The sequence below is a fragment of the Microbacterium sp. Be9 genome, from assembly GCF_011754135.1.
Classification (GTDB): domain Bacteria; phylum Actinomycetota; class Actinomycetes; order Actinomycetales; family Microbacteriaceae; genus Microbacterium; species Microbacterium maritypicum_A.
Genome location: NZ_WNWT01000007.1, coordinates 1 through 114,963 on the forward strand (window position 1 = coordinate 1; position 114,963 = coordinate 114,963).

The 114,963-nt window shown below is 68.6% G+C and carries 104 protein-coding genes and 2 pseudogenes (1 of these 106 only partly in view); 46 read left to right on the plus strand and 60 right to left on the minus strand.

The window, feature by feature from the left end:
* Positions 1–387 precede the first annotated feature (387 nt).
* Complete coding sequence (locus tag GLO27_RS17995; RefSeq protein ID WP_167256277.1) at positions 388–897, minus strand: hypothetical protein; 510 nt, start codon at positions 895–897, stop codon at positions 388–390.
* A gap of 150 nt (positions 898–1,047) precedes the next feature.
* Here GLO27_RS17995 and GLO27_RS18005 point away from each other — a divergent pair, with 150 nt between their 5' ends.
* Both GLO27_RS18005 and GLO27_RS18010 read left to right on the plus strand, forming a co-directional pair.
* A complete protein-coding gene (locus GLO27_RS18005) occupies positions 1,048–1,986 on the plus strand; it encodes a G5 domain-containing protein (RefSeq protein WP_208323968.1) in 939 nt (312 codons plus the stop codon).
* 94 nt (positions 1,987–2,080) lie between these two features.
* Positions 2,081–3,211 carry a GTPase gene (locus GLO27_RS18010; RefSeq protein WP_167256279.1) on the plus strand — a complete coding sequence of 377 codons (1,131 nt, stop codon included), beginning with the start codon at positions 2,081–2,083 and terminating at the stop codon, positions 3,209–3,211.
* Positions 3,212–3,323: 112 nt separating this feature from the next.
* Here the strand turns inward: GLO27_RS18010 and GLO27_RS18015 are convergent, their stop codons facing one another.
* Together GLO27_RS18015 and GLO27_RS18020 are read right to left on the minus strand one after the other, a co-directional pair.
* Positions 3,324–4,040 carry an Abi family protein gene (locus GLO27_RS18015; RefSeq protein WP_167256281.1) on the minus strand — a complete coding sequence of 239 codons (717 nt, stop codon included), beginning with the start codon at positions 4,038–4,040 and terminating at the stop codon, positions 3,324–3,326.
* A 310-nt stretch (positions 4,041–4,350) separates the two neighbouring features.
* Complete coding sequence (locus tag GLO27_RS18020) at positions 4,351–5,124, minus strand: hypothetical protein (RefSeq protein ID WP_208323969.1); 774 nt, start codon at positions 5,122–5,124, stop codon at positions 4,351–4,353.
* 858 nt (positions 5,125–5,982) lie between these two features.
* Here GLO27_RS18020 and GLO27_RS18025 point away from each other — a divergent pair.
* The 4 genes and pseudogenes from GLO27_RS18025 to GLO27_RS20170 all read left to right on the plus strand — a co-directional run.
* Positions 5,983–7,509, plus strand: a complete 1,527-nt coding sequence (locus tag GLO27_RS18025; RefSeq protein WP_167256285.1) for a class I SAM-dependent DNA methyltransferase — start codon at positions 5,983–5,985, stop codon at positions 7,507–7,509.
* 145 nt (positions 7,510–7,654) lie between these two features.
* Positions 7,655–8,722 (plus strand): hypothetical protein, encoded by a 1,068-nt coding sequence (locus GLO27_RS18030; RefSeq protein WP_167256287.1) that lies wholly within the window; start codon positions 7,655–7,657, stop codon positions 8,720–8,722.
* The gene (locus GLO27_RS18035; RefSeq protein WP_167256289.1) at positions 8,719–11,691 is read left to right on the plus strand and encodes an HsdR family type I site-specific deoxyribonuclease; all 2,973 of its coding nucleotides are present in this window, start codon (positions 8,719–8,721) and stop codon (positions 11,689–11,691) included. Before GLO27_RS18030 ends, GLO27_RS18035 begins: the two co-directional genes overlap by 4 nt.
* 37 nt (positions 11,692–11,728) lie before the next feature.
* Positions 11,729–12,019: pseudogene (locus tag GLO27_RS20170) on the plus strand (DNA/RNA helicase domain-containing protein); the annotation flags it as partial.
* 46 nt (positions 12,020–12,065) lie between these two features.
* On the opposite strand, the gene GLO27_RS18045 reads toward GLO27_RS20170, so the two are convergent.
* Positions 12,066–12,677, minus strand: a complete 612-nt coding sequence (locus GLO27_RS18045; protein WP_167256291.1) for a MerR family transcriptional regulator — start codon at positions 12,675–12,677, stop codon at positions 12,066–12,068.
* A 70-nt stretch (positions 12,678–12,747) separates the two neighbouring features.
* On the opposite strand from GLO27_RS18045, the gene GLO27_RS18050 reads away from it, so the two are divergent.
* From GLO27_RS18050 to GLO27_RS18070, 5 genes are all read left to right on the plus strand, one after another.
* Positions 12,748–13,263 (plus strand): DUF4188 domain-containing protein, encoded by a 516-nt coding sequence (locus tag GLO27_RS18050; RefSeq protein ID WP_167256293.1) that lies wholly within the window; start codon positions 12,748–12,750, stop codon positions 13,261–13,263.
* A gap of 212 nt (positions 13,264–13,475) precedes the next feature.
* Positions 13,476–13,691 carry a hypothetical protein gene (locus GLO27_RS18055; RefSeq protein WP_167256295.1) on the plus strand — a complete coding sequence of 72 codons (216 nt, stop codon included), beginning with the start codon at positions 13,476–13,478 and terminating at the stop codon, positions 13,689–13,691.
* Between the two features lie 37 nt (positions 13,692–13,728).
* A complete protein-coding gene (locus GLO27_RS18060; RefSeq protein WP_167256297.1) occupies positions 13,729–14,157 on the plus strand; it encodes a polynucleotide kinase in 429 nt (142 codons plus the stop codon).
* 125 nt (positions 14,158–14,282) lie between these two features.
* On the plus strand, positions 14,283–14,624 hold the full coding sequence (locus GLO27_RS18065) for a YciI family protein (RefSeq protein WP_017202934.1): 342 nt from the start codon (positions 14,283–14,285) through the stop codon (positions 14,622–14,624).
* Entirely contained in the window at positions 14,621–15,910 is a 1,290-nt protein-coding gene (locus GLO27_RS18070; RefSeq protein ID WP_208323970.1) for a DUF6596 domain-containing protein, read from the plus strand. Before GLO27_RS18065 ends, GLO27_RS18070 begins: the two co-directional genes overlap by 4 nt.
* On the opposite strand, the gene GLO27_RS18075 is transcribed toward GLO27_RS18070, so the two are convergent.
* From GLO27_RS18075 to GLO27_RS18085, 3 genes are all read right to left on the minus strand, one after another.
* Positions 15,907–16,281: a hypothetical protein gene (locus GLO27_RS18075; RefSeq protein WP_208323971.1), complete on the minus strand. Its 375-nt coding sequence runs from the start codon at positions 16,279–16,281 to the stop codon at positions 15,907–15,909. The genes GLO27_RS18070 and GLO27_RS18075 overlap by 4 nt on opposite strands.
* A gap of 10 nt (positions 16,282–16,291) precedes the next feature.
* Complete coding sequence (locus tag GLO27_RS18080; RefSeq protein WP_167256303.1) at positions 16,292–17,224, minus strand: hypothetical protein; 933 nt, start codon at positions 17,222–17,224, stop codon at positions 16,292–16,294.
* Positions 17,225–17,418: 194 nt separating this feature from the next.
* Positions 17,419–17,997, minus strand: coding sequence for a TetR/AcrR family transcriptional regulator (locus GLO27_RS18085; protein WP_292777642.1), 579 nt, complete (start codon positions 17,995–17,997; stop codon positions 17,419–17,421).
* 86 nt (positions 17,998–18,083) lie between these two features.
* Here GLO27_RS18085 and GLO27_RS18090 point away from each other — a divergent pair, with 86 nt between their 5' ends.
* From GLO27_RS18090 to GLO27_RS18105, 3 genes are all read left to right on the plus strand, one after another.
* Positions 18,084–19,085 (plus strand): SDR family NAD(P)-dependent oxidoreductase, encoded by a 1,002-nt coding sequence (locus GLO27_RS18090; RefSeq protein WP_167256305.1) that lies wholly within the window; start codon positions 18,084–18,086, stop codon positions 19,083–19,085.
* 259 nt (positions 19,086–19,344) lie between these two features.
* Entirely contained in the window at positions 19,345–20,178 is an 834-nt protein-coding gene (locus tag GLO27_RS18095) for a hypothetical protein (RefSeq protein ID WP_167256307.1), read from the plus strand.
* Between the two features lie 468 nt (positions 20,179–20,646).
* Positions 20,647–21,027 (plus strand): VOC family protein, encoded by a 381-nt coding sequence (locus GLO27_RS18105; RefSeq protein ID WP_136025158.1) that lies wholly within the window; start codon positions 20,647–20,649, stop codon positions 21,025–21,027.
* A 52-nt stretch (positions 21,028–21,079) separates the two neighbouring features.
* On the opposite strand, the gene GLO27_RS18110 is transcribed toward GLO27_RS18105, so the two are convergent.
* Positions 21,080–21,685, minus strand: coding sequence for a flavin reductase family protein (locus GLO27_RS18110; RefSeq protein WP_167256309.1), 606 nt, complete (start codon positions 21,683–21,685; stop codon positions 21,080–21,082).
* Between the two features lie 12 nt (positions 21,686–21,697).
* Between GLO27_RS18110 and GLO27_RS18115 the strand changes: the two genes are divergently transcribed.
* A complete protein-coding gene (locus tag GLO27_RS18115) occupies positions 21,698–22,441 on the plus strand; it encodes a winged helix-turn-helix domain-containing protein (RefSeq protein ID WP_208323972.1) in 744 nt (247 codons plus the stop codon).
* Positions 22,442–22,450: 9 nt separating this feature from the next.
* On the opposite strand, the gene GLO27_RS18120 is transcribed toward GLO27_RS18115, so the two are convergent.
* From GLO27_RS18120 to GLO27_RS18145, 6 genes and pseudogenes are all read right to left on the minus strand, one after another.
* Complete coding sequence (locus GLO27_RS18120; RefSeq protein WP_167256311.1) at positions 22,451–22,897, minus strand: NUDIX domain-containing protein; 447 nt, start codon at positions 22,895–22,897, stop codon at positions 22,451–22,453.
* Positions 22,898–22,933: 36 nt separating this feature from the next.
* Positions 22,934–23,092, minus strand: a complete 159-nt coding sequence (locus GLO27_RS18125; RefSeq protein WP_021200255.1) for a hypothetical protein — start codon at positions 23,090–23,092, stop codon at positions 22,934–22,936.
* 35 nt (positions 23,093–23,127) lie between these two features.
* Positions 23,128–23,898 (minus strand): 3-keto-5-aminohexanoate cleavage protein, encoded by a 771-nt coding sequence (locus tag GLO27_RS18130; RefSeq protein WP_243844944.1) that lies wholly within the window; start codon positions 23,896–23,898, stop codon positions 23,128–23,130.
* Entirely contained in the window at positions 23,895–24,125 is a 231-nt protein-coding gene (locus tag GLO27_RS18135; protein ID WP_021200253.1) for a DUF2188 domain-containing protein, read from the minus strand. The genes GLO27_RS18130 and GLO27_RS18135 overlap by 4 nt, the downstream gene beginning before the upstream one ends.
* A 96-nt stretch (positions 24,126–24,221) precedes the next feature.
* Complete coding sequence (locus GLO27_RS18140) at positions 24,222–25,418, minus strand: aminotransferase class I/II-fold pyridoxal phosphate-dependent enzyme (protein ID WP_167256312.1); 1,197 nt, start codon at positions 25,416–25,418, stop codon at positions 24,222–24,224.
* A gap of 317 nt (positions 25,419–25,735) precedes the next feature.
* A pseudogene (locus GLO27_RS18145) lies at positions 25,736–26,059 on the minus strand (VOC family protein); the annotation flags it as partial.
* 210 nt (positions 26,060–26,269) lie between these two features.
* On the opposite strand from GLO27_RS18145, the gene purL reads away from it, so the two are divergent.
* Complete coding sequence (gene purL, locus GLO27_RS18150; RefSeq protein ID WP_167256314.1) at positions 26,270–28,603, plus strand: phosphoribosylformylglycinamidine synthase subunit PurL; 2,334 nt, start codon at positions 26,270–26,272, stop codon at positions 28,601–28,603.
* Positions 28,600–28,755 carry a hypothetical protein gene (locus tag GLO27_RS18155; protein ID WP_021200249.1) on the plus strand — a complete coding sequence of 52 codons (156 nt, stop codon included), beginning with the start codon at positions 28,600–28,602 and terminating at the stop codon, positions 28,753–28,755. Before purL ends, GLO27_RS18155 begins: the two co-directional genes overlap by 4 nt.
* A gap of 22 nt (positions 28,756–28,777) precedes the next feature.
* On the opposite strand, the gene GLO27_RS18160 is transcribed toward GLO27_RS18155, so the two are convergent.
* Positions 28,778–29,350, minus strand: coding sequence for a TetR/AcrR family transcriptional regulator (locus GLO27_RS18160; RefSeq protein WP_021200248.1), 573 nt, complete (start codon positions 29,348–29,350; stop codon positions 28,778–28,780).
* Positions 29,351–29,419: 69 nt separating this feature from the next.
* Between GLO27_RS18160 and GLO27_RS18165 the strand changes: the two genes are divergently transcribed.
* From GLO27_RS18165 to GLO27_RS18175, 3 genes are all read left to right on the plus strand, one after another.
* The gene (locus GLO27_RS18165; RefSeq protein ID WP_167256316.1) at positions 29,420–31,966 is read left to right on the plus strand and encodes an MMPL family transporter; all 2,547 of its coding nucleotides are present in this window, start codon (positions 29,420–29,422) and stop codon (positions 31,964–31,966) included.
* Between the two features lie 191 nt (positions 31,967–32,157).
* Complete coding sequence (locus GLO27_RS18170) at positions 32,158–32,508, plus strand: TraR/DksA C4-type zinc finger protein (RefSeq protein WP_167256318.1); 351 nt, start codon at positions 32,158–32,160, stop codon at positions 32,506–32,508.
* 38 nt (positions 32,509–32,546) lie between these two features.
* Positions 32,547–32,984, plus strand: a complete 438-nt coding sequence (locus GLO27_RS18175) for a VOC family protein (RefSeq protein WP_029263104.1) — start codon at positions 32,547–32,549, stop codon at positions 32,982–32,984.
* A gap of 4 nt (positions 32,985–32,988) precedes the next feature.
* On the opposite strand, the gene GLO27_RS18180 is transcribed toward GLO27_RS18175, so the two are convergent.
* The gene (locus GLO27_RS18180) at positions 32,989–33,351 is read right to left on the minus strand and encodes a DUF4440 domain-containing protein (protein ID WP_021200244.1); all 363 of its coding nucleotides are present in this window, start codon (positions 33,349–33,351) and stop codon (positions 32,989–32,991) included.
* A gap of 58 nt (positions 33,352–33,409) precedes the next feature.
* Here GLO27_RS18180 and GLO27_RS18185 point away from each other — a divergent pair, with 58 nt between their 5' ends.
* On the plus strand, positions 33,410–34,261 hold the full coding sequence (locus GLO27_RS18185; protein ID WP_021200243.1) for a hypothetical protein: 852 nt from the start codon (positions 33,410–33,412) through the stop codon (positions 34,259–34,261).
* A complete protein-coding gene (locus tag GLO27_RS18190; RefSeq protein ID WP_021200242.1) occupies positions 34,258–35,106 on the plus strand; it encodes an SMP-30/gluconolactonase/LRE family protein in 849 nt (282 codons plus the stop codon). Before GLO27_RS18185 ends, GLO27_RS18190 begins: the two co-directional genes overlap by 4 nt.
* Positions 35,107–35,200: 94 nt before the next feature.
* On the opposite strand, the gene GLO27_RS18195 is transcribed toward GLO27_RS18190, so the two are convergent.
* Positions 35,201–36,055: a fumarylacetoacetate hydrolase family protein gene (locus tag GLO27_RS18195; protein WP_021200241.1), complete on the minus strand. Its 855-nt coding sequence runs from the start codon at positions 36,053–36,055 to the stop codon at positions 35,201–35,203.
* 13 nt (positions 36,056–36,068) lie between these two features.
* Positions 36,069–37,043 (minus strand): C-terminal binding protein, encoded by a 975-nt coding sequence (locus GLO27_RS18200; protein WP_021200240.1) that lies wholly within the window; start codon positions 37,041–37,043, stop codon positions 36,069–36,071.
* Positions 37,044–37,270: 227 nt separating this feature from the next.
* On the opposite strand from GLO27_RS18200, the gene GLO27_RS18205 reads away from it, so the two are divergent.
* Both GLO27_RS18205 and GLO27_RS18210 read left to right on the plus strand, forming a co-directional pair.
* Positions 37,271–38,017 (plus strand): SDR family oxidoreductase, encoded by a 747-nt coding sequence (locus GLO27_RS18205; RefSeq protein WP_167256320.1) that lies wholly within the window; start codon positions 37,271–37,273, stop codon positions 38,015–38,017.
* On the plus strand, positions 38,010–38,360 hold the full coding sequence (locus GLO27_RS18210) for a nuclear transport factor 2 family protein (protein WP_167256322.1): 351 nt from the start codon (positions 38,010–38,012) through the stop codon (positions 38,358–38,360). The genes GLO27_RS18205 and GLO27_RS18210 overlap by 8 nt, the downstream gene beginning before the upstream one ends.
* A 98-nt stretch (positions 38,361–38,458) precedes the next feature.
* Here the strand turns inward: GLO27_RS18210 and dinB are convergent, their stop codons facing one another.
* Positions 38,459–39,655: a DNA polymerase IV gene (gene dinB / locus GLO27_RS18215; RefSeq protein ID WP_167256324.1), complete on the minus strand. Its 1,197-nt coding sequence runs from the start codon at positions 39,653–39,655 to the stop codon at positions 38,459–38,461.
* 117 nt (positions 39,656–39,772) lie between these two features.
* Here dinB and GLO27_RS18220 point away from each other — a divergent pair, with 117 nt between their 5' ends.
* The gene (locus tag GLO27_RS18220) at positions 39,773–40,603 is read left to right on the plus strand and encodes a zinc-ribbon domain-containing protein (RefSeq protein ID WP_167256326.1); all 831 of its coding nucleotides are present in this window, start codon (positions 39,773–39,775) and stop codon (positions 40,601–40,603) included.
* Between the two features lie 217 nt (positions 40,604–40,820).
* On the opposite strand, the gene GLO27_RS18225 is transcribed toward GLO27_RS18220, so the two are convergent.
* From GLO27_RS18225 to GLO27_RS18250, 6 genes are read right to left on the minus strand one after another with little or no spacing between them, the layout of a single operon-like run.
* Positions 40,821–41,585 (minus strand): SDR family oxidoreductase, encoded by a 765-nt coding sequence (locus GLO27_RS18225; protein ID WP_318387382.1) that lies wholly within the window; start codon positions 41,583–41,585, stop codon positions 40,821–40,823.
* 43 nt (positions 41,586–41,628) lie between these two features.
* The gene (locus GLO27_RS18230) at positions 41,629–42,705 is read right to left on the minus strand and encodes an enolase C-terminal domain-like protein (RefSeq protein WP_167256330.1); all 1,077 of its coding nucleotides are present in this window, start codon (positions 42,703–42,705) and stop codon (positions 41,629–41,631) included.
* The gene (locus tag GLO27_RS18235) at positions 42,702–43,472 is read right to left on the minus strand and encodes an SDR family oxidoreductase (protein WP_167256332.1); all 771 of its coding nucleotides are present in this window, start codon (positions 43,470–43,472) and stop codon (positions 42,702–42,704) included. Before GLO27_RS18235 ends, GLO27_RS18230 begins: the two co-directional genes overlap by 4 nt.
* Before the next feature lie 50 nt (positions 43,473–43,522).
* Positions 43,523–44,914, minus strand: coding sequence for a hypothetical protein (locus GLO27_RS18240; RefSeq protein ID WP_167256334.1), 1,392 nt, complete (start codon positions 44,912–44,914; stop codon positions 43,523–43,525).
* Between the two features lie 34 nt (positions 44,915–44,948).
* Entirely contained in the window at positions 44,949–47,132 is a 2,184-nt protein-coding gene (locus GLO27_RS18245) for a peptidase C14 (RefSeq protein WP_167256336.1), read from the minus strand.
* Positions 47,132–48,496 carry an MFS transporter gene (locus GLO27_RS18250; protein ID WP_021200230.1) on the minus strand — a complete coding sequence of 455 codons (1,365 nt, stop codon included), beginning with the start codon at positions 48,494–48,496 and terminating at the stop codon, positions 47,132–47,134. Before GLO27_RS18250 ends, GLO27_RS18245 begins: the two co-directional genes overlap by 1 nt.
* Positions 48,497–48,645: 149 nt before the next feature.
* Here GLO27_RS18250 and GLO27_RS18255 point away from each other — a divergent pair, with 149 nt between their 5' ends.
* The 4 genes from GLO27_RS18255 (at position 48,646) to GLO27_RS18270 (ending at position 51,718) form a co-directional block, all read left to right on the plus strand.
* Positions 48,646–49,308 (plus strand): GntR family transcriptional regulator, encoded by a 663-nt coding sequence (locus GLO27_RS18255; protein WP_021200229.1) that lies wholly within the window; start codon positions 48,646–48,648, stop codon positions 49,306–49,308.
* Positions 49,305–50,147: an SDR family NAD(P)-dependent oxidoreductase gene (locus tag GLO27_RS18260; protein WP_167256338.1), complete on the plus strand. Its 843-nt coding sequence runs from the start codon at positions 49,305–49,307 to the stop codon at positions 50,145–50,147. Before GLO27_RS18255 ends, GLO27_RS18260 begins: the two co-directional genes overlap by 4 nt.
* A 144-nt stretch (positions 50,148–50,291) precedes the next feature.
* Positions 50,292–50,735: a MarR family winged helix-turn-helix transcriptional regulator gene (locus GLO27_RS18265; protein WP_029258875.1), complete on the plus strand. Its 444-nt coding sequence runs from the start codon at positions 50,292–50,294 to the stop codon at positions 50,733–50,735.
* Positions 50,732–51,718: a zinc-binding alcohol dehydrogenase family protein gene (locus GLO27_RS18270; RefSeq protein ID WP_021200226.1), complete on the plus strand. Its 987-nt coding sequence runs from the start codon at positions 50,732–50,734 to the stop codon at positions 51,716–51,718. The genes GLO27_RS18265 and GLO27_RS18270 overlap by 4 nt, the downstream gene beginning before the upstream one ends.
* Before the next feature lie 159 nt (positions 51,719–51,877).
* On the opposite strand, the gene GLO27_RS18275 is transcribed toward GLO27_RS18270, so the two are convergent.
* The 9 genes from GLO27_RS18275 to GLO27_RS18315 all read right to left on the minus strand — a co-directional run bounded on the left by GLO27_RS18275 (position 51,878) and on the right by GLO27_RS18315 (position 62,324).
* On the minus strand, positions 51,878–54,055 hold the full coding sequence (locus GLO27_RS18275) for a peptidase C14 (RefSeq protein ID WP_208323973.1): 2,178 nt from the start codon (positions 54,053–54,055) through the stop codon (positions 51,878–51,880).
* A 107-nt stretch (positions 54,056–54,162) separates the two neighbouring features.
* Positions 54,163–55,083, minus strand: coding sequence for a GNAT family N-acetyltransferase (locus tag GLO27_RS18280; protein ID WP_021200224.1), 921 nt, complete (start codon positions 55,081–55,083; stop codon positions 54,163–54,165).
* Positions 55,080–56,054, minus strand: a complete 975-nt coding sequence (locus GLO27_RS18285; protein WP_167256339.1) for a hypothetical protein — start codon at positions 56,052–56,054, stop codon at positions 55,080–55,082. The genes GLO27_RS18280 and GLO27_RS18285 overlap by 4 nt, the downstream gene beginning before the upstream one ends.
* Positions 56,051–57,052 (minus strand): hydroxyacid dehydrogenase, encoded by a 1,002-nt coding sequence (locus GLO27_RS18290; protein ID WP_243844945.1) that lies wholly within the window; start codon positions 57,050–57,052, stop codon positions 56,051–56,053. Before GLO27_RS18290 ends, GLO27_RS18285 begins: the two co-directional genes overlap by 4 nt.
* A 32-nt stretch (positions 57,053–57,084) precedes the next feature.
* Positions 57,085–58,146 carry a dihydrodipicolinate synthase family protein gene (locus tag GLO27_RS18295; protein ID WP_051667878.1) on the minus strand — a complete coding sequence of 354 codons (1,062 nt, stop codon included), beginning with the start codon at positions 58,144–58,146 and terminating at the stop codon, positions 57,085–57,087.
* Positions 58,146–59,180 (minus strand): NAD(P)-dependent oxidoreductase, encoded by a 1,035-nt coding sequence (locus GLO27_RS18300; protein WP_021200220.1) that lies wholly within the window; start codon positions 59,178–59,180, stop codon positions 58,146–58,148. The genes GLO27_RS18295 and GLO27_RS18300 overlap by 1 nt, the downstream gene beginning before the upstream one ends.
* A gap of 19 nt (positions 59,181–59,199) precedes the next feature.
* Positions 59,200–60,105 carry a carbohydrate ABC transporter permease gene (locus tag GLO27_RS18305; protein ID WP_167256340.1) on the minus strand — a complete coding sequence of 302 codons (906 nt, stop codon included), beginning with the start codon at positions 60,103–60,105 and terminating at the stop codon, positions 59,200–59,202.
* Positions 60,102–61,007 (minus strand): sugar ABC transporter permease, encoded by a 906-nt coding sequence (locus GLO27_RS18310; RefSeq protein WP_021200218.1) that lies wholly within the window; start codon positions 61,005–61,007, stop codon positions 60,102–60,104. Before GLO27_RS18310 ends, GLO27_RS18305 begins: the two co-directional genes overlap by 4 nt.
* A 75-nt stretch (positions 61,008–61,082) precedes the next feature.
* On the minus strand, positions 61,083–62,324 hold the full coding sequence (locus GLO27_RS18315; protein ID WP_021200217.1) for a sugar ABC transporter substrate-binding protein: 1,242 nt from the start codon (positions 62,322–62,324) through the stop codon (positions 61,083–61,085).
* A 189-nt stretch (positions 62,325–62,513) separates the two neighbouring features.
* On the opposite strand from GLO27_RS18315, the gene GLO27_RS18320 reads away from it, so the two are divergent.
* From GLO27_RS18320 to GLO27_RS18330, 3 genes are read left to right on the plus strand one after another with little or no spacing between them, the layout of a single operon-like run.
* Entirely contained in the window at positions 62,514–63,698 is a 1,185-nt protein-coding gene (locus GLO27_RS18320; protein ID WP_167256341.1) for an ROK family transcriptional regulator, read from the plus strand.
* Complete coding sequence (locus GLO27_RS18325; protein ID WP_292776574.1) at positions 63,695–64,723, plus strand: Gfo/Idh/MocA family oxidoreductase; 1,029 nt, start codon at positions 63,695–63,697, stop codon at positions 64,721–64,723. The genes GLO27_RS18320 and GLO27_RS18325 overlap by 4 nt, the downstream gene beginning before the upstream one ends.
* On the plus strand, positions 64,720–65,742 hold the full coding sequence (locus GLO27_RS18330) for a Gfo/Idh/MocA family oxidoreductase (protein ID WP_167256343.1): 1,023 nt from the start codon (positions 64,720–64,722) through the stop codon (positions 65,740–65,742). The genes GLO27_RS18325 and GLO27_RS18330 overlap by 4 nt, the downstream gene beginning before the upstream one ends.
* A 138-nt stretch (positions 65,743–65,880) precedes the next feature.
* Here GLO27_RS18330 and GLO27_RS18335 read toward each other — a convergent pair whose 3' ends face one another.
* On the minus strand, positions 65,881–66,336 hold the full coding sequence (locus GLO27_RS18335) for a hypothetical protein (protein WP_167256345.1): 456 nt from the start codon (positions 66,334–66,336) through the stop codon (positions 65,881–65,883).
* Between the two features lie 199 nt (positions 66,337–66,535).
* Entirely contained in the window at positions 66,536–68,644 is a 2,109-nt protein-coding gene (locus tag GLO27_RS18340) for a DUF11 domain-containing protein (RefSeq protein ID WP_167256347.1), read from the minus strand.
* Positions 68,645–69,103: 459 nt separating this feature from the next.
* Between GLO27_RS18340 and GLO27_RS18345 the strand changes: the two genes are divergently transcribed.
* Positions 69,104–70,108, plus strand: coding sequence for a magnesium and cobalt transport protein CorA (locus tag GLO27_RS18345; protein ID WP_029258864.1), 1,005 nt, complete (start codon positions 69,104–69,106; stop codon positions 70,106–70,108).
* 10 nt (positions 70,109–70,118) lie between these two features.
* Here the strand turns inward: GLO27_RS18345 and GLO27_RS18350 are convergent, their stop codons facing one another.
* The 7 genes from GLO27_RS18350 to GLO27_RS18385 all read right to left on the minus strand — a co-directional run bounded on the left by GLO27_RS18350 (position 70,119) and on the right by GLO27_RS18385 (position 76,843).
* Positions 70,119–70,586: a hypothetical protein gene (locus GLO27_RS18350; RefSeq protein ID WP_167256352.1), complete on the minus strand. Its 468-nt coding sequence runs from the start codon at positions 70,584–70,586 to the stop codon at positions 70,119–70,121.
* Entirely contained in the window at positions 70,583–71,491 is a 909-nt protein-coding gene (locus tag GLO27_RS18355; protein WP_167256354.1) for an LssY C-terminal domain-containing protein, read from the minus strand. Before GLO27_RS18355 ends, GLO27_RS18350 begins: the two co-directional genes overlap by 4 nt.
* Before the next feature lie 55 nt (positions 71,492–71,546).
* On the minus strand, positions 71,547–73,370 hold the full coding sequence (locus GLO27_RS18360) for a glycoside hydrolase family 15 protein (protein WP_167256356.1): 1,824 nt from the start codon (positions 73,368–73,370) through the stop codon (positions 71,547–71,549).
* Positions 73,371–73,376: 6 nt separating this feature from the next.
* Positions 73,377–74,771 (minus strand): hypothetical protein, encoded by a 1,395-nt coding sequence (locus GLO27_RS18370; RefSeq protein WP_208323974.1) that lies wholly within the window; start codon positions 74,769–74,771, stop codon positions 73,377–73,379.
* A 4-nt stretch (positions 74,772–74,775) separates the two neighbouring features.
* A complete protein-coding gene (locus GLO27_RS18375; protein ID WP_167256358.1) occupies positions 74,776–75,729 on the minus strand; it encodes an NmrA/HSCARG family protein in 954 nt (317 codons plus the stop codon).
* Positions 75,730–75,794: 65 nt separating this feature from the next.
* Positions 75,795–76,430 carry an NAD(P)-binding domain-containing protein gene (locus GLO27_RS18380; protein ID WP_021200205.1) on the minus strand — a complete coding sequence of 212 codons (636 nt, stop codon included), beginning with the start codon at positions 76,428–76,430 and terminating at the stop codon, positions 75,795–75,797.
* 32 nt (positions 76,431–76,462) lie between these two features.
* Complete coding sequence (locus GLO27_RS18385; protein WP_167256360.1) at positions 76,463–76,843, minus strand: nuclear transport factor 2 family protein; 381 nt, start codon at positions 76,841–76,843, stop codon at positions 76,463–76,465.
* Between the two features lie 94 nt (positions 76,844–76,937).
* On the opposite strand from GLO27_RS18385, the gene GLO27_RS18390 reads away from it, so the two are divergent.
* Positions 76,938–77,636 (plus strand): alpha/beta hydrolase, encoded by a 699-nt coding sequence (locus GLO27_RS18390; RefSeq protein WP_167256362.1) that lies wholly within the window; start codon positions 76,938–76,940, stop codon positions 77,634–77,636.
* 50 nt (positions 77,637–77,686) lie between these two features.
* Here the strand turns inward: GLO27_RS18390 and GLO27_RS18395 are convergent, their stop codons facing one another.
* The 11 genes from GLO27_RS18395 to GLO27_RS18445 form a co-directional block, all read right to left on the minus strand.
* Positions 77,687–78,226 (minus strand): cytochrome C5, encoded by a 540-nt coding sequence (locus GLO27_RS18395; RefSeq protein WP_167256364.1) that lies wholly within the window; start codon positions 78,224–78,226, stop codon positions 77,687–77,689.
* Between the two features lie 37 nt (positions 78,227–78,263).
* Complete coding sequence (locus GLO27_RS18400) at positions 78,264–79,397, minus strand: MFS transporter (RefSeq protein WP_021200201.1); 1,134 nt, start codon at positions 79,395–79,397, stop codon at positions 78,264–78,266.
* 206 nt (positions 79,398–79,603) lie between these two features.
* On the minus strand, positions 79,604–81,346 hold the full coding sequence (locus GLO27_RS18405; RefSeq protein WP_167256366.1) for a DUF11 domain-containing protein: 1,743 nt from the start codon (positions 81,344–81,346) through the stop codon (positions 79,604–79,606).
* A gap of 54 nt (positions 81,347–81,400) precedes the next feature.
* Positions 81,401–82,066 carry a hypothetical protein gene (locus tag GLO27_RS18410; protein ID WP_021200199.1) on the minus strand — a complete coding sequence of 222 codons (666 nt, stop codon included), beginning with the start codon at positions 82,064–82,066 and terminating at the stop codon, positions 81,401–81,403.
* Positions 82,067–82,143: 77 nt separating this feature from the next.
* On the minus strand, positions 82,144–82,767 hold the full coding sequence (locus tag GLO27_RS18415) for an exosortase/archaeosortase family protein (protein WP_021200198.1): 624 nt from the start codon (positions 82,765–82,767) through the stop codon (positions 82,144–82,146).
* Complete coding sequence (locus GLO27_RS18420; RefSeq protein ID WP_021200197.1) at positions 82,764–84,110, minus strand: glycosyltransferase family 2 protein; 1,347 nt, start codon at positions 84,108–84,110, stop codon at positions 82,764–82,766. Before GLO27_RS18420 ends, GLO27_RS18415 begins: the two co-directional genes overlap by 4 nt.
* Positions 84,094–84,285 carry an LPXTG cell wall anchor domain-containing protein gene (locus GLO27_RS18425; RefSeq protein ID WP_167256368.1) on the minus strand — a complete coding sequence of 64 codons (192 nt, stop codon included), beginning with the start codon at positions 84,283–84,285 and terminating at the stop codon, positions 84,094–84,096. The genes GLO27_RS18420 and GLO27_RS18425 overlap by 17 nt, the downstream gene beginning before the upstream one ends.
* On the minus strand, positions 84,285–85,433 hold the full coding sequence (gene wecB, locus GLO27_RS18430) for a UDP-N-acetylglucosamine 2-epimerase (non-hydrolyzing) (RefSeq protein ID WP_031207493.1): 1,149 nt from the start codon (positions 85,431–85,433) through the stop codon (positions 84,285–84,287). The genes GLO27_RS18425 and wecB overlap by 1 nt, the downstream gene beginning before the upstream one ends.
* Before the next feature lie 59 nt (positions 85,434–85,492).
* A complete protein-coding gene (locus GLO27_RS18435; RefSeq protein WP_167256370.1) occupies positions 85,493–87,586 on the minus strand; it encodes a DUF11 domain-containing protein in 2,094 nt (697 codons plus the stop codon).
* A gap of 109 nt (positions 87,587–87,695) precedes the next feature.
* Positions 87,696–89,150, minus strand: coding sequence for a sigma-70 family RNA polymerase sigma factor (locus tag GLO27_RS18440; RefSeq protein ID WP_167256372.1), 1,455 nt, complete (start codon positions 89,148–89,150; stop codon positions 87,696–87,698).
* Positions 89,151–89,268: 118 nt separating this feature from the next.
* A complete protein-coding gene (locus tag GLO27_RS18445) occupies positions 89,269–91,086 on the minus strand; it encodes a DUF5979 domain-containing protein (protein ID WP_167256374.1) in 1,818 nt (605 codons plus the stop codon).
* A gap of 566 nt (positions 91,087–91,652) precedes the next feature.
* On the opposite strand from GLO27_RS18445, the gene GLO27_RS18450 reads away from it, so the two are divergent.
* The 5 genes from GLO27_RS18450 (at position 91,653) to GLO27_RS18470 (ending at position 98,596) form a co-directional block, all read left to right on the plus strand.
* Positions 91,653–92,390: an SGNH/GDSL hydrolase family protein gene (locus tag GLO27_RS18450; RefSeq protein WP_167256376.1), complete on the plus strand. Its 738-nt coding sequence runs from the start codon at positions 91,653–91,655 to the stop codon at positions 92,388–92,390.
* Between the two features lie 102 nt (positions 92,391–92,492).
* On the plus strand, positions 92,493–93,233 hold the full coding sequence (locus GLO27_RS18455; protein WP_167256378.1) for a peptidase E: 741 nt from the start codon (positions 92,493–92,495) through the stop codon (positions 93,231–93,233).
* A complete protein-coding gene (locus tag GLO27_RS18460) occupies positions 93,230–94,585 on the plus strand; it encodes an anaerobic C4-dicarboxylate transporter family protein (protein ID WP_021200189.1) in 1,356 nt (451 codons plus the stop codon). The genes GLO27_RS18455 and GLO27_RS18460 overlap by 4 nt, the downstream gene beginning before the upstream one ends.
* A gap of 20 nt (positions 94,586–94,605) precedes the next feature.
* Positions 94,606–95,931, plus strand: coding sequence for a threonine/serine exporter family protein (locus tag GLO27_RS18465; protein ID WP_167256379.1), 1,326 nt, complete (start codon positions 94,606–94,608; stop codon positions 95,929–95,931).
* 145 nt (positions 95,932–96,076) lie between these two features.
* Entirely contained in the window at positions 96,077–98,596 is a 2,520-nt protein-coding gene (locus GLO27_RS18470; RefSeq protein WP_167256381.1) for a LuxR C-terminal-related transcriptional regulator, read from the plus strand.
* A gap of 70 nt (positions 98,597–98,666) precedes the next feature.
* Here GLO27_RS18470 and GLO27_RS18475 read toward each other — a convergent pair whose 3' ends face one another.
* The 3 genes from GLO27_RS18475 to GLO27_RS18485 form a co-directional block, all read right to left on the minus strand.
* The gene (locus tag GLO27_RS18475; RefSeq protein WP_167256383.1) at positions 98,667–103,880 is read right to left on the minus strand and encodes an isopeptide-forming domain-containing fimbrial protein; all 5,214 of its coding nucleotides are present in this window, start codon (positions 103,878–103,880) and stop codon (positions 98,667–98,669) included.
* 251 nt (positions 103,881–104,131) lie between these two features.
* Positions 104,132–106,663: an ABC transporter permease gene (locus tag GLO27_RS18480; protein WP_167256385.1), complete on the minus strand. Its 2,532-nt coding sequence runs from the start codon at positions 106,661–106,663 to the stop codon at positions 104,132–104,134.
* A complete protein-coding gene (locus GLO27_RS18485; RefSeq protein ID WP_029258848.1) occupies positions 106,663–107,430 on the minus strand; it encodes an ABC transporter ATP-binding protein in 768 nt (255 codons plus the stop codon). Before GLO27_RS18485 ends, GLO27_RS18480 begins: the two co-directional genes overlap by 1 nt.
* 108 nt (positions 107,431–107,538) lie before the next feature.
* Between GLO27_RS18485 and GLO27_RS18490 the strand changes: the two genes are divergently transcribed.
* From GLO27_RS18490 to GLO27_RS18520, 7 genes are all read left to right on the plus strand, one after another.
* The gene (locus GLO27_RS18490; protein ID WP_292774980.1) at positions 107,539–108,771 is read left to right on the plus strand and encodes a sensor histidine kinase; all 1,233 of its coding nucleotides are present in this window, start codon (positions 107,539–107,541) and stop codon (positions 108,769–108,771) included.
* Positions 108,759–109,397 carry a response regulator transcription factor gene (locus tag GLO27_RS18495; protein WP_021200182.1) on the plus strand — a complete coding sequence of 213 codons (639 nt, stop codon included), beginning with the start codon at positions 108,759–108,761 and terminating at the stop codon, positions 109,395–109,397. The genes GLO27_RS18490 and GLO27_RS18495 overlap by 13 nt, the downstream gene beginning before the upstream one ends.
* Positions 109,398–109,448: 51 nt before the next feature.
* The gene (locus GLO27_RS18500; protein WP_167256387.1) at positions 109,449–110,210 is read left to right on the plus strand and encodes a LysM domain-containing protein; all 762 of its coding nucleotides are present in this window, start codon (positions 109,449–109,451) and stop codon (positions 110,208–110,210) included.
* Between the two features lie 220 nt (positions 110,211–110,430).
* Complete coding sequence (locus tag GLO27_RS18505) at positions 110,431–110,793, plus strand: PadR family transcriptional regulator (RefSeq protein WP_021200180.1); 363 nt, start codon at positions 110,431–110,433, stop codon at positions 110,791–110,793.
* Between the two features lie 2 nt (positions 110,794–110,795).
* Positions 110,796–111,167 carry a DUF1048 domain-containing protein gene (locus GLO27_RS18510; RefSeq protein ID WP_021200179.1) on the plus strand — a complete coding sequence of 124 codons (372 nt, stop codon included), beginning with the start codon at positions 110,796–110,798 and terminating at the stop codon, positions 111,165–111,167.
* Positions 111,164–111,940 carry an ATP-binding cassette domain-containing protein gene (locus GLO27_RS18515; protein ID WP_029265621.1) on the plus strand — a complete coding sequence of 259 codons (777 nt, stop codon included), beginning with the start codon at positions 111,164–111,166 and terminating at the stop codon, positions 111,938–111,940. Before GLO27_RS18510 ends, GLO27_RS18515 begins: the two co-directional genes overlap by 4 nt.
* A complete protein-coding gene (locus GLO27_RS18520; protein ID WP_021200177.1) occupies positions 111,937–112,704 on the plus strand; it encodes an ABC transporter permease in 768 nt (255 codons plus the stop codon). Before GLO27_RS18515 ends, GLO27_RS18520 begins: the two co-directional genes overlap by 4 nt.
* A 245-nt stretch (positions 112,705–112,949) precedes the next feature.
* Here the strand turns inward: GLO27_RS18520 and GLO27_RS18525 are convergent, their stop codons facing one another.
* The 3 genes in view from GLO27_RS18525 to GLO27_RS18535 are tightly spaced (each overlapping or abutting the next) and all read right to left on the minus strand, a layout consistent with a single transcriptional unit that may run on beyond the window.
* On the minus strand, positions 112,950–114,158 hold the full coding sequence (locus GLO27_RS18525; RefSeq protein WP_029258842.1) for an ABC transporter permease: 1,209 nt from the start codon (positions 114,156–114,158) through the stop codon (positions 112,950–112,952).
* Positions 114,155–114,865, minus strand: coding sequence for an ABC transporter ATP-binding protein (locus GLO27_RS18530; RefSeq protein ID WP_167256389.1), 711 nt, complete (start codon positions 114,863–114,865; stop codon positions 114,155–114,157). The genes GLO27_RS18525 and GLO27_RS18530 overlap by 4 nt, the downstream gene beginning before the upstream one ends.
* On the minus strand, positions 114,862–114,963 hold the final stretch of the coding sequence (locus GLO27_RS18535; RefSeq protein ID WP_081859691.1) for a peptidoglycan-binding protein. Its footprint extends 954 nt past the window's final position; the window shows 102 of its 1,056 coding nt (coding positions 955–1,056); the start codon falls outside the window, past its right edge; its stop codon occupies positions 114,862–114,864. Before GLO27_RS18535 ends, GLO27_RS18530 begins: the two co-directional genes overlap by 4 nt.

A 114,963-nucleotide genomic window follows, 5' to 3' on the forward strand; every position in this document is an offset into this window, starting at 1 on the left:
GCTAGACGAGGATAATTTGGCATTTGACAAGTGCACGCTGTTGAGTTCTCAAGGATCGGATGCTCCCACGACCCAGCCATCACAGCCAGGCCCGAAGGGCAACTTCTCTATCTTACCGATCTCGTTTCCGTTGTCAAGTCCGAGTTTTTCTCGGCCTGACCGTGGGAACGGATCAGCACCTTCATCCTGTTCACTCAGTGAGTGTCTGGGATTCGGGAGGTGTTAGCTGCTTGACGGGAGCCGGTCCGAGGACCTCCGCTCAACCGTTTGGGGCGAACAGGTAATAACTTACGTGGGTTCCGGGGATCGGGCAAATCTAGGCCGACCGCCGGGCGTGTCGCACTCCTGGCCCGACGGTTCCCTGCACTCTCCTGGCCTTGCGGTGCGTCACTCGACGGTCAGCGGCGTCGTCGTGACGTCGATGCTGCCGAAGGGGAAGGGACTGAAGACCGTCCACGACCCGGAGGTGAATCCCTCCATGGGGATCTGGAAGAACCAGACGTGGGAGACGACGATCGCGAGGCCCACAAGCGCCGCCACTCCGATGGCTGCTCGGTTCAGTGCCTTGAGGGCAGAGGCTTCGTCGCTCGCCTTCATCACGCGTCCCAGTGTGATCAGCACGATCGCGGCGATGCCGATGTAGATCAGGGGGCTGGGACGGAGCGCCAGATCGATGCACACGGGCGCCTGGTCGGTCGACTGTCCCTCCGAGTCGATGAAGCCGCCGCTCCCGTCGAAGCCACCAGGGCAATAGCTCCTGCTGGCGACCATGACTGAGGAGTACACGAAGACGGCGAGCAGTGCTGTGACCAGGACGCGGCGGATCTCCGCGATGATCGCGATGCCAGGGAGGCCTGTGGCGGCGGCCGTTGCCGGCGTGGTCGGTGCGAGCGACATGAGGGCCTCCTGGGGGGGTGGTCGTCTCATGATGGCGCAGCGGGTGGAAAGAGGAAAGAGCGCGGGTGCTGGCGCCCGCGATCGAACTCTCCCCTGCTTGCTGGAATATCGGTAGTGTTCGGCCAGAGCCTGAGCAGAAGGATGGCAAAGATGCCTGCAGCACCCCAGGGTTGGTACGCAGACCCGGAGCACCCCGCACAGCAGCAGCGCTGGTGGGACGGCACTCAATGGACGGTGCACACCGCACCCCTGGGGCAAGCGCCGACTGCGGCTGTCGCCGTGACCCCCGTCGATGCCGCTCCCGCCCAGGTGAAGTCCTCTCGGATGAAGGTCGTCCTCATAGTGGGAGCGGTGGTGCTCGCGATCCTCCTCCTCACCCGCAGCCTGGGCGTGATCATGATGCTCGCCGGGTTGGTGCTCTTCGTCGTCGCCATCTATGGGATCGTGCGTGGCTCGGCGAAGCTCTTTCGCGTGCGCTCGCGCGGAGCGGCATGGGCTGCTCTGGGGATCGCGTTCGTTCTGATGTTCGCGGGGTCCGGAGCGAACGCTGCCCTCGGCGGCCCTGGTTCGGACACCACGAGCTCAGGGTCGTCGGATGCCAAGCCGTTCGCGTCCGCGCAGACAGAGAAGCCGACCCCCTCTCCCAAGCCCACTACCTTCGAGGAGGTCGAAGAGTCGACGGTCGTTCCTTTCGAGCGGACGACGGCCGACGATCCGCAGCTCGACGTCGGACAGACCGCCATCACGACAGTCGGGGTCGACGGAACCAAGGTCACCACCTACCGCGTGACGTACGTCGATGGTGTGGAAGTGTCGCGCGAAGTCCTCGGCGAGGTCGTCACCGTAGCGCCGGTGAATGAGGTCACGTCGAACGGGACACGACAGCCTGCTCCCGCACCCGTGCCTCTGGTGCAGCCCGCCGCCGAGTGCCACTCGAGCTATGCCGGGGTGTGCGTGCCGATCGCGTCGGATGTGGACTGCGCGGGTGGGAGCGGGAACGGGCCGGCGTACGTGCGCGGGCCGCTGCAGGTGGTGGGGCCGGATGTGTACGACCTCGACCGCGACGGTGACGGGATCGCCTGCGACTGAGACAGGGCCTGCACTACCACCGCTCGATACGCTAGTCCTCAGCGGGGGCGGGACGCCTCGGGGATCGGGGCCACGGCCTCAGAGGGAGTGCGCAATGACGGGTGAGACCTTCTCTGAAGACGACTTCCGCAATCAGTGGAAAGAGCAGGCGGACGAGATCGGCCGCTTCAACCTCGCCATCTTCGGCAAGACCGGCGTCGGGAAGTCGACACTGATCAACGCGATCTTCGGCGAGGAGGTCGCTCCCACCGGAGTCGGCGAGCCCGTCACGATGGACGAGCATCTCTACATCCACCGTTCCGGCTTCCTCGGTCTGCTCGACACCCGTGGGCTCGAGATCGGCAAGGACACCGATGAGCTGATCAGCGAACTCGGCGAGTACCTGAAGAAGATGCGCCGGCAGCCGCTCTCTGAGCAGATCCACGTCGCCTGGTACTGCGTCCGGGCGACGGACCGGCGGTTCGAGGACACCGAAGCAGAGTTCATCCGCCGGCTGCACGACCTCGGCCTGCCCGTCGTCGCCGTCCTGACGCAGGTGCCGTCGCGGAACGGCGAGTATCACGCCGACGCTCTGACCCTGGCGGATCACATCGCCGGGCTCGACCTGCCGATCGTGGGCGGTCGTCCGATCCTGGTGATGTCGACGGCGGATGAGTTCACCGGTCAGGTGCAGCACGGGCTCACGGAGCTCGTGGATGCCACGTTTCGCGCTGCTCCCGAGGGTGTTGAAGCAGCGTTCGCTGCCGCCCAGAAAGTCGATCTGGCAAGAAAGCGCAAGCAAGCTCAAACAGCTGTCCGCGCGGCTGCCACGGCGGCGTTGACGGTCGGAGCTATTCCGATCCCCGTTGCGGACGCCGGTGTGCTCATCCCCATTCAGCTCGGGATGATGGCGAGGGTGGCGGCGATCTACGGTGTCAGAGTCGAGACCGCCACGATCGCAGCGACCGCGGCAACAGTCGCCGTCTCGGCGGCAGGACGAAGCGCCGTCGCCGGCCTCCTGAAGTTCATCCCCGGAGCCGGAACCGTGGTGGGCGGCGTGATCTCGGGCACCGTCGCCAGCACGTTCACCCTGGCGATCGGCTACGCGTGGGCGGTGGTCTGCGGTGAGCTCACGCAGGGTCGACTGCGAGGCGTCGACGGGGCGCTCGACAGCGACCTGGTTCGCGAGCTGTTCCAGACGCAGGTCGGCGTGTGGTTCAAGAAGGTGAGTGGCGGGCGGGGCTGAACGGCGGTCCGTTGCCTCGGCCAGATCTACCCGGCCCAACTCCGCCGCGACGACGCCGGCGCGCACCTCCACACCGCATCGCCAGTAGGCGTCACATGACGCGCTAGAGCGGTCACCCCTCTACCAGCGTCCGACCAAGATACGTCGACGCCGTGAGGGATAGGCCCGGTACTGGGCACTCGTCGATGAGGCCAAGTACTCCCGATCGCGAACCGACCCAATTGGCTACGTCGCTATCAACGAGGGTAATCAGGTCGTCGAACTTCTGAAGTTGGAGTGCGAGCCCAGTGGTGTTGCTGAAAACGGGTTCCCAGTGCGCGAGCCTGTTCCGGAAGTTGTTGAGCTTGGTCATTTGGTCATGGATGGGCCCGCGTCCCTTCCCAGGGAAGATTCCGCTGAGGATGGGGGTCCAGACGGTTGATTCTCGCTCTGCACGCGTCAGCGATGTCCAGAAGCCAAACATCAGATTGGCGATGATGTGGCCTGGGGTACCTTGAGGTGCGTCCTTCAGCGCACGCTCTAAGGCTTCGCGCGACTTCTTGTTCGAGAAACGCTGCTTACGACGAGTCTGCTCGATACCGTTTTCTACGGTCCAGAGCACGCTGTCTTTCTCGGTCCAGTCGGCCTGATGCGGCGTAAGTCGCTCTTCGTATCTGTTGCGGATCAGGACCTCGAAGTGTCCGACGTCTCGGAGACAGGCGGACGCGACCTCCGCGTTCCATTCGTAGAGCTCAAGGGCTGCTTGGACATCTCCTGAGGTGGCCGCCATGTAGACGCCGAGGCGGTGAGGCGAGAGCCATCGTTGAGCGGTCTGGTACGGCAGAGACATAGTTGCATCCTGGCAGAGAGTAGACCAGTACAAGAGAATCTGCGATAATGGAGCTTCCGGTGGTCTCGGACCTCTGGCCTAGCTAGGCACCATCCGGATTGAGATTATGGCCTGCGCCCCGTATCGGGGTCGCAGGCCTTCTTCGTCCCGGCCTGGCCAAGCGCATCCCGCACCCGGGCGCGTCCTTGGACGATCATCGTGGCAGAACAGTCCTGGTCGAGACAGAGCCTCACTGGCCATCGGCCCGCCTTCCCCGAGCCAGCCCAACCGCTGGTGTGCTTCTCGCCTTAGGCGAGAAGCACACCAACCGCTAGGAAGTGGCGCGGGTCTCGGCCGCGCCGAGACGGCGCAGCACGGCACGTTCGGCTTCCGTGTCGGAACTGAGATAGTCGCGCAGCACTCGACGGTATTCATCACTGGCGGCGCGCTTCTCCTTCTCCAACCCTGGGCCTCTGAACGGCAAGGTCGGACCATCGGCCGAGTCTGGCAGCGTCAGCACACCAACCCCATCCCAGGTGAGTAGCGCCTTTCCGACGGCGGTGGTGCGGTTGCAGGTGGCTGTGAGAAGTGCGTCCACGGCAACTCCGGCCGCACCTAGGGTGTCGGGTGTCGTGTCTTCGCCAAGGAGGTCACGGGTGAATTCGTGGCACCACCCCCAACGGGTTCTCAGGTCCAGCCACAAACCGCTGACCGCGCGTCGCGGCTCCATGATGATCAAGTCGTCAGATTCAGACCAAAAGGTGAGCAACCGGTCGTGCTGTGCGCGTTGCTCCTCGTCCCGGGCGATGCGGCCGATGTCCTCCGAGCTGTAGTGGTTCAGCAGGCGACCGACCTCGAGGAAGGCGGTCGCTAGTTCTTCTACACGCGGCCGCATGGCCGCGGCTTTCGCGAGCTCCCGGTCTGTCAATGCCTGCCGGCTTGCGAGCTCGACGTCGTGGCGTAGTTGGCCACGGAGGATGTAGAAGGCGACGCCGGCCGCAAGCGCGGCTCCAATGAGGGTTGTGACGAAGTCCACGGAGGTCTGCGGGGCCACCAGTAAGCACCCGAACTCGACGATCCATGAAGGGGATGAGCAAGTCGTCATGCCCAGAAACTATCGCCCACGCACGACGTCTGCGCTGTGACCGGGTCTTACACGGCGAGCTTCGTCGAAGCTTAAGGGGCGCAGGCCGCGGTTCATGACTACGGCGTCGGCGTCATTGAGGCAACGTACTTGGTCGGGTTCCAGCAGGTTCCTGTTGCCCCCAGACCAGCTGCCAGACATGCCCGACTGCGGGACGCGTCCTTGGAGATGATCGTTTCTGCGCCGAACATCTCGGAGACCCTTCGTCTGTCCATGGTCCCTCTTCGGCAGCAGGACGAATTCGACACGCCGTGAACCCGTTGCGCGCTGATGGAACGTCTCGTTGTCAAACTTCGGAGCCGCACGGCTTCACGTACTTCACCCTCGTTATCCCTGACTTCTCCGCGACCTAAAGTTCCATTTCGCGGATCCACGAGAGGCTCTGGAGAAAGTCGGCTGTCCGGAGATCGGCTACTTCGCGCGCCAGGTGCTGCGCCTGGTTGACGGGTGGGTTCGACTAGGGGCGCGCACGGGAGCAGTCCGGCAGCGCTCGATGCGTCTCGGAAGCCGTCAATACGGGGGTGGTGCGATGGCTCGGCCGGCCGCGGTCCTATGCTTCCCCGGCGCGAGCCCGTCCACGGCGACGGGGCGGGCGAGGCCTGATGAGTGTGCAGTCGCTGGCACGCATCGCCGAAGCGCTCGATGTTGATGCCAGCGAGCTGCTGAAGTGCTTGATCAGCGCAAAGACCTGCAGGCAAGAGCTAGACGCGGGCTAATTGAGCTCTCCGACGTCGGCGAAATATCAGGACTCCGGTAGGCCGATACGGTAGGGAGCGAGTGACGCGGTGAGGGGCCGCGCACTCGTGAGAAGGAGACCCGATGACGCTCGCGCCTGCGAACCCTGACCACCTCACTCAGCGAGAGCTCGAGCAGGCCTTGTGGGGTGCTGCGAACGCACTGCGAGGACCGGTGGACCCGGGCGACTTCAAGGCGTACGTGTTCCCGGTGCTCTTCTACAAGTGGATCAGCGACGTCTACGACTTCCACCACGATCAGGCGCTCGACGACCTGGGCGACGAGTGGTCGCAGGAGTTCGAGGACGAGGATTACCAGACCTTCGTCATCCCCGACGGCGCGCACTGGGACGACACGTTCGAGGTCACGAGGAACAGCGGCAAGGCGCTGAACAAGGCCCTCGTCGCCATCCAGGAGGCGAACCCGGGCAAGCTCGCCGGCGTCTTCGGGGACGTGAACTGGTCCAACCAAGAGCGCATCCCGCAGTCCGCGCTCCGTGCGCTCATGCAGGTGTTCGACAAGCTAACCCTGGACCCCAACCACATCTCCGGCGACATGCTGGGCTCGGCGTACGAGTACCTGCTGCGGGAGTTCGCAGAGGCGTCGGGCAAGAAGGCCGGCGAGTTCTTCACCCCGCGGCACGTCGTGCACCTGCTCGTGAAGATCCTCGACCCCCAGGCCGGCGACTCCGTGTGCGATCCCGCCTGCGGCTCTGCAGGCATGCTCGTGGAGACAGCCGAAGCCGTGAAGCTAGCCGGCGGCAACCCCCGGTCGCTGTTCCTCTACGGCCAGGAGCAGAACCTCACCACCGCGGGCATCGCGCGGATGAACCTCTACCTGCACGGCGTGGAGGACTTCGAGATCAAGCGAGGCGACACGTTCCGCGAGCCCAAGCTCCTGGACGATGCGGGGCGCCTGCGGAAGTTCGACGTCGTGATCGCCAACCCACCGTTCTCGCTGGACAACTGGCCGGCATCCACCTGGGCGAAGGACAAGCACAAGCGGGCCCTGGGCGGCATCGTCCCGCCGGCGAAGAACGGCGACTGGGCGTGGATCCAGCACATGATCTCCACCATGAAGGAGTACACCGGCCGTGTGGGCGTCGTCATGCCGCACGGCGTGCTCTTCCGCGGCGGCCGCGAGGCCGAGATGCGGCAATGGGTGATCGAGCAGGACACGCTCGAGGCGGTCATCGGACTGCCGAACAACCTGTTCTACTCGACCTCCATCCCGGTCTGCCTGCTGATCTTCCGGGCGCAGAAGAGCGTCGAGCGCGAGAAGCACGTGCTGTTCATCGACGCACGGACGAAGTACAGCCCTGGCAAGAACCAGAACACCCTCAGCGACGACGACGTCGACGCGATCGATGCGGCCTACAAGCGCGGCGAGGACATCGACGGCGACGGCGGTCTCGCGCTGCAGTTGGTGCACCGCGACAAGATCCGCGAGTTCGACTACGACCTGAACGTCGGGCGGTACCTCCAGACAGAGACGAGGGCGGAGGCAGACGTAGATGCGGCGTTGGCCGCGCTGCGCGATGCGCAGGCAGCGACGGACTCTGCACGCGAGACGTTGGACCTGCGGCTGAAGGAGGCGGGCTTCGATGCGTGAGGGGTGGCGCGAGGTGACGCTGGGGTCTCTGGCTATCCGCCGGACTGACTTCACGCCTGTCGTCGCCGACCAGCTCTATCGGGTAGTCGGTGTCCAGCGGAGTGGTTGGGGTCTCGTCGATCGCGATCCCATGCGCGGGGACTCGATGAAGTTTGACAAGCTCATGGAGCTGCACGCTGATGATCTGGTTTACCGGACGATCACGGCATTCGAGGCGCCCAGCACGGTAGTCACCTCGGAGTTCGAGGGCGCCTTTGTCACTCCTCAGACGTTCCCTGTGTACTCACTCGACCGGTCCACGCTGCTGCCCGGCTATATGGCACTGCTCACGACCTCGCCGACGTTCCACGAGGACATGTCATCCCGCTGTGTAGGTACAGTCCTGCGCCGGAAGACGCTCAGCAAGGGCGCCTTCGAGTCCATCCCGATCGCACTCCCACCCCTCGTCGAGCAACGACGGGTCGTGGACCTGATCGCGGCCGTCGACGATGCGATCGAGGCGGCGGAGGGCGAGGCGCTGTCTGCTGCGCGCCTGCTCAATTCAGTGCTCGATGCCGCAGGTGCCACGACTATCGCCTCGATCGGATCTGTGGCGGCGATCTCGTCGGGTGCATCTTGGGTGAAGGCCGATGTTCAGTCGTCTGCAGACGCAGGGGATCCCGTTCTGACCATCGCCAACACGAAGCCCGACGGCACCGTGACCGGAGCCCCCACCTATGTGGCCGGTCTGAGCGCGAAGACAGGCAGACTCACAGCTTCTTCCATCGTCGCGATCCGAACGAACGGGAATCATGACAGGATCGGCAACGTTTACCGGGCGCCCGACGAATACCTTGGTGCCGCGGTATCCGCATTCCAGCTCATAGTGGAACCATTCATCCCCGAGGATTGCGCGTACCTCTACTGGATGATGCGACGGCCAATTTTCCAGTCAGAGATCACGAGGGCCGCATCCGGATCGACTGGGCTGGGCAACATCGCGGCGACGAAACTGCGCGAAATGACCATCGCGTGGCCCGAGGACGCGAATGACCGCACCGAGCGAGTGTTGACGTACGAAGAACTCGAGTCGAGCCGTGCCGCCGCCCGAGCTCACGCCGATGCCCTCCACACCCTCCGCAGCAACCTGCTCACCGTCCTGCTCTCTGGTGAGCACGAGATCCCCTCGAGCTACGACCAGTTCCTGAGCCTCGACGAGGAGGCTGCAGCATGACCGGGTACACCGAGAAAGGCACGGTTCAAGCCGCGCTCATCGATCTGCTGGTGAATGCCGGCTGGACGCACGTGGAGGGGAAGAACCTGCCGCGCACGACGCAGCAGGTCTTCATCGAGACGGACCTGCGTGACGCGATCGAGCGGCTGAACCCGGAGCTCGCAGGCCGCACGGACGCCGTGCTCGCGAAGGTGCGCCAGGTGGCGCTGTCGGCTGAGGCCGAGGGCCTGATGGTCGTGAACGAGGAGTTCACGCACCTGCTGCGCGGCGGTGGCACTGTGCTCATGCCGGACACAAACCACGACGAGCCGTTCCAGCTGCTGGACTTCGAGCAGCCGGAGAGCAACACGCTGCTGGTCTCCGACGAGGTCACGTACCGCGGCGCCCGGTTCGACCTGGTGCTGTGGATCAACGGCATCCCCGTGGTCGTCGGTGAGACCAAGACACCGGTGTCGGTGGTGAAGAGCTGGAAGGACGGCGCGAAGGACATCTACACCTCCTACGAGGAGCACCAGCCGGAGTTCTTCGTCCCGAACGTGCTCTCCTTCGCCACCGAGGGCAAGGACTTCCGTTACGCCGGTGTGCGCACCCCGCTCGACCACTGGCAGCGCTGGGGATCCAGCGCGTTGCCTGCGACCGTCGAAGGCTGGGGCCGGGTCGTGATGAGCGTCACCAGCCTCCTGGCACCGCAGGTGCTCCTGAACCTCATCGAGCACTACGCGATGTACGACCGCCAGGACGGCGGCTCAGGGCAGACCATCAAGCTGCTGCCGCGCTACTTCCAGTACGAGTCAGTGGAGAAGATCGTCGCCCGCGCGACCAGCGAGGCAGGCTCGCGAGGCCTGATCTATCACACGCAGGGATCGGGGAAGACGCTCACGATGTCGTGGGTGGCGACCCGGCTCTACTTCGACCCGCGGATGCACAACCCGACCATCGTCGCCGTGGCAGACCGCACACAGCTGGTCACCCAGACCTTCGCCCAGTTCGCTTCAGCAGGGGTGCCGGAGCCGGTGAAGGCCCAGAGCACCGCGGCGCTGCAGCAGGCTCTCCGAGATGGAGCGCGGGGCATCATCGCCACCACCGTCCACAAGTTCAAGGGGGCCGGCGTCCTCACCGAGCGGGAGAACGTCATCCTGCTGGTCGACGAGGCTCATCGCACGCAGGAGGGGTCGCTGGGCTCGGACATGCGAGCGGCCCTGCCGAACGCGCACCGGTTCGGATTCACCGGCACCCCGATCGCGGACCTGGACCGCAACACCTACCAGCTGTTCGGCGACGAGCGCGACCACGGCTGGGCGCTGGACACCTACGACTCGGACCGCTCGATCGCCGACGGCACGACCGTGCCGATGAGGGTGATCCCCAGGCCCGTCCGGTTCGACGTCGCCAAGGAGGAGCTGGACGCCGCGTTCGACGCGCTGGCGGACGAGGAGGAGCTCAGCGACACGCAGAAGGAATCCTTCGCGCGCCGGGTCGCCAACGCGAGGGCGATCTTCCACAACCCCGAGCGCATCCGCCAGGTCGCTGCCGACATCGTCGCGCACTTCTACGCCTCGATCGACCCGCACGGGATGAAGGCGCAGGTCGTCGTCGCCGACCAAGAGCTGTGCATCCTCTACGAGCAGGCGCTCCGGGCGCAGCTCGCACTGCAAGGCCGCGGTGATGAGGTAGCAGCGGTGATCTCCGCCACCGGCAAGACCGAGTTCGAGTCGTACAAGCTCTCTGAGGGCGAGGAAGAGGCGCTGCTGGACCGGTTCCGGGACGTCGACGACGACCTGAAGTTCCTGGTCGTGACCGCCAAGCTTGGCACCGGCTTCAACGCGCCCATCGAGGGTGTGCTGTATCTGGATAAGCCGATGAAGCTGCACACGCTGTTCCAGACCATCACCCGCACTAACAGGCCCTGGAGGCATCCGGGGACGGGGTTCACGAAGCGCTACGGCACGATCGTCGACTACGTCGGACTCGGCGGAGCGTTCGCGCGCGCGATCGCACCCAGCGATCCCGAGCATGCACAGCGGCAGATCGAGACTGACGCGCTGCTGCAGAGCCTGGATGCGGCGCTGAAGGAGATGCGGCGTCGGTTCGTGGGCATCACCCGCGACGGGTCGATGGACTCACTGCAGCAGGCCCTGGAACGGGTCCCGCAGGACAGCGCGGACCGGGCCGAGTACCGCGCCGAGTACCTGTACGCCCAGGGCCTGTGGGAAACCATCGCCCCCGACGAGCAGTTGTCGGACTGGGAGAGCGACTACCGCTGGTACGCGCAGGTGTATGCAGCCATCCCGAGCGAGGGTGATGAGGACGACATCCTCTGGGAGCGGCTCGGGCCGAAGACCCGCGAGCTCGTGCACGCGCACATGCGCAACGTCCGGGTCGACGACCGCAACATCGCCGTGGTGGTCGCTGACGCCGAGACCATCAAGAAGATGACCGACTCCGGTCAGCTGCCGCCCGTGCCGACCGAGTACGAGGGCAAGTCCGCGCAGGAGATCGTCGACTCCCTCACCGCGCGGATCCGCAAGAAGCTCGAAGGCGGCGGTGCGAACGTCGGCGCCTACAGTTCGATCGCCGAACGGCTGGACCAGCTACGACAGAGAGTGATATCCGACGCGGACGACTCAGTAGCTTGGCTCGTGAAGCTGTTCAGCGTCGCCACAGACCTGAAGACCGTGGAAGACGCCGAGGAGGAGGGCGTGCTGGCCGACCTGCCGGCCCCGAACGTGGGCATGCTCACCCGCATCTTCGATGAGCACAAGCCGGCCGGGATGACGGTAATGGTCAGCCAGATTGCCAAGGAGGTGGACCACCTAGTCAGTCACGCGGTGCACCCGCAGTGGACGTCGAAGGAGTCCTCTATGAAGGCCGTCAAACGCGAGCTCAACGCCCTATTCAAGAGGTACGCACTGCCACGCACGGGCGAGCCCATGGAGTCCGCGTGGAAGTACATCCTGAAGCACTACTGAGGGGGTTAAAGCTAATGCGGTGAACGCGATCCGAGAGGTGTATCAACGATCCGAGAGGTGTATCAATTCGCCGGGAGCGCTTGAGGAGGTCGGGTCGATCCACGCCGCCCGGGGACACGACCTCAACTACGCGGGCATCATCATCGAACCAGATCTCCGCTGGGACGCCACCGCGGGCCGGGCCGTTGCCGACCGCGAGAGTTCTCGCTACAAGAAGGGCAAGGAGAACTCCGGTCACCTCGAGAACGCATTCAGCGAGGACGACCTGCTGACCTTCATCCGCAACTTCTATGGGGTACTGCTCCTGCGGGGTATGCGCGGGACTTACGTCTACGTTTGCAACCTCGCGCTTCGGAAGCGCCTCGCCGCCGCATTCAGGAGCTGGCCCCGAACCGCTCCCCCGAGCTCACCTGCTGCGCCACTCGCCGCAAAGCCAACAACAACGGCTCCACCAACACCGACCCCAGCACCACGTATCGCACCGCGGCTTCCGCCGACTCCCCCGGCACCCCCGCGATCTCCGCATCCGCGATCCGCCGCGCACTCGCGAGGTACTCCGCCATCGCCGCCTCCGGCACAACAAACCCCACGCGCTCCAACCCCTGCAGCGCCCGCGCGACCGCATGTAGCACCGCCTGATCGCACATCCCCGGCTTCCACCCGAGCCCCGCGGCAAGAGCCTCAGCATCCGTCAGGTCCACGGACTCATCCACCGGCGGAGTGATCGCCGCATGCGCTGCCCCCAGCAGCTCGTGCGCACTCTCCGGCGGATCATCCAGCGCCCCCAGCACCCGCCGCGTCTCGGCGATGCTCACTCCCGCATCGAGCAGGGCCCGGATCACCCGCAGTCGCTCCACATGCTTATCGCCGTACGCGGCCTGCGTCGCAGACGAGCGCTCACCCTCGGGCAGCAGCCCCTCGCGCAGGTAGTACTTGATCGTCGGCACGGTCACGCCGGTCTGGGCTGACAGTTCGGAAATTCTCATGGCCACCTCTTGACTTCGATAGTAGCGCTATCCATTATGGATAGTTGAGCTATCCAATCAAGGAGACGTCATGTCGAAAGTCATCACGGGCCGCATGACCCACCGCCACGAGGGCGAGCTCGTCGTGTTCCACATCGGGATGCAGATCAACCGCTGGTGGCGCCCCGACCTGTGGATGCCAGCCTTCTTCGCCATGCCAGGGATGCTGCGCGAACTCAGCACCGATCCCGACTCGGGCATGCTCGGCTACCACCTGCTCTTCGGCTCGGGCGGACCTTACGTCGTGCAGTACTGGTCTTCCGTCGACAAGCTCTACGCCTACGCCTCCAGCCCGGACCAGCAGCACCGCCCCGCCTGGACCGCCTTCAACCGCGCAGCCCGCAAGGGCCCGGGGGCGGTGGGTGTCTGGCACGAGACCTTCCGCGTCGACACCGCCGAGAGCGTGTACGTCTCGACGAAGCCGATGGGGCTGCCGAAGGCCACGGAGCTCGCGCCCGTCGGTAAGCGTCATGACCGGGCCCAGGCACGGTTCGCGGAAGGACGGACGGATGCAGCGAAGTCTCTCGCCTCACCCCCTTCCCCCTGACCCCCGCCCCGTACACCTGAGCGCACCTGCCAACCCCGCTTCCGCCGCGCCCTCCGCCGGACTGGTCGAAGCCAGACGGCGTGCGCAGCAGGAGTAACGTCTTACACGACGGCGGGGATGGTCAGTGAAGGAGCAGTGATGAAGATCGCAGAACTCAGAGATCAGCCGAGAACGGGCACAGCCGGCCAGCACACAGCGAACGAGACGGTCTCGTGACGGCTGAACGCGCCCGTGGCACGTCGCGCGAGCGAGCCACCGTCGTGGCGATGATCCTCATCAGCGCCGCGCTCCCGGTGGTCGCCAACCTGCCGGTGTTCCAGAACGTGGTGTGGGCCTTCTGGCTCGCAGCCCTCGTCCTCATCGTCGGTGCGTCGGCGTTGCTCGTGGGCGTCACACGGCGTGAACGACGACGTTCCGACGAGTCCTGAACCTCGTCACCACCGAAGAAGCCACTACCCTCACACCATGCCCACCGATCGCCCACGCGCCTGGATCTTCGACGTCGACGGCACCCTCGCCCTCATCGGCGACCGCTCCCCGTACGACATGCGCAACGTGTCGATCGACACCCCGAACCATCCGGTCGTCGTCGCAGCACAGGCCTTCGCCGCCCACCCCGACGTCGACGCACTCATCGTCGTCTCGGGCCGCGACGAGACCGCCCGCCGCGCCACCGAGGCTTGGCTGACGTTCAACGAGATCCCTTTCGACCGCCTCCTACTCCGCCGCACCGGCGATCAGCGCGCCGACGACATCGTCAAAGCCGAGATCTACGACGCCCACATCGAACCGCACTTCACCGTGATCGGCGTGGTCGACGACCGCCGCAGCGTGGTCGAGATGTGGCGGTCTCGCGGACTGGTCTGCTTCCAGGTCGCCGAGGGGAACTTCTGAGGCGCACCCGTCCGCGTTCAGCGACCTCGGTGCGGTCCATCATTTTTCCGTATCTGTGTCCTGCGGGCTGGTGGTCGTCCGTCGTCTGGGTAGGTAGATGTAGAAAGACCTTGAGGAGAACACACATGCGCTACGTACTTTTCATCTGCACAGACCCGACCGCTGAGCCCTATGTCGAAGCCGAGGACAACGCCGGGGAGTGGGTGGCGTCGCTGCAGGACAGCGGCTCCTACGTCTTGGGCGACCGTCTGCGGCCCGTCGAAGACGCCACGACCGTGCGCGTCCGAGCCGGCGAGCGGATCGTGGCCGACGGACCGTTCACTGAGAGCCGCGAATGGATCGCCGGGTTCGACGTGATCGACGCCGACGACCTCGACGCCGCGATCGAGATCGCCGCCGCGCACCCGATGGCCCGGTTCGGCCTGGTGGAAGTGCGCCCCGTGTGGCCGCTCGGGTCGACGATGTGACCACGCCGGAGGAGCCAGCGAGCACGCTTTCGGATGCCATGGCCGCCGTCCGGCACGTGGCATCGATCGAGTACGGCCGTGTGGTCGCGAGCGTGATCGGCACAGTCCACGACTGGACTCTCGCCGAAGACGCCGTGCAAGACGCACTGGCTCGAGCCGTCGAGCGGTGGCCAGGCGGCGGGGTTCCGGCGAACCCCGCCGCCTGGGTCACGACCGTCGCCCGCCGCCGCGCGATCGACCTCGTGCGGCACGCAGACGCCGAGCGCCGGGCGGTGGCTCGCCTGGAGCACGAGCCGCACGAAGGCATCGACGCCCACGAGGCCGACGACGCATTCCCACATGGGGACGAGCGGCTGAAGCTGATCTTCACCGCCTGCCACCCCGCGTTGCCCCTGGAAGCCCGCGCGGCGCTGACGCTCCGCACCGTCTTGAACGTGCCGATCGAACAGCTCGCCGGGATCTTCGCCGTCGCCCCCGCGACGATGGAGAAGAGACTCGTGCGGGCGCGGGCCAAGATCGCGCACGCGAACATCCCGTACCGCGTTCCGGACGCCGCGCAGCTCGACAGTCGGAGCGCGAGCGTCTGCGAGGTCCTGTCCGCCCTGTTCACCATCGGCTACTCCGATCCGACGCTCCAGCCCGATCCCGGCGCCGAGGCCATCCGGCTTGCTCGGCTGTGCCGACAGCTGCTCCCCTCGGATTCCCCGGCTCGACTCGAGTTCACGGGGCTGCTCTCCCTCCTTCTTCTTCAGCACTCCCGCCGCGCGGCACGCACGACCGCCGACGGGTTGTCCGTGCCGTTCGACGATCAGGACCGTGGACTGTGGGATATCTCCGAGATCGAGGAGGGGCTGCGACTTCTCGACGACGCCGTCGAGAAGGCAGCACGGGCGGGCATCCATGGCGGGCGGCACCTCATCCGCGCCACCGTCGCGGCCGAGTACGTCCGCCCCGCCCCGGGGATGGAGATCGACCACGCCCGCATCGCCGACATCTACGGGGTGCTGGAGCAGGTGGATGCATCGCCGTTCGTTCGCCTGAACCGTGCGGTCGCCGTCGCGAACGCGGGACGACCGCACGAAGCCCTCGCGCTGGCGGAGGCGCTCGAGAGCTCGCTGGGAGGACACCACCTCTACTCAGCAGTGCGGGGAGATCTCCTGCAGCGCCTCAAGCGCGTCGAAGAAGCGAGCTCAGCGTTTCGCGATGCCGCACGCGCCGCCCCGACAGAACGCGAGCGGCTGTCGTATGCCCAGCACGCTGACGACATCGCCTCGGCGTCGACCTAGCCTGCGGCGGGATCAAGCGCATTCGCGTTCTCGTCAATAATGCGAACTCGTCGAGGGGAAAACACCAACACGGCTCGGTGTACGAATGATTCCTCACTCAACGCCGGGAGACGAGCCAGCTCCATTGCCCCCGTCACCACCCTCATCACCAGGGCCGCGAACACAAAGATCGGTCCAATCCATGGCGCCTCGGATCCGAACATGAATCCCACAGCGACAACGCCGCCCACGATGACCACGTTGACGATCGCTACGACTACGCCCAGACCTCGAGGGAGGGTCATCCCGGAACTGATACCGATACTGACCCCCAGGGCACAGATGACGAGGTAGACAGCGAGCTCGCCGCCGATCTCCAAGATCATTGCCATCGCTCCTTCGTCAGCATGTCACCCTCATGATGACCCCTGGCACCGGCGCGGCGGTGAAGAACAAGCAGGTCTTAGGGTTGTCTCCCTGAGCGATATGCGCCTGAGCCACAATGTATGAGCCAAAGACGGCGCACGCCTGGAACACCTTCGGCAGCGCCTTTGCGAAGATTCCACACATCCCGACCGCAGCCGTGTAGTCCCGGACCCGCGAGGTTTCAGCACGCGTGAGCTTCATTCCCCAGATCGGGCCGTTCCAGATCCAGCTCGGATCAGCCACCACCGGGTACGCGGTTGTGGCGCTCGGGGTCACAACCTGGAACAGCTCATCCCCTCGCACCTCGTACCGCGTTTCCACCGCGGCACCATTCGCGTCAGTCGCCCACGGGGCCGCAACGGGCACGTAATCCCCGGACTCGTCCAAGAAGATCACTTCACCGGTGTCACTCTGGTACGGCTGATAGCCATCCATGCGGTATCCGAATTCGCGTGGGCTCTCGGCACCGCCCAACACGGTCTGGATGCGCGTCGATCCGTCGGCGAGCGTCTGCACAGCAACTGCATCACCCGAACTGTCGTCGGCAGTGAAGACGACGGTGCCATCCTCAGCCACCACACCATCGCTGATGGGGATTTCGTCAGGTAGCTCGATGGCCCGACGTTCCGTCTGGGTGCCTCCATCAATCGGCACACTCACAACGACGTTCTCTTCAGCCGAAAGCGGTACTGCCGCTGAAATCTCCCCTACCGTCGTGCTCAACTGGCCGCCCCGGACCATCCCCGGCTGGGACAGAATCGTTGTCGGGGTCGCCGCCTCAATGGTGGCCGCAACAGACTCCGCGCCATCGACGTCGCTGTCCGACGCATGAGCCGGCAAAGCCATCGTCGTCGTGAGGGCAATGGTGGCGGCTATCGCGACGACGAGTTCGCGCGTTCTTTGCATCATCTCTGGGGTCCATTCACTCGTAGCGGCCCGCCGATAGTTGACCTCGCCTCTCACGCTTGGCCATATGAGCAATAAAAGCATACATATGAGGACACTACTGATATTCTGCGTTCTGCCGAGCCCCCCTAAGCCACCCGTCACGTGGCCGCGAGCGCCTCACGCCTCATCGAGCACAGGCCGACGAGCGCGGTGCCTCAGTGACCAGAAACCGCGATCCCCCGCAGCAACCGCACTACGGTCTCCTCCACCCGCTCCGCACTCAACGGCCGCCCGATCAGCGCAGAATACGACGCCATCGCGATGAACTGATCCGCGATCGCGGCCGCATCCACGTCCGCCCGTACGTCGCCGTCGGCACGCCCGCGCGACACACGTTCGGCCACCCACTCACGGATCGGCGCCGCCAGCCGCTCGTTCAACACCAACCCCAGCTCGGGATCGGCCGCGGTCACCTCGATCAGCGCCCGCGCCAGCGCCACACCCTCGGGGCGAGCCAGTCCGGCACTCATCGCCGAGAACCACGCCCGCAGATCCGCTCCGAGGTCTGCCGTCATCGGCACCGACACCTCGGCTCCCGGCAGCGCCCCCTCGAGCAGCGCTTCCCCGAGGATCGCGGCCTTCGACGGCCACCACCGATAGATCGTCTGCTTCGAGACCTCCGCTTCGGCGGCGAGACCCTCGATCGTCACGGCCTCGTACCCGTCTGCGGCGAGCGCACGCCGCATCGCCTCCAGCACGGATCGACGGGCTTTCTCACTTCGAGGACGGGGCACCTTTCGAGCGTACCCAGGCGTACACTGGAACATAAGTAGACGCACCGTTGCGAAACCTGCACGGGACCCGAACAAGGAGAAAGAGCATGGCCCTCACCGCACACTCCACCATCGGCGACTGGATGAACGACCCGACCGGCGGGCCTCTCATCCGCGGACTCTTCGAGAAGACGGGCGCCGACCCCGAGCTCCTCACCCCCGTGCTCGGACTCCCCCTGCAGCAGCTCGTCACGATGAGCCAGGGCCAGCTTCCCCAGTCGGTCGTGGACGACCTCGTGCGCGCGGCCAACGGCGGCGAGATCCCCGAAGACGACGCCTCCGAGGGTTGGACCGAGAAGCCCACGTCCGGCCGCTTCGCCGGCAAGACCGTGATCGTGACGGGCGCCGCCTCCGGTATCGGCAAGGCCACCGCCTCCCGCATCGCCCGGGAAGGCGGACGCGTGATCGCCAGCGACATCGCCGCCGAGAAGCTCGACGCCCTCAAGGAGGATCTTCCGGATGCCGACATCGTCACGGTCGCGGGCGACCTCACGAAGCAGGACGCGATCGACGCCGTCCTCGCCGCCGCGGGCGACCGCATCGACGGCCTCGCGAACGTCGCCGGCATCAACGACGACTTCTCCCCCGCGGGCGAGACCCCGGATGCCGTCTGGGACCGCGTCATCGCGATCAACCTGACCGCTCCGTTCAAGCTCATGCGCGCGGTCATCCCCGTCATGGAGGCGGCCGGACGCGGCGCGATCCTCAACGTCTCGAGCGAGGCGGGCCTGCGCGGCAACGCCTCGGGCAACGCCTACACGGCCAGCAAGCACGGCATCATCGGCGTCACCAAGTCGGCGGCCTTCATGTACGGGCCGAAGGGCATCCGCGTGAACTCCGTCGCCCCGGGCGGCGTCGCCACCGGCATCCCGATGCCCCCGCACATGTCCGAATACGGCTCGGGCCGCCTCGCCCCGTTCCAGCAGGCCATCCCGACCGTGGCGACAGCCGAGCACCTGGCGGCATCCATCACGTTCCTGCTGTCGGACGACGCCGTGAACATCAACGGCGCCATCCTCGCCTCGGACGGCGGATGGTCGGTGCAGTAAGCCCCGCCGCGAAGCCGACGCCCCCGCCGACCCGAACGGCGGGGGCGTTTCGCATGTCCACGCGGCACTCGCCTCACGATCAGCTTTGACTCGCAACTTCACCTACGAGTACGTCGACGAATATATCACTATCGTCCTCATATGTGTGCTTGTATCAGCTTCAAGTCGTCGACATAGAAGTCAGGAGGACCCCATGGGCCCGAGTTTCCGCACTACACGCATGCGGCCCCACGAGCGCAAACGGCTTTTCATATCCGCAGTGACCGCATCTGCATTAGCCCTCGGAGCTATCGCCCTTCCCGCCACAGCATCGTGGGCGGATGCCGCGCAAGATGGAGACCAGACGACAGCAGGGCACGAGATCGCCGCTGCTCTGGAGCACATGGAAGGCGGCCTGGTCCGCGACTTCGCTCCTTCTGAGATCAAAGATGGGCAAGATGGCAAGACAGCTCAGGTCGGCGTCAGTGTCGAGGTTTCGAACGACGCCACAGATGGCGTACAGATTTCGACAGGGAGCTTCGTTCTTGGCATCGACCTCCCGCACGCGGACGCAGCCATCGCCGGCGAGGACCTTCCGAAAGGCGGAGTGGCCTATCCCTCCACGATGGACAGTGCGAATGCCGTCATCCCCGTAGACGGCGGGGCTCAGCTCCTCACCGTCATCGCGAACGACGCAGCACCCGAACGCTTTGACTACGGGCTCACAATGCCGCCCGAGAACCGCCTGGAGGAGACTGCAGACGGCGGCGCCCGGATCGTCGACTCGACCGGAAAGACAGTCGTCATCTTCGAACCAGCCTGGGCTCGCGACTCGAGCGGAAAGAGCCTCCCGACTCAGTACTCCGTTCAAGGGAACGTCCTGACCCAGACCGTCGCACACAAGAGCCTGAGCGGCATCTCGTATCCGATCGTCGCCGATCCGCTTCCTGTCGTCGTCATCGTCATCACAGCGGCGGCAGCGATCGTGGTCGCAGCAGCAGCCCTTGGAGTCGCCACTTGGATTGTCATCAGTTGGTGGAACACCTGTCGCGCCCAGGGAAAGTACCCCGAGCTCTCCACCCGGAACGGCTTCACCGCCAGGTGCGTGCGGTAGCGCAACAGTAATGAGGGATTTCTGATGTCTCCCAAGCGGCTCTTCACGGGTGACCGCATCTTCGTGATGGCGTGCTCCCTCTGCACCTCCATCGGGCTTGTGGTCATCGCCGGGTTGTCGTTCGCAAGCTACGCATTCGCGAACAGCATCACGATTACGGTCCCCTGGATCGCCCGCTTCGAAGGGTACGTAGATGTGAACGGATCGCCTGCTGTCACCATCAGCGGATCGTGGAGCGCAGTCATGGCAACGACAGCAATCGTCGCGTCCTCGCTCTTGCTTGTCGCCCTGAGCAGCGAGCGGTCCTCACATTCACGAGACAGGCGTGTGTGACACTCGCCCAGACGTCGGGCGCCATCTCGTCACACTCGAGAGGTGGCGTCCGGCAGCTGGTCGCGACCTGCGGCGTGACATCTCGCCTATCGATCACTGGGCGGAACAACCCTCCAGCGGTCATACACTCGCTCCATGCTGAAGCTCGTGTCGGTCGTGATCCGCGTGAACGACCTCCCTGCGCAGTCCGCGTTTTGGAAGGCAGCCCTGGACTACGTCGAACGCGATCCGGCCGAAGACGACTGGGTCGTGTTGAAGCCGCGCGACGCCGACGCTCCCTGCATCGCCCTCGACGCCCACCACTCCGAGCGCATACTGCCTCCGCGCATCCACCTCGACATCTACGCGGAGGACCAGAGCGCCGAAGTGCGACGGCTCCTCGACCTGGGCGCACGCGAGGTGCACTGGGACGGCCGCCCGGCCGACGCCGACTACGTGATCATGGAAGATCCGGAAGGCAACCGCTTCTGCATCGTCGACCGGCCCGACTGGGCGGGCTGGGGCGGCAGACGTTGAATCGGGCCTCGGGCCATCCGCGCGACCTGTCGCACGTTCCGGACTGAACGATTCACTGTTCCGCGCGAAAGCTGACCCCGACCCTCTCGCCTTGCGAGAAGTAGTGCCGGAACGTGTAATACACCGGGTTCCAGGCGTCCAGGTCGATGTGCGAGGTTCCCGGCACCGTCAGCGCCTGATGCACGTGCGTGCGCAGGACCTTCGCGTGGACGATGGTGGCGTCTCCGTCCTCACCCAACGGCGTCATGTTCGTGACCCGGGCCTCCATCTGAACGGGGCATTCGGCGATCCGCGGGGGCAGAACCACCCCGCTCGGCCGTGGAGTGAATCTGCCGAGCGTCCACTTGTCCGGCTCATACCTGTACTTCTCACGCTTGTGGCGCGGGACTTCAGCAACCCCGGTGGTGTCGGCGATCCTCTCGATCGACTCCCACAGCGCGGCGTCGGGCAGGTTGATGACCAGCTCACCGTTCTCGCGGAGATTGCGCATCGCACGGCCCGAATTGCTCAACCCCAAGACATAGGTGTCATCCAGAGCCCAGGCTGAGGAGATGGGAGTGATGTTCGCTGTTTCGTCTCCCGGCATCAGCGTGCTGAGCAGGGCGACGGGGGTCCCGAAGTAGAACACGGAGGGTTCGATTGCCAGAGTCGGGTTCATGAGGTCCAGTCTGTGGCGGGAACGTTTCGGGCTGGACCGAACAATGCCGGCGATAAAGTTCTTGCGATGAAAGGAACGAGTAGTCCGGAACTGGCGGCGACGGCCGCCGTCTTCGCCAACGACGCCCGCGCGTCGATGCTGCTCCTGATGCTCGATGGAAGGGCATGGACGCTCACTGAACTGTCCAAGACCGCCGACATCGCTCGGTCGTCAGCGAGCGAGCACGCCGACAGGCTGCTGGACGCCGGGCTGGTCGAGGAGATGCGGCAGGGACGGCATCGCTACCTCCGGCTCGCCGGCACCCGCGCCGCTGAACTGGTCGAGTCGCTCGCAGCATTCTCCGGTCGCGTGCGGCCCGCCAAGCAGTCACTCGACGCCCAACACCGTGACCGCGCCATCAGGGAGGCTCGTACCTGTTACCGCCACCTCGCGGGCAGACTCGGCATCGCACTCACCGACGGTATGCACGCGGAGGGCTTGATCGAGTCGGATTTCTCACTCACCCCGCCGGGACTAGCCTGGCTGACGTCGCTCGGCATCGACCTGCCGAAGCATCCGAAGCGCACTCTCACCCGTCCGTGCCTCGACTGGACCGAACGCCGCGAACACCTGGCCGGGCTCGCCGCGGACATGCTCCTCGCGACGTTCAAGAACAAGGCATGGATCGAACACGTTCCATCCAGCACCCGCGCGGTGCGGCTCACCGCCGCGGGACGGGAAGGTCTCGCGGACCTGCTTCCGACAGACCGCTTCTGATGGCACGCTCTAGTCGGCCCCGGCCAACATCCGGTCGACCCAGAGCGGATGCGGCAGCTCTGCGACTTCGGCGCGGGTGAACCATCCGACCTCGACGACCTCGTCTTGATCGGGCACAGGCGGATCAAGCAGTTCGCACGCGAACGCAGTCGACACGTACGACACGCGATCCCCGTTCGGATACGTCACGACGAGCGATTCGCCACCGAAGGCGCCGACGATCCCCGTGACGCGGATGCGGGCGCCGATCTCCTCCTGCACCTCTCGGGCGATCGCCTCGTCCGGATCCTCCCCCGGCTCGACCCCACCACCGATCAGACCCCATTGCTCCGAACCCGCCGCGCGCCCGAGAAGGAAACGATCGCCCTCGCGGATCACCGCGGTCACGCCCGGCAGCAGCAGAAGATCATGACCGATCCGCGCGCGGATCGACCGGACATAGTCGGAAAACGGCATGGCGGGAGTCTAGGTCGCCGGGATGCGGAGCGGCCGTCACACCTGACCGGGCCGCCCGTCTCTCGCCATCGCCTGACGGTGCGATGTCAGCGCCGCGCGCACGGCCGAATAGATCACCAGCCAGGAGACGAGGATCCCGATGAGGATGTACGCGAGGTTCATGAGGATGAAGGGTACGAGCGAGTCGGAGAACATCGCCCCAGGATGCCGCACCCCGTGCACCTGCCCGGTCAGACTCCCCGCATCCGCGCCACGGCCGCCCGCACCAGCGCGGCGTTCCCCGGCGCGGGCGCGCCGTCGGGGAGCAGCAGGGTGTCTTCCAATCCGATGCGCGAGGCCAGCCCGAGCTCGATAGCGAGGTCGAACACGGGCCACGTCGACCCCTCTTCGCCATGGAGCAGAACCGGCAGGTCGGGCTCTTCGAGCTCGACGTGCGCGATCATCCCCTCGGCGTGGTCGCGCAGCAGCTCGGTCGGTTCATCGGGAAGCTCGATCAGCACCCGTAGGCACTCACCTCTCACCGGCGAACGTTTCCACACCTCGAAACCGGCCGCGTCCCACAGACCGGCCTCGACCGCGACTCCACGCTTCAGCAGCAGGGCGGCCACCTCGTCGGCACCGGCCTCGTGCCAATTGACCGATGCGTGATCGGGCAGCTCCGTCCACGACTCGATCGCGGTGAGACGACGCGCGACATCGGGCTCGGCCCACGCCCCCGTGGTCACGCCGACCGGCACACCGGGAATCGCGGTCCGCACTGCCCGCACCCACCGCGCGACATCGTCGGCGGCGAGACTGTCACGACCCGCCGCATCCTTCGGGTGCACGTGCACCTCCTGCGCTCCCGCAGCCACCGCACGCGCGGCGTCGTCGGCCACGACCGAGGCATCCGCGCTCAGCCACGGGTGCTCGACAGCATCACGGGCGCCGTTGACACATACCTGCAACTGCATCCGACGCGCAGACCGGGCAGGAGGGTCGGAGTCCGACACCACCGTCATCGGCCGATCAGCTCGCGCGGGTGCAGGTCGTACGCGGAGGAGTCGGCCGACGGGCCCTCTTCCGTCCGCACCGTGTGCTCGACCTGACGTGCGACCGCCGCGCTGCGACCGACCTTGACCGCCTCGGCTTCACTCTCGAAACTGCTCCCCAACGTCTGCGATTCCCCTTCGATGCGGTTGAACCAGATGCCGTTGCGGTGGAACGTCTCGATGTCGCCTGCAGCCATGGCGGGATCCCTTCTCTCGTATTCCTTTCTACGTGAGACCACCGACACGACAGAGGGGCTTGACAGCCTCCATGGCGCCGCCCGAGCACCCCCGGCTCAGACCCTGAGACCCGCCCGGCGCACGGCATCACCCATCGCCACGAACGCCTCTTCGAGGATCGGACGCGGTGTCGCGAAGACCACCCGAACATGGCCCTCGGCGCCACGCCCGAGCAGCCGCCCCTCGGTCAGCACGACCCCGGCCTGCTCACGAAAGAACTCGGCCGGCGGCCCAGGGATCCCCAGCGCGGAGGTGTCGATCCACCCGATGTACGTCGCCTCGGGCACGCGATACACAGCCCCGGGAAGATGCTCGTTCACGAGTCGCGCGAGCTCGTGCCGCGATCCGTCGAGGTACGCGATCACCTCCGTCAGCCACGGCTTTCCCGCCCGATACGCCGCCGTCGAGGCCACCACGCCGAGGGTCGCCGCGCCATGCTGCACCGCGAACCCGAACCGCTTGTACAGCTGCTGGTCGGCATCGTTCGAGGTGATCAGCTGCGCGGTCTTCAGCCCCGGGATGTTCCACGCCTTCGACGCGCTCGTCCCCGTGACCGTGTGCGCGGCCGTCGCCGCCGACACCGACGCGTAGGGCACGAACGGCGCACCGTCGTAACGCAGCGGCGCGTGGATCTCGTCCGCGAAAACCCGCCCGCCGTGCCGCTCGACGATCTCGGCGATCGCCTCCAGCTCCTCACGTCCGACGATCGTGCCGGTCGGGTTGTGCGGATTGCAGAGCACGAGCGTCCGCGCCCCTGCAGCGAACGCCTCGTCGATGCGCTGCAGATCGTGCTGCCAGCGTCCGTCGATCTCGACGCCGGAGACCTCGATCACCGGATGCCCGATCGCCGGCAGGTATGTCAGGAACGGCATGTACGCCGGAGTCGGCACGATCACGGGCGACCCCGCGGGCGCATACTCCTGCACCGCGACACCGAGCGCCGCCATCACGTCCGAGACCGGATGCACACGCTCAGGGTCGACCGCCCAGCCGTACTCATCCTGCATCCACTCGGCCGTCGCGTCCCCCAGCTCTGCCGCCTGCGGAGGGGAGAGGTAGCCGAGATTCTCGTCGTCGATCGCGCGATGCAGTGCCTCGGCGATCTCGGGAGCGACCCCGAAATCCATCTCCGCCACCCATGCCCCGATGCGACCGGGATGCAGACTCCACTTGCGACTCTGCGGCCGATCGAGGAAGAGACGGGTGCGCGCATCGAAGGGATGCGACGGTTGCGAGGAACGGTCCGTGGTCATGATCTGGGTGCCCGCCGGCTCAGCCGACGGCGTCGATACAGGACGCGTGCAGGACGCGGATCTCGGACACGGGGACTCCATTCGCAACGGCTCCGACCAATCTACGGACACCGCTGCGCCGTCGCATTTCGCGTTTCCATCCGTGACGCGATTCCGGGCCCCGCCGAGAGACGGCCAGCCGACGGGGCACCAGCCGGGGCGTGAACAACTCCGGAGACTCGCCCCGCAGATGGCTCGAATCCCCTCTCAGAACCGAATCTGCAGAGCTTCTCCTGAGTTGTGCACGCGACCCCCGGGACAGTGCCCGGAACCGAGGCTCAGCCGGCGACGTCGAGCACCCAGGTCACGCCGAAGCGGTCGGTAAGCATGCCGAAGCCGGACGACCACGCCGACGCGGCCAACGGCTCGACGATGGTCGCGCCCTCGGAGAGCGCGTCCCAGTACCCCTGGACCTCGTCGAGGGAGTCGGCCCGCAGCGACTGGAAGAAGGTGCGGTCGGTGATGGTCGCTCCGTTCTCACGGCGCGTGGTCCCGGCCGTCGCCGCCGGGTCCTGGTCATCCTGGCCCGGGATGTCGTAGGCCATCAGGCGGATGCCCGCGGGGGAATCGAGCTGCCCGAACACGATCTTGTCGAAGCCGGGGACACCCTCGTGCACGCCGAACTGTGACCCGTGCCTCGTCTTCTACACCGACGACCCTGATGCTGTACGAGTGCACCGCGTGCTTCACACGCGGAGAGACATCGCCGCCGTCCTCATCGACCGACTCTGACTCCGCATCCCGCGGAAGAGCGGCCCCACCCACGCCGGTAGACTGGACCTGCCCCGCCGGCCCCTTCCTTTGGAGTGCGCGTGACCACCGCCCCTGCACCTTCCCACCAGCACGTCCCCGACTCCGTCGAGAACGCGATCGCGACGCCCGAGAAGGAGCAGCCGTACGCGGCCCTCGGACTCAAGCCCGACGAGTACGCGCGCATCAAGGAGATCCTCGGACGCCGCCCGACCTCGGGCGAGCTGGCGATGTACTCCGTCATGTGGAGCGAGCACTGCTCCTACAAGTCGTCGAAGAACTACCTGCGCCGCTTCGGCCAGAAGGTCAGCGACGAGATGAAGGAACGCCTGATGGTGGGCATGGGCCAGAACGCGGGCGTCGTCGACGTCGGCGAGGGCTGGGCCGTCACCTTCAAGGCCGAGTCGCACAACCACCCGTCGTTCATCGAGCCCTTCCAGGGTGCGGCGACCGGCGTCGGCGGCATCGTCCGCGACATCATCTCGATGGGCGCCCGCCCGGTCGCAGTCATGGACGCCCTGCGCTTCGGTGCAGTCGACCACCCCGACACCGCCCGCGTCGTGCACGGCGTGACCAGCGGCATCAGCTTCTACGGCAACTGCCTGGGACTCCCGAACATCGGCGGCGAGACGGTCTTCGACGCCGTCTACCAGGCCAACCCGCTCGTGAACGCCCTCGCGGTGGGCGTGCTGCGTCATGAAGACCTCAAGCTCGCGAACGCGACCGGCGTCGGCAACAAGGTCGTCCTGTTCGGTGCGCGCACGGGTGGCGACGGCATCGGCGGCGCGAGCATCCTCGCGTCCGACTCCTTCGACTCGACCGGCCCGACCAAGCGCCCCGCGGTGCAGGTGGGCGACCCGTTCGCCGAGAAGGTGCTCATCGAGTGCTGCCTCGAGCTGTACCGCGGCGAGCTCGTCGAGGCGATCCAGGACCTCGGTGCCGCCGGCATCTCGTGCGCGACCAGCGAGCTCGCGGCCAACGGCAACAGCGGCATGAAGGTCTCGCTCGACAACGTGCTGCTGCGCGACCCCACGCTCACGGCCGAGGAGATCCTCATGTCGGAGTCGCAGGAGCGCATGATGGCGATCGTCGCGCCCGAGAAGCTCGATGCCTTCTTCGAGGTCGTGAACAAGTGGGAGGTCGAGACCTCCGTGCTCGGCGAGGTCACCGGTGACGGACGCCTCATCATCGACTGGCAGGGCGAGCGCATCGTCGACGTCGACCCCTCGACGGTCGCGGTCGACGGCCCCGTCTACGACCGCCCGGTCGCCTACCCGACGTGGATCGACGCCCTCCAGGCGGATGCCGCCGAGAACCTGCCCCGCGCGACCGACCCGGAGACGCTGCGCGAGCAGTTCCTGAACCTCGTCGCCTCACCGAACCTCGCAGACACGAGCTGGATCACCAACCAGTACGACTACTACGTGCTCGGCAACACGGCCCTCTCGTTCCCCGACGACGCCGGCATGATCCGCGTCGACGAGGAATCGGGTCTCGGCTTCGCGGTCTCGACCGATGCCAACGGCCGCTACTGCCAGCTCGACCCGTACGCGGGCGCACAGCTGGCCCTGGCCGAGGCGTACCGCAACGTCGCCGTCACCGGCGCCGTGCCGACCGCGATCACCGACTGCCTGAACTTCGGCTCTCCCGAGAACCCCGAGGTCATGTGGCAGTTCGGCCAGACGGTCGACGGCCTGGCCGACGGCTGCTACGAGCTGGGCACCCCGGTCACCGGCGGCAACGTCTCGTTCTACAACCAGACCGGCGACGTGCCGATCCACCCGACCCCGCTGGTCGGCGTGCTCGGCATCATCGACGACGTCTCGCGCCGCATCCCCTCCGGATGGCAGGACGAGGGCCAGAACATCTACCTGCTCGGCACCACCTCGACCGAGCTCTCCGGCTCGGCATGGGCAGAGGTCGTGCACCAGCACCTGGGCGGTCTGCCCCCGAAGGTCGACCTCGCGGGCGAGAAGCGCCTCGCCGGTCTGCTGTCGGCAGCCCGCGACGAATGGCTGATCTCCTCGGCGCACGACCTCTCCGAGGGAGGCCTCGCGCAGGCGCTCGCCGAGGGCGTCATGCGCTTCGGCGTCGGAGCTCGCGTCTGGTTGAACGAGATCATCGAGCGCGACGGAGTGGACGCCGCAACCGCCCTGTTCTCCGAGTCGACCGGCCGCGTGATCGTGACCGTGCCCCGTGAGGATGACGTGAAGTTCCGCGGCCTCTGCGAAGGACGCGACTACCCGGTGATGCGCATCGGCGTGACCGACAGCGAGGGCACGAAGCTCGAGGTGCAGGGCGTCTTCACCGTGTCGGCCGCCGAGCTGCGTGAGCGCTCGCAGGCCACCCTCCCGTCGTACTTCGGCCCGACCGTCACGGAGCAGGTCAGCGCATGAGCGAGGTCAGCCGCCAGAACCCGAACGACGAGGACTACGGCGACCTCGGCGAGAAGCGCAACCGGCGCATCCGCATCGTCGCCTGGACCGTCATCATCGCGCTCATCCTCGGCGGTGGCGGCGCGACCGTGCTGACCCTGCTCCTCGGCTGAGACACGGGACAGCACCTGCCGCTCAGCGGGTGAAGAGGTACCTCGTCAGCTCGATGATCCCGTCGGGTCCGTGGCTCTCCCGTCCGAGCGACTCCACGATGATCGCGCCGAGGATCGCCCGACCGATCTGCGCGATCGGTGCATCTTCCGGCAACTGACCGTCGCGGATCCCGCCCCTCAAGCGCTCAGACAGGTGCTGCTCGACGCCCAGGCTTCCACCGAGGTGCGCACCGACCGCAGCATCTTCGGCGGCAGCCGCGACCAGCGACTGCAGCAGAGCCTGACCCTGCGCGCTCGCGAGGATCGTGAAGACCGACTGCAACCACGTCTCGACGTCGGCGAACAGGTCGCCCGTGTCGGGCACGACGAAGTCCACCGGGATGAGACGTCCGTCCACGAGACAGTCGGCGATCAGCGCGCCGCGCGACGGCCACCAGCGGTAGATCGTCTGCTTGCCGACCCCGGCTTCCTTCGCGATGCCCTCGATCGTGAGCCGGTCGTACCCCTGCGCATGGAACAGTCGGGAGGTCGCATCGAGGATCGCCTCGCGCGCCGCCGTGCTGCGCACGGGCCCGCTCCGGTGCTCGTTGACCATGGATTCAGGATAGCCACAGATCTCTAGACGAGACGTGCCGTATGATCTTCGAGTCTGAAGGAGACCACTGTGGCATCACTGCTGTACCGTCTGGGTTCGTTCGCTGCACGCAAGGCGTGGACGGTGATCGTCTCGTGGGTCCTGATCCTCGGTATCGGCGTGGGAGCCTTCCTGACCCTCGGCGGCACGCTGAGCAACAGCTTCGACATCCCCGGCACCGCCTCGGGCGCGGTCACCGACGAGCTCGCCGACAAGCTGCCCGACACGGCCGGCGGCACCGGCACGGTGGTCTACCGGACCGAAGACGGGTCTCCGTTCACCGACGACCAGAAGAAGGAGATCTCCGACCTCGCCGCGAGCGCCGAGGATCTCGACGGCGTCGCCGGGGTGATCGATCCGTTCGACGCGCAGAAGCAGCAGGACGAGCAGGCGCAGCAGCTCGCCGACGGCCAGACCCAGATCACCGACGGCCGCGCGCAGCTGGATGCCGCCCAGACCCAGCTCGACGACGGACGCGCGCAGCTCGAAGCCGGGCTCACACAGCTCACGGCGGCCCGCACCCAGGCCGAGCAGTCCGGTGCCGGGTCCGCACAGCTCGCCGCCCTCGACGCGCAGATCGCCGCGGTGAACGCCCAGCTGGCGCAGGTCGCGGCCCAGAACGCCGAGCTCGACCAGTCGCGCATCACCCTCGACGACAACGCCGATCAGGTGGAGCTGGGCTCGACCCTCCTCGATCTGGCCGACGGCATCGGCGTGGTCTCCGAAGACGGATCGACCGCCATCGTCAACATCTCGTTCGTCGACCCGCGCCTCGAACTCTCCGAAGAGGTGAAGCAGGGCGCGATCGACCACTTCGCATCTTCCCCCGTCGACGGTGTCGAGGTCGACTTCGGCACCGACATCGCACAGGGCGTCCCGGAGATCTTCGGCATCGGCGAGGCGGTCGGCCTCGCATTCGCGGCGATCGTCCTCATCGTGATGCTCGGCTCCCTCATCGCCGCCGCCCTCCCGATCGTCACCGCCATCGTGGGTGTGGGCGTCGGCGTCACGGCATCCCTCGCCTTCTCCGGCGTGGTGAACATGGCCTCGGTGACCCCGGTGCTGGGTGTGATGCTCGGGCTCGCGGTCGGCATCGACTACTCGCTGTTCATCGTCAACAGACACCGCAAACAGCTGCTCGCCGGGGTGCCGGTGCGTGAATCCATCGGCCTCGCCACGGGCACCTCCGGCACGGCCGTCGTGTTCGCCGGCACGACCGTGATCGTCGCACTGCTCGCCCTCAACGTGACCGGCGTGCCCTTCCTCGGCCTCATGGGCACAGTCGGCGCGGTCTGCGTCGCGGTGGCCGTGCTCGTCGCGATCACCCTCGCCCCCGCCATCCTCGGCCTCGTCGGCACGCGCCTGCTCAGCCGACGAGCGCGGGGAACGATCGGCCAGGAGCACGCGGCAGGCAAGCCCGTGAAGCGCATGTCGACCCTCCGCGCCGTCGTCACCGCGCTCGTGAGCGTGGTCGCCCTGCTGATCATCGCCATCCCCGCCATGTCGATGCGCCTCGGGCTGCCCGACGGATCGAGCGAACCGAGCGACTCGACCAGCTACCGCGCGTTCCAGACCGTCGACGAGCAGTTCGGCGAGGGCGCGAACGGACCGCTGCTGGTCACCGCGACCCTCGGCGATGCCGTCAGCGACGACGACCTGCTCTCCACGCAGGTCACGATCGCCCAGGCCATCGCCGACCAGGACGACGTGGTGGCCGTCGCGCCGATCGCGACGTCCGACGACAACACGCTGCTCGCGTTCCAGGTCGTGCCGAAGGAGGGACCGAACAGCGCCTCGACCGAGAAGCTCGTGCAGGACCTGCGCTCGATGCCCGCGATCGGCGACGGCATCACTCTGGGCGTCGCCGGACAGGCCGCGATCAACATCGACATCTCCGAGGCGCTGGCCGGAGTCCTGCCGCTCTACCTCGTGGTCGTGGTCGGGCTCTCGCTGCTCATCATGATCGTGGTGTTCCGGTCGCTGCTCGTGCCCATCATCGCAACCGGCGGGTTCGTGCTGTCGCTCTTCGCGACGTACGGCCTGATCGTGGCGGTGTTCCAGTTCGGCTGGGGCGCCGAGATCATCGGACTGCACAGCACCGGGCCGATCCTCAGCTTCCTTCCCGTGATCCTCGTCGGCATCCTGTTCGGACTCGCGATGGACTACCAGCTGTTCCTCGCCTCCGGCATGCGCGAGGCGTACGTGCACGGCGCCTCGGCGCGGGATGCCGTCGCCCAGGGCTTCCGCGCCGGCCGCTCGGTCGTGATCGCCGCCGCCCTCATCATGGTGTCGGTGTTCGGCGGGTTCATCTTCTCGGAGTCGACGATCATCCGCTCCATCGGCTTCGGTCTCGCGTTCGGCGTGCTGCTCGACGCGTTCGTGGTGCGCATGCTGCTGATGCCCGCGCTCATGCACCTGCTCGGACGCTCGGCCTGGTGGCTGCCGCGCTGGCTCGACCGCATCCTGCCGAACGTCGACATGGAAGGAGCGGCGCTCGAACGCGACCACCCCGGCATGAAGGCCGTGGCCGTTCCGACCACGACCGACTCGGTGCCGACGCGGGAGACATCCGCCTGATCGGGAGTCGGAGACACCTCGCCCGGCGGAGTTCTCCGTGTCGGGAGGAGGGTTCGGGGCGAAGCTTCCGCCCGACACGGAGTTCTCCGCCCGACAAGGTGCCCCGACAGGGTGCCCCGACAGGGAGCCCCGACACAGTGCCCCGCACGGAGCACGACCCCGACGTCAGAGGCCATGCCTAGAGTGGGCGCATGACCGCCGACGCCCGGGAACGACTGCTCGCGCTGCGCGCCCAGGCCGAGGCGCGGGTGCAGGCGACAGCGGCGACCCTCGATGAACTCACCCACGACCGTGCGGGCTCGAACGACGACGACGAGCACGACCCCGAGGGCGTCACCCTGTCGTCGGAGTGGTCTCGCCTGACCGGGCTCGCCGAGGCAGCAGCATCCGAGCTGCACCAGGTCGACGAGGCGCTGGCGCGGCTGGATGCCGGCACCTACGGCCTCTGCGCGAACTGCGGAAGACCGATCCCGGCCGGCCGCCTCGAAGCCCGCCCCTTCGCGGAGTACTGCGTCTCCTGCGCCGAAAAGCTCGGACGGTAGCCCTGACGCGAGGGTCGATCGCGAGTAGCATCCCACCCATGCCCATCACACTCGAGAACGTCGGCATCGCCGTCCGCGATCTGGAAGCCACCATCTCCTTCTTCACCGACCTGGGCCTCACGGTGCTCGGCCGCGACGAGGTCAGCGGAGAGTGGGCGGCGACCGCGGTCGGACTCGACGGCAACCACGCCAAGATCGCGGTGCTGCAGACTCCGGACGGACGCGGCCAGATCGAGCTGTTCGAGTACATCCACCCCGACGCGATCGAGACCGAGCCGACCCTGCCGAACGAGATCGGCATGCACCGGATCGCCTTCTCGGTCGACGACATCGACGAGTCGCTCGCGATCGCCGCCCGCCACGGCTACCACCCGCTCCGCGGCGTCGCGAACTACCAGGACGTGTACAAGCTCACGTATCTGCGCGGCCCGAGCGGGATCCTGGTGATGTTCGCGCAGGACCTCACGAAGAGCTGACCCGTCACCCGGGGATGACCGTCCCCTGATGAAAGCGCAGAACGGGCCCGGAATCGGACAGCTGCCAGATCGATGACCGCCGGCTCTCCCGCCCCTCGGCGATCAGGCGATAGTTCACGAGGACGATGCCGGGGGACAGCTCGTTGAAGAGCCAATCCGCGGTCTCGGGTACGGCCCTGCTGTCCTCGTTCGAAAGCTCGACGACGGTTTCCGTCCGCAGCCATCGCCGCCCCGATGCCCCGATCTCCGCGAAATCGGGGGCGAGCAGGGCCTGTACCCGGTCTGCGTCGGTCCGTACCTCCGAGGAGAGGAGCGCGATTTCGGCAGCGACCACGACGGCATACCGGTCCGCGTCGTCATCCCACATGCGTAAACGGTACCTCCGCCCTCTCGGGGAGCCCGCTGAGAAGTAGGCTGAACGCATCATGCAAGAGTTCTTCCAGTGGGCGGGCAACTTCTGGTGGCTCATCTTCCCGATCATGGGAATGGCCGGCGGGGCCGCGAAGGCGTGGGAGCGGGGCTCCAAGCGCCGTCACGAGCGACGCCTCGAGACGCTCAAGGTCAAGGCGCAGCTGAAGACCGCCGAGATCGAGGCGCGCGCGCTGACCCAGCAGGCCAAGCGCCGCGGACCCTCGGTCGTCGACACCACGGCATCCGTCGCGCCGAACGATCTGGTCGCACGCCTTTTCACCGAGCACGATGAGATCACCGCCCGCTGGCTCGACTACGAACTCGACGTCGCGAAGCTCATCGCCTTCCCCGCCATGAGCGACGGGCGCCAGCCCCTGACCGCCGCGTTCCTGCGCGCGAAGAAGACGGCGGATGCGTTGCGTCCCTCCTCTGCCGACGCCAAGGTGTCCGAGCAGCAGGTCACCGAGTACCTGCAGGCCGTCGGCGACTACGCGGTCGCGTTCGAGATCGCCGAGAAGGATGCCCGGCGTCTGCGCGACTCCACCTTCACCGAGCCGGAGCGCAAGAGACTCGAACGCGCACAGCAGCTCCTGAAGGTCGCGGTGGACGAATCGGCGACGCAGGCCGAGCGCAACGTCGCGTACAAGCGGGTGCGCGAAGAGCTCGATGGGCTCATCCTGCTCTCCGACGATGCGGTCACGGTGCTCGAGAAGCAGGTGGCCCGGGAGCTGCCGGCCCAGGCGAGCACCTCCACCGACGCATCGACCGATGCGGCCCCCGCCCCCGCGGCGGAGGCCCAGCCGTTGCCGATCACCGATCCCCTGCGCCCGGCACCACCGCGGACGCTGCCGCGCGAAGACGCATGACCCCGGAGAACATCACCGGACCCGTCGCGCACCATGCCGAAGGCCCCGTCTGGTGGCCGGGCTGGGGTGGACTGCGCTGGGTCGACGGGACCGCGGGCGACCTGCTCACGCTGCGCCCCGACGGCGTGACCCGCCAGCACATCGACGACGAGTACCTCGCCTTCGCCCGCCCCCGTTCCGGCGGAGGGCTCGTGGCCGTCGGCGCCCGCACGCTCTATCTCGCGGATGACGTCGACGGCGGGACCAGGGCCGTCGCCGGGCTGGGCGACGACCCCCGTGTGCGCATGAACGACGGGTGCTGCGACCCCCGCGGTCGCCTGCTGGCCGGATCGATGGCCTACGACGCGACAGCGGATGCCGGAACCGTCCTGCGAATCGATGCCTCCCTGTCGGTGACGACGGTGCTGCCGCAGACGACGGTGTCGAACGGCATCGGCTTCTCTCCCGACGGCAGGCGGGCCTACTACGTCGACACCCTGACCCATCGCGTCGACGTGTTCGATGTGGTCGAGGGGGAGCTGCGAGGACGCCGCGCCTTCGTGCGCTTCCCCGAGGGGCAGGGAATGCCGGACGGGCTCACCGTGGCATCCGACGGCAGCGTCTGGGTGGCCCTGTGGGACGGGAGCGCTGTGCACGGTTACGACGCGACCGGCGCCGTGATCGCGCGCATCGAGCTGCCGGTGCCGAAGGTGACCGCCTGCACGTTCGGTGACGACGACCTCGGCACGCTCTACATCACGACGTCGGCACAGGACCTCTCGCCCGACCACGGCACCGAGGCAGGTTCGCTCTTCGCCGTGCGACCGGGCGTGCGCGGCATGCCCGTCACGCCGTTCGCCGGCTGAGACCCCGCAAAACCGACGGCCTCTGCCCGAGGCACGGTGCACTCAGCGAAAGGAACCGTGCCCCGGACACAGGCCGCCGGGTGGATGACGCAGGTCAGCGCAGGTGAACCCGCTCGGTGCGCTGGTGCTGGCGTCCCAGCCCCTCGATCTCGATGGTCATCTCATCGCCGTCCTGCAGGTACGGGAACCTGCCCGACAGCGCGACGCCCTGCGGGGTGCCGGTGTTGATCACGTCGCCGGGCTCGAGCACCAGGTAGTGGCTCAGCTCGTGCACGATGTGCAGCACGGAGAAGATCATGTCGGCAGTCGAGGAGTCCTGCCGCGGCTCGCCGTTCACGAAGGACCGCAGCCGCAGCGCCTGCGGATCGAGCTCGTCGGCGGGGACGAGCGCCGGCCCGAGCGGGTTGAACGTCTCGGAGCACTTGCCCTTCGACCACTGTCCGCCCGAGACGTCGAGCTGGTACGCGCGCTCCGAGACATCGTTCGAGATCGTGTAGCCGGCGATGACATCGCGTGCGGCCTCCGGTGACGACAGGTAGCGCGCCGCCTTGCCGATCACGATCGCCAGCTCGACCTCCCAGTCGACCTTCTCGGCACCGGGTGGCAGCAGCACGACGTCATTCGGCCCGACGACCGTGTTCGGGTGCTTGAAGAAGATCACCGGATGCTCGGGCGGCTCCGATCCGGACTCGGCCGCGTGGGCTGCGTAGTTCTGGCCGACGCAGACCACCGCGGTCGGGCGGGCGACCGGGGCGCCGAAGCGCAGACCGTCGACATCGGCGGTGGGGAGCTCGCCGCGGCCGAGGGCTTCGCGCACGCGAGCGATGCCGTCAGCGGCGAGGAAGGCGCCGTCGATCTCAGTGGTGAGGGGCGCGAGGTCGTAGACGACGTCGCCCTCACGGACGTAGGGGCGTTCGTGGCCGGTGGGGCCGAGTCGCAGGAGTTCCACGTCGATCCTTCGGTCAGCGCGCGTCGGCGTAGGTCGGGTTGACGATCGGCACGGATTCCCCGGCCAGGTACCGGATGATGTTCTCGGCCGCGTGCACGGGAAGATCCGCCAGCGCCTCGGGCGAGTACCAGGCGGCGTGCGGGGTGAGCAGCACGCTGTCGAGATCGCGCAGCGGGGAGTCGGCGGCGAGCGGCTCCCCCGCGAACACGTCGAGGGCGGCGGCTCCCAGGTGTCCGGAGCGGAGTGAGGCGGCGAGCGCCCCCTCGTCGATGAGCGGACCTCGGCAGGTGTTCACCACGACCGCTCCCGGCTTCATGGTCGCGAGCGCAGCGGCATCGATCAGGTGGCGGGTGTCGTCGCTCAGCGGGACGTGGAGGGTGAGGATGTCGGCCTGCGCCACGGCATCCGGGATCTCGACGAGTTCACAGTCAGCCTCGCGCACCGCGTCGCCGGAGGCGTACGGGTCGGCGACGAGCACGCGGAACCCCAGCGCGCGGCAACCGCGGGCCACCATCGAGCCGATGCGGCCGAAGCCGAGCACCGAGACCGTGGTGGCCGAGGGGCGCACGGCGAGCGGGCGGGCGTCGACGGCCTTCCACGTGCCGGCGCGCACGGCGCGGTCGTAGGCGGGGAGGCCGCGGCCCTGGGTCATGATCATCGCGATGGTGTGCGCGGCGACCTCTTCGATGCAGTAGCTCGGGGTGTTCGCGACGGCGATGCCGCGGGCGGTGGCCGCCTCGACGTCGACCATGTCGTAGCCGATGCCGACGCGGCTGATGATGCGGAGGTTCGGCATGCGGTCCATCACCTCGCCGCTGATCTGCGCCCACTGCACGACCAGTCCTTCGGCGTCGGCGCCGTGAGCGGCGATGTCGTCGAGGCTGCCGGAAGCTGCGCGCTCGGCACGCAGCCCCGCCTGTCGGAGGGTGTCTTCGATGACGGTTCCCGGCAGGTCGCAGTCGCTGACGAGGATGAATGGCGCGGTCATGGATGCGATGCTATAGCATCTAGCAAGCGGCTGCACCCCTCCAGGCGCGGGGCGCGGGGCTCGGGGCGCGGGGCGCGGGGGCGCGTGCGAAAACCCAGACGAACTGCTCCGGCTCGGGCGCGCCTCGCTACAACACGCCGCAGGCGACGCGAGTGGTCTCCGTTTTCGCCTCGGCGCTCTGGGCACGCCTGCTCGACAGGCGCAAGATTTGCTATAGCATCGACCCCATGACTCGTCGCGCACTGATCACGGGGGCCAGTTCCGGTATCGGGACGGCCGCCGCCCTCGAACTCGCCCGCGAGGGTGCCGCCCTCTGGATCACGTATGCCGGACGCGAGGCGGAGGCCCTCCGCGTCGCCGACGAATGCCGTGCGGCTGGGGCGCCCGAGGTGCACGTGTCGCGCCTCGACCTGCGCGAGCGCGAGTCGATCGACGCGCTGGTCGGTGAGATCACGGACGCGTGGGGATCGCTCCACGTGCTCGTCAACAATGGCGGCGTCTGCCCGTACACCCCGTACGACGACATCGAGTTCGATGAGTGGGACATGGTCCTCGAGACCAACGCTCGCGGTACCTTCTTCCTGACTCGCGGCGCTCTCCCGCTGCTCCGGGCCGCCGAGGGCGACCGCTCGGTGATCAACATCGCCTCGATCGCCGGCCAGGTCGGCGCGCTGCAGACCGGCATCCACTACGCCGCGAGCAAAGGCGCGATCCTCGCGATCACCCGCAGCTTCGCGCGGCACCTCGCGTCCGAGGGCATCCGCGTCAACGCCGTCACCCCCGGACCGGTCGCGAGCGCGATCACCGACCAGCTGCAGGGCGCGGGGCGCGAGAAGCTCGAAGCCGGCATCCCGCTCGGCACGTTCGGACAGCCGGAAGACGTCGCCTGGATCATCGCATCACTCGCGTCGGAGCGCGCCCGGTTCATCACCGGCGCCACCTACGACGTCAACGGAGGAGTACGCATTGATTGACCGCACCGCACTCGACCGCTCTGCACTCGACGCCGTCCAGGCACAGCTCGACGCGTTCAACGCGCACGACCTGGACGCGTTCGTCGCGACCTATGCCGAGGATGCCGTGATCACCGGCGTCGCCACCGAGCCGGTGGTCGGATCGGCCGCGATCCGCGCGTTCTACGAGCCTCGGCTGCAGAACCCCGAGCTGTCGTGCGTCATCGAGACCAGCGTGCTGTTCGGCACCCGGTGGGTCGTCGCGCAGGAGCAGGTCATCAACGCGGGCGTCGCGACCGAGACCATCGCGACGTTCGACGTCGTCGACGGGCTGATCGCTCGGGCGTCGATGCTCAAGGCTTGAGGCGCGGCAGCCTCCCGGGAGGAGAACTCGCCGTCGGGAGGAGATTCCACGCTGAGGAGTCCTCCCGACAGGGAGTTCTCCTCCCCACGCGGTGCGGCTCACTCGTGCTCGGGCAGGATCGGGGACGACCAGCCCGGATCACGACCCAGCTGAGCCGCCCGCGACACCGAAGTCGAACCGTAGCGGTCGCGCAGCGTGTCGAGCACGGTGTCGAGGCGGGCTTCATCGCCCCAGTCGATCGGCAGTTCGGGCTGCACGCGATCGGCGCGGTCGAGCTGCGACAGCGAGATGCCGATCAAGGTGATGCCGCGGTCGGTGATCTCGCTCTGCGCCGCGGCGAGCAGCGTGCGTGCGAGGGTGAGCAGGACGGCGGTGCGGTCGGTAGGAGCGCGGAGTGAGCGGGAGCGGGTGGCCTTCGAGAAGTCGCCGAAGCGCAGGCGCAGCACGACGGTGCGGCAGACACGGTCGCCATCGCGGAGTCGGCGACCGAGCCGGTCGACGATCTGGGTGAGGATGAGGTCGAGTTCCTCGGGCGAGCGAGGGCGGTTGCCGAGAGCGCGCTGCGAGCCGATGGATCCGCGGCGCCGGGTGGTGTCGACCGGCCGCGGATCCCGCAGACGAGCGAGCGCGTGCACGTGCGCCCCCGTCGCCTTGCCCAGCATGCGCTCGGCTGTCGCGGCCTCGAGCTCGGCCAGCTCTCCGACCGTGCGGATGCCGTAGCGGTGCAGCTTCTCGGCCGTGACCGCCCCCACACCCCACAGGCGCTCCACCGGGAGGGGAAGCAGGAACTCCTCCTCGCGTTCGGGCTCGACGACCAGCAGCCCGTCGGGCTTGCTCACGGCACTGGCGACCTTGGCGAGGAACTTGGTGCGCGCGACCCCGACCGAGATCGCGAGTCCCGCCTCGGCACGCACGCGTTCGCGCAGCCGTGCCGCGATCTGCTCGGGGCTGCCGGCGATACGTCGCAGACCCCCGACTTCGAGGAACGCCTCGTCGATCGACAGCCCCTCCACGAGCGGGGTGGTGTCGCGGAAGATCGCGAACACGTTCTTGCTGGCGGCCGAGTACGCCTCCATGCGCGGCGGGACGACCACGGCATCGGGGCAGAGCTCCCGCGCCTGTCGGCCACCCATCGCGGTGCGGACGCCGCGGGCCTTCGCCTCGTAGCTCGCCGCCAGCACGACTCCGCCGCCCACGATGACGGGTCGGCCGCGCAGTTCGGGCGCATCACGCTGCTCGACAGAGGCGTAGAACGCATCGAGGTCGGCGTGCAGCACCGTCGCTTCCCCACGCATCCCGTTCTCCTGTCGACGTGCGGATCGTCGCACGGACCGGGGACACCGGGATGGGTGGCGACTTCGCCCTCTCGCCCGGGAGGTTGCGGTGTCGGTGCTCACGGATATCGTCGGCGCGTGCCGGAACCGGTGAATCAGTGGTGGGCGCGACGGCAGTTCTCCCGCGGTCGCGCTGTCCCGTATGAGGTGGGCACCTATCGCGCCGGGTGGGCGGCGTATCCCGAACTGATCCGGCAGTACCACCCGGAGCTCAACCACGGCATCGTGTTGTCGCAGATCCCCCTCGCCGCCGACGTGCTCCTGTGCTGGGAGTGCGCGGTCGGGCACCGGTTCGCGGCGACCCCGACCGAGCAGCGCGAGCGTCCTGGACAGGTGCGGCGCCGCTCCGCATGGTGCCCCGAGTGCTCTGCGCTCGCCCGCCCGCAGCCGGTCGTGCTCGGCGAGGCTCGCGCGCTTCCCCGTAGAGCCCCTCGCCCGGCGCCCGTGCTCTGCACGAAGACGCCCGACCTTCCCGCAGGCTCCGCGTTCGTCAGCGAGTGCGCCCCGAAGCCCGTATCCGCGACCGAGGGCCGCCTGCGAACGGAGCTCGGGGCGGTAATCGCCTTCGACCCGGCCGTGAACGCCGTGAAAGTGTCGCGCCCGTTCTTCCGCCACACCGAGGTCTGGCCCGACATCGTGTTTCCGGAGCTGCGGGTCGCACTCGAATACGACACCGTCGGTCGCCACGGACTCGAGCACGTCGGCAAGCGGCAAGATGCCGATCTGCGCAAAGACCGCGCCCTCCGTGCCGCGGGCTGGGAGGTCATCCGCATCCGCACCGGGAAGCTCGAATCCCTCGGTCCGCACGACCTGGCGCTGTCGTCGGTGAGCGCGAAGAGCATCGCCCGGATCATCGACGAGCTGCGGGCCATCCGCGGGGCGCTGTTCGTGGACGCGTACCTGCGGTGACGAGCGCCGCCGTCGCGTCAGTCCCCCTCGCGTCGGTGGCCCTCGCGTCAGTGGCCCTCGCGTCAGTGGCCCTCGCGTCGGTGGCGCACCCCGACGGGAGGAAGACCCGGTGTCGGGAGGAGAATCCTGCGCAGATCTTCCGCCCGGGACAGAGTTCTCCGCCCGTGCCGAGCACCGGAGATGCCTGCTCGCGTGCCCCTGCACCTATCGAGGTGCCTCAGGCGTCGAAGCGCTCCCGCAACCCCGGGTCGAGCGCGATATCCCCGAACGACGCCGTCCACGCCCCGTCGACCGCGATGGACTGACCCGACAGGTACGGAGCCTCATCCGACAGCAGGAACGCCGTGAGCGACGCCACCTCTTCGGCGCGGGCGATGCGCCCCATCGGCGGCCCCTCCGCGAGCGCACGCTCTTCGGCCTCGGGGTCGGCCGCGCGCGCGATCTGGGCTTCGAGGTGCGGGGTGCGCACGCCACCAGGAGCGACGGTGTTGGCGCGGATACCGAGGGCCCCGTACGACACGGCCACGCTGCGGGTGAGGGCGTCGATGCCGCCCTTGGTGAACTCGTAGGCCGCGTGGTCTGTGAAGGACGCGCGGCCGTGGATCGAGCCGATGTTCACGATCGCGCCCGGCACGCCCTGGTCGACGAAGGCCGAGACAGCGGTCGAGCAGCCCCAGATGTAGCCGAAGCCGTTGATGTCGAGCACCTCGCGCACCGTGGCCTCGTCGAGGTCGTGCAGCGGTGTGCGCGTGGTGATGCCGGCGTTGTTCACCCAGCCGGCGAGGGTCGCTCGGGCGCGGGCGGCAGCGGCGGCACGCTCGTGCGCCGTGCGATCGGCGGCGTCGCCGAGCACGACCTCGGCCACGATGCCGTCTTCGACCGTGCCGGATCCGGGCGAACGCTCGAGCCCGACCACGATCCACCCGTCGGCGGTGAGACGTTCGGCGATGGCGCGACCGATGCCCTTTCCGCTACCGGTCACCACGACGCTTCGAGCAACGGAGCTGCGGGGGGCGTCTGTCATCTCAGTCCCTCTCGAATCGGAAGACCGTCGGATCGAGCACGAAGCCGAGGCCCGCCGCGCCCGTCGGCCGCACCCTGCCGTCGAACGACGGACCGCCGAGGATGAACGATGGTGCGGGATCGTACGGGTTGACTCCCCGGGCGAACGTCTCCACACCGATGCCCAGGTGCGCGGTGACCTCAGGATAGACATGCCCCGACACGGGCACACCGCGCGAGGCTGCCCAATCGATCATCTCGCGGGCAGGGGTCACGCCGCCGATCGCGACGACGTCGAGTCGCAGCACGTCGACACCGCCGACATCGACCAGCGCCTTCAAAACGGCGGGGTCGGTGACCTCATCGCCCACGGACACGGGGAGTCCCGACTCCCGGCGGATGCGCGCGACCCCCTCGGCGTCTTCGGGGAGCAGGGGGTCTTCCACCCACGCGAGGCGCGGGTCACCCCACTGCGCGATCTCGGCCAGAGCGGTGTCGGCGTCCGGCCAGCCGAAGCCCACGTCCACGACCAGACCGGTCGCATCGGGAAGCTCGGCGTTCAGCAGGGCGAGCAGTTCACGCATATATGCCGGATCCGGAATGCGGGAGATCTTCACGTTCGTCCAGCCCTCCGCCTGCGCGAGAACCTCATCGGCCACCTCGCGGGGAGTCCGCTCGGCAGACGGGTACGCGGCGACGAGCATCGACTCCCGCGGGGCGTCACCCGTGCCGAGCAGCGTCCACAGCGGCACGCCCGCACGACGCGCGGCGATGTCCCACAGCGCGATGTCGACGAGCCCGATCGCGCGCCGCACCAGGCCCACCCGTCCGACGATCGCGCTGCCGCGCAGCATCCGCTCCCAGGTCGCCGCGGGGTCGTCGGCATCCGCACCCACCGCGTGCACGGCGACGAGGCGGTCGACGATCTCGGCCATCGGCGCCTCCCGCGAGAGGCAGTAGGCCACCCCGGTCGTGCCGTCGTCAGCCGTCGCCTGCACGGCGCTGTACTCGCGGCGGGTCACCGTCATCGCCCCCAGGTGCAACGGTGCCGGGAGCGGCAGCACGGCCGTGGCCGTGCCGATGCGGGTGATCACGCTCATTCGGGCTTCTTCGCCAGCGGCACGCCGTAGTCGACCATGAAGCCGCCGTCGACGTAGAGGGTCTGTCCGTTCATGTAGCGCGACTCGTCGGAGACGAGGAAGCTGACCGCGGCGGCGATCTCGCTCGCCTCGACCAGGCGCTTCGCGGGGATGCGCGACAGGATCGTGTCGAGGCTGAGGGTGCCCGCCTCGACGCCCTGACGGAAGACGCCGGTGTCGACGTAGCCGGGCGCGACCGCGTTGACCCGCACGCCGCGCGACGCCCACTCGGCACCCGCGGTCGAGGTCAGTCCGATCACCGCGGCCTTGGTCGTGGCATAGGGCGCACGACCGGCCGAGCCGCGCGACGAGATGGAGGAGATGTTGACGATGCGCCCATCGCCGCGCTCCAGCATCCGCTTCCCTGCCGCCTGCAGCGCCGAGAACACCCCGTGCAGGTTGACGTCGACCACGGCCGACCATTCGTCCCAACTGAGGTCTTCGATGCCGCGATGGCGCTGGATGCCGGCGTTGTTGACGAGCACCTCGATCGGCCCGAGCTCGGCTTCGATCTCTCCGAACACACGGTCGACGCCGGCATGATCGGTGACATCGAGCTCGCGCCACAGGATGCCGGCGGGGTTGTCGTCGGCGGTGAGGCCCGGCACCCGGTCGGCGGCGACGACGAGGTAGCCGTCTGCGGCGAGGCGCTGGCCGATCTCCCATCCGATCCCGGCGGATCCTCCGGTGACGACGGCGACGGAGCCGGCAGGGGTGGGGGCGGTCATTGCTCTCCTCAGGTTCGAGTTTTGCTATAGCAAGTGTATCGGGGGCGCCGTCAGTGGTCGAGCAGCTCCGCCACGACCGCCACCGCATGCGTCTCGAGCAGGTCGAGCGCGCCCGGCGCCAGGGGCGTCTGCCACGCCTGATACGCCCCGCGGTCGTAGGCATCGCGCGTCGGCAGGTACACGAACCCCGGGCCGTTCGTGAGGTTCATCACCACGATCGGCGTCGCGGGGAACCGCGCGCGCAGCGTGGTCTGCAGCCGCGAGTACGCCTCACCCGGATGCCCCACGATCACGGCATCGCCGAGCCTCCAGGCCCAGACAGGGTGCTGCACGGTCGGACCGTCGATGTATCCGTCACGCAGATTGCGCGCGCGACCGAGACGCTCCTCCCGCGAGCGCGGGTCGATATCCTTCCACTCCTCGGCGAGCGCGTCGAGCGTCGGCAGGTCGCGCAGCGGAAGCTCGACGCTCGTGACCGAACCCGCCGCATCCTCCCCGCCGTCCGCCGTCCGGCCCGTCCAGATCGCGAGCGGTGCACCGGACTCGACGATGCCGTCGAGCGTCAGCTCTTCTCCGGGAACGGGAAGCGCGTCCAACGCCGCGAGCACCGCGTGCCCGAGCGAGCGTCCGTGTCGATCGGCGACCGCGACGTCGCCGGTGTACTGCTCGCGCGGAGCCAACTCTCCCGATGCCCCCTGCACGAACAGGCAGGGCGCCCCCGTGGCCGACTCGATGACCTCGCGCATCGCCCCGACGTAGTCCGGCGACACCTCACGGCTCTGCCAGGCGAGCGTGGTCGGGTGGCACGCGTAGTTCACGAGCGTGCCTCGCACCGCACCGTCGACACTGAGGCGCCCGATCGTGACGGTGTCGTCGGCCGTGCCCTGCGGGTTGTACCCCACGAGAGGGCGGCCGTCGACGTCGAGCTCACGGTCGGCGGCCAGGGAGCAGGTGCCGGTCGTCCACTCGATCAGCCCGGGGACCGCACCGTCGAGCGCCTCGCGCCCGGCGGCGACCCCTGCGGCAGCGAGCGCCTCGAGATACCCCGGGATCAGCTCTCCCCCCGGCAGATGCGCATCCGCGGCACAGAGCACGGCGCCCGCGTGGGTGTGCGAGAGCGAGAGCATCAGCTGATCGGGGTCGAGCCCGAGAGCGTCGAGGATCGTTCCGCGCACACCCTGCTCATCCGCGACGCGACGCCACCAGGTACCGTCCACCGCAAGCAGCACGCGCGGGCGGTCGTCGGCGGCGATCACGGCGAGCGCGGTCAGCTCGAACGGACGATGCGCCCCCTCGGATCGCTCCCAGTCGGCGGGTCCCCAGTTCTTGGCACGGATGCCGACCGGCGGCGTGATGTCGCGTCGGGCGATACCGATGCGCGCCCGCGTGCGGGGGATGCGGATGCGGGCGCCGAGACGTGTGGCCGGTGCCGTGTCGTTCAAACCTGGTCCTCCATGTTCTCCATGATGCCGCCGCTCAGGCGATCGTCAGCACGTCGGCGATCAGCACACGTGCTCCAGCCTCGGGAAGAGTCACCTCGACGCCGCGCTCGACGCCGTCGCTGTAGAGCAGCGTGGAGGGTGCGGCGAAGCCATCGGCCAGCCGCATCCGTCCTCCCACGAACTGACTCCCGGTGATGCGAGCGTGGTTGACCCCCACGCCGATGTCGAGGTGGGCAGCACCCTTGGGCACGGTCGATGTCACGCCACCCATCCGCCAGGTCACGACGCCGGCACCGGCGGCCCTGCTCAGCAGAGCGCCGTCGGTGCGCTCGGTCGACAGCTCGACCCCCTCGACAGCGATGGCCTGGTCCCGCACCGCGGTCACGGTGAGCTGCACATCGCGCACCGTGCCGCCCCGGATGGTCACCCTCGACGCACCGAGCTCTGCCGGGGCACCTGTTGCCGGACCGCTCAGCCGGCAGTCGACGAATTCGACGGCTCCGGCGCCTCGTGCCTTCATCCCGTCGATTCCAGTGATCGTGCATCGCACGAAGCTGACGGGCACCGAGACCGGCGTCTGGATCAGCACCTGATCCTTCGGGAGGGCGAAGGTGCAGTCCTCGATCACCGTCGGCCGCGATGATCGCGCCGATCGCTGGCCGATCGCCAGCAGCCCGGCGGTGCAGCCACGCAGCTGAGCCCCGTCGGCATTGATCGTCATGGTCGCCTGCGGATCGAACGTCGATCGTCCGATCACCCGGACGTTCTCGAGCGTCAGGTCGCTGATCTTCGTGCCGGCGACGAACCACGAGCAGACGTGGTCGCGCACCGTGATGCGCTTCGCGGCGGTGCCCCATTGCGCCCCGGAGTTGGCGATGTCCATCAGCCCCGAGTTGCCGATGAAGGTGAGATCGTGCTCGTACTGCCCGTGCGTGGTGAAGGGGTTCCCGCCCTGATCGTCGCCGTCTCCGTGGCAGTTCTCGACGATGCAGTAGGCGCTGGCCGTCAGATCGTTCAGGTGCCGCGCGTTCGACGACGTGCAGTCGCTCACGCGACCGTACAGGCTGTAGATCTGCTGCGTGAGATAGCCCGCACCGCCGTAGAAGACCGTGGGCGGGTTCTCGACCGAGCAGCGTTCGGTCGTGAAGTGGGTGTTCCATCTGCGCATGATGACGGGCCACCAGGTGTGGCTGGCGTGCACGTCGGCGACATCGCAGTGGATCGCGTACTCGAAGGCGATCGGGTGCGATCCGGTGAGCTCGCGAGAGTCCGGGAAGGAGCCGTCCGTCGGTCCGTCGAAGGGCCCGGCCCCGAGGAACCGCATGTTCGAGATGCGCACCCCCGCGACCGGATCCACCTGCCGCCAGACGAGCTTTCGCCCCTTGTCGAGCGGCCAGCCGTTGAGGTAATCGATCCGGATGTGGGTGCCGTCGATCTGCTGCGTCACCTGGACGAATCGCTGAAGCTCGCGCTCATCGGCCCCACCGCCGGCGACCGGATCGCACTGCACCGCCCACCAGGTGTCGACGGCGAACTTCGACGCATCGGGCACGGCGACCGCATCCGTCAGCTCCGGCCAGGCTTCCGCCAGGGCGTGCTCGACGGTGACGTCGCGGGACACCCCGGTGAAGAACATCACCGCACCGAACGGGTTGTCGTGGGTGTTCGCCTCGATGCCCTCCGTCGTGATGACATGACCGCCGAAGTCGATCTCGAGGTGGGAACGGGTGAAGCAGTGCCGCCGCTGGAAGAGCAGATCGGTGCTCGCCTCGATCCGCCGGACGCGGAGGTCGTTCACCAGGGCGTCGAGCGCGTCATCGGCCGCCGTCTCGGGCCCGGTGATGCCGAAGACCCGGAAGTCGACCGTGCCGTCATGCTGCAGCAGCCACGTGGTGCCGCGCTTTCCGGCGATCACCGTGCCGCCGTTGGCCGCGACGTCGGCCCCACCGCAGCCTACGTAGACGAGCAGCCCGGCGTCGCCGGGGGTCCGGTAGCCGGCGACGATGGCCACCTCGCCGTCGCGTGCCCGCAACCGGGACAGGTCGGAGACCGTCTCCGCGCGGAGGATGTCCTTCGCACCGGCCGCGACGGGAGCGGCCTGAGCGGTCGTCGCACCGGCGAGAGAGCCGGCAGCGCCGAGGGCGACCGCACCGAGTCCGGTCATGACGGCGCGGCGACCCGTCGATCGCACACTCGCATCCAGTTCGGCGCGGGACATCACCGCACCCCGGACGTGGCGTCCGCTTTCAACTGCACCTCGGCCGGAACCGTGAAGTCCGCCCGTCGACTCAGCACGAACGCGATGCTCGCGCCGAGCAGGGTGAGTCCGGCGATGAGGAGCAGACCCCAGATCGCCGATCCGGTGGTCTCGCTGATCCAGCCGATCGCATACGGACCGGCGAAACCGGCCAGGTTGCCGACCGAGTTGATGAAGGCCAGCCCGGCAGCAGCCGCCGTGCCCGTGAGCACCATGGGCGGCAGGCTCCAGAACAGCGGTGTCGTCGAGAACAGGGCCGACATGCCGACGCACAGGGCGGCGAGCGCGAGGATCGGCGTGCCCTGGGCCGCGACCGCCGCGATGAGCGAGAGCGCGGTGATCGTGAGCGTGATGCCGATCTGCAGGGGGATGTTGCCCTGCTTCCTGGCTGCGCGCTCCCAGGGGAGCATCACGAGCGCGGCGCACAGGTTCGGCAGGGCGACGAGCCATCCGGTGGTCGAGTTGGAGAAGTCGCCCATGCTCTTCACGATCGTCGGCAGCCACATGCCCAGCCCGTACGCGCCGAACACGACGCCGAAGAAGAGCACGATCAGGGTCCACAGACGCCCGTTGCTGAACACCTCGCGCAGGCGCAGCCGCCCGTGCTTCTGCTCGGTGGCCGCGGTCTCGGCGGCCAGGGTGTCGTTGATCCACCGCTGTTCGGTCGGGTCGAGCCAGCGGGCGTCCTGCGGGCGGTCGGGCAGCCAGAAGAAGACGACGAAGGCGAGGATCACCGCGGGGATGCCCTGCAGCAGGAAGACCAGCTGCCAGCCGTCGAGGCCCCACATCCCGTGCAGTTCGAGCATCCAGCCCGACAGCGGCGCCGCGACCGCGTTCGCGATCGGGTTCGACAAGACGAACACCGCGAGCACCTGCGTGCGGTACTGCCGCGGGAACCAGAGCGTGAGGTACAGGAGCACTCCGGGGAAGAAGCCGGCTTCGGCGATGCCCAGCACGAAGCGTGCGATGGCGAACTGGGTCGCATCCTGCACGAAGGCCGTCAGGGCGGCGACCAGACCCCAGGAGACCATGATGCGCGCGATCCACTTGCGCGCACCGAAGCGCTCGAGCAGGAGATTGCTCGGCACTTCGAACAGCAGGTACCCGATGAAGAAGATGCCGGCGGCGAATCCGAAGGCCGCTTCGGTGATCTGCAGCGCCGCCGTCATCTCCAGCTTGGCGAAGCCCGCGTTGTTGCGGTCCATGTAGGCGACGAGATAGAGCAGCCCGAGGAACGGGCCGAGGCGCCAGATCGCCTTCTTCATGGCGGAGGCCCCGACCTCCTCTGACGTGCGCGTATCGGGGGCGATTCCGTTCCCGGACATGACAACTCCTTCGTCATCGATGGACTGGCTTGCTATAGCATCTAGCAAAACCCTCGCCGTGTCCACTCATCCGGAAAATGCCATAGCATCGAGCGAACGAATGCGCGCCCGCTCGACGAGACGGAACCGCGGATCGAGAAGGGCACCGAATGCGCAGCGTCTCGGATCAGAACATCGCCGAACAGGTCGCAGACGAGCTGCGTGCGGCCATCCATTCCGGAGAACTCGCCCCCGGTGAGCGCCTCGTCGAACGCAAGCTCGCCGACCGGCTGGGCGTCAGCCACATCCCGGTACGCGAGGCACTGACCCGTCTCGCCGAGGAGCGCCTCATCACCCGGGAGCCCCGCCGCGGCGCCCGCGTCGCCCAGCTGAGCGCACAAGACCTCCAGGAGATCTCGAGCCTGCGGATCGTGCTCGAGCAGTTCATGGCGATCCGCGTGCAGGAGCGGTGGAACGAGGAATCCGCCGCCCGACTCGGTGCCATCATCCAGGCGATGGCGGATGCGGCACCCGGCGACATCGACGAGGTGCTGCGCCAGGACCGCCTGTTCCACGAGACGCTCGCCGACCTCGCCGAGCACCGCTTCCTCGACGAGTTGAGCGGCCAGCTGCGCGGACGCATCACCGGTTTCCTGCATGCCGCCAACGCCGCTCTCGACCCTGCCGAGCAGGAAGAGCATGTGCGCAGCCACCAACAGATCGTCGATGCCATCGCGAGCGGTGACCCGGAGCAGGCGCAGGCCGTGATCGCCGCGCACGTGACCAGGGCGGTCGAGCGCATCACCCCGTCGACCGACGCGGACACCCCGTGACCGCGCGCACGATCGTCCTCACCGGAGCCTCCGACGGGATCGGCGCGGCAGCCGCCCGCCAGCTCGCGTCGTCCCCGCATCGGCTCATCCTGATGGGACGCTCGGAGGAGAAGACCCGTGCGGTCGCCGCGGAGACGGGCGCTGCGTGGTTCACCGCCGACTTCGCACGCCTCGACGACGTGCGGGCGCTCGCCACGAAGATCGCGGAGGCCGTCGGCGACGGCGGCATCCACGTGCTGGCGAACAACGCCGGTGGCATCTTCGGCGATCAGACCCCCACGGTCGACGGCTTCGAGAAGACCATGCAGGTCAACCACCTGGCGCCGTTCCTGCTCACGAACCTGCTGCGGCCTCAGCTGTTGAAGGCCGAGGGCGCGGTCATCAACACCTCCAGCATCGCGCACCGCCTGTTCGGCCACCTCGATGTGGACGACCTCGACAATCACCGCCGCTTCAGCGCGAACAAGGCCTACGGCGACGCGAAGCTCGCGAACGTGCTGTTCGCCAAGAGCCTGCACACGAAGTTCCACGCCGACGGGCTGAGTGCGGTCGCGTTCCACCCCGGCACCGTGCAGACGAACTTCGCTTCGGACTCGTCGAGCATCATGCGCCTGCTCTACCGCACACCGCTCAAGCACCTCATGCTCATCGGTGCCGACAAGGGTGGCGCGACCCTGCGCTGGTTCATCGAGGGCACCCCCGATGAGACATGGTTCTCCGGCGCCTACTACGACGAGCGTCAGCTGACCGCCAAGGTCAATCCGCAGGTGGATGACGCGGCCCTGGCCGAGGCGCTCTGGCAGCGCAGCGCCGAGCTCGTCGGCATCCCCTCCACCTAGTCCCGCCTGCTCCCGCCGCCTCGCTCCGGCACCTCTCCCGCCGCCTCCCCCGCAGGTGAGATTCGCCCTTCTCGCGCCCGGTCCACCGAATCGCCCATATACTTGCCACGGAAAGTAAGTCAGTGCTCGTGGAAAGGATGCGCCGTGGACCTGCATCGACTCTTCGATGATGTGATCCGCTTCGAGATGGAGATCTGGGAGGCGGTCGACCGACGTCTCCGCGCCGAGCATTCCCTGCCGCTGAGCTGGTTCGAGCCCATGCGGGCCATCGACCGGATCGAGAACTGCCGGGCCTCCGACATCGCGACCGAGCTCTCGATCACCGAGGGCGGCACCAGCAAGCTGGTCGCTCGCATCGAAGCAGCGGGCTATTGCGAGCGCACACCGAACCCCGACGACCGACGGGCCTCGTTCATCACGCTCACGCCGGCGGGCGAGGACATGTTGACGATCGCGACCCAGACCTTCGGCAGAGAACTGGAGCCGTGGTTCCAGAGCGTCTCCGCCGATGACCTTCAGCACTTCGCCACCACTCTCGCCACCCTCCGGGTGCGCAAGCCCATACCGACGACAGGAGTCACCCCATGACCGAGATGATGCGCGCGATCGTGCTCGACGCACCCGGCCCCGTTGAGGCCCTCACCATCCGCGAGCTGCCGATCCCGACACCGAGTGAGGGCTGGGTGCTGATCCAGGTGAAGGCGTTCGGCTTGAACCGCTCCGAACTCCACACCCGACTCGGCCTGGCGGAGGGCGTCACCTTTCCCCGCGTGCTCGGCATCGAGGCGACCGGAGTCGTCGTCGAGGCGCCCGGGGGCGAATTCACCCCCGGCCAGCAGGTCGTGGCGGTGATGGGCGGGATGGGACGCGCGTACGACGGCGGATACGCGGAGTACACCTGCGTTCCCGCGACCCAGGTGATCGCTTTCGAGAGCGACCTCGACTGGGGCACCCTCGGCGCCCTGCCCGAGATGCTGCAGACCTCGTACGGGTCGCTCACCGTGGGGCTCGACGCCCAGCCGGGCCAGTCGATCCTGATCCGCGGCGGCACCTCGTCGATCGGGATGGCGACCGCGGTGCTCGCGAAGCAGCGCGGGATGACGGTCTTCTCGACCACGCGCAACCCCCGCAAGGCCGAGGCGCTCACGCGCATCGGCGTCGACCACGTGCTCATCGACGACGGCGACGTGCAGGCGCAGGTCAGAGCGATCCTGCCCGAGGGCGTTGACACGGCTCTCGAGCTGGTCGGCACGCCGACCCTGCCGGACACCCTCCGCTCGACGCGCGTGCACGGCGTGGTCTGCTTCACCGGGATGCTCTCGAACGAGTGGACCGTGAAGGACTTCTACCCCATCGAGTACATCCCCCGCGGCGTGCGCCTCAGCGCTTATGGCGGAGGCGCGGCCGACCTGCCGCCGGCTGTGCTCCAGGGCTTCCTCGATGCGGTCGCGGCCGGCGAGGCCACCGTGCCGATCGACCGGGTCTATGCCTTCGACCAGATCGCCGAGGCGCACACCGCGATGGAACAGGGCACCGCCGTCGGCAAGCTGGTCGTCGTCACCGGCCTCTGACCCGACACCCCCACACCCCGCACCCCGCACCCCGCACCCCGCCGAGTGCACGGGTGCTCGCCGAGCGCACGGCTTCTTCACGTCGAGAAGCCGTGCACTCGGCAGCATCCCGTGCGCTCGGCGGCATCCGCTGCACTCGCGCCAGGAAGCGCGCCCGGGTCAGACGCTGAGGTTCGCCGAGTCGACGACGCGCGGGCCCTCGGCGGGGAAGGCCGTGCGCGTGACGCCCGACTCGACGTTGCCGGTGTGCACCAACGTGGACGAGGCGCCGAACGCGGCATCCGCCAGCTCCAGCGCCCCGCCCTCGAAGCGGTTGCCGACCGCGCGGTAGTGAGTCGCGCCCTTCGTGACCGCGACGTGCGTCGCCGCCCCCTCCGCGCGGAAGGTGCTGTCGGAGAGCGTCAGATGCAGCTCGCCGTCGCCGGTCCGGGAGACGCCGGTGCCGCCCTTGACCGCCACGTCCGATCCCGCGATCTCGACGGCCTGCCGCTCTCCTCTGGCCGCGGCGACACGGGCGTTGCGGAGTGTCGATCCCTCGAACCGCAGACGCTCCGACGACGAGGCGATCGGCGCGGCATCGTCAGCCGCCGTGAGCGTCGATCCCCGGAACGTGACCGCTCCGGCTCCCGCGATCTTCATGCCGCCGACCCGGTCGAGCACCGTGTCGACGAACGTGACGGGTGTCTTCACCGTGGCGTTGGTGAGTTCTCCCGGCGCGACGAACGTGAAGTGCGAGTCGGCGATCACCGTCGGCCGTGCGGAATTGTCGGACGCCTGCGTGATCACGAGGGTGTCGGATGCCGTGCACCCGCGCAGCTGCGCGCCGTCGGCGTTGATCCACAGCATGCCGGAGCCGGCGAGCGAGGGCTTGCCGATCACCTGCACGTCTTCGAGCGTGAGGTCGGTGATGCGCACACGGGCGACGAACCACGAGCACACGTGCTTGCGCACCGTGATGCGCTTGGCCGCCGAGCCCCAGGCTGCACCGGAGTTCGCGAACGTCATGAGACCGGAATTGCCGGTGTACGTGAGGTCGTGCTCGTACTGCCCGTGGGTGACGAACGGACCCTGGTCGTCACCGTCGCCGTGGCAGTTCTCGACCAGGCAGTAGGCGCTCGCGGTGAAGTCGTTCAGGTGCCGGGCGTTCGCGGTGTGGCAGTTGGCGACGTATCCGTAGAGGCAGTAGATCTGCTGCGTCAGGTAGCCGGCCCCTCCCCAGGTGACCGAGGTCGGGTTCTTGAGCGTGCAGCTCACGGTCGAGTAGTAGGTGTTCCACCGGCGCTGGATGAGCGGCCAGAAGGTCCCCGTGCCGTCGACGTGGTCGACGTCGCAGCGCACCGCGTACTCGAACGCCAGCGGGTGCGATCCCGTGTACTCGTCGGTACCGGTGCCGAGGAACTTCAGGTTCGACACCGTCACGTCCTGCACCGGCACGACCCGGCGCCAGGTCATCGTGCGGTCCTTGCCCAGCGGCCAGCCGTTCTTGTAGTTGATGCGGATGTGCGTGCCGTCCACGATCTGCGTGACCTGCACCATGCGCTGCAGCTCGCGCTCCCAACGACCCGACAGCGCGTTCACCTCTGCCGCGTACCACTCGCCGACAGCGAAGAACGACGAATCGGCGACCGGGAAGATGTCGCCGAGATCCGGCACCACCTCGCCGAGCTTCGCCTCCTGCACCGCATCGGTCACCTCGCCGCGGAAGAACATGACCGCCGCGAACGGATCGTCTTTGCCGGCGTTCTCGATGCCGACCGTGGTCATGAGGTGTCCCCCGAAGTCGAAGGCGATGTTCGACCGTGAGAACGTGTGGCGGCGCACGAAGTTGAGGGGGCTGTGCCCCTCGATGCGGTGGATGCTCGCGTCGTTCACCATGGCGTCGAGGGCGTCGTCGGCGTTCACGCTCGCATCCATGATCCCGAACATCCGGAAGTCCACGATCCCGCCGTGCACGAGCAGCCACGCTCCGCCCTTCGGGGCCGCCAGCACGGTGCCGCCGTTGGCCGCCGGAGCGTCCTTCTTCACGAAGCGGTACAGCCCGGCACCCCCGTCGCCGGCTGCGGCGTAACCGGTCGTGCGGACCAGATCACCGTCCTTGCCCTTGCGCTTCACGAGCGTGGTCGCCGTGCCGCCGTTCGCCACCGACGACGATCCCGAATCGCCCTGCGTCACGATGGGGCCGGCAGCCTGCGCCGGAGTCTGCGCGCTGACGGCCGCCACGCCTCCGATCGCCGCCGCGCCGAAGCCGGCGAGCAGCATGCGCCTGCTGCGCAGGGTCGCGGTCGGGCTCTCGAGAGCGGCCGTCTCCTTCTGGGTCGTGCTCATCTTCTGGGTCATGCTCATCCTCCTTGCGGCGTCATCGCCGCGGTCAGGCGTCCGGTCCTTCGGCCGGGCCGCATCATCCGATCGATCCCCCGTCCCCAGCGCTTTTCCGAGCGAGGCGCTCAGAAGTAGTCGCCCGCCGTGAAATGGCGGATGCCGTCGAGCCGCGGCGCACGCCGCAGCGCACGGATCATCCCGGTGCGGTCGTCCTGCCGCACGGCCTCGGGGGCAAAGGCGCGGAGCGCGCGATCCTCCTCCGGCAGGGCGGGAACGGCGAGCTCGCACGATGTCACCCCGGCGGAGTGCCAGTCGACGGCGATGGCGGAGAGCAGCTCATCGCGCACCTCGTCGCCGTCCATTCCCGGGAGCACAGCGCTCTCCAGGAGCGTGCCGATCCCGCCGCGACGCTCGGCGACCGCGTAGCCGAGCACCGTCGACCCCTCGGTCCGGCAGTACAGCGTCGCACCCCGCATCCGCACCTCCGCCATCGCCCTGTCGCGGTCACCACGCACCGGGGCGAGCACGACCCTGCCCGCACGTGAGCACTCGTAGACCTCGCACAGCGGGCGGAAGCTCCCGAGTCCGACGGTCGCGCGCTCGACTCGCGCATCGGTCCCGGCCGACACGGGTGCCGTCCAGGAGCCGGCCAGAGTGCGCGCCATGGAGAAGGTGTCGAAGCCGCTGGACCGATACACCTCCGGGGTGCCGGTGAACAGCAATGCCCAGTCGGCGTCGCCGCCCGTCTGCAGGGTCGCCGCCACGAGTCGACGGGCGAGGCCCTGTCCTCGCGCCCGCTCGGCCACCGCGACGCTGCCGATCGCGTGCACCTCGGCGACGCCATCGGACTCGCGCAGCTGCTTGGGCAGACCGTATATCGAACCGCACAGGCCGTCATCGTCCTCGGCGACGAGTGTGTGCGCGAGCCGCTCCTGATCGATGAGCCACTGGTCGGGGGCGAGCGGCGGCGTGAACGCCTGCGCCCACAGCGCGGTGAGCGCGGTCTGATCCTCGGCCCGAGCCGCACGGATGATCGGTGCACTCATGCGTCGCTCCGGGCGATCTCGGCCGCGCGGATCGTGTTCGCCACGACCACCCGCGACTCGCCCCAGGGAGCCACGGTCGCCCCGCGCTGTGCCGCATCGAGCAACGCGTGGATCAGGTCACGGAACCCCAGCGTCTCGTTCGGCCCCTCACCCTGATCGCCCACCGCGTCCTGATCGCCGTCCACGTCGAGCGAGACCGAACGGATACCGGCGGCCGTCACCACCTCCGCTCCGTACGCATCCGCGCCCGGCGTCCCCGTGACGAGCACCTGCACCGGCACTTCGCGCTCCGCGCCGGGAACCCGCAACAGACCCTCGATGCCCGCAGCATCCTCCGACGCGCTCGTCGATCCGGGGCGCGTGCGCGTCCAGCCGGACCCCGAGACGAGAGCCGCCCCGGGCAGCAGCACATCGACCATCTCCCAGGCGTGCACCCCGACCGTCACGGCCGTACCGCCACCGCGCCGCGGGTCGTCCTGCCACGCCCGGTCCGGCAGTTGGAAGGCGGCATTGTCGTGCTGTGCGTGCACGCGGAGCGCGAGCACATCCTCGCCCCCGATCTGCCCGGCCAGCGCGACGAGCGCCGGAGCGAAGCGCAGGACGGAGCTCGTGCCGACGGGGGCCGACGATGCCGTCAGCACGCGGTCGATCTCGGCGAATCGAGCCCCGGTGGGGGCGATCACCTTGTTCACGAACACCGGAGCGTCTCGGCTGCCGAGCAGGTGCAGAAAGCCCCGGGCATCGTGCGGGCGCGGTGTCGCGATGACCAGGTCGGGACGCAGCGCCGTCAGCAGATCGAGCGAGGCCACCGCCGCGCCACCGAAGCGCAGGGCGAACTCCTCGGCCGCCCCCGCATCCGCATCGTGCACCCCGACGACTTCGGCACCGAGCGCGCGAACGTTCGCGGCGTCGCTGTAGGGGTGCGAGTGCGCGAGTCCGGCGAAGGCCACACGCAGCGGGGTGCCGGTCATGCCATCGACGACAGCTGGCCGCGGGAGACGGCGTGCGCGAGGGGACGCCCCGCGGCGAAGGCCTCGACCTCGTCGGCGACGATCCGCCCCTGACGCCGTCGTCCCTGGGTCGTCCCGGCGGCTCGGTGCGGGGTGACCAGCACTCCGGGAAGCGCGCGGAACGGGCTGTCCGCGGCGAGCGGCTCCTCGTCGAACACGTCGATCGCGGCGCTCAGCCGTCCCCGCTGCAGCTCGTCGATCAGCGCCGCCTCATCGACGATCCAGGAGCGCGCGGTGTTCACGAGCCCCGCGCCGTGGGGCATCAGCGCGAGTTCCCGCCGACCGATCAGGTGGTGGGTCTCGGGCAGGGTGGGGGCGTGCACCGCGACGATCTGGGCACGCTGGAGTGCCTCGTCGAGCGGGACGAGTGCGGCTCCGAGAGCGGTGGCCGCCTCCGCATCGATGGTCGGGTCGACCAGCAGCGGCTCGGCGCCGAGCACCCGGATCAGTTCGAGGTAGGCCCGCCCGGTGCGGGACGCCCCGATCACCGCGATGGGGGTGCCGAGGATCTCGCGCTGCACGCCCACGGCATCCGCGTCGTACCAGCCGTCGCCGGCGCGCAGGGCGTTGTGCATCTCGGGCACCCGGTGCAGCAGGGCGAGCGTGAACGTGAGCGACACCTCGGCGACCGGCCGCGCCATGCCCGCACCCGCCTGGGTCACGACGACACCGCGGTCGAACAGCTCATCGGTCGCGAAGGGCTTGATCGTCGCACCGGTGTGCGCGATCAGTTCGAGCTTCGGCAGCGCCGCGAGCACGGCCGCGTCGAAGGGGCCGACGCCCCAGCTCGTGATGACGATGCGTGCGGCGCCGAGCTCTGCCTCTGCGAGTCGATCGACCCGTGCGAACCCGCCGCCCAGACCCGCGGCGACCGCACGCAGGCGTTCGGCATCCGCGTCGGAGAAGAACTCCGTGAAGAGCGCCTCCGAGACGACCGCGACCACGGTCGGCGCACTCATGCCCACGCTCATCTCGACACTCACCTCAACACTCACCTCAACCAGGTCTCGAGGTTCTCGGCGATGAAGGCGTCGTCGTTCAGATCGGGATACGCGAGACGCACCCGCGCGATCTCCTCCGCCTGCCCCGGCGAGAGACCCTCGGCGGGGTCGAGGCACCAGGTGCCATCGAGCAGCCCCTGCTGGCGGAGCATCTCGTGCACGCCGGCGATGACGCCGTGGAAGTCGTTGCCCGGATCGAACACCGCCTGGTTCACGTCGACCATGTCGGAGGCGATGAGGCCCAGCTCGCGGTAGGCGTCCTCGTCTCCCCCCATCGCCCGCTGCGCGCGTTCGAGCAGCGAGACGGCGGCACGTGTGCCCACGGCCCACTGGCCGAGCAGCCCACCGACGAACCGCAGGGTGCGCGGACCGGTCGGCGAATCCACGTGGAACTCGGAGAGCAGGTCGGCCACGATCGCGTCGTCGTTGCCGGTGTAGAGAGCGATCTCGTCGGCACGGCCGGAGGCGGCGACCCCGCGCACCAGCTCCAGCGTGCGGTAGCGGTCGAAGGGAGCGGCCTTGACGGCGACGACGGCCGGGATCGAGGCGAACTCGCGCCAGAAGTCGCGATCGAGCACAGGTCCACCGATCGCCGTCTGCAGGTAGAAGCCGACCACCGGCAGCACCTCGCCCACCGCGCGGGCGCGTTCGAGCAGAGCCCGCTCGTCGGCACCGGCGACGCGAGGGCTCACGAGCACGGCGTCGTAGCCCAGGTCGCGGGCGAGCTCGGCTTCGGCGACCGCCTGGGTCGTGCCACCGGCGACACCGGCGATGCGCACCACGTCGGCATCCGCGCGGGCATCCAGCTCCTCCGCGGCGAGCGCGAGGACCGGTTCGAACAGGGCGTGCTCCGGATCGCGGATCTCGAACTGGGTCGTGTGCACCCCGACCGCGATGCCTCCGGCCCCGGCGTCGAGGTAGTAGCGGGTGAGCGCGCGCTGACGGCGTTCGTCGATGCGTCGCTCGGCGGTGAGGGCGAGCGGATGCGCCGGGATCACGGCGCCACGGGCGAGGGTCGCCGCGGCCTCCGGGCGCAGAGGGGGAACGGTCATCAGAACTTCCCGTCCCGCACGGCCCACTTGGTCGGCTTGGCGATCATCGGCAGCTCCTTCTCGATCCAGTCGGCCTGGAGGCCGATCAGGGTCTCGGCGGAGACCGCCGGGTATCCGAACAGCGCCATGCACCGGCGGGCGTCGCTGAGCAGCGCGGTGGGCTGCGGCTCGTCGACGATCTCGACCTCGCGGTCGAACAGGGTGCCGAAGCGACGGGCGATCGATTCCACGCTCAGCAGCTCCGGGCCGGTGAGGTTGATCGTGAAGGGGTCGGTCGAGGCGTGCACGAGGCTGCGCAGCACGACCTCGTTCGCGTAACCCTGCCAGATCACGTTGACGTTGGCGGTGGCGACCGACACGGGCTGTCCCGCATGCACGGCGCTGCCGATGTCGGCGAGCACGCCGTAGCGCAGGTCGACGGCGTAGTTCAGGCGGATGATCGCGACCCTGGTGCCGCGCTCCTGCGCCCCGAACTCGAAGACGCGCTCACGTCCCAGGCACGACTGCGCATACTCGCCGATGGGTGCGGGCTGCACCTCTTCAGACGCTCCACCCGAAGCCGCAGGAAGGAACGGGTAGACGTTGCCGGTCGAGAGCACCGAGATCGCGCTGTCGCGGTAGCGGCGGGCGACGCGGTCGGGCAGCGCGGCGTTGACTTCCCACGCCCACGACGCGTTGGTCGCGGCGCCGAACTTCGCACCGACCATGAACACCACGTTCGGGGCATCCGGGAGGGATGCGAAGTCGTCGTTCTCGATCAGGTCGAACGGGACGACCTTCACCCCGGCGCTCTCCAGGCGCTCGCGGATCGCGGCGTCTCCGAAGCGGGAGACGGCGTAGACCGTGTCGCCCTGGCGTCCGGCGGCATCCATCCCGCGGCGCGCGAGCATCGCCAGGGTCGGACCCATCTTGCCGCCGGCGCCGAGGATCACGAGGTCGCCCGCACCGCGTGCGAGATCGGCGATCAGCGCGGCGCTCGGTGTCGCGAGCGCCTCCTCGAGTTCCGCCTCGGAAGTGAACTGGTGCTGAGTCATGTGGTGCTTTCCCTTCTTCTCAGCCCTTGATGCCCGTACCGGCCACGCCCTCCTGCACGTACCGCTGAGCGATGAGGTACGCGAGGAAGATGGGCACCAGTGCCACGACGGATCCGGCGAGCATGGTGCTCAGCGGCACGTTCTGCTGCTGCAGCGACGAGATGCCGACGGTGAGTGTGAACATCGCGTTGGACTTCGCGATGATGAGCGGCCACAGGAAGTCGTTCCAGTGCCACAGGAAGACGAAGATGCCGAGCGTCGCCAGGATCGGCTTGCACAGCGGCAGCACGATCCGCAGGAAGATGCGGAACTCCCCTGCGCCGTCGATGCGTGCGGCCTCGAACAGCTCGTCCGGCAGCCCCTGGATGAACTGCCGCATCAGGAACACGGCCTGTGCGTTCGCGAGCGACGGCAGGATCAGGCCCCAGTACGTGTCGACGCCACCGAGGTTCGCCATCAGGATGAACGTCGGGATGAGGGTGACATGGAACGGCACCATCACCATCGCGAGGAACGACCAGAACATCACCTCCTTGCCGCGGAAGCGCTTCTTGGCGAACGCGTAGCCGGCGAGCGCCGAGAGGAACAGCACCGCGACGACCGAGACGAGCGAGTAGATGAGGGTGTTGCCGAGCCAGCCGAGGATGTTCTGCCCGGCGAGCACCTGCTCGTAGGCGTCGAACGAGATGTCCTGGAAAGGCAGCAGGGAACCCGGGAGCTCGACGACCATGCCGGGCTTCAGGCTCAGCACGACCATCGCGTAGAAGGGGAAGAAGCTGAGGATGCCGGCCAGGCTCAGCCAGATCCATCGCCCCACGATCCCCCAGCCGGTGGGCTGCAGCGCGCGGTAGGCGCGGCGCTGCTTCGTCGACGTCTTCGGCGGCGTCGCCGGGGTCTGGGTCGGCGGCTGCAACAGAGCGGTCATTTCTGCTTTCCGATCACCAGGCGCTGGATGAGCGCGACGACGAGGGTCATGACGAACAGGGCCACACCGATCGCGGCCGCGTAGCCGTAGTCGAAGTAGCGGAAGCCCTGGTCGTAGAGCATGTAGACGAGCGAGTAGCTGGCGTTCGCCGGCCCGCCCTGGGTCATCACGTAGATGACGTCGAACACCTGGAACGCGGCGGTCGTCTCGATCACCGCCAGGAAGAAGAACGTCGGCCGCAGCACCGGGAGGATCACGTAGCGGAAGCGCTGCCAGGCGTTGGCGCCGTCCATCAGCGCCGCCTCTTCGAGCTCGCGCGGCACGTCCTGCAGCGCGGCGATGAGGATCATCATCCCGTAGCCGAATCGCGACCAGACGCCGACGACGACGATCGCGGGGATCACCAGGACGGTGCTGCCGAGCCAGGATCCGCCGAGACCGAGGGGCGCCATCAGCGCCGACCAGGGTCCGTTCGCGGAGAAGATCCAGACGAAGATCGACCCGGCCAGCACGAGCGAGGTGATGACGGGGAGGAAGAAGATCGAGCGGAAGAAGCGTGCGCCGCGGAAGGCCCGACGCACGCCGAGGGCCATCACGGTCGAGAGCACCAGCGCGATCGGCACGGCGCACACCGTGTAGATGAGCGTGGTGCCCATCGCCCGCCAGAACAGCGGGTCGGCGATCATGCGCTGGAAGTGGTCGAGACCCCGCCACGAGATCTCACCGGTGATGTCGTAGTCGAAGAAGCTCAGCGCGACTCCGGCGATGCTCGGGCCGAAGCGGAAGGCGATGAACAGGAGGAAGGCGGGGAGCACGAACAGGAACGCGATCCGCGCCTCTCGTCGTGCGAGCACCCGCGTGACTCGCCCTGCGGGCTTCTTCGCCGTGGTTGCCGTCGTCATCAGTGGTACCTCACGTGGGGGGAGTGAAGGGGTGCGGGGGCGTGCGGAGTTCGGGCTCCGCACGCCCCCGAGGTGTTACTTCTTGACCAGCGGCGCCGCGGCGGTCGCGGCATCCTTCAACGCGTCCTCCGGCGACTTGTCGCCGAGGAGCGCTGCCTGGATCTCCGGGGCGAGCACGCCCATCAGCGCACGGGACGAGGCGTTGAGCTCGCCGACCGTGGTGTCGGGAACATACTTCTCGACCTCGCCGAGCAGCGGGTCGTCCGCGTACAGCGGCTCGGTGGTGCTGAGTGCGGAGAAGTAGCCGGCGGCCTTGAGGTACGGCTCGACGACGTCGGCGCCGGTGGCGTACTCGACGAACTTCGCCGCCGCGTCCTGCGCCTTGGAGCCCTTGAGCACCGAGAGCGATCCGACCGTGCCGTAGGCCACGGACTCCTTCTCGGTCAGCGGCGCCATGACCTTGACGTTCTCCTCGCCCCAGAAGGGCACGACCTCGTTGACCGCGTTGTTCCACGTGCACGCGACCTTGCCCTGGGCGACGGCGGTCTGCTCGAGCGGGACGTTGGTGGTGAGCGCCTCGGGGTCGAGAGCACCCGCCTCGGCCAGGTCGGTGAGGAAGGTGAGCGCCTGCACGCCTTCCTTGCTGTCGAAGCCGACGTCGCCGTCCTTCGTGTAGACCTCGCCACCGGCCTGCCACAGCAGCGGGTAGTAGGTGAGGTTGAGGGTGTTCTCCGCGGATGCCGGGTAGTTCAGGGCGTACATGCCCTTCTCGGTGAACCGGGGGGCCATCGCGGTGACGTCGTCCCAGGTCTCGGGGTACTCGGTGACGCCCGCGGCCTCGAACGCGGCGGCGTTGCAGATGAGCGGCTGCGCGCTGGTGAGGATCGGGGCTCCGAGGATGTCGCCGTCGAGCGTGACCGACTTCTTCACGTTGGGCAGCAGGTCGTCCTGACGCTCCGTGCTCAGCAGGTCGTTGAGCGGGGCGATCGACTTCTGGTACGCCGCGAGCTGGTCGGGGATCAGGTAGACCACGTCGGGCCCCTTGCCGGCCGCGATCGCGGTCTGGAGAGCCTCGTCGCGGTTCGCCCACGGGAAGATCTCGTACTTCACGTTGATGTTCTCGTTCTGCTTCTCGAAGTCGGCGATCGTCGAGTCCCAGAAGTCCTTGTGCACCGCCTCGTCGGCGATGACCGGGTAGAGCCAGACGGTGATGTCCTGCTCTCCCTCTGCGGTGTTGCCTCCGCCGGCCGAACATCCGGCCAACAGGGTGGCGGCCGCGATTCCCGCGACGACGCCGGTGATCTTGCTGACGCGCATGGTGCTCCTTTGCTTATACCGTGCTGAGTACGGTTCATTATGACACTGCAATGGGATAATTCGTCAAGTACAAGTTCTCAGAGCCATGTTTCCGCCGTGTTTCCCGTTCGAGAACATCAAAGCTTGATCTGAGAATTGGGTGTGCTAATTTGATCGCACCCGACGACGGAGATGAGGAAGGGACCGCACATGGCCGTGAACAGCCCGCTCTCGATCGTCGCGCGATCCGCTCTGCAGCTGCGCGACTCGGGCCCCGCGACCGTGAACGATCTGTCCCGCTCGCTCGAGATCTCGCGCACGTCGGTCGAGAACGCGGTGACCGTGCTGGCCGACTCGGGCCTGATCGTCGACGCCCCCGCCCAGAACGGCGGCGGTGCCGGTCGCCCCGCCCGTCGCTATTCGTTTCACGGTGCCGCCGGGACCGTCGTGGGCGTCGACATCGGTGTCGCGAGCGTTCGCGTCGTGCTCGCCGATCTGTCAGGGGTCGTGATCGCGCAGCGCAGCTACTCCGGTGTGGCCGAGCAGCTCGACGGCGCAGCCAAGCTCGCGGCCGTGATCGACGACGTGCGCCGCACCCTCTCGGTCGTGTCGATCCCCACATCGAAGGTACGAGCGGTCGGGGTCTCGCTCCCCGGCATCGTCGACGATGCGGGACGCGTGACCACCTCGGTCGTGATCCCGGAATGGTCGGGCATCGACATCGGCTCGCAGCTGCGGCACGCGTTCGGCTGCCCCGTCGCGGTCGACAACGGGGTGCGGCTCGCGGCCGTCGCCGAGCACCATCTCGGGGTCGCGCAACTCGTCGACGACGTGATCTACCTGTCCGTCGGCAACCGGATCGCGATGGGACTGATCCTCGGCGGACGACCGCGCCGCGGCATCCACAACGCCGCGGGCGACATCGGCCGCCTCGCCTTCCGCGGGCTGAACACCGAGACGGGCCAGATCACGTGGCGCACCGCCCCGACCGCCGCCGAGGTGTTCGCTCTGGTCCGCGGGGGTGATCACGCCGCACAGCAGGAGCTCGACGCCTTCATCGACGAGCTCGCGCACGGCATCGCCACCCTGACCATGACGGTCGACCCCGCCATGATCGTGATCGGCGGCGGGCTCTCCGCCGCGCACGAGCAGCTGCTCGATCCGCTCCGGGCGGCCCTGCCCGGCCACCTGGGCCTGCCCTTCCAGGTGCCGATCGCCGAAGCACGGCTGGGCGCCGAAGCCGCCGCGCACGGAGCCGTCGTGCATGCGTTCCAACGGCACGCCGCCGAGATCTACGGCATCGAGGACATGCCGGCGCCGCCCATCACCCCACTGCCGCTCGAACCGGCGGGGGCGGAAGACACCGTCATCGACACAACCGAGGAGAAGCAGTGAGCACGTTGAAGGTCGGACTCATCGGCGCGGGCGGCATCTCCCGCGTGCATGCCGACGCCTGGCGGGCACTCGGGGCGGAGGGGTACGTCACCTCTCTCGTCGGAGCGGAGGAGATCGCCGAGGAGTACGGATTCGAGCTCGTGCCCGACGTCGACACCCTCATCGGGCTGGTCGACATCGTCGACATCGTGACCCCCAGCAGCACCCACGCCGACTTCGCGCAGCGCGCCATCGCCCGGGGACTCGACGTGATCTGCGAGAAGCCGCTCGCAGCGACGGCCGAAGCCGCGGCGACCGTGGCCCGATCCGCCGAAGAGGCCGGGGTACGACTCTTCCCGGCCCACGTCGTGCGGTACATGGGCGAATACGCCCAGATCAAGGCCGGCATCGACGCCGGGCGGATCGGCACGCTCGCCGTGCAGCGGTTCAGCCGTGCCGGCTCCGCCCCGCAGACGCCGTGGTTCTTCTCCGAACGCGCGGGCGGGGGCGTCATCCGCGACCTGATGATCCACGACATCGACCAGGCCGTCTGGTTCGCCGGTCCCGTCGCGAGCGTCTACGCAGTGCAGAACCCGCCGACGATCGACGACGGCGTTCCCGCCCCCGTCACGTCGCACGTGGTGCTCACGCACCGCAGCGGCGTCATCAGTCACATCCACGGCAGCTGGGTCGCTCCGGGCATGCCGTTCCGCACGAGCGTCGAGGTGTCGGGTTCCGAGGGGCGCCTCCGCTACGACAGCGCCGAGGACCACGCGCTGCGCACCGACGCCGTGCTCCCCGCGGGCGACGCCGACTACCTGCCGCCGATGTCTCCGCAGGAGAGTCCGTACTACGCCGAGATCGCCGACTTCGTCGCCGCGCTGCGCGAGGGGCGCGAGGCGAGGGTCAGCCCTGCAGACGGCATCGAGGCGGTCGCCGTCGCCGAGGCCGCATACGCGTCGATCGCTTCCGGCGCCCCCGTGGCGCTGTCCGAACACCGTGCTCCTGAACTTTTCGCGCCCGATGCCGAGGAGGCCCCCCGATGACCGCTTCCGCCCCGCTGCGCATCGCCGTGCTCTCGTTCGCGCACACGCATGCCCTGAGCTACGTGCACGCGCTGAAGGCGATGCCGGGAATCGAGCTGATCGCGGCCGACCCCGACGGCGCTTCGGCCCCCGACGACGCCCCTCGCGGCGCAGACCTCGCGGCCGAGCTGGGCGTCGCCTGCGTCGAGACCTACGACGAGGCCTTCGCCTGGAAGCCGGATGCGGTCGTGATCGCCGCCGAGAACTCCCGGCATCGTGCCCTCGTCGAGCGCGCGGCCGCGGCCGGGGTGCACGTGCTCTGTGAGAAGCCTCTGGCCACGACGGTCGCCGACGCGATCGCGATGCGCGAGGCGTGCGACCGCGCCGGCGTGATCCTGATGGTCGCCTACCCGGTGCGGTTCGCGCCGAGCGTGCGCGAGGCGATCGCCGAACTGCGCAGCGGCCGTCTCGGCACGGTCCTCGGCGTCACCGGCATCAACAACGGCAAGCTGCCGCAGGATCGTGCCTGGTTCACCGATCCGGAGCTGGCCGGAGGCGGCGCACTGGTCGACCACGTCGTGCACTGCGCCGACCTGCTCGACGAACTGCTGGGTGAGCGCGCCCAGTCGGTCCGCGCCGTGTCCAACAGCATCCTGCACGCGCAGAGCGAACTCGACGTCGAGACCGGCGGACTCGTGACCATCCGGTACCCGAGCGGGGTCATCGCCACGATCGACTGCTCCTGGAGCTGGCCGATGAGCTCGGCCACCTGGGGTGGACTCACCCTGCAGGTCGTCGCCGAGCGCGGCACGGTCACGGTCAGTCCCTTCGCCAAGGGGGTCGCCGGGCACGATGCGCACGGCGAGACCTGGAGCCCGGTCGGCGCCGACCTCGACGCGCTGCTGCTCGACGAGTTCGTGCGCGCCGTGCGCGAGGGGCGCCAACCGCAGCCCGACGCCGGCGTGGGCATCCGCACGGTCGAGATCGCCACGGCCGCGCAAGCCTCCGCCGCCCGCGGCGGCGCGGTCATCGCCCTCTGACGCGCCTCGCGACGGACGATAACCAGAGCCGCGGACACAGCCGTCACGAGCTCACCCGAACCGAGCGGTGAGCTCGTGAACCTGGTCACGGTTGATCGTGCAGGTCCCGGCGTGCGACAGCACTCCGTCTGGCGTCGTCTACTCCTTGCAGAAGTAGGCGACGTCGGAGGCGAACGCGGTCCCGCGCTCCGCAAGCTCCTGGGATATCTTCGTCGCATCCGTCCCGGCCGGCAGCGCCCTGATATCCACCGCGTACCCGTCCATGGCTGTCGCGTAGTCGGGAGTCAGACCGGAGTCCGCATCCTCTTGTCCGCTGATGAACGCCTCACGGATCTTGTCGACCAGCGAAGCCGCAGCTGCGGGGTCGGACTTGACGAGTTCGGAAGCCCTCTCGAGATCAGGCACCACGTCGGCGGCGACCTTCTTGAGAGCCGTGCACATGGCGAGCTCCGCAGTGCTGAGGGTGCTCGCCGACGTGCTCGTCGGTGCCCCCGTGGGCGACCCTGCGGGTGCACCCGAGGAACTGCTGCACGCGGCAAGCAGACCCGCAGCCAGAACCAGTCCACCGAGAGCTGCTGCTGTCTTCGTCTTCATGAGATGACCTCCGGTCCTCGACGTTCGCATCATCCGGATGGACACTCACTGAGCGTGATGCGTAACGTGTTACGCGATCATCCCTGAACCGGACTATGCATCTGCCGAGGCCGCGAGCGAACGGCCGGTCGGAGCGCTCCCGACCGGCCTTCCTCGACGCTCCCGCCTCGGTCCGCGTCAGCTCACGTGGCCGTTCAGATCAGCTCACGTCGTGGCGAGCCCCGCGGCGCCCGCGGAGGACGAGCCCTGCACCGACGGCGATGACCAGCACGGCGCCCACGATGCCGCCGATCGCGACTCCGCCTCCCGTGGTCGCAAGGCCGGCAGCGGGGGGCGGGACCCGGTCGTGCGTGGTCGTGCAGGCGATGCTGCACCCCGGGCTGGTGACCGTGTTGACGAGGTCACCGTCACCGCGCGTTCCCACGGTCACCGAATACGTGATCGTGACCACGTCGCCCGCTGCCAGGTCGCCTCTCCACGAGAGCGTCCTCGCGGCCACGTCGAAAGATGCGGCACCGGCAGAAGCGGAGGCATCACCGTTGTAGGCGGCGTCGTCCAGCACCTCGGCGAGATCATCCTCGAGCACCGCTCCGGGAACGGACGCCAGACCGCGTTGGGTCACCGTGAGCGTGTAGGCGATGACGGAACCCGCCGCCACCGAGCTGCCAGACCTGGGGTCCGACTCCTTGGTCACGATGTAGCCGCCGACCGGTGTCTCCGTGGTGTCCGGAGGGGTGATGACAGGGGGCTTACCCGGGGGCGTGCCTGTCCCCGTCGCCGTGTTGACCACCGCGCCCGCGGCGAGATCGGCCGGCGTGATCGTATAGGGCCGGTCCGCCGTGCACACCACCGACTCCGCCGGGGCGAGCGCGTCCGGATCGCAGGTGATGCCGATACCTGCAGCAGCGAGCCTGTCGTCGTCGATCGTGAGTCCCGTGAGCGGAGTCTCGCCGGTGTTGGTGAGTTCGAACTCCCACGTGATCCGGTCGCCCACATCGTCGTAGCCGTTTCCATTGGCGTCGACGACTCCGGTGACCCTCTTGTCGAGGCTCATCCCGGGCACGAGCGGGTCGTTGAACACGGTGCAGACCACGGCGACGCCGGCGATCTGCGGAATCGTGACGCTCCCCGACGGACCGGTGCCGGAGCCGATCGTGGCCCCCGCGGGTCCCTGCGCATCGACGCACTCCCAGCGGGATCCGTAGTCCGCGAGATTCGTCGTTCCCGCGGCGGTCTCGCCGAAGTCGTAGGTGGCGTTCGGCTGCACGATCACCGATCCGGCGGTCTCGGCCGGCGACTGCGTCTGCAGCCCGGGCTCAGCCCCCTCGGTGACCCCGATGCTGCCTGGTCCCGGCACGATGCCGCCGCCGGTGATCGAGAGGGCGAACTGATCGGTGGGCTGCACCCGCCCCGCCACGTTCTTCTGCACCGTCAGGGTCGGCGGCGCACCACAGGTCGCGAAGTCCGTCATGTTCGAGGCGACGGCCCCCGAGACCGGCACGTTCCCGACCAATGCCCCGGTGGTGGCGTTCACCCGGAGGATCGGTCCCGCGCCTCCACCGATGTACACCTCGCCGGTCCCACCGAAGGCGATGGCGGCATAGGTCACACCGGCGACGGGCTCGATCGTCGTGAGCAGCGACGAGGTGAGTGCGGAGTTCGACCCCGTCGAGGGGATCGAACCGTCGACGCGGATCAGCGCACCACCGGTCGGTGTACTGCCCACGATGTACATCTGACCGAGGGTGTCGAACGCGAAGTCGCTGTTGGTGAGCGCGATGCCGTCGGGCAGACGGATCGTCGAGGCGACGCCTCGATTCGTGTTCGTCACGGGGTCGTAGACGGCGATCTGGTACTCGGTGCCGCCGGCGCCGATGCCCCCGTAGTAGTAGAGCCCGCTCGTCGGGCTCACCGCCCCGCCGACGGCCGAGTAGCCCGTGAGCACCTGGGCCGGTGTGGAGTCGAAGGAGTCGGTCGCGAGCGTGTAGTCGTACACGGTCCCCGCCTTGGTGAACAGGAAGTTCCCCCCTCCCGGCGCGATGCCCAGCTGATTGACGACGTTGTCACCGGGAAGGTCGACCAGCGCGGTCGCCGCCCCCGTCGTCGCATCGATCTGCCAGAGATCGCCGTCACCCGCACCCTGGTTGGTGACGTAGACCGTCGACCCCGTGCACTGCAGGACCGGCGCCGCCTGAGCGGCGGGTGCGGTGGCGATGGAGGCCCCGACGAGCCCGGCCGACACCATCAGCACGGCGGCGATCCCACCCCACAGACCGCGGGCTCGAGGACGACTGAGGGCAGCGGACATGGAGTCTCCTTCGTGCGGCGCATCGTCCGCACACACCGGGCGCACGAAGAGGCTGCGCCGGGAGCGGACGGATCGATGCGGAAAGGGGCGACGCCGGACTCTCCGCATCGCTTCGAGGTCCGATGCTACTAGCAGGTAACGTGCTACTCCACCTCTCGGCGAGCAGAATACTGCTCTGATCGGGGCAGGAGCGCGACCGGGAAGCCTCACAGCAGACAGGAGTATGCTGACGTGTTGGGTCGTTCGGCCCGAAGAGTCTCGAAAGGCGGTGATGGCGATGTCCGGTGATAGTTACGACGCCGCCTTCGCTGCGTCGCGACTCCCTGCGCTCGCGCGTTGACCTTCCGGTCCGCTTTCGCACGTCCTTCTCCGCAGCCGTCGGCGGCGTCATCCGCCCCCTGACGAAACCCGCGCACGGAGCTCTCTGCTGCCGTGCACCTGCGAGAACGGAGCCGCATGATGGCGCTCATCGACAACGGCGTGTACGTCCACGGACGTCGCGTGGAGACCCCCAAGAACCTGGACGAGACCTACCGGATGCTGGACGCCGCCGGTGGCATCGCCTGGATCGGCCTGTACCGGCCCAGCCCCGAAGAGGTGGCGTCCGTCGCGCGCGAGTTCGACCTGCATCCCCTCGCCGTCGAGGATGCGCTGTCAGGCCACCAGCGCTCGAAGGTGGAGCGCTACGGCGACACCCTGTTCGCGGTGCTGCGCCCCGCGCGCTACCGCGACGAGCAGGAGTCGATCGAGTTCGGCGAGCTGCACCTGTTCGTCGGCCCCGACTTCGTGGTGACGATCCGGCACGCCGAGTCGCCCAACCTCGCCGCCGTGCGCGCCCGCATGGAAGCGAACCCCGAACTGCTCGCGATGGGGCCGGAGGCCGTGCTCTACGCGATCCTCGATGAGGTCGTCGACGGCTACGAGCCGATCGTGGCGGGTCTGCTGAACGACATCGACGAGATCGAGGACCAGCTCTTCGGCGACGGCGACGACGACAGCGCGCTCTCCCGCCGCATCTACGAGCTGTCCCGCGAGGTCATCAACTTCCAGCGCGCCGTGCACCCGCTGAACGGGATGCTGGAGTGGCTGCGTCGGGGATCGGCGAAGTACCGCATCGACGAGGAGCTGCAGCGTTCGCTGCGCGACGTGCTCGACCACACGATCCGCGTCAACGAGAAGATCGACTCGTTCCGGGCGATCCTCGAGAACGCGCTCACCGTGCACTCCGCGCTGGTCGCACGCCGCCAGACCGAAGCCGGGCTCGCGCAGAACGACGAGATCAAGAAGATCTCCTCCTGGGCGGCGATCATCTTCGCCCCGACGCTGGTCGGCACGGTGTACGGGATGAACTTCGACGTGATGCCCGAGCTGCACTGGGCCTTCGGCTACCCGATGGCCATCGGCGCGATGGTCGCGTTCGCCGTCGGCCTGTTCGGGGTGTTCAAGTACAAGAAGTGGCTCTGAACCGACCGCCTCAGGCGAGCGGCTCACCGGTGCTGATGAAGCGGGGGTCGTTGCGCCGGGCGAAGCTCCGGGCGCTCTGCGCCGACAGGGCGAGCAGCACGAGGATGTCGAGCGCGACGCTCGCGAGCGAGGTGCGGAACGTGACGGGGATGCCGGCGTTCCACCAGTCGAGGAAGACGACGATGATGCTGAGCGAGGCGAAGCTCATCGCCACGATGCGTGCCCAGTTCGACCCGGTGAACACCAGGCCGGCGAGCACACCGTAGAACAGGTACCAGACGCCGAGCGCGCTGAACCCGACGATGAGGAGGATGTCGGCGACATCCGGTGGAACCAGCACGGTGCCGTCGCCGGTGGAGAAGATCTCCTCCCTGATCGCCATCCAGTTCAGCACGTAGACGAGGATCGAGACGAACCCCCAGATCACCCGGAGCGACATCAGCACCGCGCCGAGGCCGGTGGCCAGAGGCCGCTTCACGACAGACCTCGCAGCTCGGTGACCGGCGCCTCTTCGACGGCCTCCTCCGCGGCATCCGCCGACCGCGCCTGCACCACGTGGCGGAGATCGACCACGGGCAGATCGCCATCGGTGTGGATGCTGTCGCCCCCGCCGTTCCGGGAGTGGTATCCCGTGGAGAAGTCACGGATGATGACGATGCGCACCCCGGTGTGCGCCTCGCGGAGAGTGCGGACGATGTGATCGCGTTCGATGTCGATGTCCGCATCGATCTTGTGGGTGATCTGCAGGGTGAACAGCGAGAACCCGACCGCACGGTCGAACGTGCCGGCGGCCACCCAGTCGACACGGTGCCCACCTGGCAGCATCCAGCCGTCAGGGCAGCGCCAGAATCTGACATGGTGCCGCTTGGCCGGGTTGCCCTCGACCTCCTGCTGATAGGCGAGATCCTGCCGTCTCCCGAACAGGAAGAGCGGGCTGACCGGGGCCTCGTCGTAGCTGCGCCTGAGCATGGTCGACGACACGATGCGCCAGGTCGATGCGGCGGTGATGTCATCGGCGCGTGTCCATCCGGCCTCGGCCATGCACCGGGTGAGCTGCTCCTCGGTGCCGAGGACGGCGAGGTTCACCGGGTCTCCGAGCAGGCCGTCGCTCGTTCGCGCCCGCCCGATGAAGTAGCTGGGCACGTAGATGCGCGTGAGGATGGAGTGCAGCCTCGGCAGCACGAGGTAGGCAAGGATCAGCCAGAACGCCACCGCGAACCCGATGGCCCACCAGCCCCACGAGAACGCCTCCGTGATGATGAGATACGCGAGCCAGATCGCGGCGAGACCGGCGAACACGAAGAAGACGTCGTCGAGAGCCGCGTTGACGGAGAACCGTCGGCGCGGGACCAGAGGGTCCCGCCGCTTGATCGGTTCCGTCATGTCCACATCCTAGGAACTGCGCGCTCGGGTGAGAAGACGCCCAGGGACCGCCCCCTCAGCGCGACCTCTCCTCTGCGGAGCCGAGATCCGCCAGGGCCAGCGCATCCGCTGCACGCACGAGCGCGAGGTGCGAGAAGGCCTGCGGAGTGTTGCCGAGTTGCCGCCCCGCCACCGGGTCATACTCCTCCGACAGCATCCCCACGTCGTTCGCGAGCCCGCACAACCGCTCCATGAGGGCATGCCCATCCGCACGCCGCCCCGTCAACGCGTACTGCTCGACCAGCCAGAACGAGCACGCCAGGAAAGCACCTTCCGAGCCCGAGAGTCCGTCGACCCCCGTACCGGTGCGATACCGACGCACGAGCCCGTCGGACATCAGCGTCTGCTCGATGCGTGCGACCGTCGCCAGCATCCGGGGATCATCCGGCCGGCAGTACCCCACCTGCGGAAGGAGGAGCAGCGAGGCGTCGACCTCGGTGGTCGCGTAGTGCTGCACGAAGTGACCGTCGACGACACCGTCGCGATCGATCTCCTCGCGCATCCGATCCCGCAGCCCGCGCCAGCGCTCCACGGGGCCTTCGAGTCCGTGCTCCTCGACCGCGCGCACCGCGCGATCGAACGCCGCCCACATCATCACCCGTGAGTGCGTGAAGAGACGGGGCTCACCCCGGATCTCCCACAGTCCCTGATCCGGGCGCTCGATCTGCTCGGAGGCGAATCGGACCAACTCGCGCTCCAGCGGCCAGGAGAAGCCCGACTCGTTGAGTCCCGCCGCCCGCGCGGCCGACAGCGTCACCAGCACCTCGCCTACGACGTCGGCCTGATACTGGTCCGCCGCACCGTTGCCGATCCGCACCGGTGCGGAACCCTCGTATCCCGGGAGATTCGTCAGCACGCGCTCCACGAGATCTCTCTCCCCCGCCGGGCCGTACATGATCTGGAGGTCGGCAGGGTCCCCGGCGACGGCCCGCAGCAGCCATTCCCGCCACTGCCCCGCCACCCCGAGGAACCCGTGGGCGAGCAGCGCTTCGAGGGTGAGGGCGGCATCGCGCAGCCAGACATAGCGGTAGTCCCAGTTGCGCACGCCCCCGATCTCCTCCGGCAGGGCCATGGTCGCCGCGGCGGCGATCCCGCCCGTCTCGTGGTTGGTGAGTGCCCGCAGGATCAGCAGCGACCGGACCACCTCGTCCCGGTGCGGGCCGTCGTGCGAGATCCGATCGGCCCAGTCCTGCCACCAGGCCTTCGTGGCGTCCAGCTCGTTCTGCACGTCGAGCGCATGGGGGAGGTCGAGGTGCGAGGGGAACCACGTCAGCTGCAGGTCACGCACCTCTCCGGCGTCGACCGCCAGCTCGCCCCGGTGCTGATGGTCGATCGGCTTCAGCGGTGCACCGCGCAGGGCGAGGGCATCCGGGCCCCCCATCGCGACCAGACATGGGTCTCCCTCCGGCCCGACCTGGCGCACCCAGGGCATCACCCTGGCGTAGTCGAAGCGGATGCTCAGCCGCTGCTCGAAGACCATGGAGCCGCGCACTCCCACGATCCGGCGGACCAGATCGGTCCGCCGGATCGCCGCATCGGGATCGAGTCCCATCGGCATGAAGTCGTGCACCTCGGCGACCGCATCGCCGCTCTCCCATCGGGTGACCAGCACGAAGGTCTCCCGGTCGTAGCGTCGCGTGCTCGTCGCAGCGGGGTCGGTCGGATGCAGCAGCCACCGCCCGTGGGACTCGTCGCCGAGGATCGCCGCGAACGTCGATGCCGAGTCCAGCCGCGGCAGGCACAGCCAGTCGATGCTGCCCGCGCACGACACCAGCGCCGCCGTGCGGCAGTTGCTCAGCAGCGCGTAGTCGTCGATGCGGACGCCCGCCTCATCCCCCACGGCGCCTCATCCCCTCGGGCCGGACGATCGGAGGCCGATGTCCACGCTGTCGATGTCGGCACTGTCGATGTCGGCACTGTCGATGTCGGCGATGTCGATGTCCGCGATGTCGATGTCCGCGATGTCGATGTCCGCACTGTCGAGCAGCGCCACGGCCCTCGAGCCCGCTCCTGTAGCGCGGACGCCACCGGCTATCGACACCTCGCCCACACGTCCCCCCACTTCCAGTGTGACCACGTTAGCCCCCGCGGTGACGAGCCGTCCGCCGATGCGGAGCGCGTCGACGGATCCGGTCCCCGTCACGCTCAGCGCGATCGCCGGGAGCGTCATCTGCACGCCTTTGACGAGGCTCAGCCCCTCACCGCCGCTCGTCGTGACATCGCCATCCACCGCAAGCCTCCCCATCGGCCTGCTGATCTGGATGCCGATCGACCCGTCGCCCGTCGTGCGGATGCTCTGGAACCTCGCCTCCCGCAACGTGCCGTCGTAGAGGTTGAAGCCCCGGGCGCCCCTCCCCGTCGTGACGATCGGCGCGCGCACGTCGAGGGTGTCGATATCGCCGAAGTTCACGACCCCGATACCGCTCGGCCCGTGCGACGCAACCTCTCCCGTGGCGATCCAGGTGCCCACCGATCCCCAGTTGTCGAGCACCATGTCGTTCGGGCCGTACGTCGTGACGGCCCCCGCGGTGCGCACCGCGTCGACCGTCGCCCCGCTGAGCACGAACACCCCGGCCGAGATCAGGTCCGGCGTCCCCGCCGGGATCGCCCCGTCCGTGTGCACCTCTCCGGTGCGCAATCGGGTGACGTGCACGGTTCCGCCCGCACCGCGCCCGTCCCGACCTCCGTGTCCCCCGACGAAGATCCCGCTTCCGTACACCGGCTCGGCCTCCGTCCCCGCAGAGATCTCGAGCAGTTCGGCTGTCAGCTCCACCTCGGGATCCGCCTGCCGGTTCCACAGCGTGAAGCCTCCTTGCAAGACGTCCACGCCGAACCCGTGCGGACGGTGGAACCGTCCACGCAGGTCGGCGGTGAGCACCCGCACGTTCTCGGCCTGCACGTGCCCGCCACGCACACGGTCCTCCGCCAGGATGACGATCTGCCCCCGCGTGGTGACGTTGCGCAGCGTGAGGGTGCCGAGATCGGTCACCCCCGTGTCGTTGAGGATCGCCGCCTCCTCATCGGCCGTCAGGATCGAGATGTCCTCGAGCGTGTTGTCCGAGGTGAGGCGCACACCCCTGGCCCCGAACTGCAGGGTCCCTCCGCGAAGACTCACACCGGGCGCGAGGGTGAACCCCGGCGCCCCGACGATCACCCCGCGCACCTCGATGTCCTCGACACCTGCGCTGACGGCGGCCAGCAGCTCCCGAGCCGTCGAGACGGTCACCGCGTGTTCGCTCATCGTTCTACTCGGCCGTCAGCAGCGCGACGTTCTCCTGAGCCCACGTGCGGAAGTCCTTGAGCCCGGGAACGAGTTTCCGCAGTGACGTCAGGTCACGCGCCCCGGTGAACTCGGCGTCGAAATCGCCGTAGTACTGGAACATGTTGCCGAACTCGTCACTGCCGGGAGCGCCCGAGCTGCGCGCATCGTCGTACGCGATCGACCGGAATCGCACGGGTTCCCCGAGCACGTCGCTCAAGACGGACACGTACTCGGCTCCCGTCAGGTGGTCCCCCGCCAAGCCGACCGTCCGGCCGATGTACTCGTCGCCCGCGGCCAGGATCGCGAACGCGGTCCGTCCGATGTCCGAGACGTCGACCGCCGACATGCGCTTCCCGTCCTCGAGCGGAAGCGTCAGCGTCAGCACACCGTCGTCCTCTCGACGCGCGCCCATCGCGGAGGCCGCGAGGTTCTGGAAGAAGAATGCCGTGTTCAGGTAGGTGGTCGGCACTCCTGCCGCGGCGAAGAAGGCGTTGCCCTCGCCCTTCGCGTCGAAGTGCGGCACGTTGTAGTGATCCTGCAGCACAGGCATTCGCGGGTCTTCCAGGGGGAGCAGATCGCGCGTGTCCTCCAGCGTCGACCACACCACGTGGCCGACGCCGCTCGCGGCGGCGGCGCGGGCGAGCGTCGCGATCTCCGCGAGCTCCCTGGCAGCGGATCCGTGCGCCCAGAAGTTCGTCACCAGGAACGCGCCATCGACGCCGGTGAGTGCGGCGACCACGCTCGGCTCGTCGGCGAAGTCGGCCTGCACCACCTCCACTCCGCGTGCGGCGAGCGCGCGTGCGGCCGGGGACGCCGGGTCGCGCGTGAGCGCGCGGACGGCGAATCGCTGCTCGGGGTCGGCGAGGATGGCGTCCACGACGCCACCGCCCTGGGAACCGGTCGCACCGGCGACCGCGATCTTCTTCTGTTCGTTCATCGGCTTTCCTTCTGTTGCTCTTCGTGCGGTTGCAGTTCGTGCGGTTGCGGGTTCGGGAAGATCCATCACAGGGCGGCGCGGGCCTCCTCCGCGGTGACGGTCCGGCCGAGCCCACCGATCTCGTGCAGTTCGCCGTACACCTCGATGCGCACGGACTGGTCGAGTCCGCCGACGTTCACGGGTGCGAAACCGGCGGAGCGGATCAGCGAGGCGACGGCCTCCCCTGCCGCACCGTCGTCGGTCGCATAGAGGAGTGCGATCGCAGGATCCTGCCGAGCGCTCACCTTCATCGACTCCGCGCCCAGCGTTCCGAAGGCCTTCACGAGGGATGCTCCGGCGGGGAGCTTCTGGGCCAGGATCTGCCCCGAGGACTCCTCGGGCGCGAGGATCTTCACGTATCCGCCGTTCCCGTCCGGGCCGAGCGGATTGGAGGGATCGACGACGATCTTGCCGTCGAGAGCGTCGCGGTTCTCGTCGATCAGCTTCTTCGACACGTCGAACCAGACGGCGAGGATGACGATGTCGGCAGCGGCGATCGCGGCGGGCACCTCGGCCGCACGCGCACTTCCGCCGACCGCGGCGGCGAGCGACGCCGCCTTCTCCAGGTCGCTGCCGGCGATGATCAGGTCCTCTCCTCCGTCCGCGAGGTCCTGGGCGATGATGCTGCCGATCTTTCCGGTTCCGATGATGGCGGTGGTCATGGTGATCTCCTGTAGGTCTTGTGCGGTCGGTGCTATGCGGACTTGTTGAACATGTAGCGGCTGATCTTCCATCGGCCGTCTTCGACGGCGAAGGTGAACAGCTCGCGATTCGACTCCGGCGTGGTGGTCGACGTGGCGCGGACGGTCTGGGTTCCGTTGCTGCGGGTCAGCGCGGCGGCTGCGGTGTCGCTGAACACGGTCACCTCGTCGATCGTGAACACCACCGCGAGGTGGATCGCCGCGAACACGGCGTCGTAGGCCTGTGTGAGCTCCGGGCCCACGGCCGTGGGCAGCATCGTCGGCATGAACACGCCGTCTTGCGTGTAACATGACACCGCAAGCGCGGTGTCATCGGTATTGAGTGCCCGCTCGTAGGTGGCGAGCAGCTCGCGGATATCTTCTTCGGCTGACATGGTGTCCCTCTCGGTTCCTGCGATGCCTAGATTACTTTCCGTGGAAAGTATATGGTCGGAGTACGGTAACCGATCCAATGCAGGAGGTATTCCCATGACCACGAAACCGACGATCATCCTCGTTCACGGATTCTGGGGCGGCGCCGCCCACTGGGCGAAAGTCATCGTCGAACTGCGGCGGCGCGGGTACGAATCGATCCAGGCGGTCGAGAACCCGCTCACCTCGCTCGCCGACGACGCGGAGCGCACGCGCACGATGATCCGGCAGGTCGACGGCCCTGTCCTCCTGGTCGGGCACTCCTACGGCGGGGCGGTCATCACCGAGGCAGGAGACCTGCCCAACGTCGTCGGACTCGTCTATGTCGCGGCCTTCGCTCCGGATGCGGGCGAGAACCCCGGGCAGATCAGCGCGGAGCACCCGCCCGCAGCGTTCGAGAACATCGCGCCGGACAGCGACGGCTACCTCTGGGTCGCCCAGGACAAGTTCCAGGAGAGCTTCTTCCAGGATCTGACGGACGATGAGGCGCTCGTGATGGCCGTCACCCAGAAGGCGCCGCTCGCCTCCACGTTCGGCGACGACGTCACCGCACCAGCCTGGAAGGTCAAGCCCACCTGGTACCAGGTGTCGACCCAGGACCGCATGATCCACCCCGACAACGAGCGGCGCATGGCGGCGCGGATGTCACCGCGCAAGATCGTGGAACTGGATGCCAGCCATGCCTCGCTGGCCTCGCACCCCGCCGCGATCTGCGATCTGATCGACGACGCGACAACCGCCCTCGCCGGCGCCTGACCCCCGATCGACCGTCGGATGCCGCGGGCCCACGCCGCGGCATCCGACGGTCACTTCTCGTCGGGACCGCTGATGTGGTCGAGCAGCTCGTCGAGCGTCTCGAAATCGATGCTCTCGGAACCGTCGAGCTCTCGCACCTCGACCCCGTCGACGTCGAGCTGGTCGTCGAGCTGCACGAGGATGCGCGAATCGGGGAACTGCTTCGGGGCGACGAAGGCGAGCAGCACGGCGTCGGCGAACACCACGACCGAGGTCGCCTCGAGATCGTCTCGCAGGTCGATCTGCTCGACCACGGGCTCGTCGTCCACCGCATCATCGATGTCGGTCGCCACCTCGTCAATCACCGCGCGCCAACGGGATTCCCCGACGGAGAGGATGCGCGAGACGGCCGCGATCAGCACATCGAGATCGACGTCGTCGCCGTGTTCGTCATCGTCGTCGAGCTCCGGGTCGATGTTGACGTTGACCACGGTTCCCGCCGCGTCGATGCTCGCCCGTCCGTAGACGAGGCCGTTCTCGGCGATGGGATCTTCGAGCAGCCCGCTCTCGACGATGCGGGCCAGGAGGGAATCGAGCGCAGGCGAAGTCATGCCTCCAGTCTTTCGCATCGCCCGGGTTCCCGGGCGGTCATCGCGCGCGAAGGAGGGGAGCGAGGAGCACACCGACGGCCGCCAGAGCGGCAGCCGCGACGAGCACCCCGGGCGCTCCGGCCTGCGCGTAGGCGAAGCCGGCAGCCATGGGACCGACGAACGCCCCCAGGTTCAGCGCTGCCGTGGCATAGGCGCCGCCGAGCACCGGGGCACCCGACGCCTGCCCGACGATGCGGGCGATCAGGGCCGATCCCACGGCGAACGACAGCATGCCCCCGACCGCGGCGCCGAAGAACACCCCCGGCACGGAATCGACGGACAGGGCGAAGACGCTCCAGGCCGTGGCCGTCACCGCGGCACCCACCACGATCCAGCCCCGCTCGAAGCGGGCCGCCCATCGGCCGGTCGCGGAGACACCCACGAAGGCTCCCACCCCGAAGGCGGCGAGCAGCAGGGGGATCCCGGTCTCCTCCACCCCGGCATCGGCACCGATCACAGCGAGGAATGTGAAGACGCCGAAGGTCGCGGCGTTCACGAGCACCGCGAGCACCACGGCGACGACCACCGGGCGACGCCTCAGTTCCCCGAGCTCTGCACGCACGGCGACCCTCGGCGAACGCGGCACCGCGACGAGCGTGCGGTCCCGCAGCAGGGCGACCACAGCGGGCATGCACAGCAGCGCGACGGCCCAGAAGGTCGAGCGCCAGCCGTACGCATTCGCGAGCGCCGCACCGGCGGGGACGCCGACGATCGTGGCCAGGGTCGTGCCCGAGAGGAGGACGGCGACGGCGCGCGTCACCGTCGCGGGATCGACGACGGCCCGGACCGTCGCCAGAGCGATCGCGAGGAATCCCGCGTTCGCCAGGGCAGCGAGCACGCGCGTCGCGAGCAGCAGCCAGAAGGAGGACGCGAGCGCGCCGACGAGGTGCGCGGCGATGAAGACCACCAGCAGCAGCACGAGAGCGCGCCGCGGAGCCCAACGGCTGGCGAAGACCGCCATGGTCGGGGCGCCGATCACCATGCCGACCGCGAAGGCCGAGGTCAGCAGGGCCGCCGTCGACGGATCGACATCGAGATCGACGGAGAGGGGGAGGAGGAGGCCGGCGAGCATGAACTCGCTGGTGCCCTGGGCGAAGATCGCCAGAGCCAGGACGGGGACGAGCAGGGGCATGGAGCATCCAGACACGAAGACGCCGCTCGAATCGCACAGCGCGATGAACAGCGGGTGAGAAGGGTCGACAGCGGATGCGGGGAGCGCGCGGAAGGCGCTCGACCCGCGATCTACGGTCTGTCGGACTCAGGGCTCACGGTCCCAACCTAGCCGATGCCGAAGGGGCCGCCCATCGGGACGACCCCTTCGGTGTTGCGGTCACGCGCTCAGCGCGCGCTGCCGTAGTAGGTGATTCCGGGGAATGCGAACCCGTCCCCGTTGCCGCTCCAGACGCCGGTGAACGTCAGCACGACCTTCTGCCCCGAGGCCAGCGGCCCCTTCCAGTCGATGCTGCTGCCGTTGACGGTGACGGCGCCGCTGGTCGCGGTGAGGCTGGCCTGGTTCCACGACGAGTCGTCCAGAATCCCGGCGATGTCGAACGCGAGCTCCGCGTTCGCCGAGTCGACGTTGCCGTTGTTCGCGTACTCCATCCGATACGTCACGGCCTGGCCGGGAATCGGGTCGGTCGGGGTCGAGTTGAACGTGTACTGGAAGAACTCGCGCTTGACCATGTCGGTATCGTCGTCACATGCCTTCGCCGCGTTCGCGCCGGCCACGCAGGCCGTGTTCGTCAGAGCACCGGGTGCTGCCGACTGGTTGACCTTCGCCTTGACCGTGAGGACGATCGACTGCCCAGGGGCCACTGACCCGAGGCTAGCCGTGACGGTGCGCCCTGTCGCGGTCACGGTGGTTCCGGCCGGGCCGCTGCCCGAGACGAAATCGAGGCCGGCGGGGAGCTGGTCGCTCACGACGACACCCTGAGCCTGTCCATCACCCGTGTTCTTCACGACGATGTCATAGCTCAGTGCCTGTCCCAGTGAGACGTCGCCCTGGTGATCGTCCTTGACGATCGTCAGAACGGGCGTCGTGGGCTTGTCGATCCTCGTGTCATCCCAATCGCATGCCTGGTTCGAGGAGGTGGCGACGGCGCAGGCGTTGTTGCGCAGCGTTCCGATCGGTGCCGTCGTGGCGATCGTGGCCTTGACGGTGAGCGTCGACGAGGCGCCGGGGGCGAGCGACGGGATGGTTCCCTGGACGTTCTGCCCGGCGATCGTCGCCTGCCCCGTGGTGCCGGCCGTGTAGGTCGCCGAGACCGGGGTGAGGCCCGCGGGCAGCGCATCGCTGATGGCCACGTTGCTGGCGGCCGCGTTGCCGGTGTTCTTCACGACGATGTCGTAGGAGAGCTGGTCTCCGATCACAGCGACGTCGCGGTGGTCGTTCTTGTCGAGGGTCAGGACCGGCTTGAGAGGAGCGTCCACATCGACGTCGATGCTGTGGAGGTCACTGGGGACCTTGGTCCACAGGGGGACAAGGCCGACGAACGCGCCCTTCGAACGCATCTTGATCTGGAAGTCGACCTTCGACACGACCCCGTTGATCTGCACGGTGCCCGACTTGGCGCCGAGGTCGTTCGACGTGATGGTGGTGGCCGTCACATCGAGGTTTCCGGCGACACGGGAGAGGCTCACCCCCGGTGTCTGCAAGGTGTACTTGGCGGAACTGGTGACGACGCCACCCACCGCATAAATATCACCGCCCAGGTTGGCGAGCGAGATCTTGGGGTTCGTCACGCGCTGACCGAAATCGACGGTGACGACACCGCGGACGCACTCCGCGCCGTTCGCGCACGGGAAGAGCTCCGGCGCACCGATGATGTTCAGACCGAACTCGCCGCCATTCCGCACGGTGGCGAGGTCGACGACGTCGCCGGACCCCTTCACCTGGACCTTGTCGCTGGTGCTGATGGTGACGGTGGCGCCGGCCGCGGATGCGGTACGGGTGTCGCCGGATCCGGCCCACCCGTTCACATCAGCAGCGCTGGCCGCCGGAGCGGCGGCGAGGGTACCGACCGCGAGGGCCGCGAGCAGCCCTCCGGCCAGCGCGCCCCGGAGGAGTGATGTTCTTTTCACGATGTTGTCCTTTGATTGCTCGAGTGGGAGTGCTCTGGTGAGAAGGGTCGAAGGTCAGCTGTCCGCTGAGGCACGACGACGCAGGACGATGGCACCCGCGGCTCCGGCCGCGAGCACACCGGCACCGACGAGACCGATGGCCGGATCGATCAACGGCACGGCGGGGCGCTCGGCGAAGGTGTGGGCGTAGGAGTAGGTGAATCGCGGATCGTCGGTGAACACGCCACCGGAGTACAGGACCTGAGCACTGTTCGTGATCGTCGGCCCCCAGTAGCCCCCGTCCACCTGGAAGGTCGCCACGGGCTTCACGATCCGTGTGGAACCGTCGTGAGCGACGTTGAACGTCCACACCACGTTGCCGTCGACGAGCACGCCGCCCTCGGTCGCCGAGACGAAGCTCGTGTGCGCGGGAACCGGGAGGACGACTCTGTACACGCCGTCGATCTGTTCGTCGTTGACGAGCTGCACGACGGCCCCCTCGCTGATCATCGATTCCGGGGTCACCCCCTGGGCGGCCGTCTGGGTGGCCTGTCCGAGATAACCGCGAACCTGCGGTGGTGCGACCGGATCCGTGTTGGTCGTGGTGGCGGTGGTCGCGGACGTGGCGTCCGGCGGGACCGGCTGCTCGGCGGCGAAAGCCGCCTGGCCGCCGAATACAGCCCCTCCTGCGATCAGCAGGCCGAGACCGGTTGAGCATGCGGACGTGAGGATCTTGTTCATCCTGTGCCCCTTTCATCATCTGGTGGAGGCGAGCAGGACTGCTGCGCCTCCCACTAGACGGAAGGAGTGCTGTTCGGTTACGCCCGCCGGCCCCGCGATCTACGGCGGTTCGGATCCCGACGGAACAGGTGGAGGTCGGCGATCACCACGACGAAGACCAGATAGGCGGCGCTGAAGCCGATGATGCTGAGCACCGAACCGATCAGTCGGTGCGTCAGCTCGTAGCCCACCTCGAACCCCAGCGCCTGCGATCCGAGGGCGATCACCCCGAGACGGAGCTGGTTCGTGACGAAGATGAGCACGACGGAGAGGAGCAGAGACTTCACGACCTGCCTCCAGCGCACTCGCGTCGTGGCGAGAATCACGCCGCTGAGCGCCAAGAGGGGCGCGGTGAGGAAGGCGACGGTGCACTCGATCGTCACCATGAATGCGACGGTCCGGCCCGGCTCGACTTCGAGGATGTAGTAGTTCAGGTAGTGGCGCACACCGCCGGGGACGAACGGGGTGAGCCACGAACCGGCCACACCCGCCTCGAAGATGCGAAACCGTTCTTCGAGGAGCACGAGGAGCACGGCGGCGACGATCAGCAACACTCCGACGGTGTATCGAGCCGCGATGTCAGCCGGGGCACGGCGTGATTCCTCGCGATCGCTGCGGCTGCTGCCTCGTGCGTCCGGATTCAGAGCGAGCGTGTGCATCATGTGTCCTTCGCGATCGGTCCGGCGACATCGGTCTCTCCGTTGCGCCGAGTCTTCGCCCATCCGTTTCGACCGCGGAGGATCCGGTAGATGGCGCGAGCACCCGTCAGGTAGACGTAGTAGTCGTAGAGCCACATCCCGAATCCCCAGAGCACTCCGGTCCAGAATCCGGCCTGCGGTTCGCTGTAGCGACGGTAGAGCGGCCCCCAGATGAAGAAGGGGCCGATGCCGAACAGGAGGTAGAAGATCGCGAGGAGGAGCACGGAGCTCGGGGGCAGTGTCACCGCACCGGACAGGAGGCCGACGGCTGCTCCGATCACCAGCAGGACGGCCGCGGCGCTGGCGACGACCTGGAACAACGGCAGCATCAGGTAGTAGCAGACCTCCAGGACACCGGCGTTGGAGAGTTTCGTCGAACGCGCGATCTCGGGGATGTAGCGGATGCACTGCATGTTGCCCTGCGCCCAACGGGTGCGTTGGACGGTGAAGCGCCGGAAGTCGTGCAGAGCCTCCTGAGCGACGAAGGTGTCGTGGAGGTGCCTGTTCTTATGTCCCGCGAGGAGCACGTGGATCCCCAGCTCGTAGTCTTCGAGGAGCGACCCGTGCCAGGGCCGATCGGACCGCTCGGCGATATCGTCCAGCACGGAGAGCCGAGTGAACTGCCCGTTTCCGCCGAGGCCGACGGTCTGGGTCCAGCCGCGAAGCGACTGGACCGCCGCGATCGGGCCTCGGAATTCGAGGTCCTGCATCCTGATCAGGAATCGTCCGAAGGTGTTGCGGGCCCACCCCGCTCCCTCGACCGGATGCCGGTCATCCCGATTCTTCATGAAGACCGTGACCTGGGCGGCGCCCACCTCTGGATCACCGAAAGCATACGGAGAGGCGGCCTGGCGGAGGATGTTCTCCGCCACTTCACCATCGGCGTCCACGACGCAGACGACGACGCGGGTTCGATCCGTGTCGCCGGGAAGGAACGCGTTGAGCTCGAAATAGGCGGCATTGAGAGCATCGCCCTTTCCGGTGCGGGCCTCGGGACGCCGCCGCTGGACGAGGTGCACGTAGGGATCCGCATCGGCGGCGGCCTGCACGAGCGCCGCCGTCCGATCATCGCTGTCGTCGTCGATCACCCAGACGTGCGCTTCGGGAACCGTGGTGCGAAGCATCTCGATGGTGCGTCCGATCACGACCTCCTCGTCCCGACAGGGGACGAACATGTGCCAGTCGAACAGATCCACCCTCCCTTCCGGGTCGGGTGTGCGACGCAGGAAGGGCACGACGATCATGAAGACATAGACGAGGAATGTCAGGGTGACGAGGAAGGAGATGGCGTTAGCGGCAGCGATCATGTCGCTCTCGCGGCTCAGGAGCGACGACACGCAGGAGATGCCGACGCCAGACCAGAAACGCCCCGGCTCCCACAGCGACTGCGCCGAGGACCGCCCAGACGATCACGGAGTCGGGCCCGGTCATCGCGAGCACCCCGACCACGGCCACGGGCGCGGAGACTTCGCTGCTGTACATCACGCCTCCTCGGTGAACAGATCGGCCACGACCGAGTGGATGTGCGCGGCGATGCGTTCGGTCGCCCTGCCGTCGCCGAACGGCGAGGGCAGGGAACCCAGCGCGAGAAGAGTGTTCTCGACATCGGCGAGCAGGGTCGCGGTCTCCGCCGCGAGCGTCTGGGGCGTCACCAGCTTCGTGAAGGTACCGAGCGCCTCCGGGCGCTCGGTCGAGTCCCGGACGACGAGCACTGGACGCGCGAGGACGGTGGCCTCCTCCTGGATACCGCCGGAATCGGAGACCAGCACCGCGGCATGCGCGGCCAGAGCGAGGAACCGCTCGTACGGGAAGGGCTCCTCGGCGATCAGCGCGTCGAGAAGGTGCTCCGCGTCGAGGTCAGCAAGCATCGCGCGTGTCCGCGGATGCACCGGGAAGACGACCGGCCACCCCGATGACGCGATGTCGTTGAACGCGTGCAACGTCGCGAGCAGGTTCTCGGGCGAGTCGACGTTCTCCTGCCGATGCAGGGTCGCCAGCACGTATCGGTCGGGATAGACCCCGAGGTGGACGAGTTCCTCCACATCGGATTCGACCGAAGCCCTCTGCCGGAGCACGGCTTCGACCACGGGGTTGCCCGTGACCAGGATGCGCTCGTCGGGGATTCCCTCGTCGAGCAGATTCGATCTGTTCGCCTCGGTCGCGGCGAAGAGATCGTCGGAGATGTGATCGACCATCACCCGGTTGTGTTCCTCCGGCATGCGGCGATCGTTGGCGCGCAATCCCGCCTCGACGTGCCCCAGACGCACTCCGGCGGCGTTCGCAGCCAGGGCGGCGGCGAATGTCGCGTTGGTGTCGCCCTGGACCACGACGTACTTCGGTCCGATCTGGCTGATCGCCTCGGCGATCTGCTCGGCACCGCGCCCGATCTGCGCCGCACGCGGCAGCCCGCCGACGTGGAGCTGACGGTGGACGCGGGCGATCCCGCACGACTGGAGGAAGACCGCCGACATCCCCCGGTCGTAGTGCTGACCGGTGTGGACGACGTACGCGGCATCACCGAGCCGACGGATGAGCGGCGCGAGTTTGACGATCTCGGGGCGAGTGCCGAACACGATCATGACCGAGGACGTCGGCAGTTCAGACGTTGGGGACGGGAAGGAGAGCTTCATTTTGGGTACCTCGAACAGCCCCCGGGGGAAGAATCCCCCGGGGCCGACACGGTGAGTGGTTAGTGGTTGGACTTGCGGCGAACGCCGGCGACGGTGAGGAATGCCCCAGCCGCGAGGAGGACGACCGCGGGGATCGCCAGAGCGAACGTCGCCCCGGTCTGGGCCAGCCCCGCCGGTGCGGGGGTGATGGCGGTCTCTGCGCACGACCAGGATTCGTCTCCGCCGCACGCGTGCGCCGCGGTGTGCGGAGGGAGCGCGGGCAGATCGGCCAGGTCGTCGGGGTAGGGCACCCCGGCCTGCTTCGCCGCGGTGCGCAGGGCATCACTCATGCTCTGGTCATAGGAGATGGTCGCGCGATTGACGACCTTGGCGGTCGTGCCCAGTGGCACCTGCGCCCGCATCGTCATGGTCGCCGTCTGACCAGGGAGGATCTGCTCCACCATCCAGCCGACCCGGTCCCTGACAGCGATGCCCCCCGTCGATGCGGAGATGAACCGTGCCCCATCGGGCAGGTCGTCGACGACCGGGATCTGCACGGCGGTACCGGGACCGGTGTTGGTCACGGTGATCGTGTAGTCGAGGATGGCCCCGGCCTGTGCAGTGGACTGCTTCACGGTCTTGCTGATCTCCAGCGACGCACTCGCGGGGACGACCGTCAGCGCGCATGCCTGCTGGACGTCATCGGGACACGGGGTGATCACCGTCGGTGCCGGCGTGCCCGCGGGGGCATCGGCCGGATTCTGCACCGCGGCGCGATTCACGATGTTCGCCTCGTCGAGCCCACCCGGAGTCGTTCCGGTCACGTGCAGCTCCACCACGCCGCCGGCGGGCACCTCGGGGACGGTCCAACGGACCACGCCTTCGGCGACCACACCCCCTCGATCCGCGGATACCTGGGTGAGTGCGGCAGGAAGCAGGTCCCTGACCGGCACCCCGACAGCAGCGGTGGTGCCGGAGTTGGCGACGGTCAGGGTGTAGGTGAGCACCTCACCGTGTCCCGCGACCTGCTTGTCGACGGTCTTGGACACCGCCAGCGCAGGCAGCGCGGCGATGACGGTGGAGGCGCACGCAGCGGCCGAGTCGTCGGCGCACGGCGTCGTGTACGCGGGAGCGGGGGTCTCGGCGGGTGCGTCGGCGGAGTTCTTCACGACGGCCCGGTTCACGAGGGTCGTGCCCGCGCCGGAGCGGTCCACGGTGCCACGCACATGCAACTGGCTCTGACCGCCGGCGGGGATCTCGTCGACGGTCCAGGACACGCTCGCGTCGCCGATGTCTCCCCCCTGCCCTGCGGTGACACCGGTCAGCCCGCGTGGGAGGGCGTCGGTGACGGGAACCCGGCGCGCAGCGGCGTCGCCCATGTTCTTGACCGTGATGGTGTAGTCCAGCTCATCTCCGGGCACCGCAGCCGCCTTGTCCACGGTCTTCGAGACGGAGAGGCCGGGAAGGGTCGGAACGGGGGTCGCCGTCGCGGTCACCCCGAACGCGTAGCCGTCGAGGCCGGCCGCCTGGTCTGCGCTCAGCGCGAAGCGCGCCACGTCGAACACGATCCGGGTGATCTTGGTCCCCGGTACGGTGAAGCTTCCGCAACCCCCGGGCCGAGTCGGTGCGGAGCAGTTGATCTTCACGTCACCGCGATGAAAGCCGTCGCCACCGTCGGTGAATGTCGCGCCGGCCGACACGACGGCGGCCGTCGCACCGCCGTCAGCCGAGGAGAAGCGGATTCCGTCGGCGGCGGACCACCCGGTCGCGGCGCCCCCGTTGCCGGCACCGAACTCCGCGATGTGGATCGCAGGGTTGTCGACCGGACGATCGAATTCGACGGTGATCTGCCCGTCGGCGCATCGTGCGGCGCTCCCGCAGTCGCGACTGGAATGGATGTTGAGGACCGGAAGGTCCTTCGCCGATACGCCGTCGGCATACATGGCGTCGACTCCGCTCCATGCGCCGAGCGACTGCCCCTGGCCTCCGAAGACACGGGCGCCGTCGCCGGAGATCGTCGCGGTCGCGACGGTGCCGTCGGCGAGGGTGAAGACCCCGGTCTTGGGGTTCACGATGGTCGCGGCTCCTATCGCGGCAGACGCAGGAGCCGCGGACGCGACAGCTCCCATCGCGAGCAGGGTTCCGAGCAGGAGTGCGCTCGATCTCTTCCACATGGTGAGGTTGGTTCCAATCTCATGTTCCTGGCGGTTCGGGGAGGCGCCACAGGGGTGCCGCATGCGTACTGGACGCGGATTCCCGCGATCGATTACGCGAGGATCGAGATCAATCCACGACGACCACCTCCGCCCATGCGCTGCCCGAGACTCCGGCGATGTTGGACTGAGCGAAAGCGAAACCGATCGCTGTCCCCCACGGCACCGGGTAGGAGCTGACATCGATGCTCGCCTGCCACGTCTCGTCGGTGGTGCATGTTCCGGCGGCGACGGTGACCCCGTAGGCGGAGACGGAGACCTCGGCGCCGACCTCGCAACGCACCGAGGCGCTGATCCACTGGGTCCGCGTGACCTGGGAAGGGATCGAGAGGATCACCGGCGGGCCGGGGACCTGCGCAGGAGCGGGAGGAGGTGGGGGCACAGCGGGGGGTGAGGAGGCCTGCGGGAGCGGGGTGGTCTCTGTAAGCGGCACGGCAGAGGGCTCGGCCGTCGGTGCCGCACTGGGGACGAGGGTGGGGAGATCGGTCGGGAGGGAACCGGAGCCGGGCCCCGCATCCGAGGAGTCGGTGTGCGCGAACGCCGTGGCAGCGACCGCACTGTCGTTGTTGTTCACGACGCTGCCGGTGACCCCGACGGCGAGCGCCGCAACCGTCACGATGGCCATTCCGACGAGGCCCGCTTTCGCCGCGGCGAGACCGGCGAAGGGCACCGTGACCGTGACGGGCATCGGGGCGGCTGTGGCGGAGGCTCCCTCGAGGGACAGCGATTGCCACACCTGAGCGCCCCCGCCGAGTGCGAGGCCTGCGGGGAACAGGATGGACAGCATCCGCGAGCTCGCCCGTCGGGCTTCCTCGGCCCCCGCGCGGCAGTCATCGCAGTGCTCGAGATGTGCACGGACCCGCTGATCGTCCCGGACGGTGAGGCGGCGGCGAGCGTGGGCCCCGATCTTGCCCAACGTCCACCGGCACTCCTTCGAGGTCGGGGGTCGCTCCTTCAGATGCGCGGCGATCCACGCCTGTCGGAGCCCTTCCCTGGCCCGGAACGCGAGCACGGCCGCGGCGCGTTCAGTGATCTCGAGGCGCTTTCCGATCTCCTGCATGGAGAGGTTCTCGACCTCACCGAACCAGAGGACCTCCTGCCAGCGCTCCGGGAGGGCGAGGATCGCCTTCGAGACCAGAGAAGCGTCGAAGTCGGCGTCTGCGGCGGCTTCGGTGGAGGCCGGGTCTTCGACCGTCTCGATGTGTTCGATGGGGACCTCGCGGCGGGCTCGACCCCAGCTGATCGCCAGGTTCCTCATCGTCGCGAAGAGATAGGGCTTGAACGCACTCTGGGGCCCTTTGCCGGCCTGCATCGCCTGATAGATACGGGTGAAGGACTCGGCGACGAGGTCGTCGGGGTCGGCCGACCACCAGTAGGTGCGGGCGACGGCTCTGGCCACGTGCTCATAGCGTCGCCAGAGTTCGGCATACGCACGCTGATCGCCCGTGCGTGCGCAGGCGAGGAGTTCGGCGTCCGCCTCCCGGCTCACCTCCGCGTAGCGATGGTCTGTATAGCGATGGCTCATGTCGTCCCTTTCCCCCAAGGGCCTTGCCGGGATGCGCGGAAAGCAGCGATCCCGTGTGTTTCGCACCCCGAGGGTCCGCCAGCCGCATCGACTCGCGGACCCTGCCGGGGCCGTCGAACTAGTCGTGCGATCGGCGCAGTCGCCTCCTCACGACGAGGCTTGCGCCTCCCCCGAGCAGCAATGCTGCGAGCAGCAGGCTCGACACCGCCCCCTCGGTTCCGGTGGATGCCAGCGTCGAACCGGAAACGCCCGGATCCTTCGGCGTCACCGGCGGAGGCACGACCACGTCGACCGGGTTCTTCACGGCGACGGTGACGTTCTGATCGCCGACCGTGAAGCGCTCGGGACTGATCTGCGGCGCACCCCAGCTGATCCCCTCGATGGGCTTCGGAGCGCGCTCGCGGATCGTGACGTCGGCGCCGACGGGAAGCGCCGGCGCGGAGACGGATTCTCCCGCCGTCAGGGTGAGCTCTCCGGAACCTGCGGCGAAGCCGGGCCCTGCCGGGTACGAGTACTCGATGACGTAGACCGTGTCCGCTGGCACCCGGGTCGTCGCAGCAGAGGGACCCGAGACGGTCTTCACCGCGGAGAAGGGCTGACGCCGCAGCGTCGCGGTGTTGTTCAACGAGACGTCCACGGCGTTCCCGGCCTCGATCGCGAACGTCTTCGAGGAGAAGTCGGGCGCGGCCCAATCGAGATTCCCCGGGAGGCCGGCCAACGACTCGGAGAGCTCCACGATGCTGCCCACGGGGAACGCCGGGCTGGTCCAGGTCTCTCCCGCCTGGACGGCGAAGTCGCCGGTGACGGGAGTGCTACCGGGAATCGCGACCGAGTAGGCACCGCGGAAAGTGAGGTCGTCGAGGTTCGCGTCGTCTCCGCGAAGGTGCTTGGCGATCGTGAACGTGCCGACCTGGGTGCCCCCACCGGTTCCCGAGCCGCCGTGCCGCGTGACCTCCGACGTCGTCGTGGCCGTCGTCTGGGTTCCGACCTTGATGTCTGCGGCGTTCCGGTAGGTTCCGGCTGCTCCCCCATCGGTGACCTCGGAGAGGTAGTGGACGTTGTAGAAGTAGCCCTCCTCCGCCGTGAAGCTGACGGTGGCACCGTCCGCCGAGACGACGTAGTCGCTGAGGGGACGCTCGACGAAGGGTCCGGGGACGACGAGGCCGCCGGGGAGCGTCATGAGGGTGTTGGTCGCCCAGAGGCTCGGGAACCGCTCTCCGCTCGCCGAAACCGGGAGGAGGGCCTGGTTCGGTCCGAGGATGTCGTGGACCACCACTTCCTGGCCGCCCGTCATGCCCGTTGCGCCCGCGCCGACGGCGACATCCCAGAAGATCGTGTCGGTGCCGTTCTGATATTCACCGCTCTTGAAGTTCGAGCGACCGACGAAGTCGCAGTCGTCTGTGCACGCGAGTGCGGCCGGAGTCACCTCCACCGTGGCCGACGCGTCGCCGAAGTCGTACTCGACCGTGGTCTGCTCGGTCACCTCGGTGGTCACGGTCGCCCAGAACGAGAAGCCTCCGGAGAGGCCGACCGGATGGCTCTTCACGTACTCGCTGTCGAGATCGCACACGAGCTGATCCGCCGTGGTCACACAACTTCCCATCAGCGCTCCCCCCGCATCGAGCAGGGGGAACGCATCCTGCAGCCCCCGAAGACCCCCGGGGAGGTCGACGACGAACCCCGCAGGGGTGGCGGGGTTATCGGGCAGCGACCAGGAACCGGTCAGTTCGGCTTTCGTGCCGCTCTGGACGACGCCCTCGGTGAATTGCACGGCGTCGATCGACGCCTCCGTGGCGTACGGCGGCGCAGCCGAAGCCGGCGACGGCGCGATCACGAGTCCGATGAGTCCCGCGAGCAGGGCGAGGAAGGCGATGCCTCGGCGGGCGAGCCGCTGCGGCTGGGATTTCCGTGTTCGGGCAGGTGGCGGATCGGTCAACGTGGTTCCTCCGGTGGCGGTCTTCGCGCATGAGCTTGCGTGCGCTGTGTCAGACAGGACTCGGCAGCCGCGGGGTCACTACGGCACCCGCGAGCTTTTTCGGAATCCGACAACGCCCCTTGGAGCTGACCTCTAACGTCCTCTGCGGTGCGGCCGATCGCTCGGGGCTCCGGTGCGATCGTGAGCGGTGCGCTCGGCACCGGCTGCGATGACGGCTCGGACCCGCACCGACAGTACGCGTCGACGCCCTCCTCGACCGCCCCTGCGCACGTGCGTATATCGGCGTTCTGGCATACGTGGTCGATCGCGGTACTGGTCCGCGTCCGCGTCGACGAATGCGGGGAATGTGCGGCGGGCGAGGGGAGCCCGCCGCACGAGGGTGGCCGTCTGGGGAAGCAGGGGTGAGCGGGGACCCACCACCCGGGCGCCATGGACGGTGTCCGTGGCGCCCGACCGAACCCTCGCGAGCATGACGACGATCGACGCGGACCATTACGCGTGCGGCGGACGATTTTTGTCCGCCCCTCGGAACACAGCCGCGAAACCCGGCCGATAGGCTCGGTGCCGTGTCGAACGCCGAATCCTCCGTCTCCGCATCCGCCGCCTCCGACCTCCGCCGCATCGCCGCGGCCCTCGCGGATCCGGAGCCGCTGAACTGGGTCATCACGGGCGACTCGATCACCCATGGGCTGGTGCACACACAGGGCGGGCGCAGCTACCCGGAGCACCTGCACGAGCTGATCCGCGGCGAACTGGAGCGCGTGCGCGACGTCGTGCTGAACACCGCGATCAGCGGCAACCGCATCGTCGACCTCCTCGGCGACTGGGACCGTCGCGTCGCGTCGTGGCACCCCGACGTCGTCACGCTCATGATCGGAACGAACGACGCCTCCGACGGTGGACCGCGCGAGGTCATCACGGCGGACGACTACGCCGCGTCGCTGCGGGAGTTCGTCGAGCGGGTGCGCGGGCTCGGGGCGATCCCGGTGCTGCAGACCCCGCCCGCGATCGACACCCGCAACGCCCCGGAGCGGGCGCGCATCGGCGAGTTCGGCGATGCCGTGCGGCACGTCGCCGCGAGCGAGGACGTGATCCTGGTCGACCAGTACGCCCGCTTCGCCGATATCGGCGCCGGTGGCGTCCCGTGGGGGCTCATGAACGATCCGTTCCACCCGAACACCGAAGGGCATGCGGCCCTCGCGCTCGAACTCGCGCACGTGATCGGCATCCGCCCCGACGGGCCCCGCGCGCGCACCTTCGCCCTGCTCGAAGGAATGGTCGCGACCGCCCGGCTGAACGGCTAGACCGCTCGGACGCCCTCACCCTCGGTGGACGAAAGGCCTCTGGACGCCGCCGCAGGCCCCCGCTAGGTTGAGCGCATTCGCAGTCGTCGGAGAGGTGGGGGCATGTCTCACGTGGTGGCAACAGGGGCCGGGAAGGCCATGATGGAGCGTCGGAACGACCCGACGCACGATTACATCCTCGAGCTCACCGGCAAGGAGCGACCCCGCGTCCTCTTCGTCGGCACGGCCACGGGTGACGACAGCGCGTACATCGTGAGCTTCTACTCCACCTACGACTCCGACAGGTGCGCGCCGCACCACCTGCCGCTCTTCCACCGCGCGGTCGACGACCTCGCCGGCTTCGTCAAGGGCTTCGACGTGATCCACGTCGGCGGCGGGAACACCGCGAACATGCTCGACGTGTGGAAGCGACAGGGCCTCGACGAGATCATGCGCGAGATGTGGGAGGACCCCGACTCGAATGTGGTGTTCACCGGAGGCAGCGCCGGGGGCATCTGCTGGTTCGAAGGCGGCACCACCGACAGCTACGGTCCCACCCTGCAGGTCCTTCCCGAGGGACTCGGGTTCCTGCACGGCAGCTTCTGCCCGCACTACGACGCCGAGGACCAGCGCCGTCCGCTGTTCCACGCCTCTCTGCTGAGCGGCGAGCTCTCCACCGGGTACGCGGTCGGCAACCTCCAGTCCCTGCACTTCGCGAACTCCACCTTCGTGACCGCGGTCAGCCCCGTGGAGGACGCCCTCGCCCTGCGCGTCGAAGCCATCGACGGCAAGATCGTCGAGACCGAACTCCCCACGACGGTGCTCGCCGGGAACGCCCCGATCGTGAAGGGACCGTCGTCATGAACGACAACGTGTGGATCCTCGTCGCCGAGCTGATCGTCGTCATCGGCGCCATCTACATGGGCACCCGCACGAGCGGGATCGGGCTCGGCGTGTGGGGGCTGGTCGGCGTGGCCGTCCTCATCTTCTTCTTCGGCGAGGCGCCCGGCAATGCGCCGGTCGATGCGGTCTTCATCGTCATCACCGTCATCACCGCCGCATCGACCATGCAAGCCGCCGGCGGCATCGACTGGATGGTGTCGGTCGCGGCGAAGGTGATCAGACGCAGGCCGAGATCCGTGGTCTTCCTCGCCCCGGCGATGTCGTTCCTCTTCACGGTGGGCGCCGGAACGGGGAACATCTTCTACCCGTTGCTGCCCGTCATCTACGACGTCTCGTATCAGCAGAAGATCCGTCCGGAGCGGGCGCTCTCGGTCTCCGCCGTCGCCTCGCAGGTCGGCATCCTGTGCTCCCCCGTCTCCGCAGCCACCGCCTCGATGGTGGTGCTGCTCGCCCCTCAGGGAGTCGACCTCGGCGGGCTGCTGCTCATCATGTGGCCGGCCTCGATCGTCGGGCTCTTCGTCGCCGCACTCGTCATGATGCGTCACGGCAAGGACCTGGAGGACGACCCCGAGTTCCAGAGGCGCCTGGCCGACCACCAGATCAAGCCGCCGGAGACCGACGCCCACGAGAAGAAGCTGCCGTCGACCGCCGTCCTCTCCGCCTCGCTGTTCCTGGCCGGCGTCGGCGTGATCGTGCTCTTCGGCCTGTTCGAGAATCTGCGTCCGGTCATCGGCACCGACGACGCCGGCGACCCGGTTCGACTCAGCGTCACCGTGATCATCGAGGTCGTGATGGGCATCATCGCCGCCCTGATCTTCGTCTTCTGCAAGGTGAAGGCAGCCGACGTGCCCAAGCAGCCCACGTTCCCCGCCGGCATCGTCGGCGCCATCGCGCTCTTCGGCATCGCCTGGCTGGCGAACACGTTCGTCGCCGCGAACCAGACCCTCATCGTCGACGGACTCGGCTCGGTGGTCTCCGGGTCTTCGGCTTTCCTCGGCGCGCTGCTGTTCGCGCTGGCGCTGTTCGCGGTCGCGATGCTCACGACCAGCCAGTCGAGCGCCACGAACGCGATCGTGCCGATCGGCATCACGATCGGCCTGCCCGCCTCGCTCCTGGTGGGGCTCTGGCCGGCGGCGATGGGCATCTACACGCTGCCGGCCAACGGCAGCCAGGTCGCGACCGTGGCGTTCGACCAGACGGGAACCACCAAGATGGGCAAGTTCGTCTTCGACCACTCGTTCCAACTGCCGAACCTCATCTACGTGGCCGTGGCGATCATCGTGGGCGTGCCGCTCTCGTTCCTGTTCACGTGAGCTGAGCGGTCGTCCACGACATGACCGACGGCGTCGACCGGACCGCACCGCGACAGTTCCTGCTCGGGTTGGCGCAGGGCATGAACGCCTCGGCCGAATCGGTCGACCGCATCCGCGACACGATGACCGACGTCGCGAAGGCCTACGGCGGCGGTGACGCCGACTTCGTCGTCCTGCCGACGATCATCCTCGTCGAGACCGGGGAGTCGGAGGAAGCCCGCGTCGCGATCCGCTCCGCCACGAACGCCTCTTTCCGCTTCGATCAGATCGCCGCGCTGTACGAACTGATCGGCCAGGCGCGGACGGGGGCGATCCCGCCACTCGACGGCATCAGACGGCTGAACGAGATCGGAGCCATGCGCCCGCGGCTCGACTGGTTCACGCGCACCCTGGGTCACGCCATCCTCACCACCGGGCTCGCCCTGCTGCTCGCGCCGACCTGGCAGGGCGTGATCGTCGCGTTCGTGCTCGGCTTCGGTATCGGGCTGCTCAAGCTGGTGCGGTCGCCGACACTCCAGCTGATCCTGCCCATCGCCGCCGCGTTCGTGTGTGCGGCGGCGGTCTTCCTCCTGGCCGAGGTGATCGAGATCGGCGATCCGATCCGTCTTCTCATCGCGCCGCTGGTGACGTTCCTCCCCGGCGGCGTGCTGACCACGGCGACGGTCGAGCTGGCGGCCGGACAGATGATCTCCGGCGCCTCCCGCCTGGTCTACGGCTTCGTGCAGCTGGCCCTCCTGGCGTTCGGCATCCTCGCCGCCGGCACCGTGGTGGGAGTGGAGTCGCGATCATACGAACCGTTGGAGGCCACCTCCCCCCTGCCGTGGTGGGTGGCGATCATCGGCATCCTCGTCTTCGCGCTCGGCAACTATCTGCATTTCTCGGCGCCGCCCTCGACCTTCGGCTGGGTGCTGATCGCCCTGGTCGTCGCGTATTCGGGGCAGTGGGCAGGCAACGAGTTCGTCGGCCCCACGGTCGGAGGTTTCGTCGGCGCGCTCGTGATGACCCCCGTCGTCTTCTGGATCGCGGGGCTCCGGCACGGGGCGCCGTCGCAGCTCACGTTCCTGCCGGCGTTCTGGCTGCTCGTCCCCGGAGCGGCCGGTCTGGTCGGACTCACCGAGGCGGTCGCCACCGACGGCGGACTCACCGACTTCGTCGCGGCCCTCGTCTCGGTCATGTCGATCGCCCTCGGTGTGCTCATCGGCACCGCGCTGTACCGCGTCGTGCATCATGGTGCGGAAGAGATCGTGCAGTTCGCCGTGGCCCTGCCTGCGCCCGACGAGACCACGTCGACTCCGAGATTCTGGTCACGGCTCACGGCTCCGTGGCGTCGGTCGGCCGACCGCTGACGCGACCGGACGGCGCAGAGTCCGGCATCCCTCCCCCGGGTATCACCGGCACTCCCTCCCCCTGGCTTGCCCCTCTGGCTTGCCCCTCTGGCTTGCCCCTCTGAGATTTCGGAATATCGTAGGGGTGGGGACCTGGGGAGGTACGGTGTCGGCATTTGTCGCGCAGGGGGACGGACACATACCGCGAGTATCGGCGCACGCCATCAGTCGTCCACGACTGATCGCCGCGCTCGAGACCGAGACGCCGTTGACGCTGGTCCGGTCGGCATCGGGGTCGGGCAAGACCACCGCCCTCGTCGATTGGGCGGCCGCGACCACCTCACGTGTCGTGTGGATCACCGTGACGCCTTCCATCGCGACCGGCGATGCCCTCGCCCGCGCGCTGCTGCGGGTACTGCCGGGCACGGCTCCCGCGCACTCCGCCGCCGCGGAAGACGGCTGGGCCGCCGTGACCTCGCGTCTGTGCGACGTGGACGGTCCACTGGTCGTGGTGCTCGATGATGCGGCCGCCGTCGACCGCGAGGGCGTGTTCGCACTGTGTCGAGCCGTCGCCACCACCCCGCTGACCCGCCTGATCGTCGCCACGAACCGCCCCAGCCCCTTCGACAGCGAGGGCCTCGACCTCGTGATCGACACGACGCTCCTGGCCCCCGAAGAGCTCATGTTCGACGCCGAGGAGATCCGCCGGGCGCTCGATGTCGACGAAGACACGGCCATCGCGACGCGCGAAGCGACGGGAGGGTTTCCCGCTCTCATCCGTGCGCTGGCCCTCCGCGGCGCCGGAACGGACGCGGTGTCGTTGCGCGCCGCCACCACCGTGATCGAGGACTACCTGCAGGATCGGCTCGCCGAATGCGCCTTCGATCGGCAGACCCTGCAGGGCCTGTTGCGGATCAGCGTCACGGAGTCGGTCGACGTTCCGCTCGCGGTGGCGCTGACGGGTGACGCCGAGATCCCCAGAGCCCTGGACCAGGCCGAGACGTTCGGCTTCGGTCGCTGGGCCGCCGACGGGCGCAGCGCCTTCGCCCTGACGCCGCTCACGCGAGGCATGTTGCGCCGCGAGCTCCGCCGGGTCGCTCCGCACGAGATCCCCCAGCTGCGGCGCGTCGCGGCAGAAGGTGCGGTGCGCCGCGACCTCCCGCTCGAGGGACTCCGCCTCGCCCTGGAAGACGACGACCTGCGCCTCGCGACGCACGTCACGATGTCGGGATGGAACCGGCTGCTCCACCGTGATCGGAATGCGGTGGTCGAGCTGCTCGGGGATGTGCCCGTGGCGCGGCTCAAGCGGGAGCCCCTCGTGGCCATGCTGCTCGGGATGTGCCTCAAACCCAACCGGCTCCGACGCCAGCGCGGGCTCCAGCTGCTGCGCATGGCGGTGGCGGCGGCGAACGCCCGCCGCACGACGCTCTCGGCCACAGAGCGGATCTTCATCTGGGCGGCCGAGAGCGCGTCGCTGCGAGCCATCGGTCGACCGGAGCGGGCAGCCCAGGTGGCGGCGCGCGCACTGGCGCTGTTCCACGAGACCCCCGAATCGCAGTGGCAGCAGTACGCCCGCGACATGCCGCTGCTGTGCACCCATCTGGGCATCTCGCTCTATTACGGCGGAGAGCAGGAGGAGGCCATCCGGCTGTGGGAGGAGGCCACCGCCCTGGCCGCGGCGCACGGGAGCACCAACGCCTTCCACGGGATATGCCTCCTCGCCGGGGTCCACGCCCTGAACGGGGATCTGCCGGAGGCGCGTCATTATGTCGGTCTCATCCGCGACGGCGAATGGGCCCCGGTGCTCCTCGACAGCTATCGGGGCACCTACTACCGGGTGGCCGAGGCGATGCTCGCGGTCGAGGACGGCGACATCGCCGCGGCGAAGCGGCACATCCGCTTCTTCGAACCGTACCGGGCGACGAGCGAGCACTGGACGACGATGGCCTCCGTGGAGGCATGGATCGCTCTGCACGAGGGTGAGGCCGCTGCCGGACTGGAGCGCCTGGAGTCGTTCGTCCGTCTCCGGGGAAAAGAGGCGAGTGCACCTCACGTGCGCCACGCCCTGTCGCGCCCGAGGACGCTCCTGCACCTCGCCCTCGGTGATGTGAGCACCGCCAGGAACATCGTGCAGCGGGATACGCTTCCCGACCGTTTCGGCACGGTCCTCAAACGGGCGCGTCTGGCACTCGTCGACGGCAGGACCGCCGACGTGGTCCGGCTTCTGGGGCAGACCCGCCTGCGCCCCTCCACGGCCCGAGAGCGCGCCGAAGCAGCGGCCGTGCACAGCGCCGCGCTGCACCGGGTGTCCGCTGCGGCCGCACAGCCGTCGAGCGAGGCACTGAACGCCCAGCTCACCGACCGGGGACTCACCACCCCGCTCGTGCTCCTGGGCGCCGAGGACTTCGGCGCCGTGCGATCCGATCTCGACCCCACCGGTCGGGCGACCTTCCCGCTGCGATCGGCGCTGCCGTCCTTCGCGACCCGGCCACGACTGTCATCCCGCGAGCAGATCGTGCTGCGCGCCCTGACGTCGGGAGCGCCGCTGCCGGCGATCGCCGACGAGCTCCGCGTCTCGCAGAACACGCTCAAGACCCAGCTCCGCAGCATCTATCGCAAGCTCGGCGCCCACAACCGCGCCGAGGCGATGGAGCAGGCGGCGCGCCACGGTCTGCTCCCGGAGTGACCCGCGGTCGCGCGGGAACGCGGAAGGCCTCGTCCGTCGCATGCGACGGACGAGGCCTTTCCCGTGTCCGCTAGACCTGCGCCCGGCGACGACGCACGATCAGCAGCACGGCACCGCCGAGCAGCAGCGCGATCGCGAGAGCCAGCACCCACGGGGCCAGCAGGCCGCCGGTGAGAGCGAGCGGCGTGAGCACCAGGTTCTCGGTCACGCTCGTCGGCGGAGTGATCGTCTCGCCACCGGGAGGCGTGGCCGTCCCCACGGCCACGTTGCGCAGATTCGCTCCGGCGGCGTCGGCGTGCACGGTCACGGAGTACGTGATCGTGACGCTCTCGCCCTCGGCGAGGCTGCCGGACCAGCGCAACTGCGTGCCTTCCACCGTGGGAGCGGCCACCGTGCGTGCGGATGCCGTGCCGTCGCCCACGACGGTGGTCGCGCCGGCGCGGAGGTCGGCGTGCCGCAGCACTCCGGAGAGATCATCCGTGATGACGACCTCGTCGAGGCCCGTCTCGCCGGTGTTCGTGCCGACGAGCGTGTACGTGACGACGCTTCCCGTGGCGACGGCCGTACCGGTTCCGGGATCGGCGGTCTTGACGAACGCGAAGCCGGGGGTGCCGACAGGGTTCTCCGTCGTGACGGGCGGAGGCGTGATCACCGCACCACCCGGCGGGGTGGCGGTACCGGAGACCGTGTTCGCGATCGTCGCACCGCCCGCGTCGCCGTTCACGGTGACCGAGTACGTGATCGTGACGCGCTGGCCCACGGCGAGAGCGCCCGTCCAGGTGAGCGCGTCGCCGTCCACGACAGGAGCCGGGGCTGACCCGTCGACCACCGTCGCGGTGGCGTCGCCGTTGTAGGCGGCGTGGGCGAGCACGCCCGACAGGTCGTCGCTGATGCTCACAGGCGCCAGTGCGGTCTCACCGGTGTTCACGCCGGTCACCGTGTAGGTGATGACGCTGCCGGGGTCGACCCGGGTTCCCGAGGAGGGGTCGGCCGACTTGCGCACCTCGAAGCCGGGCTCGTTCACCGGATGCTCCGTCGTCGCGGGAGGGGTCTCGATCGGCGGCACACCTCCCGGCGGGGTCGCCGAGCCCGAGACCGAGTTCGCGATGACCGTTCCCCCGGCGTCGGCCTGCACGGTCACGGAGTACGTGATCGTGACGGTCGCACCGACGGGGAGGACACCATCCCACGACAGCCGGTCACCGGTCACCACAGGGGCGATCGCCGCGGTGGTGCCGATCCTGGCGGTCGCGTCGCCGTTGTAGTCGGCGTGCGAGACCACTCCCGAGAGGTCGTCGACGATCGTGACCGGGTCGAGGATCGTCTCGCCGGTGTTCACGCCGGTCACCGTGTAGGTGATGACACTGCCGGGGTCGACCGCGGTGCCCGCCGCCGGATCGGCGCTCTTCGACACCGAGAATCCGGGCACGTTGACGACGTTCGTCGTGATGCCGGGCGGCGGGGTGATGACCGATCCCCCCGGAGGGGTCGCGGTCGCGGTCGCACTGTTCTCAAGCACGGCCCCCACGCCGTCCGCCCCGACCGTGACGGAGTACGTGACGGTGACGGTCTGGCCGACCGCGAGCGCGCCCGACCAGCGGAGCTTCACTCCGGCGACGGACACCGCACCGGCGGGCTGCCCGCCGATCACGGCCACGGCATCGGAGTTGTACGACGCGTACGGCAGCACCTTCGACAGGTCATCCGTGATCTCGACCGGGTCGAGGGCGGTCTGACCGGTGTTGACGGCCGTCAGCGTGTAGGTGAGCACGTCACCGGGGTCCACGGCGGTGCCCGGTGCCGGATCGGCCGTTTTGGCGAACGTGAAGCCGGGTGCGTTGACCGGGTGCTCCGTCGTCGAGGGCGGCGGGGTGATCGGCGTGCCCGGGGTCGTCGGGCTGTCGGGGTCGCTCGGGTCCGTCGGGATCAGCGGAGTCGCCGTGCCCGTCGCCGTGTTGGCGACCGTCTCGCCGCCGGCGGTCGGATCGACCGTCACCGAGTAGACGATGACGACGTCCTGACCCGGGCGCAGCATTCCGCTCCAGGACAGGGCCCCGCGAGCCACGCTCACGTCCCCGCGGGTGGCGGTCACGTCGTCGTTGTACGACGCGTGGGCCAGCGCACCGCGCAGGTCGTCGGCGATCGAGGCCGGGTCGAGCACGGTGTCACCCGTGTTGGTGCCGGTGACCGTGTAGGTGATGACGCTGCCGGGATCGACGCGCGTCCCGGTGACGGGATCGGCCGACTTGGTCACCGTGAATCCGGGGGTGGCGACCGGGTGCTCCGTCTTCGACGGGGGCGTCGTCACCGGGGTTCCCGGTGTGGTCGGGCTGCCCGGGTCCGTCGGGTCGACCGGAATGAGGGGTGTGCCCTCACCCGTGACGGTGTTGCGCAGCAGCACACCGGTGGCATCCTCGTCGACCGTGACCGTGTAGGTGATCTCGACCCGAGCGCCGGGAGCGAGCGTCCCGTTCCAGGTCAGGGTGGTGCCGTCGAGGGCGATCGCGCCGGTCGAAGCGGTCGCGTCGTCACCGTACCGGGCGTGCGCGAGCACGGCCGACAGGTCGTCGACGATCGTCGCCGGATCGAGCGTCGTGTTGCCCGTGTTGACGCCCGAGATCGTGTAGGTGATCGTGTCACCCGCACGCACGGCGGTACCGGAGGCCGGGTCAGCGGACTTCACGACCTCGAAGCCGGTGTCCACGACCGGGTGGTTCGTCTCGACCGCCGGCGGGACGATCGGCGTTCCCGGGGTCGAGGGACCGGCGGGGTCGGTCGGGTCGACGGGGATCTGCGGCGTGGCGGTGCCGGTGGCGACGTTGTGCAGCAGCGCCTTCTGGACACCCGCGTCGACGGTCACCGAGTAGCGGATCGTGACGGAGGCTCCGCGGGGCACCTCACCCGACCAGGCCAGCGTGCTGCCGGTGACGGTGACGGAGCCGCGGTCGGCGGTGACGTCGTCGTTGTAGCCGGCGTCGTCGAGCACACCCGAGAGGTCGTCGACGATGCGGGCCGGGTCGAGGTCGGTGTCACCGGTGTTGGTGCCGGTGATCGTGTACGTGACCGTGTCACCGGCCGAGACCGCCGTGCCCGACGCGGGATCGGCGGACTTGCTGATCGTGAAGCCCGACCCGATGACCGGGTGCTCGGTGGTGACGGTCGGCGGGACGATCGGCTCGCCCGGCACCTCCGGCCCCTCGGGATCACCGGGCTTCGGCGTGGTCGGCGTCGCGGTGCCGGTGACGGAGTTCTTCAGGATCTCTCCCGAGGCGTCCGCATCCACGGTCACGGAGTACGTGATGGTCACAGCCTGCCCGGGGGCGAGCGCGCCGGTCCAGGCGAGGTCGTCACCGGTGATGGTCGCGGCGCCCGTGGTGAGGGGCGCGCCGGCGACCGAGGTCGCGATGTCGGAGTTGTAGGCGGCGTGCGCGAGCACACCGGACAGGTCGTCGGCGATCGACGCGGGGTTCAGCGTGGTCGCGCCCGTGTTGGTCCCGGTCACCGTGTACTCGATGACCTGACCCGGCTCCACGACCGTTCCCGCTGCGGGGGTGGAGGTCTTGGCGACGGTGAAGCCCGCGACGGGGTGCTCGGTGGTCACGGGCGGGGTGACGGGCGGAGGGAGCGTGCCGGGCGGGGTGCCCGAGGCGGTGACGCTGTTGGCGATCCGCTCACCCTCGACGCCGGCGTCGACGATGACCGAGTAGGTCACGGTGAGCACCTGACCGGGCTCGAGCGCACCGGTCCAGGCGAGGTCGTCACCCGTGACGGTGGCGGCCCCAGACGCGACGGGCGTGCCGTCGATCTTGGTGACGACATCACCCTGGTACTCGGCGAACGCGAGCACGCCGGAGAGGTCGTCGTTCACCTGCACGGGGTCGAGGACCGTGTTCCCGGTGTTCTCGGCCTCGACCGTGTATGTGAGGCGCTGGCCGGCCTGCACGGCGAGGCCGTCGGCGGGGTCGGACGTCTTGCGCAGAGCGAGGCCGGGCACGAGTCGCACGTTCGTGAACGTGCACGTGACGTCGGTGCCGCGCGAGCCCGACGGCTGCGTCACCTCGCCCGAGGCAGTCACCGCCACCGGGGTCGTGGTCCCGTTGGGGTTCACCTGCACGCAGTCCAGCGACTCGGCGTACCGGGTGCGATCCGTCGTGCCGGATGCCGCCTCGGACAGGCGGAAGGTGTCGCCCTGGTTGGTGAAGATCGGGCCCGCGTAATCGGGCTGCAGGCCCGTGCGCTCTCCGCGCGTGGTGGCGTCGGTCTGCGCGACCTGGTAGCCGGCGGGCGACTGCACGCGCAGCGCGAACTGGTCGGTGGCCGAGTGGCGCCCCGCGGGGAGGTCCTTCTTCAGCGTGAGGGTGTTCGGGAAGGTGCAGCTGGACATGTCGGTGGGAGCGAAGGACCCGAGCGACGTGGTGTTGACGGTCTGCCCGCGGGGCAGGTCGACCTCGATGATGCGGTTTCCGCCACCGGACGCGGAGACGAAGATGTGCCCGAGGTTTCCGAACGCGATGCCGTTGCCCTGCACACCGGCACCCATGTCGTGCACCTGCTTGGCCTCGATGGTGGCCGTGCTCGGCGTGACCGTGGCGGGCAGGTCGGCGGAGTAGATGAAGTTGTCCGCGACCAGGACGAGCTGACCCGAGGCACTGAAGGCCATGTCGCCGTTGGCGCCGAACGCGCTGCTGCCGGCGGTCGGGCGGAGGGTTCCGACCTGCACGTAGGTCTGCGGCGTGAGGTTCTCCTCCCACGCGTAGATGTTGATCGCGCCGTTGATCGTGCCGCTGGCGAAGTAGTAGACGCCCGTGTCGGGGTGCACGGCGCCACGCAGCACCGACGAGTTGAGGGTGAACGACGTGCGCGTGGTGACGTCGGTCACACGGTCGTGCTTGGCCAGCACCTTGCTTCCGGCGGCGTTGGTGACCGTGTAGGCGTACTGGCCGCTGGACGAGATGCCCAGGGCGTTGTTGGAGTGGTCGACGCCGAGGGTCGTGGCACCGAGCGTTCCCCCTTCGCCGGGGGCACCGCCCTGCTCGTTCACGACGAACTCGCGCACCTCGGTCGCGCTCTGCACGTACACCGCTCCGGGGGTGCAGAGGAACGGATCAGCCGCAGCTGCCGGCGCTGCCGTCAGCGTCCCGCCGATGAAGACCATCGACGAGGCGACGAGCGCCGTGCTCACGGCGCCGCCGATCAGCTTTCTCGCGCGGCCCCGCCAACGGCTGCGCCGCTCGGACGGAAGGCCATCGGATGTGCGGTCCTTGCGGGCAACACGAAACGCCATGACTGTCTCCCCATTCATCGCTTCCCCGGCGCGCACTCGCGCACGGAAGCCCCCGCCCCCTCAGGCGACCGCCGAGCACCATTCGGGCATGGTGAACTCGGTCCGGGCCACCGCCAGCCTGCCCGTCGGCCGAGACGCGATCCTGCCGATCCCGGAGAATTCACCCCGTCTTTTCACCCCGTACGACGGCTTCCCCCGATCCCGCGAAGAGGGGCGCACCGACGACTCCGGCGCGCCCCTCCGCAGCGTGGCTACTGCCGGGACCCGATCTCTTCGATGGGACGGGTGCGCATGGTCGCCGTGGTCCCGACCCACATCGCCACGAGCGCCAGCGCGCCCATCGCCCCGACGATCAGGAACGACCCCAGCACGGGCAACGCGGGGATCGGCTGCCCCGAGATGCCCATGCTCACGCCGATGAGCGGAGGGATCGCGACGACCACGCCGAACACCATCGCGATCGCCGCCACGAGCACGGCCTCGATCCGCATCATCGAGCGCACCTGCCCGCGGGACGATCCGATCAGCTGCAGCAGAGCCAGCTCCCGTGAGCGCTCACCCGTCGCCATGACGAGCGTGTTCACCACGGCGATCGCGATATAGCCGAGGATCACCAGCAGGGCGACGAGGTTCACCCACCCGTTCTGGGCGTGCGCTCCGGCCCCCGCGGCCCCCTGCCCCGATCCGTCGGTCACGAGCAGACCGCGCGCCTCCAGCGCGGCCCGGACCTCGCCGGTCGCCGCCTCGTCGACCGCCACGAGCGCGAAGGCATCGAGACCCGTCGTGGTGTGGGCTCTGACCTCTTCGGCGGCCATGGTGAGGTCGCCGAAGCCCAGACCCCGCTCGTACACCGCGACGACCGTGGCCTTCAGCGGCGAACCGTCTCCGAGGTGTCCGACGACCGTGCCGCCGATACCCAGCCCGAGCGTCTGCGCGGCATCCGTGCTCACCGCGACCGTCGCGATGCCGTCGAGGTCGGCGAGCGATCCTTCGCGCACGCGGAGATCGAGACTGTGCGCGATGTTCTCCGGGTCGACGCCCTGCAGCACATGCTCGGCACGCTCCAGCTTGCCCTCGAAATCGAACGAGTCCACCACCGCCGCGCTGAGTGCGACCCCCGACGCCTCGGTCACCCCCGGCATCTCGCGGATCACGTCGACCGCCTCCGGCGAGAGTCCCGACGGCGCGGCCACCCGCAGGTCGGCGATCACCCCGGCGCTGGCCTGGGTCGCCGCCTCCGCGGCGATGATCGACGGCGCCCCGATCTGCACGAGGCCCAGCCCGATGCCGAGAGCGACCGGCAGGATGGCCGACGCCAGCCGCCTGCTGTGCGCCGCGGCGTTCGCCGACGCGAGGAAGCCCGCACACGACGAGCGACGCAGCACGGTGCCGACCAGCCGGACGCTCAACGACACCAGCCACGGGCCGAGCACCGCGAGCGCGACGATCAGCAGCATGGCCGCACCGGCAGCCGCGCCGGCGGCGACCTGCCCGCGCACGACGAGTGGCACCGTCGAGACCGAGATCCCCGCGGCGGCGAGCACGATTCCGGTGATGATGCGCGGCAGACCGATGGCCGGAGCGCCCGTCGCCGATTCCCGCAGCGCTTCGACCGGATCGAGCTTCGCGACCCGGGCCGCCGCGATGCGCGCCGCACCCCAGGCCGAGGCCAGCACGAGCAGCACCGCGCCGACGGCGGGGAGAGGACCTGTGGCCAGGGCGAAGTCGCCGGGGATCACGCCACCGGATATGAAAGCCGCCTGCAGCACGGTCGACAGCAGGTATCCCGGCGCGATGCCGAGCAGCACCGCGACGGCCGAGACCCACAGCACCTCGCGGGCGACGAGCGCGTGCACCTGGGACGGACTCGCCCCGACGGCCCGCAGCAGCGCGTAATCACGGCGGCGCGACTGCACCGACAGCGACAGGGTGCCCGCCACGATGAACATCGCCACGAGGATGCAAGTGCCGACGAACGCGCTGCCGATGGCCACGAGCGTCGAACGCGCGGCGCCCGAGTCGAGGAACTCGACGTCGCCGCGGGCGTCTCCCGTGCGGGCGATCAGGTCGGGGAAGGCCTCGCGGATCGCACCGGCCGTCTGCTCGGGGTCGACGCCCGAGACGAACACGCCGAGTGCCTGCGCGGCCCCCTCGTGCGGGTCGAGCTGGTCGATGCGACGCTCGCTGAGGAACACGTGCGCTCCTCGCTCCGGCATCACCGGTGCCGCGACCTCGCCGACCACGCGGTACTCCGACGGGACGCCGCCGTGCGCGAGGACGACCGCGTCGCCCACGGCAAAACCGCTGCCCGCGGTGACGACGACCTCGTCGGCTGCCGCGGGCTCCTGACCCTCGCGCAGCTCGAAGCCGGTCAGCGCAGTGGAGGGCCACGGGTGCGCCTCGACCAGGACGGAACCGCCGGCACCGGCATCCGCACCGGCACCCTGCAGGGAGAGCGGAATCGTGACGTCGGCCACGACGCGGTCGACTCCGGGAAGAGCGGCGATGTCGCGCGCTGCGTCGGCGGGCAGCGGCGCGCGTTCCCGCAGGGGAACCGGCAGGTCTTCCGGCACATCGACCTGCTGCGGCGCACCGACCACCACGTCGACCGCGGAATAGCGTTCCGGCGCCAGGCCTCCGCGCATGCCGGATTCGACGAGGACTCCGAGGCCCGTCACCAGTGCACTCGCCACGAACACCGCGACCGCCACTCCCACGAAGCTCCCGCGGTGATGGCGAAGATCGGCACCGACGAGTCGGCTCAAGCCCAGCGTGCCCGACATCACCACTCCCCCAATGCGCTCATGCGGGCGTTGATCTGCGCGGGGTCGGCACCGTCGAGGTATCCCGCGAAGGCTCCATCGGCGAGGAAGATGGTGCGATCCGCGTGCGCGGCCACCACCGGGTCGTGCGTGACGACCACGACCGTCTGATCGAGCTCGCGCGCCGTGTGCGCGAGCAGGTCGAGAACCTGCTTGCCGGAGCGGGAATCGAGCGCGCCGGTCGGCTCGTCGCCGAACACCACATGCGGCCGGGTGATGAGCGCGCGGGCGATCGCCACCCGCTGCTGCTGGCCCCCGGAGAGCTCGGAGGGGCGACGACGACGGTACTCGGTGAGCCCCACGGCGTCGAGCAGGAAGTCGAGCCACGGCGCCTCGAGTCGACGGCCGCCGAGTCGCAGCGGCAGAGTGATGTTGTCTTCGACGTTCAGTGCGGGGAGCAGGTTGTACGCCTGGAACACGAAGCCCACGTGATCGCGGCGGAAGGCGGTGAGCTGGCGTGCCTTCAGCCCCGAGATCTCGGTTCCGCCGAGGTGCACGGTGCCACTGCTCGGCCGGTCAAGTCCTGCGGCGCTGTGCAGCAGGGTGCTCTTGCCCGAGCCCGAAGGGCCCATGATCGCGGTGAACGTGCCCTTCGCGATGGCGAGGTTCACGCCACGGAGGGCCGTGACGCGGCTGGCACCTGTGCCGTAGGTCTTGACGACGGACTGCAGCCGCAGTGCTTCGGAGGGCCGCGCGTCGACGGCCGGGGAGAGGGGGGTGAAGGTCATGATCCGACGCTAGGGACGGGGCGGACGGCATCCCATCCCGCCCGCTGCCGCTTCGATGGTGGTGCTGGCTATACCGTGCCGCTCCGACCGCTCGGGCAGACTGTGAGAGTGAAGGACGGACGGATGCGGCGATGGCTGCGCGCGTGGGGATACCTAGCCATCGAGGCCGGAGTCTCGATCGCCTCCGTGGTGTTCCTCTGCCTGGGCATCGTCCTGCTTCCCTTCATGATCCTCACCGGCGGCGTGCTGCTGATGCCCGAGACCGTGCAGAGCCTGCACCGCTGGACGGACCTGAACCGCCGTCGTGTCGGCGCCTACCGGGGCGAGGAGCTGACGCCGATCGGCCACGTGCTCCCGCCGGCCTCGACCATCGACGATCGTCTGCGCTTCGCTTTCTCGCGCGCCACCGGCCGCGACGTGCTGTGGCTCGCCGTGCAGGGGCTCCCCGTGCTGTTCGTCTCACTGCTGACGATCTCGCTGCCGGTCGCGGCGGTCAACACCCTCGCGATCACCTACTACTGGCAGTTCGCTCCCGCCAACGACCCCGTGGGTTCGGTGTACCCCGTCACGTCCTGGGAGCTCGCGGCCACGATGCCGCTGCTCGCGGCGGCGTACGCGATCCTGTCCATCCTCCTGATCCCCGCGGTCGCACGGCTGGTGTCGTACGTGTCGGCGACGCTGCTCGCGACGCCGGAGAAGTCGCGCCTCGCCGCACGGGTCGACGCCCTGACCCTCAGCCGCGCCGCCGCGCTCGATGCCCACGCGGCCGAACTGCGGCGCATCGAGCGCGACCTGCACGACGGTGCGCAGAACCGCCTGGTCAACGTGGTGATGATGCTCGGGATCGCCGAGCGCGCGCAGGAGACCGGCGGCGACGTGCTCGAACCGCTGCGGCGAGCGCAGGATGCCGCCAGCGATGCGCTCGCCGGACTCCGCCGCACGGTGCACGACATCTACCCCCCGATCCTCGACGAGCTCGGGCTGGAGGGGGCGCTGGCGTCGCTGGCCGGGCGCAGCGTCGTGCCCTGCACGATCGAGACGTCGCAGGTCGGACGCGTCCCGGCCGCCGTCGAGTCGGCCAGCTACTTCGTGGTGGCCGAGGCTCTGACCAACGTCAGCAAGTACAGCGACGCCACGCGGGCCGCGGTGCGGGTCGAACGGGAGGGGGAGGTGCTGCTGATCACGGTCGAGGACGACGGCGTGGGCGGAGCAGCCGAACGCCCGGGCGGCGGCGTGGCCGGCATCCGTCGTCGCCTCGAGGCCTTCGAGGGTGGGCTGGAGCTGTCCAGCCCGGTCGGCGGCCCCACCATCCTGAGAGCGGAGCTGCCATGCGGATCGTGATCGCCGAAGACGACACCCTGCTCCGCGAGGGGCTGGCGCTGCTGCTGCGCAGCGAGGGGTTCGAGGTCGTGGCGGCCGTCGACAACGCCGAGGCATTCCTCGCCCGGCTCGACGAGGCCGATGCCGCCGTGGTCGATGTGCGGATGCCGCCCACCTTCACCAGCGAGGGGCTGAAGGCCGCGGCCGAAGCCCGCGCTCGCCGCCCCGGTTTCCCCGTGCTGGTGCTGTCGGCCTACGTCGAGGATCGGTACGCCGGTGAGCTGCTGGCTGCCGGAGCGGACGGCCTCGGCTATCTGCTCAAGGAGCGTGTCGGCAAGGTCGCGGCCTTCATCGATGCCCTGCACCGCGTGGCCGCCGGCGGCACGGTGATGGATCCCGAGGTCATCTCGCAGCTGATGAGCCGCCGTCGCGCCGACGATCCGGTGCAGACCCTCACGCCCCGCGAGCGCGAGGTGCTGGGCCTCATGGCCGAGGGGCTCGACAACGGCACCATCGCCGAACGGCTCTTCGTGACCGAGACCGCGGTGAGCAAGCACATCGGCAACATCTTCGCCAAGCTCGGCCTCGCCTCCAGTGACAGCGGCCACCGGCGTGTGCTCGCCGTGCTCGCATACCTGCGCAGCTGACCCGGCACCCGCTCTACCGCCGCGGTGCCGAGCGATGCCATGCTGTCGGGGATGAAGCGCAACACCAGGATCACCACTGCCGTCGTCGTCGTGGCCGTCGCCGGGCTGGTCGCCGTTGCCGCTCCCGCCGTGATCAGCGCCGCCCCCGCCGTCGTCGATGCGGCTTCGTGGGCGTCGGAACGCTTCGCCGCCGAACCCTCCACGGCCCCGACGAGTGCCGCCGACGCCTCTGATCCGGTCGGATACGTCGATCTGGGCGATGGCATCAGCGTTCCCGCCGGCGGACCGGGTGATTGCACCACCAACGCGTTCATCAACATCGGGAGCGACGACGGCTCCCCGGCTCACGGGAAGCTCCTGGGCGAGCTCGTCGACATGGGCGCGTCGGAGCTGGCACGCGGGCCGGTCACCCTCGATGCCGACGGCCAGATCTTCTCTTACGAGGTGCAGGCCGGCGACAGCCTCATCGCGATCGGCGAGCGCTTCTGCGTCGACTACGTCACCGTCGGCAGCTTCAACCACGTGCGCGGCAATGAGCCGATCGCTCCCGGCGACGTGCTCTACCTGCGCCCGGACCCGACGCTTCCGTTCGTCGACATCTACTCGCCGTACAACGCCGAACCCGGGTCTTCGACCATCCCCTACTACGACGGAGTGGCAGCGTTCTCGACCGCTGTCGCCACCGCAGACCTGGGTGCCGCGCGGTGGCTGTGGCAGCGGCTGGAGAAGGACATGCCCCCGGAGACGGCGGCCGTGATCTCTCAAGCCCTGAGCAACGACGACCTGGCGCTGCTGCGCCGCATGTTCCCGTAGCAGCGCTTCCCCCTCTCCGCGCTTCCCCTCTCCACGCTTTCCTCTCCACTCCTCGCGTCTCCACCCTCGCCGTCGACGGTCGTTCTCGCGCGCCCGGAACCGCTTCGGGATCTCGTCCGAAAAAGTTTGGTATTCGGTGTTGCTAAGTACCGGTACTCAGTGTTACTTTGTACCGGTACCCAGCAACACTGAGTACCAACCGAAACGAAAGGAGGACCTGATGGGCAAGCAGATGACCGAGATGCTCAAGGGCACTCTGGAGGGCATCGTTCTGGCCCTCCTCGCCGAGCAGCCGGCATACGGGTACGAGATCACCACACGCATCCGCGACCACGGATTCACCGACATCGCCGAGGGCACGATCTACGCACTCCTCGTGCGCATCGAGCAGAAGAACCTCGTCGACGTCGAGAAGGTCCCGAGCGAGAAGGGTCCGCCGCGCAAGGTGTACACCCTGAACGCACAGGGCCGCCAGGAGCTCGAGGAGTTCTGGAAGACCTGGGACTTCCTCGCGCAGCACATCGCACAGCTGAACAAGACCGACACCGACAATACGAGCACCACCCCGAACAAGGAGAACTGATCATGGCCGCAAAGTGGATCGAAGCGCTCACCGGATCGCTCGAGCAGAAGAAGCAGTACAAGCAGGCCAAGGCCCGCATCGACGCCCTCCCCTCGCCGTACCGCGAGGTGGCGAACGCCCAGTACCGGTACTACCTGTACTACGGCGGCATCACCGACGGCGACACGATCGTCACGATGTTCCTCGACCTCGCCGACCTGTGGGAGCGCGCCGCAGTCGACGGCACGCCGGTCAGCGCCATCGTGGGCGATGACCCCGTGGAGTACGCCGAGGACTACGCCCGTGCCTACGGCGGCACGCAGTGGATCGACAAGGAGCGCGCACGCCTCATCAAGGCGTTCGACGACGCGAAGAAGAAGGAGAACGAGTCATGACGAACCCCGCCATCTCGGTGCGCGGCATCGAGAAGTCGTACAAGGATCTGCACGTGCTGCGCGGCGTCGACTTCGAGGTCGAGAAGGGCAGCATCTTCGCCCTCCTCGGCTCGAACGGCGCCGGCAAGACCACCATGGTGCGCATCCTCTCCACCCTGCTGAAGGCAGACGCCGGCACGGCGACCGTGCAGGGCGTGGATGTCGCCTCCGACCCGGTCGGCGTCCGTGAGCGCATCAGCCTCACCGGGCAGTTCGCCGCCGTCGACGAGATCCTCACCGGACGCGAGAACCTCGTGCTGGTCGCGAAGCTGCGGCACCTGCCCGACGCCGGGAAGGTCGCCGACGACCTGCTGGCGACGTTCCGTCTGACCGATGCCGGCGGCCGCAAGGTCGGCACCTACTCCGGCGGCATGCGTCGCCGGCTCGACATCGCGATGAGCCTGGTCGGCGACCCCGAGGTCATCTACCTCGACGAACCGACCACGGGCCTCGACCCCGAAGCCCGCATCGAGGTGTGGGACGTGGTCAAACAGCTCGCGAACAGCGGCACCACCGTGCTGCTCACCACACAGTACCTCGACGAGGCGGAGCAGCTGGCCGACCGCATCGCGATCCTGCACGAGGGTCGCATCATCGCCGACGACACCCTCGCCGGCCTCAAGCGGCTGCTCCCCGCCGCCAAGGTCGAGTACGTCGAGAAGCAGCCCACCCTCGAGGAGATCTTCCTCACCCTCATCGGCCCCAAGGCCTCCGGAAAGGAGAACGCAGCATGAGCACGCACTTCGCCGCCGATACGGCGACACTCACCGGCCGCTCCATGCGGCACATCTTCCGCAGTCCCGACACGATCATCACCACGGCGGTCACCCCGATCGCGCTGATGCTCCTGTTCGTCTACGTCTTCGGCGGTGCACTCCAGCAGAGCACCGGCACCGACAACTACGTGAACTACCTGCTGCCCGGCATCCTGCTCATCGCGATCGCATCCGGCATCGCCTACACGGCGTTCCGACTGTTCACCGACATGCAGAGCGGCATCTTCGAGCGGTTCCACTCCATGCCGATCGCGCGATCGAGCGTGCTGTGGGCGCACGTGCTCACGTCTCTGACGGCGAACGCCATCACCCTGGCGATCATCTTCGGCGTCGGATTCCTGATGGGCTTCCGCACCGGGGCGAGCTTCTGGGCCTGGCTCGGAGTCATCGGCATCCTGATGCTGTTCACCCTGGCCCTCACGTGGCTGGCGATCATCGCGGGTCTGAACGCCAAGACGGTCGACGGCGCGAGCGCGTTCTCGTACCCGCTGATCTTCCTGCCGTTCATCAGCTCGGCGTTCGTGCCGACCGACACCATGCCGGCTCCGGTGCAGTGGTTCGCCGACAACCAGCCGGTCACCTCGATCGTCAACACCATCCAGGCACTCTTCGCCGAGAAGCCCGTCGGCAACGACATCTGGGTCGCCCTCGCCTGGTGCGTCGGCATCCTCGTGGTCGCCTACGTGTTCGCGATCATCTCGTACCGGAAGAAGGTCAGCTGATCTTCGCCCAGCGAGACGGGACGCTCCGACCGGGTCACTCGACCCGGCCGGGGCGTTTCGCCGCGCTCGGCGAGGTGTCGGACCTCGGCGTAGCTTCGGACCTCGGCGTAGCTTCGGACCTCGGCGTAGCTTCGGACCTCGGCGTAGCTTCGGACCTCGGCGTAGGGAGGAGTTCCCCCTCTCGGGAGGATCCTTCCGCCCGGATGCTCCTCCCGACGCGGAGAACTCCGCCCGGGAGGAGGCGCTCACACCGTGCGCAGCGCCGACGTGGGCGAGAGGCGGGCGGCGCTGATCGCCGGATACAGCCCCGCGATCACACCGACCACCAGCGCCACGGCCGGGCCCCCGACGAGCACCACGAGGGGTATCGTCGCCGCCTGCCCCTGGATGCCGGCGTAGACGAACACCCCCGCGGCCCCCAGCAGCAGACCGGCGACGCCCCCCAGGCCGCCGAGCACGATCGCCTCCGCCACGAACTGACCCGCGATCTGACCCGAACGCGCGCCGAGCGCCCGCCGGAGTCCGATCTCGCCACGCCGCTCCAGCACCGCCACCACCATGGTGTTCGCGATGCCGATCCCTCCGACCAGCAGCGCGATCGCCGCGAGACCGACCGCGAGGCCGGACAGCGAGTCATCCGCGGTGTCCCGCGCCCCGGCGAGGTCGCCGAGTCCGGTCACCTGCACATACGGGGACGACGGATTCGCGGCGCGGGCGATCGCGTCTCGGACCTTCTCGCCCGTGCCGCCGTCGGCCATGCGCACGTAGATCGAGGCGATCGTGTCATCGCCCTTCGCCGACACGTGCTCGGCCGCCCAATGATCGCCGAGGAAGGCACTCGCGTCGATGTCCTCCGCGAGCCCAGCCGAGTCGAGGATCCCGATCACGGTGTACCACTGCTCGCCGATCCACACCCGCACGCCCGGCTCCGTGATGCCCATGCGCGCAGCTGCCGCTGACCCGAGCACGGTCACCGGCAGGGAGCGGTCGGTCTCGTCGAACCACGACCCCTTCGCGACCGATCCCTCCACGGACGAGAGGAAGTCGGGACTCGCCGCATACGCGGTCAGCCCGTTGCCCTGGCTCTTCGGCATGAGGTCGTTGCGATACACGCCGGTACCGTCCGGCACCTTCTCGAGCACCCCGACCTGCTCCACCCCCGTCACCCGCTCGATCATCCCGCCGGCCGTCTCCGGCAGTGCGACCGGTTTGTTGTCCGGCCCGTACCCCGGCTGCACCACGATCATGTTGGCGCCGAGCGCGTCGAGCTTGGCCAGCAGCTCCGCCTGGTTCGATGCGGCGATGCCCGTGATGGCGGTGAGTGCCGCGATGCCCACGGCGACGCCGAGCGCCGACAGGGCCGTGCGCATCTTGCGGCTGCGCGGTCCGATGAGCGCCGTGCGGATGCTGTCCGCGACGCTCAGCCGCGGCATCCGCTCCCCTCGGCGCCTCATGCCGCGACCTCTTCCCGATCCGGTGAGCCCGTATCGCTCACGATGCGTCCGTCGTGGATGCCGACCTGCCGCTGCGTGCGCTCCGCGATGTGCGGGTCATGAGTGATGATCACGACCGCAGTGCCGAAGTCGGCGATCGAGGTGAGGAGTTCGAGGATGCGGTCGCCCGTGGTGGAGTCGAGCGCCCCCGTGGGCTCGTCGGCGAAGAGCACCGACGGATTCCCGACGATCGCGCGGGCGATGGCCACCCGCTGCTGCTCCCCACCGGAGAGCTGCCCGGGCCGGTGCTTCATGCGGGCGCCGAGACCGACCCGTTCCAGGGCGGCCGCGGCACGCACCGCGCGCTCCGCAGCAGGCACTCCCGAGTAGAGGAGTCCGAGCGCCACGTTGTCGACCGCGCTGAGCGCCGGCAACAGGAAGAACTGCTGGAACACGAAACCGATGCGGCGAGCGCGCAGCACCGCCCGCTCGCGCTCGGCGAGGGCTGCGGCATCCGTCCCGTCGATCAGCACGGTGCCGCTGGTGGGATCGTCGAGCGTGCCCATGATCGAGAGCATCGTGCTCTTGCCGGATCCGGATGCCCCGACCACGGCCACCAGTTCTCCGCTCTCGATCGCGAGACTCATGCCGTGCAGCACGCGCAACGGTGGACTTCCCGGATACTCCTTGATCACGTCGACGAGCTCGACCACGGTGTCCGGCGTCATCGCGCCACCACCACGGCGTCGCCGGCAGCGAGGTCTCCGCCCGTGACCTGCACCTTGGTGTCGGCGATCAGTCCGACCTCCACGGCGACCCGTTCGAC

Bases quoted from the DNA above. Each gene is read 5' to 3' on its own strand.
- GLO27_RS18045 (WP_167256291.1), bottom strand. From the start codon at position 12,677: ATGAGAATTTCCGAACTGTCAGCCCAGACCGGCGTGACCGTGCCGACG.
- GLO27_RS18275 (WP_208323973.1), bottom strand. From the start codon at position 54,055: ATGACCCAGAAGATGAGCACGACCCAGAAGGAGACGGCCGCTCTCGAG.
- GLO27_RS18395 (WP_167256364.1), bottom strand. From the start codon at position 78,226: ATGACTTCGCCTGCGCTCGATTCCCTCCTGGCCCGCATCGTCGAGAGC.
- GLO27_RS18530 (WP_167256389.1), bottom strand. From the start codon at position 114,865: ATGACGCCGGACACCGTGGTCGAGCTCGTCGACGTGATCAAGGAGTAT.
- GLO27_RS18270 (WP_021200226.1), top strand. From the start codon at position 50,732: ATGACCGAGATGATGCGCGCGATCGTGCTCGACGCACCCGGCCCCGTT.
- GLO27_RS18460 (WP_021200189.1), top strand. From the start codon at position 93,230: ATGAACGACAACGTGTGGATCCTCGTCGCCGAGCTGATCGTCGTCATC.
- GLO27_RS18475 (WP_167256383.1), bottom strand. From the start codon at position 103,880: ATGGCGTTTCGTGTTGCCCGCAAGGACCGCACATCCGATGGCCTTCCG.
- GLO27_RS18485 (WP_029258848.1), bottom strand. From the start codon at position 107,430: ATGACCTTCACCCCCCTCTCCCCGGCCGTCGACGCGCGGCCCTCCGAA.
- GLO27_RS18335 (WP_167256345.1), bottom strand. From the start codon at position 66,336: ATGAAGACGAAGACAGCAGCAGCTCTCGGTGGACTGGTTCTGGCTGCG.
- GLO27_RS18075 (WP_208323971.1), bottom strand. From the start codon at position 16,281: ATGGCAATGATCTTGGAGATCGGCGGCGAGCTCGCTGTCTACCTCGTC.
- GLO27_RS18370 (WP_208323974.1), bottom strand. From the start codon at position 74,771: ATGAGCGAACACGCGGTGACCGTCTCGACGGCTCGGGAGCTGCTGGCC.
- GLO27_RS18135 (WP_021200253.1), bottom strand. From the start codon at position 24,125: ATGGCTGCAGGCGACATCGAGACGTTCCACCGCAACGGCATCTGGTTC.
- GLO27_RS18205 (WP_167256320.1), top strand. From the start codon at position 37,271: ATGACTCGTCGCGCACTGATCACGGGGGCCAGTTCCGGTATCGGGACG.
- GLO27_RS18255 (WP_021200229.1), top strand. From the start codon at position 48,646: ATGCGCAGCGTCTCGGATCAGAACATCGCCGAACAGGTCGCAGACGAG.
- GLO27_RS18375 (WP_167256358.1), bottom strand. From the start codon at position 75,729: ATGAACGAACAGAAGAAGATCGCGGTCGCCGGTGCGACCGGTTCCCAG.
- GLO27_RS18175 (WP_029263104.1), top strand. From the start codon at position 32,547: ATGCCCATCACACTCGAGAACGTCGGCATCGCCGTCCGCGATCTGGAA.
- GLO27_RS18130 (WP_243844944.1), bottom strand. From the start codon at position 23,898: ATGACGGTGGTGTCGGACTCCGACCCTCCTGCCCGGTCTGCGCGTCGG.
- GLO27_RS18110 (WP_167256309.1), bottom strand. From the start codon at position 21,685: ATGAACCCGACTCTGGCAATCGAACCCTCCGTGTTCTACTTCGGGACC.
- GLO27_RS18290 (WP_243844945.1), bottom strand. From the start codon at position 57,052: ATGAGTGCGCCGACCGTGGTCGCGGTCGTCTCGGAGGCGCTCTTCACG.
- GLO27_RS18505 (WP_021200180.1), top strand. From the start codon at position 110,431: ATGGGCAAGCAGATGACCGAGATGCTCAAGGGCACTCTGGAGGGCATC.
- GLO27_RS18065 (WP_017202934.1), top strand. From the start codon at position 14,283: ATGCGCTACGTACTTTTCATCTGCACAGACCCGACCGCTGAGCCCTAT.
- GLO27_RS18480 (WP_167256385.1), bottom strand. From the start codon at position 106,663: ATGTCGGGCACGCTGGGCTTGAGCCGACTCGTCGGTGCCGATCTTCGC.
- GLO27_RS18050 (WP_167256293.1), top strand. From the start codon at position 12,748: ATGTCGAAAGTCATCACGGGCCGCATGACCCACCGCCACGAGGGCGAG.
- GLO27_RS18300 (WP_021200220.1), bottom strand. From the start codon at position 59,180: ATGACTCAGCACCAGTTCACTTCCGAGGCGGAACTCGAGGAGGCGCTC.
- GLO27_RS18355 (WP_167256354.1), bottom strand. From the start codon at position 71,491: ATGACGGAACCGATCAAGCGGCGGGACCCTCTGGTCCCGCGCCGACGG.
- GLO27_RS18345 (WP_029258864.1), top strand. From the start codon at position 69,104: ATGGCGCTCATCGACAACGGCGTGTACGTCCACGGACGTCGCGTGGAG.
- GLO27_RS18250 (WP_021200230.1), bottom strand. From the start codon at position 48,496: ATGTCCGGGAACGGAATCGCCCCCGATACGCGCACGTCAGAGGAGGTC.
- GLO27_RS18060 (WP_167256297.1), top strand. From the start codon at position 13,729: ATGCCCACCGATCGCCCACGCGCCTGGATCTTCGACGTCGACGGCACC.
- GLO27_RS18235 (WP_167256332.1), bottom strand. From the start codon at position 43,472: ATGACCGCCCCCACCCCTGCCGGCTCCGTCGCCGTCGTCACCGGAGGA.
- GLO27_RS18410 (WP_021200199.1), bottom strand. From the start codon at position 82,066: ATGAACAAGATCCTCACGTCCGCATGCTCAACCGGTCTCGGCCTGCTG.
- GLO27_RS18315 (WP_021200217.1), bottom strand. From the start codon at position 62,324: ATGCGCGTCAGCAAGATCACCGGCGTCGTCGCGGGAATCGCGGCCGCC.
- GLO27_RS18330 (WP_167256343.1), top strand. From the start codon at position 64,720: ATGACCGCTTCCGCCCCGCTGCGCATCGCCGTGCTCTCGTTCGCGCAC.
- GLO27_RS18440 (WP_167256372.1), bottom strand. From the start codon at position 89,150: ATGAGCCATCGCTATACAGACCATCGCTACGCGGAGGTGAGCCGGGAG.
- GLO27_RS18025 (WP_167256285.1), top strand. From the start codon at position 5,983: ATGACGCTCGCGCCTGCGAACCCTGACCACCTCACTCAGCGAGAGCTC.
- GLO27_RS18385 (WP_167256360.1), bottom strand. From the start codon at position 76,843: ATGTCAGCCGAAGAAGATATCCGCGAGCTGCTCGCCACCTACGAGCGG.
- GLO27_RS18010 (WP_167256279.1), top strand. From the start codon at position 2,081: ATGACGGGTGAGACCTTCTCTGAAGACGACTTCCGCAATCAGTGGAAA.
- dinB (WP_167256324.1), bottom strand. From the start codon at position 39,655: ATGCGTGGGGAAGCGACGGTGCTGCACGCCGACCTCGATGCGTTCTAC.
- GLO27_RS18465 (WP_167256379.1), top strand. From the start codon at position 94,606: ATGACCGACGGCGTCGACCGGACCGCACCGCGACAGTTCCTGCTCGGG.
- GLO27_RS18005 (WP_208323968.1), top strand. From the start codon at position 1,048: ATGCCTGCAGCACCCCAGGGTTGGTACGCAGACCCGGAGCACCCCGCA.
- GLO27_RS18425 (WP_167256368.1), bottom strand. From the start codon at position 84,285: ATGTACAGCAGCGAAGTCTCCGCGCCCGTGGCCGTGGTCGGGGTGCTC.
- GLO27_RS18020 (WP_208323969.1), bottom strand. From the start codon at position 5,124: ATGACGACTTGCTCATCCCCTTCATGGATCGTCGAGTTCGGGTGCTTA.
- GLO27_RS18245 (WP_167256336.1), bottom strand. From the start codon at position 47,132: ATGTCCCGCGCCGAACTGGATGCGAGTGTGCGATCGACGGGTCGCCGC.
- GLO27_RS18520 (WP_021200177.1), top strand. From the start codon at position 111,937: ATGAGCACGCACTTCGCCGCCGATACGGCGACACTCACCGGCCGCTCC.
- GLO27_RS18455 (WP_167256378.1), top strand. From the start codon at position 92,493: ATGTCTCACGTGGTGGCAACAGGGGCCGGGAAGGCCATGATGGAGCGT.
- GLO27_RS18200 (WP_021200240.1), bottom strand. From the start codon at position 37,043: ATGACCGCGCCATTCATCCTCGTCAGCGACTGCGACCTGCCGGGAACC.
- GLO27_RS18340 (WP_167256347.1), bottom strand. From the start codon at position 68,644: ATGTCCGCTGCCCTCAGTCGTCCTCGAGCCCGCGGTCTGTGGGGTGGG.
- GLO27_RS18030 (WP_167256287.1), top strand. From the start codon at position 7,655: ATGAAGTTTGACAAGCTCATGGAGCTGCACGCTGATGATCTGGTTTAC.
- GLO27_RS18500 (WP_167256387.1), top strand. From the start codon at position 109,449: ATGAAGCGCAACACCAGGATCACCACTGCCGTCGTCGTCGTGGCCGTC.
- GLO27_RS18035 (WP_167256289.1), top strand. From the start codon at position 8,719: ATGACCGGGTACACCGAGAAAGGCACGGTTCAAGCCGCGCTCATCGAT.
- GLO27_RS18140 (WP_167256312.1), bottom strand. From the start codon at position 25,418: ATGACCACGGACCGTTCCTCGCAACCGTCGCATCCCTTCGATGCGCGC.
- GLO27_RS18380 (WP_021200205.1), bottom strand. From the start codon at position 76,430: ATGACCACCGCCATCATCGGAACCGGAAAGATCGGCAGCATCATCGCC.
- GLO27_RS18420 (WP_021200197.1), bottom strand. From the start codon at position 84,110: ATGATCGCTGCCGCTAACGCCATCTCCTTCCTCGTCACCCTGACATTC.
- GLO27_RS18230 (WP_167256330.1), bottom strand. From the start codon at position 42,705: ATGAGCGTGATCACCCGCATCGGCACGGCCACGGCCGTGCTGCCGCTC.
- GLO27_RS18400 (WP_021200201.1), bottom strand. From the start codon at position 79,397: ATGCCCCTGCTCGTCCCCGTCCTGGCTCTGGCGATCTTCGCCCAGGGC.
- GLO27_RS18320 (WP_167256341.1), top strand. From the start codon at position 62,514: ATGGCCGTGAACAGCCCGCTCTCGATCGTCGCGCGATCCGCTCTGCAG.
- wecB (WP_031207493.1), bottom strand. From the start codon at position 85,433: ATGAAGCTCTCCTTCCCGTCCCCAACGTCTGAACTGCCGACGTCCTCG.
- GLO27_RS18170 (WP_167256318.1), top strand. From the start codon at position 32,158: ATGACCGCCGACGCCCGGGAACGACTGCTCGCGCTGCGCGCCCAGGCC.
- GLO27_RS18510 (WP_021200179.1), top strand. From the start codon at position 110,796: ATGGCCGCAAAGTGGATCGAAGCGCTCACCGGATCGCTCGAGCAGAAG.
- GLO27_RS18310 (WP_021200218.1), bottom strand. From the start codon at position 61,007: ATGACGACGGCAACCACGGCGAAGAAGCCCGCAGGGCGAGTCACGCGG.
- GLO27_RS18280 (WP_021200224.1), bottom strand. From the start codon at position 55,083: ATGAGTGCACCGATCATCCGTGCGGCTCGGGCCGAGGATCAGACCGCG.
- GLO27_RS18495 (WP_021200182.1), top strand. From the start codon at position 108,759: ATGCGGATCGTGATCGCCGAAGACGACACCCTGCTCCGCGAGGGGCTG.
- GLO27_RS18120 (WP_167256311.1), bottom strand. From the start codon at position 22,897: ATGCCGTTTTCCGACTATGTCCGGTCGATCCGCGCGCGGATCGGTCAT.
- GLO27_RS18285 (WP_167256339.1), bottom strand. From the start codon at position 56,054: ATGACCGGCACCCCGCTGCGTGTGGCCTTCGCCGGACTCGCGCACTCG.
- GLO27_RS18190 (WP_021200242.1), top strand. From the start codon at position 34,258: ATGACCCCGGAGAACATCACCGGACCCGTCGCGCACCATGCCGAAGGC.
- GLO27_RS18105 (WP_136025158.1), top strand. From the start codon at position 20,647: ATGCTGAAGCTCGTGTCGGTCGTGATCCGCGTGAACGACCTCCCTGCG.
- GLO27_RS18160 (WP_021200248.1), bottom strand. From the start codon at position 29,350: ATGGTCAACGAGCACCGGAGCGGGCCCGTGCGCAGCACGGCGGCGCGC.
- GLO27_RS18125 (WP_021200255.1), bottom strand. From the start codon at position 23,092: ATGTTCTCCGACTCGCTCGTACCCTTCATCCTCATGAACCTCGCGTAC.
- GLO27_RS18180 (WP_021200244.1), bottom strand. From the start codon at position 33,351: ATGTGGGATGACGACGCGGACCGGTATGCCGTCGTGGTCGCTGCCGAA.
- GLO27_RS18515 (WP_029265621.1), top strand. From the start codon at position 111,164: ATGACGAACCCCGCCATCTCGGTGCGCGGCATCGAGAAGTCGTACAAG.
- GLO27_RS18155 (WP_021200249.1), top strand. From the start codon at position 28,600: ATGAGCGAGGTCAGCCGCCAGAACCCGAACGACGAGGACTACGGCGAC.
- GLO27_RS18080 (WP_167256303.1), bottom strand. From the start codon at position 17,224: ATGATGCAAAGAACGCGCGAACTCGTCGTCGCGATAGCCGCCACCATT.
- GLO27_RS18185 (WP_021200243.1), top strand. From the start codon at position 33,410: ATGCAAGAGTTCTTCCAGTGGGCGGGCAACTTCTGGTGGCTCATCTTC.
- GLO27_RS18305 (WP_167256340.1), bottom strand. From the start codon at position 60,105: ATGACCGCTCTGTTGCAGCCGCCGACCCAGACCCCGGCGACGCCGCCG.
- GLO27_RS18390 (WP_167256362.1), top strand. From the start codon at position 76,938: ATGACCACGAAACCGACGATCATCCTCGTTCACGGATTCTGGGGCGGC.
- GLO27_RS18295 (WP_051667878.1), bottom strand. From the start codon at position 58,146: ATGACCGTTCCCCCTCTGCGCCCGGAGGCCGCGGCGACCCTCGCCCGT.
- GLO27_RS18415 (WP_021200198.1), bottom strand. From the start codon at position 82,767: ATGATGCACACGCTCGCTCTGAATCCGGACGCACGAGGCAGCAGCCGC.
- GLO27_RS18525 (WP_029258842.1), bottom strand. From the start codon at position 114,158: ATGAGGCGCCGAGGGGAGCGGATGCCGCGGCTGAGCGTCGCGGACAGC.
- GLO27_RS18090 (WP_167256305.1), top strand. From the start codon at position 18,084: ATGGCCCTCACCGCACACTCCACCATCGGCGACTGGATGAACGACCCG.
- GLO27_RS18435 (WP_167256370.1), bottom strand. From the start codon at position 87,586: ATGTGGAAGAGATCGAGCGCACTCCTGCTCGGAACCCTGCTCGCGATG.
- GLO27_RS18015 (WP_167256281.1), bottom strand. From the start codon at position 4,040: ATGTCTCTGCCGTACCAGACCGCTCAACGATGGCTCTCGCCTCACCGC.
- GLO27_RS17995 (WP_167256277.1), bottom strand. From the start codon at position 897: ATGTCGCTCGCACCGACCACGCCGGCAACGGCCGCCGCCACAGGCCTC.